The organism is Nocardia sp. alder85J, assembly GCF_020176955.2.
In the GTDB taxonomy this organism is placed as follows: Bacteria; Actinomycetota; Actinomycetes; order Mycobacteriales; family Mycobacteriaceae; genus Nocardia.
In genome coordinates, this window is sequence record NZ_JAIUCZ020000006.1 from 114675 (window position 1) to 227808 (window position 113134).

General features: G+C 70.1%; 109 protein-coding genes, 2 tRNA genes and 1 pseudogene (2 of these 112 only partly in view). 57 read left to right on the forward strand and 55 right to left on the reverse strand.

Annotated elements, in window-relative coordinates; all coding sequences use genetic code 11:
* On the forward strand, positions 1 to 885 hold the 3' portion of the coding sequence (gene pucL / locus LBW94_RS23655) for a factor-independent urate hydroxylase (RefSeq protein WP_225062217.1). 36 nt of this gene lie to the left of the window's left edge; the window shows 885 of its 921 coding nt (coding positions 37-921); its start codon lies beyond the left edge, outside the window; its stop codon occupies positions 883 to 885.
* A gap of 7 nt (positions 886 to 892) precedes the next feature.
* On the opposite strand, the gene LBW94_RS23660 is transcribed toward pucL, so the two are convergent.
* The 5 genes from LBW94_RS23660 to LBW94_RS23680 all read right to left on the reverse strand — a co-directional run bounded on the left by LBW94_RS23660 (position 893) and on the right by LBW94_RS23680 (position 6930).
* A complete protein-coding gene (locus tag LBW94_RS23660; RefSeq protein WP_225062216.1) occupies positions 893 to 2494 on the reverse strand; it encodes a helix-turn-helix domain-containing protein in 1602 nt (533 codons plus the stop codon).
* A gap of 108 nt (positions 2495 to 2602) precedes the next feature.
* The gene (locus tag LBW94_RS23665) at positions 2603 to 3721 is read right to left on the reverse strand and encodes a CobW family GTP-binding protein (RefSeq protein ID WP_225062215.1); all 1119 of its coding nucleotides are present in this window, start codon (positions 3719 to 3721) and stop codon (positions 2603 to 2605) included.
* 69 nt (positions 3722 to 3790) lie between these two features.
* Positions 3791 to 5674, reverse strand: a complete 1884-nt coding sequence (locus LBW94_RS44455; RefSeq protein WP_416276939.1) for an N-acetylmuramoyl-L-alanine amidase — start codon at positions 5672 to 5674, stop codon at positions 3791 to 3793.
* Positions 5675 to 5817: 143 nt separating this feature from the next.
* Positions 5818 to 6270: a ubiquinol-cytochrome c reductase iron-sulfur subunit gene (locus LBW94_RS23675; RefSeq protein WP_225062214.1), complete on the reverse strand. Its 453-nt coding sequence runs from the start codon at positions 6268 to 6270 to the stop codon at positions 5818 to 5820.
* Positions 6271 to 6351: 81 nt separating this feature from the next.
* A complete protein-coding gene (locus LBW94_RS23680) occupies positions 6352 to 6930 on the reverse strand; it encodes an RNA polymerase sigma factor (protein WP_225062213.1) in 579 nt (192 codons plus the stop codon).
* A gap of 230 nt (positions 6931 to 7160) precedes the next feature.
* Here LBW94_RS23680 and LBW94_RS23685 point away from each other — a divergent pair, with 230 nt between their 5' ends.
* The 6 genes from LBW94_RS23685 to LBW94_RS23710 all read left to right on the forward strand — a co-directional run bounded on the left by LBW94_RS23685 (position 7161) and on the right by LBW94_RS23710 (position 12386).
* On the forward strand, positions 7161 to 7571 hold the full coding sequence (locus LBW94_RS23685; RefSeq protein ID WP_225062212.1) for a hypothetical protein: 411 nt from the start codon (positions 7161 to 7163) through the stop codon (positions 7569 to 7571).
* 129 nt (positions 7572 to 7700) lie between these two features.
* Positions 7701 to 8771: a galactose-1-phosphate uridylyltransferase gene (gene galT, locus LBW94_RS23690; protein WP_225062224.1), complete on the forward strand. Its 1071-nt coding sequence runs from the start codon at positions 7701 to 7703 to the stop codon at positions 8769 to 8771.
* Positions 8768 to 9862, forward strand: coding sequence for a galactokinase (galK, locus tag LBW94_RS23695; RefSeq protein WP_225062211.1), 1095 nt, complete (start codon positions 8768 to 8770; stop codon positions 9860 to 9862). The genes galT and galK overlap by 4 nt, the downstream gene beginning before the upstream one ends.
* Positions 9863 to 10373: 511 nt before the next feature.
* Positions 10374 to 10595, forward strand: coding sequence for a DUF397 domain-containing protein (locus tag LBW94_RS23700; protein ID WP_225062210.1), 222 nt, complete (start codon positions 10374 to 10376; stop codon positions 10593 to 10595).
* Positions 10596 to 10729: 134 nt separating this feature from the next.
* On the forward strand, positions 10730 to 11149 hold the full coding sequence (locus LBW94_RS23705) for a PaaI family thioesterase (protein ID WP_225062209.1): 420 nt from the start codon (positions 10730 to 10732) through the stop codon (positions 11147 to 11149).
* 67 nt (positions 11150 to 11216) lie between these two features.
* Entirely contained in the window at positions 11217 to 12386 is a 1170-nt protein-coding gene (locus tag LBW94_RS23710) for a serine hydrolase domain-containing protein (RefSeq protein WP_225062208.1), read from the forward strand.
* 4 nt (positions 12387 to 12390) lie between these two features.
* Here LBW94_RS23710 and LBW94_RS23715 read toward each other — a convergent pair whose 3' ends face one another.
* Complete coding sequence (locus LBW94_RS23715) at positions 12391 to 13074, reverse strand: TIGR04282 family arsenosugar biosynthesis glycosyltransferase (protein WP_225062207.1); 684 nt, start codon at positions 13072 to 13074, stop codon at positions 12391 to 12393.
* Positions 13071 to 13736 (reverse strand): glycosyltransferase family 2 protein, encoded by a 666-nt coding sequence (locus LBW94_RS23720; protein WP_225062206.1) that lies wholly within the window; start codon positions 13734 to 13736, stop codon positions 13071 to 13073. Before LBW94_RS23720 ends, LBW94_RS23715 begins: the two co-directional genes overlap by 4 nt.
* Positions 13737 to 14089: 353 nt before the next feature.
* Between LBW94_RS23720 and LBW94_RS23725 the strand changes: the two genes are divergently transcribed.
* Genes LBW94_RS23725 through LBW94_RS23735 form a run of 3 tightly spaced genes read left to right on the forward strand, consistent with a single transcriptional unit; the run spans position 14090 to position 17356 of the window.
* Entirely contained in the window at positions 14090 to 15592 is a 1503-nt protein-coding gene (locus LBW94_RS23725) for a hypothetical protein (RefSeq protein WP_225062223.1), read from the forward strand.
* 5 nt (positions 15593 to 15597) lie between these two features.
* A complete protein-coding gene (locus tag LBW94_RS23730; RefSeq protein WP_225062205.1) occupies positions 15598 to 16293 on the forward strand; it encodes a response regulator transcription factor in 696 nt (231 codons plus the stop codon).
* Positions 16283 to 17356 carry a sensor histidine kinase gene (locus LBW94_RS23735; protein ID WP_225062204.1) on the forward strand — a complete coding sequence of 358 codons (1074 nt, stop codon included), beginning with the start codon at positions 16283 to 16285 and terminating at the stop codon, positions 17354 to 17356. Before LBW94_RS23730 ends, LBW94_RS23735 begins: the two co-directional genes overlap by 11 nt.
* A gap of 188 nt (positions 17357 to 17544) precedes the next feature.
* Here LBW94_RS23735 and LBW94_RS23740 read toward each other — a convergent pair whose 3' ends face one another.
* From LBW94_RS23740 to LBW94_RS23755, 4 genes are all read right to left on the reverse strand, one after another.
* A complete protein-coding gene (locus LBW94_RS23740; RefSeq protein ID WP_225062203.1) occupies positions 17545 to 18606 on the reverse strand; it encodes an NAD-dependent epimerase/dehydratase family protein in 1062 nt (353 codons plus the stop codon).
* Between the two features lie 250 nt (positions 18607 to 18856).
* A complete protein-coding gene (locus LBW94_RS23745) occupies positions 18857 to 20059 on the reverse strand; it encodes a cytochrome P450 (RefSeq protein WP_225062202.1) in 1203 nt (400 codons plus the stop codon).
* A gap of 354 nt (positions 20060 to 20413) precedes the next feature.
* Entirely contained in the window at positions 20414 to 21277 is an 864-nt protein-coding gene (locus tag LBW94_RS23750) for an LLM class F420-dependent oxidoreductase (RefSeq protein ID WP_225062201.1), read from the reverse strand.
* Positions 21278 to 21368: 91 nt separating this feature from the next.
* Positions 21369 to 21803 (reverse strand): winged helix-turn-helix transcriptional regulator, encoded by a 435-nt coding sequence (locus LBW94_RS23755; RefSeq protein ID WP_225062200.1) that lies wholly within the window; start codon positions 21801 to 21803, stop codon positions 21369 to 21371.
* Positions 21804 to 21894: 91 nt separating this feature from the next.
* Between LBW94_RS23755 and LBW94_RS23760 the strand changes: the two genes are divergently transcribed.
* Together LBW94_RS23760 and LBW94_RS23765 are read left to right on the forward strand one after the other, a co-directional pair.
* Complete coding sequence (locus tag LBW94_RS23760; RefSeq protein WP_225062199.1) at positions 21895 to 22818, forward strand: zinc-binding dehydrogenase; 924 nt, start codon at positions 21895 to 21897, stop codon at positions 22816 to 22818.
* Positions 22819 to 22853: 35 nt separating this feature from the next.
* A complete protein-coding gene (locus LBW94_RS23765) occupies positions 22854 to 23267 on the forward strand; it encodes a nuclear transport factor 2 family protein (RefSeq protein WP_225062198.1) in 414 nt (137 codons plus the stop codon).
* A gap of 88 nt (positions 23268 to 23355) precedes the next feature.
* Here the strand turns inward: LBW94_RS23765 and LBW94_RS23770 are convergent, their stop codons facing one another.
* Both LBW94_RS23770 and LBW94_RS23775 read right to left on the reverse strand, forming a co-directional pair.
* On the reverse strand, positions 23356 to 23676 hold the full coding sequence (locus LBW94_RS23770; protein WP_225062197.1) for a hypothetical protein: 321 nt from the start codon (positions 23674 to 23676) through the stop codon (positions 23356 to 23358).
* 63 nt (positions 23677 to 23739) lie between these two features.
* On the reverse strand, positions 23740 to 25029 hold the full coding sequence (locus LBW94_RS23775) for an aldehyde dehydrogenase family protein (RefSeq protein WP_225062196.1): 1290 nt from the start codon (positions 25027 to 25029) through the stop codon (positions 23740 to 23742).
* Positions 25030 to 25319: 290 nt separating this feature from the next.
* Between LBW94_RS23775 and LBW94_RS23780 the strand changes: the two genes are divergently transcribed.
* From LBW94_RS23780 to LBW94_RS23795, 4 genes are all read left to right on the forward strand, one after another.
* On the forward strand, positions 25320 to 26369 hold the full coding sequence (locus tag LBW94_RS23780; protein WP_225062195.1) for an AraC family transcriptional regulator: 1050 nt from the start codon (positions 25320 to 25322) through the stop codon (positions 26367 to 26369).
* A 49-nt stretch (positions 26370 to 26418) separates the two neighbouring features.
* On the forward strand, positions 26419 to 27468 hold the full coding sequence (locus tag LBW94_RS23785; RefSeq protein WP_225062194.1) for an AraC family transcriptional regulator: 1050 nt from the start codon (positions 26419 to 26421) through the stop codon (positions 27466 to 27468).
* A gap of 78 nt (positions 27469 to 27546) precedes the next feature.
* Positions 27547 to 28146 carry an HdeD family acid-resistance protein gene (locus LBW94_RS23790; RefSeq protein ID WP_225062193.1) on the forward strand — a complete coding sequence of 200 codons (600 nt, stop codon included), beginning with the start codon at positions 27547 to 27549 and terminating at the stop codon, positions 28144 to 28146.
* Between the two features lie 5 nt (positions 28147 to 28151).
* A complete protein-coding gene (locus tag LBW94_RS23795) occupies positions 28152 to 29210 on the forward strand; it encodes an acetylserotonin O-methyltransferase (RefSeq protein WP_225062192.1) in 1059 nt (352 codons plus the stop codon).
* Here the strand turns inward: LBW94_RS23795 and LBW94_RS23800 are convergent.
* The gene (locus LBW94_RS23800) at positions 29186 to 30226 is read right to left on the reverse strand and encodes an MlaD family protein (RefSeq protein WP_225062191.1); all 1041 of its coding nucleotides are present in this window, start codon (positions 30224 to 30226) and stop codon (positions 29186 to 29188) included. The two genes, LBW94_RS23795 and LBW94_RS23800, sit on opposite strands and share 25 nt — an antisense overlap.
* A gap of 425 nt (positions 30227 to 30651) precedes the next feature.
* Between LBW94_RS23800 and LBW94_RS23805 the strand changes: the two genes are divergently transcribed.
* From LBW94_RS23805 to LBW94_RS23830, 6 genes are all read left to right on the forward strand, one after another.
* Positions 30652 to 31032: a hypothetical protein gene (locus tag LBW94_RS23805; protein ID WP_225062190.1), complete on the forward strand. Its 381-nt coding sequence runs from the start codon at positions 30652 to 30654 to the stop codon at positions 31030 to 31032.
* Positions 31029 to 31808 (forward strand): F0F1 ATP synthase subunit A, encoded by a 780-nt coding sequence (atpB, locus tag LBW94_RS23810; RefSeq protein WP_225062189.1) that lies wholly within the window; start codon positions 31029 to 31031, stop codon positions 31806 to 31808. Before LBW94_RS23805 ends, atpB begins: the two co-directional genes overlap by 4 nt.
* Positions 31809 to 31882: 74 nt before the next feature.
* Positions 31883 to 32140, forward strand: coding sequence for a F0F1 ATP synthase subunit C (locus LBW94_RS23815; protein ID WP_225062188.1), 258 nt, complete (start codon positions 31883 to 31885; stop codon positions 32138 to 32140).
* An 8-nt stretch (positions 32141 to 32148) separates the two neighbouring features.
* Complete coding sequence (locus LBW94_RS23820; RefSeq protein WP_225062187.1) at positions 32149 to 32658, forward strand: F0F1 ATP synthase subunit B; 510 nt, start codon at positions 32149 to 32151, stop codon at positions 32656 to 32658.
* Positions 32655 to 33230 carry a hypothetical protein gene (locus LBW94_RS23825; protein ID WP_225062186.1) on the forward strand — a complete coding sequence of 192 codons (576 nt, stop codon included), beginning with the start codon at positions 32655 to 32657 and terminating at the stop codon, positions 33228 to 33230. The genes LBW94_RS23820 and LBW94_RS23825 overlap by 4 nt, the downstream gene beginning before the upstream one ends.
* A 162-nt stretch (positions 33231 to 33392) precedes the next feature.
* A complete protein-coding gene (locus tag LBW94_RS23830; RefSeq protein WP_266271886.1) occupies positions 33393 to 34823 on the forward strand; it encodes an MFS transporter in 1431 nt (476 codons plus the stop codon).
* On the opposite strand, the gene istB is transcribed toward LBW94_RS23830, so the two are convergent.
* Both istB and LBW94_RS23840 read right to left on the reverse strand, forming a co-directional pair.
* Complete coding sequence (gene istB, locus LBW94_RS23835) at positions 34729 to 35577, reverse strand: IS21-like element helper ATPase IstB (protein WP_225062770.1); 849 nt, start codon at positions 35575 to 35577, stop codon at positions 34729 to 34731. The genes LBW94_RS23830 and istB overlap by 95 nt on opposite strands.
* A complete protein-coding gene (locus tag LBW94_RS23840) occupies positions 35574 to 36929 on the reverse strand; it encodes a Mu transposase domain-containing protein (protein WP_225062769.1) in 1356 nt (451 codons plus the stop codon). The genes istB and LBW94_RS23840 overlap by 4 nt, the downstream gene beginning before the upstream one ends.
* A gap of 133 nt (positions 36930 to 37062) precedes the next feature.
* Between LBW94_RS23840 and LBW94_RS23845 the strand changes: the two genes are divergently transcribed.
* The 3 genes from LBW94_RS23845 (at position 37063) to LBW94_RS23855 (ending at position 39658) form a co-directional block, all read left to right on the forward strand.
* Positions 37063 to 38028 (forward strand): hypothetical protein, encoded by a 966-nt coding sequence (locus tag LBW94_RS23845; protein WP_225059132.1) that lies wholly within the window; start codon positions 37063 to 37065, stop codon positions 38026 to 38028.
* An 87-nt stretch (positions 38029 to 38115) separates the two neighbouring features.
* Positions 38116 to 39057, forward strand: a complete 942-nt coding sequence (locus LBW94_RS23850) for a DMT family transporter (RefSeq protein WP_225059131.1) — start codon at positions 38116 to 38118, stop codon at positions 39055 to 39057.
* Between the two features lie 97 nt (positions 39058 to 39154).
* A complete protein-coding gene (locus LBW94_RS23855) occupies positions 39155 to 39658 on the forward strand; it encodes an NUDIX hydrolase (RefSeq protein WP_225059130.1) in 504 nt (167 codons plus the stop codon).
* Here LBW94_RS23855 and LBW94_RS23860 read toward each other — a convergent pair.
* The gene (locus tag LBW94_RS23860) at positions 39636 to 40346 is read right to left on the reverse strand and encodes a class I SAM-dependent methyltransferase (RefSeq protein WP_225059129.1); all 711 of its coding nucleotides are present in this window, start codon (positions 40344 to 40346) and stop codon (positions 39636 to 39638) included. The two genes, LBW94_RS23855 and LBW94_RS23860, sit on opposite strands and share 23 nt — an antisense overlap.
* A 108-nt stretch (positions 40347 to 40454) precedes the next feature.
* Here LBW94_RS23860 and LBW94_RS23865 point away from each other — a divergent pair, with 108 nt between their 5' ends.
* The 3 genes from LBW94_RS23865 (at position 40455) to LBW94_RS23875 (ending at position 41279) form a co-directional block, all read left to right on the forward strand.
* The gene (locus LBW94_RS23865; RefSeq protein ID WP_225059128.1) at positions 40455 to 41006 is read left to right on the forward strand and encodes a TetR/AcrR family transcriptional regulator; all 552 of its coding nucleotides are present in this window, start codon (positions 40455 to 40457) and stop codon (positions 41004 to 41006) included.
* 91 nt (positions 41007 to 41097) lie between these two features.
* Positions 41098 to 41186: transfer RNA gene (locus tag LBW94_RS23870), tRNA-Ser, on the forward strand.
* 3 nt (positions 41187 to 41189) lie between these two features.
* Positions 41190 to 41279 (forward strand) — tRNA-Ser (locus tag LBW94_RS23875).
* Positions 41280 to 41321: 42 nt separating this feature from the next.
* Here LBW94_RS23875 and LBW94_RS23880 read toward each other — a convergent pair.
* Positions 41322 to 41765: a hypothetical protein gene (locus LBW94_RS23880; RefSeq protein WP_225059127.1), complete on the reverse strand. Its 444-nt coding sequence runs from the start codon at positions 41763 to 41765 to the stop codon at positions 41322 to 41324.
* 668 nt (positions 41766 to 42433) lie between these two features.
* On the opposite strand from LBW94_RS23880, the gene LBW94_RS23885 reads away from it, so the two are divergent.
* Positions 42434 to 42982 (forward strand): hypothetical protein, encoded by a 549-nt coding sequence (locus LBW94_RS23885; protein ID WP_225059126.1) that lies wholly within the window; start codon positions 42434 to 42436, stop codon positions 42980 to 42982.
* A 28-nt stretch (positions 42983 to 43010) separates the two neighbouring features.
* On the opposite strand, the gene LBW94_RS23890 is transcribed toward LBW94_RS23885, so the two are convergent.
* Complete coding sequence (locus LBW94_RS23890) at positions 43011 to 44753, reverse strand: MFS transporter (RefSeq protein WP_225059125.1); 1743 nt, start codon at positions 44751 to 44753, stop codon at positions 43011 to 43013.
* Positions 44754 to 44984: 231 nt separating this feature from the next.
* Between LBW94_RS23890 and LBW94_RS23895 the strand changes: the two genes are divergently transcribed.
* From LBW94_RS23895 to LBW94_RS23910, 4 genes are all read left to right on the forward strand, one after another.
* Positions 44985 to 45797 carry an SDR family oxidoreductase gene (locus tag LBW94_RS23895; protein WP_225059124.1) on the forward strand — a complete coding sequence of 271 codons (813 nt, stop codon included), beginning with the start codon at positions 44985 to 44987 and terminating at the stop codon, positions 45795 to 45797.
* An 18-nt stretch (positions 45798 to 45815) separates the two neighbouring features.
* Complete coding sequence (locus tag LBW94_RS23900; RefSeq protein ID WP_225059123.1) at positions 45816 to 47057, forward strand: acyl-CoA dehydrogenase family protein; 1242 nt, start codon at positions 45816 to 45818, stop codon at positions 47055 to 47057.
* A gap of 11 nt (positions 47058 to 47068) precedes the next feature.
* Positions 47069 to 48133 carry a phosphotransferase family protein gene (locus tag LBW94_RS23905; RefSeq protein ID WP_225059122.1) on the forward strand — a complete coding sequence of 355 codons (1065 nt, stop codon included), beginning with the start codon at positions 47069 to 47071 and terminating at the stop codon, positions 48131 to 48133.
* A 137-nt stretch (positions 48134 to 48270) separates the two neighbouring features.
* On the forward strand, positions 48271 to 49083 hold the full coding sequence (locus tag LBW94_RS23910; RefSeq protein WP_225059121.1) for an acyl-CoA thioesterase domain-containing protein: 813 nt from the start codon (positions 48271 to 48273) through the stop codon (positions 49081 to 49083).
* Positions 49084 to 49129: 46 nt separating this feature from the next.
* On the opposite strand, the gene LBW94_RS23915 is transcribed toward LBW94_RS23910, so the two are convergent.
* The 7 genes from LBW94_RS23915 to LBW94_RS23945 all read right to left on the reverse strand — a co-directional run bounded on the left by LBW94_RS23915 (position 49130) and on the right by LBW94_RS23945 (position 56154).
* The gene (locus LBW94_RS23915) at positions 49130 to 50233 is read right to left on the reverse strand and encodes an acyl-CoA dehydrogenase family protein (protein WP_225059120.1); all 1104 of its coding nucleotides are present in this window, start codon (positions 50231 to 50233) and stop codon (positions 49130 to 49132) included.
* Between the two features lie 49 nt (positions 50234 to 50282).
* Positions 50283 to 51464: an acyl-CoA dehydrogenase family protein gene (locus LBW94_RS23920; RefSeq protein WP_225059119.1), complete on the reverse strand. Its 1182-nt coding sequence runs from the start codon at positions 51462 to 51464 to the stop codon at positions 50283 to 50285.
* Complete coding sequence (locus LBW94_RS23925) at positions 51464 to 52216, reverse strand: SDR family oxidoreductase (RefSeq protein ID WP_225059118.1); 753 nt, start codon at positions 52214 to 52216, stop codon at positions 51464 to 51466. Before LBW94_RS23925 ends, LBW94_RS23920 begins: the two co-directional genes overlap by 1 nt.
* A gap of 148 nt (positions 52217 to 52364) precedes the next feature.
* Positions 52365 to 53006, reverse strand: a complete 642-nt coding sequence (locus tag LBW94_RS23930; protein WP_323137913.1) for a TetR/AcrR family transcriptional regulator — start codon at positions 53004 to 53006, stop codon at positions 52365 to 52367.
* Between the two features lie 118 nt (positions 53007 to 53124).
* Entirely contained in the window at positions 53125 to 53751 is a 627-nt protein-coding gene (locus LBW94_RS23935; protein WP_225059117.1) for a LutC/YkgG family protein, read from the reverse strand.
* A gap of 148 nt (positions 53752 to 53899) precedes the next feature.
* Positions 53900 to 55378 carry a lactate utilization protein B gene (locus LBW94_RS23940; RefSeq protein WP_225059116.1) on the reverse strand — a complete coding sequence of 493 codons (1479 nt, stop codon included), beginning with the start codon at positions 55376 to 55378 and terminating at the stop codon, positions 53900 to 53902.
* On the reverse strand, positions 55375 to 56154 hold the full coding sequence (locus LBW94_RS23945) for a (Fe-S)-binding protein (protein ID WP_225059115.1): 780 nt from the start codon (positions 56152 to 56154) through the stop codon (positions 55375 to 55377). Before LBW94_RS23945 ends, LBW94_RS23940 begins: the two co-directional genes overlap by 4 nt.
* A gap of 96 nt (positions 56155 to 56250) precedes the next feature.
* On the opposite strand from LBW94_RS23945, the gene LBW94_RS23950 reads away from it, so the two are divergent.
* From LBW94_RS23950 to LBW94_RS23965, 4 genes and pseudogenes are all read left to right on the forward strand, one after another.
* Entirely contained in the window at positions 56251 to 56943 is a 693-nt protein-coding gene (locus LBW94_RS23950; RefSeq protein WP_225059114.1) for a FadR/GntR family transcriptional regulator, read from the forward strand.
* 175 nt (positions 56944 to 57118) lie between these two features.
* Entirely contained in the window at positions 57119 to 58318 is a 1200-nt protein-coding gene (locus tag LBW94_RS23955; protein WP_225059134.1) for a cytochrome P450 family protein, read from the forward strand.
* A gap of 192 nt (positions 58319 to 58510) precedes the next feature.
* Positions 58511 to 59833 carry a bifunctional o-acetylhomoserine/o-acetylserine sulfhydrylase gene (locus tag LBW94_RS23960; protein ID WP_225059113.1) on the forward strand — a complete coding sequence of 441 codons (1323 nt, stop codon included), beginning with the start codon at positions 58511 to 58513 and terminating at the stop codon, positions 59831 to 59833.
* Between the two features lie 44 nt (positions 59834 to 59877).
* Positions 59878 to 60069, forward strand: a pseudogene (locus LBW94_RS23965) (homoserine O-acetyltransferase); the annotation flags it as partial.
* 83 nt (positions 60070 to 60152) lie between these two features.
* Here the strand turns inward: LBW94_RS23965 and LBW94_RS23970 are convergent.
* From LBW94_RS23970 to LBW94_RS24000, 7 genes are read right to left on the reverse strand one after another with little or no spacing between them, the layout of a single operon-like run.
* Positions 60153 to 61247, reverse strand: coding sequence for an MSMEG_0565 family glycosyltransferase (locus tag LBW94_RS23970; RefSeq protein ID WP_225059112.1), 1095 nt, complete (start codon positions 61245 to 61247; stop codon positions 60153 to 60155).
* Entirely contained in the window at positions 61247 to 62098 is an 852-nt protein-coding gene (locus LBW94_RS23975; protein ID WP_225059111.1) for a carbon-nitrogen hydrolase family protein, read from the reverse strand. The genes LBW94_RS23970 and LBW94_RS23975 overlap by 1 nt, the downstream gene beginning before the upstream one ends.
* Before the next feature lie 11 nt (positions 62099 to 62109).
* Positions 62110 to 63351: an MSMEG_0569 family flavin-dependent oxidoreductase gene (locus tag LBW94_RS23980; protein ID WP_225059110.1), complete on the reverse strand. Its 1242-nt coding sequence runs from the start codon at positions 63349 to 63351 to the stop codon at positions 62110 to 62112.
* Positions 63344 to 64255 (reverse strand): carbon-nitrogen hydrolase family protein, encoded by a 912-nt coding sequence (locus tag LBW94_RS23985; RefSeq protein WP_225059109.1) that lies wholly within the window; start codon positions 64253 to 64255, stop codon positions 63344 to 63346. The genes LBW94_RS23980 and LBW94_RS23985 overlap by 8 nt, the downstream gene beginning before the upstream one ends.
* Complete coding sequence (locus tag LBW94_RS23990; RefSeq protein WP_225059108.1) at positions 64252 to 65706, reverse strand: MSMEG_0567/sll0787 family protein; 1455 nt, start codon at positions 65704 to 65706, stop codon at positions 64252 to 64254. The genes LBW94_RS23985 and LBW94_RS23990 overlap by 4 nt, the downstream gene beginning before the upstream one ends.
* A 1-nt stretch (position 65707) precedes the next feature.
* On the reverse strand, positions 65708 to 66766 hold the full coding sequence (locus LBW94_RS23995) for an MSMEG_0568 family radical SAM protein (protein WP_225059107.1): 1059 nt from the start codon (positions 66764 to 66766) through the stop codon (positions 65708 to 65710).
* Between the two features lie 11 nt (positions 66767 to 66777).
* Positions 66778 to 67323: an MSMEG_0572/Sll0783 family nitrogen starvation response protein gene (locus tag LBW94_RS24000; protein WP_225059106.1), complete on the reverse strand. Its 546-nt coding sequence runs from the start codon at positions 67321 to 67323 to the stop codon at positions 66778 to 66780.
* Positions 67324 to 67730: 407 nt separating this feature from the next.
* On the opposite strand from LBW94_RS24000, the gene LBW94_RS24005 reads away from it, so the two are divergent.
* Positions 67731 to 68219 carry a MarR family winged helix-turn-helix transcriptional regulator gene (locus LBW94_RS24005; RefSeq protein WP_225059105.1) on the forward strand — a complete coding sequence of 163 codons (489 nt, stop codon included), beginning with the start codon at positions 67731 to 67733 and terminating at the stop codon, positions 68217 to 68219.
* Positions 68220 to 68480: 261 nt separating this feature from the next.
* Here the strand turns inward: LBW94_RS24005 and LBW94_RS24010 are convergent, their stop codons facing one another.
* Positions 68481 to 69971 carry an MFS transporter gene (locus LBW94_RS24010; RefSeq protein ID WP_225059104.1) on the reverse strand — a complete coding sequence of 497 codons (1491 nt, stop codon included), beginning with the start codon at positions 69969 to 69971 and terminating at the stop codon, positions 68481 to 68483.
* 421 nt (positions 69972 to 70392) lie between these two features.
* On the opposite strand from LBW94_RS24010, the gene LBW94_RS24015 reads away from it, so the two are divergent.
* The 5 genes from LBW94_RS24015 to LBW94_RS24035 all read left to right on the forward strand — a co-directional run bounded on the left by LBW94_RS24015 (position 70393) and on the right by LBW94_RS24035 (position 79104).
* The gene (locus tag LBW94_RS24015; RefSeq protein ID WP_225059103.1) at positions 70393 to 72165 is read left to right on the forward strand and encodes a hypothetical protein; all 1773 of its coding nucleotides are present in this window, start codon (positions 70393 to 70395) and stop codon (positions 72163 to 72165) included.
* 9 nt (positions 72166 to 72174) lie between these two features.
* On the forward strand, positions 72175 to 74976 hold the full coding sequence (locus LBW94_RS24020; protein WP_225059102.1) for an ATP-binding protein: 2802 nt from the start codon (positions 72175 to 72177) through the stop codon (positions 74974 to 74976).
* On the forward strand, positions 74973 to 76808 hold the full coding sequence (locus tag LBW94_RS24025; RefSeq protein ID WP_225059101.1) for a hypothetical protein: 1836 nt from the start codon (positions 74973 to 74975) through the stop codon (positions 76806 to 76808). Before LBW94_RS24020 ends, LBW94_RS24025 begins: the two co-directional genes overlap by 4 nt.
* Positions 76801 to 77796 (forward strand): nucleoside hydrolase, encoded by a 996-nt coding sequence (locus LBW94_RS24030; protein WP_225059100.1) that lies wholly within the window; start codon positions 76801 to 76803, stop codon positions 77794 to 77796. Before LBW94_RS24025 ends, LBW94_RS24030 begins: the two co-directional genes overlap by 8 nt.
* A 354-nt stretch (positions 77797 to 78150) precedes the next feature.
* Complete coding sequence (locus tag LBW94_RS24035; protein ID WP_225059099.1) at positions 78151 to 79104, forward strand: hypothetical protein; 954 nt, start codon at positions 78151 to 78153, stop codon at positions 79102 to 79104.
* Positions 79105 to 79114: 10 nt separating this feature from the next.
* Here the strand turns inward: LBW94_RS24035 and LBW94_RS24040 are convergent, their stop codons facing one another.
* The 15 genes from LBW94_RS24040 to LBW94_RS24110 form a co-directional block, all read right to left on the reverse strand.
* Positions 79115 to 79450 (reverse strand): 4Fe-4S dicluster domain-containing protein, encoded by a 336-nt coding sequence (locus LBW94_RS24040; RefSeq protein WP_225059098.1) that lies wholly within the window; start codon positions 79448 to 79450, stop codon positions 79115 to 79117.
* The gene (locus LBW94_RS24045) at positions 79450 to 81030 is read right to left on the reverse strand and encodes an FAD-dependent oxidoreductase (protein ID WP_225059097.1); all 1581 of its coding nucleotides are present in this window, start codon (positions 81028 to 81030) and stop codon (positions 79450 to 79452) included. Before LBW94_RS24045 ends, LBW94_RS24040 begins: the two co-directional genes overlap by 1 nt.
* 110 nt (positions 81031 to 81140) lie before the next feature.
* Positions 81141 to 82082: a TauD/TfdA dioxygenase family protein gene (locus LBW94_RS24050; RefSeq protein WP_225059096.1), complete on the reverse strand. Its 942-nt coding sequence runs from the start codon at positions 82080 to 82082 to the stop codon at positions 81141 to 81143.
* Between the two features lie 48 nt (positions 82083 to 82130).
* The gene (locus tag LBW94_RS24055) at positions 82131 to 83471 is read right to left on the reverse strand and encodes an LLM class flavin-dependent oxidoreductase (protein WP_225059095.1); all 1341 of its coding nucleotides are present in this window, start codon (positions 83469 to 83471) and stop codon (positions 82131 to 82133) included.
* A gap of 42 nt (positions 83472 to 83513) precedes the next feature.
* The gene (locus LBW94_RS24060; protein WP_225059094.1) at positions 83514 to 84440 is read right to left on the reverse strand and encodes an ABC transporter permease; all 927 of its coding nucleotides are present in this window, start codon (positions 84438 to 84440) and stop codon (positions 83514 to 83516) included.
* Positions 84441 to 84450: 10 nt separating this feature from the next.
* Complete coding sequence (locus LBW94_RS24065) at positions 84451 to 85299, reverse strand: ABC transporter ATP-binding protein (protein WP_225059093.1); 849 nt, start codon at positions 85297 to 85299, stop codon at positions 84451 to 84453.
* Positions 85296 to 86393, reverse strand: a complete 1098-nt coding sequence (locus LBW94_RS24070) for an ABC transporter substrate-binding protein (RefSeq protein ID WP_225059092.1) — start codon at positions 86391 to 86393, stop codon at positions 85296 to 85298. Before LBW94_RS24070 ends, LBW94_RS24065 begins: the two co-directional genes overlap by 4 nt.
* A gap of 98 nt (positions 86394 to 86491) precedes the next feature.
* The gene (locus tag LBW94_RS24075; protein WP_225059091.1) at positions 86492 to 87265 is read right to left on the reverse strand and encodes an IclR family transcriptional regulator; all 774 of its coding nucleotides are present in this window, start codon (positions 87263 to 87265) and stop codon (positions 86492 to 86494) included.
* A gap of 93 nt (positions 87266 to 87358) precedes the next feature.
* Positions 87359 to 88597 (reverse strand): cytochrome P450, encoded by a 1239-nt coding sequence (locus tag LBW94_RS24080; protein ID WP_225059090.1) that lies wholly within the window; start codon positions 88595 to 88597, stop codon positions 87359 to 87361.
* A gap of 92 nt (positions 88598 to 88689) precedes the next feature.
* Positions 88690 to 89922: a cytochrome P450 family protein gene (locus LBW94_RS24085; protein ID WP_225059089.1), complete on the reverse strand. Its 1233-nt coding sequence runs from the start codon at positions 89920 to 89922 to the stop codon at positions 88690 to 88692.
* Positions 89919 to 91196 (reverse strand): cytochrome P450, encoded by a 1278-nt coding sequence (locus tag LBW94_RS24090; RefSeq protein ID WP_225059088.1) that lies wholly within the window; start codon positions 91194 to 91196, stop codon positions 89919 to 89921. Before LBW94_RS24090 ends, LBW94_RS24085 begins: the two co-directional genes overlap by 4 nt.
* Complete coding sequence (locus LBW94_RS24095) at positions 91193 to 91858, reverse strand: GTP-binding protein (protein ID WP_416276940.1); 666 nt, start codon at positions 91856 to 91858, stop codon at positions 91193 to 91195. The genes LBW94_RS24090 and LBW94_RS24095 overlap by 4 nt, the downstream gene beginning before the upstream one ends.
* The gene (locus LBW94_RS24100) at positions 91839 to 92210 is read right to left on the reverse strand and encodes a DUF742 domain-containing protein (RefSeq protein WP_225059087.1); all 372 of its coding nucleotides are present in this window, start codon (positions 92208 to 92210) and stop codon (positions 91839 to 91841) included. Before LBW94_RS24100 ends, LBW94_RS24095 begins: the two co-directional genes overlap by 20 nt.
* The gene (locus LBW94_RS24105; RefSeq protein ID WP_225059086.1) at positions 92207 to 92623 is read right to left on the reverse strand and encodes a roadblock/LC7 domain-containing protein; all 417 of its coding nucleotides are present in this window, start codon (positions 92621 to 92623) and stop codon (positions 92207 to 92209) included. The genes LBW94_RS24100 and LBW94_RS24105 overlap by 4 nt, the downstream gene beginning before the upstream one ends.
* Positions 92623 to 94113: a sensor histidine kinase gene (locus tag LBW94_RS24110; protein WP_266271909.1), complete on the reverse strand. Its 1491-nt coding sequence runs from the start codon at positions 94111 to 94113 to the stop codon at positions 92623 to 92625. The genes LBW94_RS24105 and LBW94_RS24110 overlap by 1 nt, the downstream gene beginning before the upstream one ends.
* A gap of 467 nt (positions 94114 to 94580) precedes the next feature.
* On the opposite strand from LBW94_RS24110, the gene LBW94_RS24115 reads away from it, so the two are divergent.
* The gene (locus LBW94_RS24115) at positions 94581 to 95510 is read left to right on the forward strand and encodes a hypothetical protein (RefSeq protein ID WP_266271911.1); all 930 of its coding nucleotides are present in this window, start codon (positions 94581 to 94583) and stop codon (positions 95508 to 95510) included.
* Positions 95511 to 95598: 88 nt separating this feature from the next.
* Here the strand turns inward: LBW94_RS24115 and LBW94_RS24120 are convergent, their stop codons facing one another.
* On the reverse strand, positions 95599 to 96237 hold the full coding sequence (locus LBW94_RS24120; protein ID WP_225059083.1) for a PASTA domain-containing protein: 639 nt from the start codon (positions 96235 to 96237) through the stop codon (positions 95599 to 95601).
* Between the two features lie 63 nt (positions 96238 to 96300).
* The gene (locus LBW94_RS24125) at positions 96301 to 99126 is read right to left on the reverse strand and encodes an FAD-binding and (Fe-S)-binding domain-containing protein (protein WP_225059082.1); all 2826 of its coding nucleotides are present in this window, start codon (positions 99124 to 99126) and stop codon (positions 96301 to 96303) included.
* Between the two features lie 32 nt (positions 99127 to 99158).
* Here LBW94_RS24125 and LBW94_RS24130 point away from each other — a divergent pair, with 32 nt between their 5' ends.
* The 8 genes from LBW94_RS24130 to LBW94_RS24165 all read left to right on the forward strand — a co-directional run bounded on the left by LBW94_RS24130 (position 99159) and on the right by LBW94_RS24165 (position 105855).
* Positions 99159 to 99884 carry a GntR family transcriptional regulator gene (locus LBW94_RS24130; RefSeq protein WP_225059081.1) on the forward strand — a complete coding sequence of 242 codons (726 nt, stop codon included), beginning with the start codon at positions 99159 to 99161 and terminating at the stop codon, positions 99882 to 99884.
* Positions 99885 to 100056: 172 nt separating this feature from the next.
* The gene (locus LBW94_RS24135) at positions 100057 to 101364 is read left to right on the forward strand and encodes an extracellular solute-binding protein (protein WP_225059080.1); all 1308 of its coding nucleotides are present in this window, start codon (positions 100057 to 100059) and stop codon (positions 101362 to 101364) included.
* Between the two features lie 3 nt (positions 101365 to 101367).
* On the forward strand, positions 101368 to 102213 hold the full coding sequence (locus tag LBW94_RS24140) for a carbohydrate ABC transporter permease (protein ID WP_225059079.1): 846 nt from the start codon (positions 101368 to 101370) through the stop codon (positions 102211 to 102213).
* The gene (locus tag LBW94_RS24145; RefSeq protein ID WP_225059078.1) at positions 102210 to 103055 is read left to right on the forward strand and encodes a carbohydrate ABC transporter permease; all 846 of its coding nucleotides are present in this window, start codon (positions 102210 to 102212) and stop codon (positions 103053 to 103055) included. The genes LBW94_RS24140 and LBW94_RS24145 overlap by 4 nt, the downstream gene beginning before the upstream one ends.
* Positions 103056 to 103065: 10 nt before the next feature.
* Complete coding sequence (locus LBW94_RS24150) at positions 103066 to 104154, forward strand: ABC transporter ATP-binding protein (RefSeq protein ID WP_225059077.1); 1089 nt, start codon at positions 103066 to 103068, stop codon at positions 104152 to 104154.
* Between the two features lie 57 nt (positions 104155 to 104211).
* Complete coding sequence (locus LBW94_RS24155) at positions 104212 to 104514, forward strand: putative quinol monooxygenase (RefSeq protein WP_225059076.1); 303 nt, start codon at positions 104212 to 104214, stop codon at positions 104512 to 104514.
* Between the two features lie 12 nt (positions 104515 to 104526).
* Entirely contained in the window at positions 104527 to 105411 is an 885-nt protein-coding gene (locus LBW94_RS24160) for an acyl-CoA thioesterase (protein WP_225059075.1), read from the forward strand.
* A 15-nt stretch (positions 105412 to 105426) separates the two neighbouring features.
* Positions 105427 to 105855, forward strand: coding sequence for a DUF427 domain-containing protein (locus LBW94_RS24165; protein ID WP_225059074.1), 429 nt, complete (start codon positions 105427 to 105429; stop codon positions 105853 to 105855).
* Positions 105856 to 106530: 675 nt separating this feature from the next.
* Here the strand turns inward: LBW94_RS24165 and LBW94_RS24170 are convergent.
* Entirely contained in the window at positions 106531 to 106779 is a 249-nt protein-coding gene (locus LBW94_RS24170) for a hypothetical protein (RefSeq protein WP_225059073.1), read from the reverse strand.
* Positions 106780 to 106782: 3 nt separating this feature from the next.
* Positions 106783 to 107436, reverse strand: coding sequence for a TetR/AcrR family transcriptional regulator (locus LBW94_RS24175; RefSeq protein ID WP_225059072.1), 654 nt, complete (start codon positions 107434 to 107436; stop codon positions 106783 to 106785).
* Positions 107437 to 107527: 91 nt separating this feature from the next.
* Here LBW94_RS24175 and LBW94_RS24180 point away from each other — a divergent pair, with 91 nt between their 5' ends.
* Positions 107528 to 108142, forward strand: a complete 615-nt coding sequence (locus tag LBW94_RS24180; protein WP_225059071.1) for a nitroreductase family protein — start codon at positions 107528 to 107530, stop codon at positions 108140 to 108142.
* 30 nt (positions 108143 to 108172) lie between these two features.
* On the opposite strand, the gene LBW94_RS24185 is transcribed toward LBW94_RS24180, so the two are convergent.
* Entirely contained in the window at positions 108173 to 109105 is a 933-nt protein-coding gene (locus LBW94_RS24185; RefSeq protein ID WP_225059070.1) for a TIGR03564 family F420-dependent LLM class oxidoreductase, read from the reverse strand.
* 226 nt (positions 109106 to 109331) lie between these two features.
* Between LBW94_RS24185 and LBW94_RS24190 the strand changes: the two genes are divergently transcribed.
* Positions 109332 to 110684: a cytochrome P450 gene (locus LBW94_RS24190; protein ID WP_225059069.1), complete on the forward strand. Its 1353-nt coding sequence runs from the start codon at positions 109332 to 109334 to the stop codon at positions 110682 to 110684.
* Between the two features lie 13 nt (positions 110685 to 110697).
* Here the strand turns inward: LBW94_RS24190 and LBW94_RS24195 are convergent, their stop codons facing one another.
* Positions 110698 to 110871, reverse strand: coding sequence for a hypothetical protein (locus LBW94_RS24195; protein WP_225059068.1), 174 nt, complete (start codon positions 110869 to 110871; stop codon positions 110698 to 110700).
* Between the two features lie 172 nt (positions 110872 to 111043).
* On the opposite strand from LBW94_RS24195, the gene LBW94_RS24200 reads away from it, so the two are divergent.
* The 3 genes from LBW94_RS24200 to LBW94_RS24210 all read left to right on the forward strand — a co-directional run.
* Positions 111044 to 111235: a (2Fe-2S)-binding protein gene (locus LBW94_RS24200; protein ID WP_225059067.1), complete on the forward strand. Its 192-nt coding sequence runs from the start codon at positions 111044 to 111046 to the stop codon at positions 111233 to 111235.
* Between the two features lie 58 nt (positions 111236 to 111293).
* Positions 111294 to 111776, forward strand: coding sequence for a bacterioferritin (bfr, locus tag LBW94_RS24205; protein WP_225059066.1), 483 nt, complete (start codon positions 111294 to 111296; stop codon positions 111774 to 111776).
* 147 nt (positions 111777 to 111923) lie between these two features.
* Positions 111924 to 113134 carry the 5' portion of an MFS transporter gene (locus LBW94_RS24210; RefSeq protein ID WP_416276941.1) on the forward strand. The gene runs 265 nt beyond the window's last position, so 1211 of the gene's 1476 nt are visible here — the first part of the coding sequence; its start codon is at positions 111924 to 111926; its stop codon lies beyond the right edge, outside the window.

Below are 113134 nucleotides of genomic sequence, written 5' to 3' on the forward strand. Positions count from 1 at the left end.
AACCAGTACGGCAAGGCCGAGAACCGGGTGGTGCGCATCTACCGCGACACCCCCCGGCACGAGATCCGCGACCTCAACGTGACCTCGTGTCTGCGTGGCGATTTCACGGCCGCCTACACCGACGGTGACCAGGGCGCCGTACTGCCCACCGATTCGCAGAAGCAGACCATCTACACCTACGCCAAGACCCATGGCGCGGGCAGTATCGAGGAGTACGGCCTGGCCCTGGCCCGGCACTTCGTCGACGACATCGCACCGGTGGACTCGGCGCGCCTCGAGATCGAGGAGTACGCGTGGGAGCGGGTGCTCGCCGACGGCCGCCCGCACGACCACACCTGGACCCGGCGCGGCCCGGAGGTGCGGATCGCGGCGATCACCGTGGCGGGCACCGGAGCACAGCGGCGCGAATGGGTGATCGGCGGCGTGAAGGATCTGGTGATCCTCAAATCCACCGGTTCGGAATTCTCCGGCTTCCTCACCGACGAGTTCACGGTGCTGGAGCCCACCCACGACCGGGTGATGGCGACCAGCCTGGTGGCGCGCTGGCGATTCGCGACGCCGCCGGCCGACTGGGACGCCACCTATGCCGGAATCCGGGCGGTGCTGGTCGAGCGGTTCGCGCTGTTGCAGTCGAAAGCGTTGCAACAGACGCTGTTCGACATGGGCCGCACCGCGCTGGAGGTGTATCCGAATCTGGCCGAGATCCGGCTGTCCGCGCCGAACAAACACCACTTCACCTACGACCTGGCCCGATTCGGCGTCGACAATGCCGAGGAGGTGTTCCACGCCGACGACCGCCCGTACGGGCTGATCCAGGCGACGGTGCAGCGTGCGGACGCGCCGGACGCCGGAATCGCCTGGGACGTCTACACCGGAGCGGTCTGACCGTCGCTCACCGCACCCGCGGCGAGCCGGACTCCGCTGCCGGATCCCGCAGCCGGGCAAGCGGATCCGGTGACGCGGCGGGCCCGGAGCGGGCCCGCACGGCGAGGAACAGATCCAGCCGGTCGTCCAACCGGCCCAGATCGCGCCCGGTCAGTTCCTCCACCCGCCCGATGCGATAGCGAACCGTGTTGAGGTGCAAGTGCATTCGATCCGCGGCCTGCCGCCACGAGCCCGCGCAACCGAGGAAGATCTCCAGCGTCTCCAGCAGTCCCGCACCGGTGCGCCGGTCGTAGTCGACCACCGGGCCCAGCACCCGTTCGGCGAAGCGCCGCTGCAATTCGTCGGGCACCGCGGTGAGCAGCCCGACGGCCGAATCCACGTCCGCGACACGCACACTCACCGCGCTGTCGCCACCGACCGAGGCGGCGGCGACAGCCGCCGCGACCGCCCCCGAGGTGGATTCGCCCGCGCGGCACACGCTCACCCCGGCCCGCAGCACGGCGCCGGACAGCACCGGCGTCAACCGGTCCAGCCGCCGGCGCAGGATCGCCGCGATCTCGTGTTCACCGCCGGAGACCCAGGCGACCACCCGGCCCATCGGATCGACGGTCGTGTGCGCCGCGGGCAGCACGTCGTGCAGCAGGGCGCGCCAGGTGTCCCGGCCCGCGACGACCGGATCATGTACCGGCCCATCCTCTTTCGTGACCGCGTCATGCTCGCGCGGAAGTTCCCGCGCGACCGCGGAACCCGGTGGCCGCACCACGTCCACCACGACGGCGGTCACCGGACCGGGCGGTGGTTCGGCCCGCACCCGATCGGTCATCTCCCAGGACAGTCGCAGCTGTTCGGCCCGGCGCATCCGGTAGAGCTCGGCGACCGCGGCCAGATCCGCTGCCGCGCCGTCGGGCTCGAGGTCACCGTGGAGGTCGCGAACCACCAGGTACCACACCGCGATCCGATCACCGAGCCGGCCGCCGACCGGCCACACCGCGTAGCCGTCACGCAGGGTCAGCGGTAATCGGTACGCGGTCGCGGCGGCGGTGATCACATGGTCGATCACGTCGTCGTCGAGCGCGGCGGCGCCGGCGACCACGGCACCGGTCGAGGTGAGCAGCCACGCCCGCACCCCGCAGTCGCGGGCGAATTCGTCCACCAGCGCCTCGATGTCGCGGCCGTCGGCCACCGCGGCCAGCAGCCGGCGCTGCCGGGCCAGCCCGGATTTCACTCGGCGCAAACGGCTTTCGGCGTTGCGGCCGGCGAGATGTTCGATGATACGGCTGAACGGCAGGCTCTCGGGCACCTCCAGCAACGGCAGCCCGTGCCGTTCGCACGCGGTCACCACATCGTCGGGGACATGTCCGTACAGCGACTGCCCGGCGGCCACCGCCACCGCGCCCGCCGTCGCGAGCAGGCCGATGTAGTGGGCGCTGTCGTCGGCGTCCCGCCGCCACACCAGTCCGGTGCACACCAGCGCGCCCGGCGTCACGAACGGGAGTGGATCGGGCATATCGGTCACACAGATTCGCGATACGGCCCGGTCCAGCGCCGTCGGATCGGCGTGCCGCAGCCGCAGCCGCAGCGGCTCTTCCAGCATGTCCCGCACCAGCACGGCATGACCTCCGGTCTTGGGTACAACGTGTCGCCACCGTAGAACCGCGGTATTTCCCCCCGGTTTCCGCCGTATCACGCCACGGTCCGGGTACCGGCTACACGGCCGCTACCCGTCGATCAGGTGGGAGAGGCCGTCCGGCTCCGCGTCCTCGGGCTCGGTGTCGGCCGACAGTTCGGCCGGTTCCCGCGGCACGTGCCGCCAGATGTCCAGCAGCGCCCGCTCGTCCAGGAGCGCGGGCCCGGCGTGCTCGGTGGCCCGCAGACTCGCGGTGACCGCCGCGATGTCCAGGCCCGCGCCGATCAGGACCAGCGTCGTCGGCTCGGCGCCGCCGGACCGCGCCGCGGGCTCGAACACCAGATGGCGGCCCACCAGATGCAGCAGGAATCGCCGCGGTTCCGCCGCCACCGCGAAACTCACCCAGCCCTTCGCGCGGAACAGCCCGGCGGGCGGATCGTCGAGCAGGGCGAGCAACCGGCCGGGATCGAGACCGGCCGCGCTGGTGAAGGTCACGCTGTCGTAGTCGTCGTGCAGGTGCCGATGCCCGTCCTCGGCGTGCCCGTCCTCGCCGTGATCGTGCTCGGCGGCGAGCAGTTCGTCGAAACTCAGTTGCTCGGCGACCGTGCCGGCGGCGCGCTGCGGCGGATCGAACAGCAGCCGCGGGTCGATCCGCCCGAACGAGGTGGTGTACATGGGAACCGCGCCCACCAGCTCGCCGAGTTCCCGCCGCACCCGGGTCAGCTGCTCGGCCGGCACCCGGTCCGCCTTGTTGATCACCACCAGATCGGCCATCCGCAACTGGCCCGCCAGGTCCGGATGCCGGGCCAGGCTCTCGCCGACGTGCTCGGCGTCGACCACCTCCAGCAGACCGCCGTAGCGCAGCCGCGGATTGTCGCTGCCGAGCACCGTCCGGATCAGATTGCCCGGTTCGGCCAGGCCGCTGGCCTCGACCACGATCACATCGATGCGCTGCCGCGGATCGGTCAGCCGGGCGAACATCTCGTCGAGTTCGCCGAGGTCGACCGCGCAGCACACGCATCCGTTGCCCAGCGACACCATGGCGTCGACCTGCCCGGCCACCAGCATCGCATCGATGTTGACCGCGCCGAAGTCGTTGACCACCACGCCGATTCGCGCATCCCGCTGCCGCAGCAGCCGATTGAGCAGGGTGGTCTTCCCCGCTCCCAGGAATCCGGCGACCACCACCACAGGAATCGGACCGTCCATCCGCACCACCCTAGTGGCCCGCCGGAAACCCGCTCCACGGCACACCGGCCCCGCAACGGCCGTGCTGCCTTACTTGTTCGGCGCCAGCAGTGTGGCGACCAGGGTGTAGGCCAGGTTGATCAGCTGGCTGCTCATCATCGAGTTGTCCATGCCCAGGCTCTTCGCCAGCGGCATCAACAGCTGGACGACGGTGGTGACCAGCGAGTCCGCCACCCCGCCACCACCCGGTCCGGTCTGCGGGAACACACCCGCCAGGCCCGGCGACTGATTGCCGGTGGACGGTCCGGTACCGGGCGCGGCCGGCGAACCGGGCGTGCTCTGATATCCGGGACTGCCCGGGTACTGCGGCATACCGAAGGTGCCCGGCGGATAGGCCGGAGCGGCGGGCGGATACGCCTGGGCCTGCGCACCCGGAGCTCCCGGTGTACCCGGGGTGCTCGGCGAACCCGGTGTAGCCGGATAGCCCGGCACCACCGCCGGTTCCGGAACGGCCACCTCGCGCGTCATCGAACCCGGCGTCGACACGCTCGCCCGTCCGGGCGGCAGCGGCGCCGCCTCGGGCGCCGCGGCGATCACCGGTTCACCCGGCGTGACCGCGGCCGGGGCCGCGGGCGGCCGCACGACTTCCCGTGCCGGAGCCGGTGCCGCGGCGGCAGCGCCCTGGGGCGCCACAGCCTCCGCAACGGCCGGACCGGAACCCGGCGACACCGCCGGCGCGACCGCTTCCGGCGCCACAGCCGCCTCCGGTACGACCGGACCGGCGCCCGCCGGAACCGGCGAACCAGCCGGAGTCTGCGGACCGGCCGGAGCCGCCGATTCGGGTGCGAATCCAGCCGGTGCCGCCGGCGCGGCCTCAGCCGGTGTCCTGGCCTCCGGCGCGGCCGAGGGGGCCGCGCCCGGGGCGACCGTGCCGTCGGGCACCGCGGCCGGCGCACCCCCCGGAACAGCGCCCGGCGCAACACCTTCGGAGGTCGCCTGCTCGGTGGCCGCGGCCTCCGGACCGGCGGCGGGAGCCATGTTCTCCGGCCCGGTGACGCCGGGAGCGCCACCGCCGGGAGCCGCCGGGCCCTCACCGGGAACACGATTCAGCGCCGGTGTCGCGGCACCCGGCACCACCGCCGCGTTCTCGGTCCCGCGCGCGGGCTCGCCGCTCGTGGGAATGCCCAGCAGATAGCCGACCAGCCCGGTGGTGATCACCACGGCGTGCTTCAGCTGCCCCTCCGGGGATTCGAGCAGCTTCGCGTCATCGGCGTTGCCGCCGTTGCCCATTTCGACGAAGACGTCCGGCACCCGGGTGAGCGCGGGACCGGCGATGTCGGAGCGGGTCATCAGACCGTCGACGGCGCCGGCGTAGTTGGCCGGCGAGAAACCCGCCTGCACATACGCGTCGCGCATGGCCTTGGACGCGGCCAGCCCGGCACCCGCCTGTACCTGATCCGCGGTGGCGTCCGGGATCGGCAACTGCGGAATGATCAGGTGGAAGCCGTGATCCGCGGCCGGCGCGCTGTCGGCGTGGATGCTGAGGGCGACATCGGCCCCCGACGCGTTGGCCGCGGCGGCCCGTTCGTCGACGCAGCCGCCCCAGCCGGTGTCGTCCGGGCGGCTGAGCACCACCCGGGCCCCGAGCGCCTCCAGCGACTGCCGGACCAGCTGCGCGACATTCCAGTTGACGGTGTGCTCGGGCACACCGTTCATGGTGGTCATGCCGGTGGTCTGGCACGCCTTGGTGCCGCCGCGGCCGTCGTCGACCGGGCGGTTCAGATCCTCGGTGTGATTGGGCCCCTGATGGCCGGGGTCCAGGAATATGGTCTTGCCGGCCAGCCTGGCCGCGATGCCCGGAGTATCCGGGGCAGCGGACGATTCGGCCGACGGTAACAGTCCGACGGAGACAGCGACGGCCGCGGCCGTGGTGACACAGCGGAGGCCGGCCCTGGTGATGCTTGGTTGCTTCATGTTCGGACGGCGCACCCGGAACCGGGGCGCCCCTCCTTCCCACTAGTAACACCAAACCCAGCGGCTCACTCTGGCAACATCAGCCACAAAAGACAACCGAACGGCCACGCCGTTATCGAACAGTTATCGCCGGGCATCGGAGTTCAGCCGCGGACGATCCGATCGCCGTCGACCCGGACCGGCTTCGAATCCAGTGGTCGCGACGCCGGACCGGTGGCCACGCTGCCGTCGAGATGATAGGCGCTGCCGTGGCACGGACATTTGATCAACCCGCTGGCAACCTCGTTCAGCAGGCAGCCGAGATGGGTGCAGCGCGAGGAGAAGCCGAGGAACGAACCGGCGGCCGGCTGGGTGACCACGGTGTCACCCACGATCACACCGCCGCCGACCGGCACGTCGGCGGTCCGGGCCAGCGACGCGGGGGCGGCCGAGGTCGGCTGCTGCGCCGGGGCCTGCTGCGGCGTGCTGGTGGCGGGCGCCGGCGAATCGCCACTGCCACAGGCCGTGACCAGGCCGAGGGTGGCGGCCGCCGCGCCGGCACCGGCGAGGGCGGTGCGGCGATCGATCGAACCGGGGAGATCGGTGAATCGAGTCATGAGGAACGTCCTTGCTGCGCGCGAGCGGCGGCGCCCGCTCCGAGCGCCGTATCCAACGAACGGTATGCGGCGGAATCCGGTTCAGCGAGCCTGCTTCTCGGCCACCCGGCCCCGGCCCGGCGCCCGCCGCAACGACTGCAGGGCATAGTGCACACGGGTCTTCACAGTACCGACCGGCACCCCGAGATCCGCGGCGACATCCTGATAGGCGCGATCGCGCAGGATCACCTGCACCACCGCGTGGCGCTGCGGGTCCGGCAGCCGGGCCAGCAGTTCGTCGACCAGCAGGCCGTCGGCCACGGAATCGGCGAAATCCGGTCGCGCCCCATGGGTCTCGGTACCGTCGGCGATATCGTCCCAGCCGGTCTCCGGCGGCCGCACGGCCCGCATCCGGACGATATCGGTGAGCACGTTGCGCTCGATCGACAGCAACCAGGTGCGGACACTGCCCCGGGCCGGGTCGTAGGTGGCGCAGGCACGCCAGGCCCGCAGCAGCGTTTCCTGGACGGCGTGTTCGGCCAGGCCGGTGTCGCCGAGCCGGCGGAACGCCCGCCAGTGCAGCAGCGCCTGCTCGGTGGCGAGGATCGACGCGAGCCCGGACTCGGTGCACAGGTGGGCACATCGCGGGCCGCACGACGACGGATGAATCGGAGCACTCATGCCGAAAATATCGCGCCGCACGAGAGAAAGGCATCAGCGCCGGTATTCGAGAATGTGACCAATCGGTGACGTCCCCCGTGGTGATCCGGGACCGAATCCGCCGACTCCCCCGTGCGCGCCCGGCGATTCTGTTAGACCGGGACCGTGCGGCGGATCCCCGATCCACCGCTGCTCGATCGCGCAGCGCCACCGAATCCGGTGGCCCGCACGCTATCCGGAGGAGGACCACCGTGCATCGACGCGGACGCACGCTCGCCGGCGCCGGCGCCGTGGCCGCCACGGCAACCGTGCTCGGATCCGCCCTCGCGGGCGCCGATCCGGGGATGTCCATGCCCGGCGACGGCCTGTATCGGGTCGGTATCGATATCGTGCCGGGCATCTACCAGGCCCCGGGCGCCCCCGATGCGGCGACCGGCTGTTTCTGGCAGCGGCTGTGGCATGTGGCCGACCCCGGCGACGAGACCGATCCGAACCACTACGTCGTGGCCAGCGACTTCACCCGCACCACGCCGGTGCGGGTGCTGGTCAAACCGTCCGATGCCGCCTTCCGGAGCTCCGGATGCGGGGATTGGACGTTGATGCCGGCGCCGCCCGCATCCGGTTCGTCCGGCCCCGGCACCCCGTACGGCAGCGAGTTCTGACACCCGGACAACCTCGCGGACCGCGGTGACGATGCCGCTTCCGGCACAGCCGCCGGGGCCCGATGACGCTCATGTTAGCGCTCACATTCGTCGTGTAGTGTCCGCGTGGTGATCACCACCAGGCGAAAACTGGCCGACGGCCGGGAGATCCTGTACTTCGACGAGACGTCGGTCACCCGGGTCGCGACCGACGATCGTGAACTCCCGCACACCACCACCGCTTCGGAAGCCCGGTTCGATCCCCTGCTCGGCGAATGGGTGGTGTTCGCCTCGCACCGGCAGTCCCGGACCTTCCTGCCGCCGGCCGATCTGTGCCCGCTGTGCCCCTCCACTGCGCAGCGCGCCACCGAGATCCCCGAATCCGGCTATCAGGTGGCGGTTTTCGAGAACCGCTTCCCGTCGCTGTCCACCGCGGCGGCGAATACCGCTGCCACGGTGACGGGTTCACCGCTGACCCCGCTGCGGGACGGGTTCGGCCGGTGTGAGGTGGTGTGTTTCACCAGTGATCACGATTCCTCCTTCGCGCAACTCGATCCGGCGCGGGCCCGGCTGGTGCTCGAGGTCTGGGCGCACCGCAGCGCGGAGCTGGCGGGCCTGGACGGGGTGGCGCAGGTCTTCTGCTTCGAGAACCACGGCGAGGAGATCGGTGTGACGCTGTCGCATCCGCACGGGCAGATCTACGCCTACCCGTTCGTCACGCCGCGGGTGGCGAAGATCTCCGGCAATCTGGCACGGTACCGGAAGGCGCACGGCGGCAACCTCTTCGGCGATCTGCTGGAGACCGAGCGGGCGGCCGGGCTGCGGGTGGTGGCGGCCAACGCGGAGTGGACGGCATTCGTACCGCCGTTCGCCCGCTGGCCCTACGAGGTGCAGGTGTTCCCGCACCGCCGGGTGGCCGACCTCCCCGGCCTCGACGCCGCGCAGCGGGAGGCGTTCGCCACGCTGTACCTGGACGTGCTGGGACGCTTCGCGCACCGCTTCGACACCCCGATGCCGTACATCGCCGCCTGGAATCAGGCGCCGACGGCGAATTCCGGTGCCCCGCGCGAGGATTGGTGGCTACACCTGCAACTGTTCTCGATCCGCCGGGCGGCCGGGAAGCTGAAGTACCTGGCGGGCTCGGAGTCCGGGATGAACGTCTTCATCAGCGACACCACCCCCGAGACGGTGGCCGCGGAACTGCGCGAGGTGTTCCGATGAGCGGGGTGTGGGTGGCTCCGGGCCGGGTCAACATCATCGGTGAGCACACCGACTACAACGGCGGGTACGCGCTGCCGATCGCGCTGCCGCACGTGGTGACCTGCACGGCCGCCGCGACATCCGATGGGCTGGTACGGGTGTCGTCGCGGCAACATCCCGGGGAGGACACCGAGCAGCCGATCACCGGCCTGGCCGCGGCGCAGGTCACCGGCTGGTCCCGGTACCCCCTGGGCGTGGTGCACGAGTACGTCCGGCGCGGGCACGACCTCACCGGCCTCACCCTGGAACTCGACGGCGCCGTCCCGGTCGGCGCGGGCCTGTCGTCCTCGGCGGCGGTGGAATGCGCGGTGGCGGTAGCGATCCGGGATCTGTTCGCGCTGCCGGTCGGCGACGCCGACATCGTCGACATCGGCCGGACCGCGGAGAACTCCTACGTCGGCGCGGCGACCGGCACCCTCGACCAGTCCGCCTCGGTGTTGTGCACGGCCGGGCACGCGCTGTTCCTCGATTTCGGCCGGGACGAGCACGCCCAGGTGCCGTTCGATCTGGCGGCCCGGGACCTGGAACTGCTGGTGGTGGACACCAATACGCCGCATCGGCTGGTGGACGGCGATTACGGTGCGCGCCGGCGGGAATGCGAGGCCGCGGCCGCGGCGCTGGACGTCGCGACACTGGGTGAGATCACCGAGGTCGCGGCGGTGGAACGCCTCGGCGATCCGGTGCTGCGGTGCCGGGCGCGGCACATCGTCTCCGAGAACGCCCGGGTGCTCGCGGTGGTGGCGATGCTGCGCGAGGGCCGGGACCCGCGCGAGATCGGCCCGATCCTCACCGCCGGACACGCCTCGCTGCGCGACGATTTCGCGATCTCCACCCCGCAACTCGACACCGCGGTGGCCGCGGCGCTGGCGGCGGGGGCGCACGGAGCGCGGATGGTCGGGGGTGGATTCGGCGGCAGCATCATCGCGTTGACCGATGCCGAGCGGACCGGACATATCGAATCCCGGATCACCCAGATGTTCCACACGGAAGGTTTTTCACCACCTCGGACCTTCGTCGCCATACCGTCCGCGGGAGCGCACCGAGTATTGTGAACGGTGTTCAGTGACCGAATTCACATCTGTCGGCGACATCGTCGCGAACGCTTTTGTATCGCAACAGAACGAAAGGCATTGCGAATTCAGCGAATTCGCATCACCCAGGTGCACTCACGGATGCAAGTCCGTATGCACGTGCATGGCGGGTTGTGGCCAAAAGTTCGGCTCATCTATAGCAAACATCTTGTTTGCCCTATAAATGCCCGAAAACTCTGGCCAGAAGGTAACTCTGGCAACATATTGGCAATCGCAATGAGCTGGACGAAGTGCCCGAATCGGGTGTGATTGAAGGTACCCTCACCACCGTCCTGGTTTGCAAATCTCGCAAATAGGGGTATCGCAGGATTGAATAGAGAACGTACCGTGGAGCACGATTAGCTCGGCTATCCGCGGGAATACACCTGTCGTAAATCGCCGACTGATCCCCAGGGGGATTCGCTGCGCTTCACGGATTCCCGGCCTGGCATCGTCGCCCGCATACCAGTCACCAATCACCTCGGAGGTACCGATGATCGACCAGAATGCGACTCGCGCCGTGGATCTGAACTGGCGCAAGTCGAGTTTCAGTGGACCGGACGGTAACTGCGTCGAATGTGCCGAGTTGCCCGGCGGCGGTGTGGCCGTCCGCAACAGCAACCACCCCGACGACGGCACGCTGGTGTTCACCCGTGCCGAGCTCTCGGCGTGGATTCTCGGCTGCCGCGCCGGTGAATTCGACGACCTGGCCTGACCGCCCGACGGTCGCGGGCCGGGCGGTGGGGCACGCCGCCCGGCCCGCGACCAGCCACCCCCGACCAGCTGCGCTGCAACCCATTACCTCGGAAGTCATGGCTCGAGCCTGCCCCCATCGGGCAGGCTCGAGCCATGACCGACGACATCGCACTCGACACCGCGGGCACGGAGCTGTTCCATCGCACCATGCCCTACACCGCCCGCCTCGGCATCGAAGTCCTCGCGCACGACGCGTTCGAGGTTCGTAGCCGCCTGGCCTGGGCCGCGGATCTGTGCACACTCGGCGGCGCGCTGCACGGCGGCGTCCTGATGTCGCTGGCCGACGCGACCGCCGCGGTGTGCGCCCACCTCAATCTGCCCGCCGGCGCGCAGGGCACCACGACCGTGGAATCCAAGACGAACTTCCTGCGCGCGGTGCGCTCCGGGCACGCCGTCGCCACCGCCCGCCCGCTGCACGCCGGACGCCGATTCGTGGTGGTGGAGACCGAGATCCGCGACGACGCGGACACCCTGATCGCCAAGGTCACCCAGACCCAGGCGGTGTTGTCGTGACCGCTGGGTCCGGAATGCCCGCGCCGCCCGCCGCGTTGTATCCGGACATGACGAATCGGGCAGGTCGATGACGACGATCGAAGGGACCGTGGCGCCGGGATTCGAGCCGGTACGGGACGCGTTCGCGGCGAATTTCGACAAGGCCGGCGAGGTCGGCGCGGCGGTCGCGGTGTACCGGGACGGACAGCCGGTGGTGGACCTGTGGGGCGGGCAGGCCGATCCGGCCACCGGCCGCCCCTGGCAGCGCGACACGCTGCAACTGGTGTACTCCGCGACCAAGGCGGTGACCGCGACCGCGGCACATCTGCTGGCCCAGCGCGGTGCACTGGACCTGGACGCCCCCGTGGCCCGCTACTGGCCGGAATTCGCCGCCGCCGGCAAGGCCGATGTTCCGGTGCGCTGGCTGCTGTCGCATCGAGCCGGGCTGCCCGCGCTGGACCATCCGGTACCGCTGACCGACGCGCTGGCCTGGGATCCGATGGTCGCGGCGCTGGCCGCGCAACGGCCGCAATGGGATCCGGGCACCGCGCACGGTTACCACGGGCGCACCTTCGGCTGGCTGGTCGGCGAGGTGATCCGGCGGGTGTCCGGCCGATCGCCGGGCCGCTTCGTCGCCGACGAGATCACCGGCCCGTTCGGCATCGACTTCTTCATCGGGCTGCCGGAGCGGGAACGCGGCCGGGTCAGTCGCCTGACCTTCGCGCCGAAACCGGATCTCGCCACCCTCGCACCGGAGGCGGTCCCGGAGTCGTTGCGCCCCATGATCGCCGCCGCCCGGGATCCGCAATCCCTGTTCAATCGGGCCTTCCAGGTCACCGATCCGGCCGATCCGGACTTCGACTCTCCCGAGGTGCAGGCGGCGGAGATACCCGCCAGCAACGGGATCGGCACCGCGCGCGGTCTCGCCCGGCTGTACGCGGCGCTGATCGGCGAGGTGGACGGCCGCCGGCTGCTGACACCCGCCACCCTCGCCGACGCCACCCGCGAACAGGCCACCGGGATCGATCGGGTGCTGCTGATGCCGAGCCGATTCGCCTCCGGATTCATGCTGCCCGGTGAGGGTTTCACCCTCGGCAGTCCCGAATCCTTCGGACATCCCGGGCGCGGCGGTTCGCTCGGCTTCGCCGATCCGGCCCGCGGCCTGGCCTTCGGCTACGTCACCGACTACATCGTCGAGGGCGCGGTGGACCTGCGCGCGGCCGATCTGGTGACGGCGGTGAACGCGGCCTGGACCTGAGCCGTCACACGATGGCCGAGGCCCGCGCGGCGTCCAGTCGCGCCACCGCACGGGCGAATCGGCCCGGCCGGGCGGCCGCGACCACCGCCACATCGGCGACGGTGTCGACATCGGTGAGCACCGGCAGCGGGTCGATGCGACACCCGTAGCGCCGCAACGCCAGCGCCGTCAGCTCGCCGGTGCGCGCGGTCGACATCGGCACCGTGACCAGGATGCTCGCGGCGGCGGGATCGGTGAGCCCCAGCGCCCACCACCCGCCGTCGGCGGCCGGTCCCAGCACCGTGTCCTCGCACGCCAGCAGCCGGGTCGCGCAGTCGGCCAGCAGTTCCGGCCCGGCCTGCGGGGTGTCCATCCCGATCTGCAACACCGGGCGGCCGAAACCGGCGGCATCGGCGTGCGCGTCGGCCAGCCGTTCGCCGAACGAGCCGCCGGACTGCGGGACGACCTCGAAATCGGCCAGCGCCGCGGCGATCTCGTCGGCCCGCTCCGCGCGCGCCAGCTCACCGGTCCACGACACCATCCGATGCCGGATCCCGCTGTCGCGCACCGCCGCCAGCGTGTCCAGCAGCGCCGCCGCTGCCAGCCCCGCCGCCTGCTGTGGCGAGAAGGGCGGTGTCAGACGGGTTTTCGCGAATCCGGCGATCGGCGCCTTGGCGATCACCAGCATCGTGGCATCGATCGGCGTCACAGCACACTCCAGAAGTCCCGCACGGCGATCAGAGTCCCGCGCACCGAACCGGATACCTTCGACACCCCGTGCGTGCGCGGCCGGTAGTCGACATCGCGCTCCACCACCCCCCAGCCCGCCCGCGCCGCGCCGAGCAACAACGCCAGCGGATACCCCGACCGCGGATGCAACGGCCCCAGCGCCAGCAATCGCTCCCGGCGCAGCACCCGGATCGCGGCCAGATCGTGCACCGGCAACCCGTGGCGCCGCCGCAGCACCGCCGCCAGCACCGCATTCCCCGCCCGCGCGTGCCACGGCCACGCCCCCCGCGTCACCGCTCGCCGCCGCCCGGCCACCATGTCGACCCCCGGCCCCAATTCCCCGGCCAGCCGCGGAATCTCCCCCGGATCCAGCGACCCGTCCCCGTCCAGCACCGCCACCAGCTCGGTATCGGCCGCGCACACCCCCGCATGCACGGCCGACCCGTACCCCGGTGTCGGCTCGGCCACCACGGTCACCCCCGCCGCACTCGCCACCGCGGCCGTCTCGTCGGTGGACGCGTTGTCGACGACGATGACCCGATATCCGGCCGGCACGGCGGCCAGCACCCCCGGCAACGCCCCCGCCTCGTTGTGGCACGGAATCACCACGGTGATCTCCGGCCGCGCACATTTCTCGGTCACGCCACCGACCGTAGAACCCCGCCGCCCCCGCGACCCCGCACGAACCGATGACGAAAGTATGACGCCGACCAGCACATTCATCCCAGATGGCAGTGATGGTCCGCTCGGCGCGGGGCGCCGGGCCGGCCTGCGGGGGCGTGACCGGCTGCCGCACCGCAGCCGGGCGATATCCGGATGGCCGACGTGGACCGCGGCCAGTGACGAAAGTGTGACGGCCGGGCCGGGCACGGGCATCGTGGCCGATGAGGCTGGGTGCGCGGCCTAAGGTGAAGCGCGTGCAGCAGGTCGTCACTTCCGCCGACACGCCCCGGCGCACCCGCCACTTCGGGACCGCGGCGTGTACCGCCGCCGCGATGGTGCTGGTCGCGGTGGCGTTCGCGCTACCACAGTGGCGGGGGCAGCAGTGGAGCCGGCAACTGTATGCGGCGGCGGCGCCGATCTTCGGGATCTGGGGGCCGCACATCGGGTGGGGCACCGGGCCCGCGATCGCGATCGCGGTGCTGGTGGTCGTGCTCGGGCCGCAGGCGGCGCGGCGGCTGAGCTGGGGGCGGTTGCTGACGGTGGCGTGGCTGACGTCGGTGGCGTGGACGTTCGCGCTGGCGATGATCGACGGCTGGCAGGTGGGTTTCGCCGGGCGGCTCACCCGGCAGCACGAATACCTGTGGGAGGTCGGCGGAGTCCGCGACATCGGGGTGATGTTGCGCGGATTCTCCTCGCGCATCCTGGATTTCCGGCCGGACTCGTGGACGACACATGTCGCCGGGCATCCGCCGGGGGCATTGCTGACCTTCGTGCTGCTGGATCGGATCGGTCTGCGCGGCGGCGCCTGGGCGGCGTGGCTGTGTGTCCTGGTCGGAGGCAGTGCGGTGGCGGCCGTGGCGGTGGCACTGGACGCCCTCGGCGCGGCCGATCGGGCGCGGGCGGTGCTGCCGTTGCTGGTGCTGGCGCCGGCCGCGGTGTGGGTCGGCGTCTCGGCCGACGGGTTCTTCGCGGGGGTCACGGCCTGGGCGGTGGCGCTGCTGGCCGTCGCGACCCGGCAGCGAGCGGGGTGGCCGGGGGTCGCGCTGGCCTCGGGCCTGTTGTTCGGCTACGGCCTGTATCTCAACTACGGGCTGACCTGTATGGCGATCCCGGCGGCAGCGGTGCTGCTGGCCCGCGGTTTCCGGCCGATGCTCCCGGCGCTGCTGGGGGTGGCGCTGGTGGCGGGCGCGTTCACCGCGGCCGGGTTCTCCTGGCTCGACGGCTATCACCTTGTGGTGCAACGGTATTACCAGGGCATCGCCTCCGAACGGCCGTACTCCTACTGGGTCTGGGGCAATCTGGCGGCCACCGTCTGCGCGGTCGGTCTCGCGACCACGGCCGCACTGCCCGAAGTGGTTCGGGGGCTGAGCCTTCCGGCGCTGCGATGGTGGCGCACCGGCACCGCGGAGCCACCCGACCGGCAGCCCGGCACCGGCATCGCGGCGGCACTCGGCCCACAGCGGGCCCGGGAGATCCCGGCAGCAGCCGACCGGCTGCGGGTCGCGGACATCGCGGCGGCGCCCGGCTCGCCTCCGGTCGTGGGGATCGCGGAGCCGTCCCGCCGGGGGCAGGGCGGGGGTTTCGCCGAGGCGCTCGGACGGTGGCGGGCCGTGGTCGATCCGGCGGCGCTGCTCGCGGCGGCGGGGCTGGTGGCGATTGCCGCGGCCGATCTCAGTGGGCTCAGCAAGGCGGAGACCGAGCGGATCTGGTTGCCGTTCGACGTCTGGCTGCTGGCGGCGACCGCACTGCTGCCGCGGCGCGCGGCGCGGTGGTGGCTGGTCACGCAGGCGGTGGCGGCGCTGCTGCTCAATCATCTGCTGGCGACGAATTGGTGAGGCGGATGCGGATTCTGGTGGCCGACGACGATCCGGTCGTCCGTGAGGTGGTGCGGCGGTATCTGGAGCTGGACGGCCTGGTGGTGGTCGAGGCCGGTGACGGGCCCGATGCCGCGAACATCCTGGGGCGCAACGAGATCGACCTGGCGATCCTGGACGTGATGATGCCGCCGCCGGACGGGGTGGAACTGTGCCGGATGGTCCGCGGCGGCCCGCACCCGCAGACCCCGATCATCCTGCTGACCGCCCTCGGTGAGGAGGAGGATCGGGTGGTGGGATTGCAGGCCGGGGCGGATGATTACGTCGTGAAACCGTTCAGCCCGCGAGAACTGGCGCTGCGGGTGGCCTCGGTGCTGCGCCGGGCCGCGCAGGCCCGGCCCGGCCCCGAGCGGGTGATCCGCAGTGGCGCCGTCGAACTACATCCCGAGGCGCAGGCCGTCCTGGTCGACGAGCGGCGAGTCGAGCTGACCGCCCGCGAATTCGATCTGCTGACCTTCCTGATCGGCCACCCGCACCAGGTGTTCAGCCGCGACGAACTGCTGGAACGGGTGTGGGGCTGGACCTTCGGCGACCATTCCACGGTCACCGTGCACGTCAAACGGTTGCGCGCGAAACTCGGCGCGGCGCATCGGATCGAGACGGTGTGGGGCCGGGGGTACGCCTGGGGCCGCCCGGGGACGGGGGCCGGCGATGCCGCATGACATTCCCGCCCTGATCGCCTACGCGCTGGCCGGATCGGTGCCGGTCACCGCGCTCGGCGCGCTCGCGATGCGGCTCACCCACAATCGCAGCCTCACCACCAGCATGGTGGTGCTGGTACTGATCCCGACCCTGGCCACCCTGACCGGCCTGGTCGCGGTGAGCGGCCTGATGTTCACCCACGAATTGCAGCGCAGCGCACTGGTTCTCGCGGTGGTCACGGCTGTCGCGGTGCCCGCGGCGATCATGCTGGGCCGGGCCCAGGCGCGGAAAACGGTGTGGCAGCGGCAGATGCTGGAACAGGAACGCGCGGCCGAACGCTCCCGGCGCGAACTGGTGGCCTGGGTCAGCCATGATCTGCGCACCCCGCTGGCGGGCATCCTCGCCATGAGCGAGGCGATCGCCGACGGCGTCGTCGACCGCCCCGAAACCCTGGATCGCTATGCGCGCCAGATCGTCCGGGAGACCAACCGGCTGTCGGCCATGGTGGACGACCTGTTCGAGATGTCGAAGATCAACTCCGGCGCCCTCCGGCTCACCCTGGAAACGGTGGACCTGCGCGAACTGATCGACGAGGTCACCGCCGCGACCGTGCCGACGGCCGCCCGCGCGCACGTGGACATCCGTGCCCGCCAACCGGATTCCCCGATCCTGGTGCACGGCAGCGACCGGGCACTGACCCGGGTCATCACCAATCTGGTGGCCAACGCGATCGAGCACACCCCGCCCGGCGGCCGCGTGGACGTCACCACCGGCTGCACCGACGGCCACGCCTGGGCCCGCGTCGACGACACCGGCCCCGGCATCACGGCCACCGACCTGCCGCGCATCTTCGAGGTCGCCTACCGCGGCACCGCCGCTCGCTCCCCCGCCGCCACCGGCATCGGCAGCAACAGCGGCATGGGCCTGGCCATCGCGGCGGGCCTGATCCAGGCCCACCATGGCGAGATCACCGCCCGCAACCGGGACATCGGCTGCCGCTTCGAAATCCGGATCCCGCTGTGGCAACCCTCGGCCCCCGGCCTCCCCCAGCCCGACCGGCAGGCCCCGGCCATCGCCCCCTGAACCACACCACACCTGCCTCGCCCAGCGACGGCCGCCGTCAGCCCGGTCCCACACCGACCGCACGCCATCGACCTCGAACGACCGGCACCGGACCACCGCCGAGCACCGGCCGGTGGCACCGGGAGCCGCCGGCCGAATCCCACCGGCCCGCGCGGACCACCGCCGGGCGGCCACGAACCCGGCGACCCTCACCGCCACTGCGGCGCCCCCACCGCGACCGCGGAACGCAAAGGAGCGGTGGCGAATTCGGCTAGCCCGTCAGCGGGATGGACGGCGGCGGTGAAACCCAGCAGATCGCGCGCGCGATCGGGTGCGGCCACGATGTGCCGGACATCGCCCGGCCGGTATTCGCCGGTGACGAGCGGCGGGGTGCCGCCGTGGGCGCGGGACAGCAGACCGGCCACCTCGAGGATGGTGATCGGCACGCCGGAACAGACGTTGAGGGCGACGAATCCGGGTAACGAGTGGTGCACGGCGGCGACATTGGCGGCAGCCACGTCGCGGACATGCACGAAATCGCGCATCTGCCCGCCGTCCTCGAAAACCCGCGGCGCGGCACCGGCCGCCAGCGCCGATCGGAAGATCGCCGCGACGCCGGAATACGGTGTGTCCCTGGGCATTCCGTCACCGTAGACATTGTGGTACCGGAGCGCGATCACCGCGCCGCCGGTGGCCGCCGCCCAGGCGAGGGCGTAGTTCTCCTGCGCCAGTTTGCTGGCCGCGTACAGGCTGCGCGGCGCGAGCCGGCCGTCCTCACCGATCGGCGCCCAGGCCAACGGCCGTCCGGTGCCGGGGTCGAGGTGATCGAAGCAGCCGCGCTCGAGATCCTCCCGCCGGCGCGGAACCGGTACCGCCTCGGCCGAATCCGCACCACGATAACGACCCTCGCCGTACACGACCATCGACGAGGCCAGCACCAGCCGGCGCACACCCGCCTCGGCCATGGCCGCCAGCAGCACCGCGGTACCGAGATCGTTGTGGCAGGCGTAGGCGGGTGCGTCGGCGGCGTTCACCCCCGCGCCGACCACCGCCGCCTGATGACAGACCACGTCGACGCCGCGCAACAGCCGCGACATCGCCTCGGGGTCCCGCACGTCGGCATGCTGCACCCCCTCCGGCACCGTCGCCGCCGGACCGTGCGCGGCGGCGAGCATGAGGTCCGCCGCGACCACCTCGTCACCGGCGTCGAGCAACGCGTCCCGGATGTGGGACCCGATGAAACCGGCGGCGCCGGTGAGCAATACCCGCATGGCTCAGCAGCCCGCGAAACCGGAGGGATTCATACCCGCGATCCTCCCGCTCGGGCGGACCGGATACCGACCCGAAACGCCGCCGACGCGACAGGGTTCAGACTTCCGTCACAAACTCGGGCCCACGCCGTCCACGGCCCCGGGCGCAGGCAGCGCACCCCGGTGCCGCGAACGAACTCGGCGCCCGGTGCGCCACCGGCCACTCGCGATCGCGACGGCCCGGCGACCGGACCCCGCCATGCCGGGCGGTTCACCACCCGACCATCAGCGTGCGCGGGCCGCGCACGAGCAGGCCGGTCTTCCAAGGGATCTCGCTCGCGGGAACGGCCAGGTGCAATCCCGGGAAGCGGCGCAGCAGCGAGCTCAGCGCCACCTGCAACTCCACCCGGGCCAGTTGTGCGCCGAGGCAGTGGTGGGCCCCGTGACCGAAGGCCACGTGCACATTGGTCTCCCGGGTGAGGTCGAGTCGCTCGGATCCGGCGAAGACGGAGTCGTCGCGGTTGGCGGACTGGATGCTGGCGAACACCGCCTCACCGGCCCGCACGGTCACGCCGCCGAGTTCGACGTCCTCGGTGGCCACCCGGGCGAAGGCGGCGCCACTGCCCAGCTGCACGTAGCGCAGCAGTTCCTCCACGGCGGCGGGCACCGATTCCGGTCGGCGCAGCAGCGACTCCCACCGGTCCGGATCGCTCAGCAGCACATAGGTGAAGTTCGCGATCTGGTTGGCGGTGGTCTCGTGCCCGGCGATCAGGATGGTGACGCCGAGGTTGACCAGTTCGGCCTCGCTGAGCCGGTCCTCGTCGTCCCGGGCGGCGACCAGCGCGCCGTACAGATCGTCGGTGGGCGTCGCGCGGCGGCGAGCCACCAGTTCGGCCAGGTAGTCCTCGAGCGCCGCGCGAGCGGCGACGATCTCCGCCAGCGAATGGGCGGTCGTGGACATCACGGTGTCGGAGAAGTCCCGGAAGCGGTGCTGTTCCTCCGGTGGTACGCCGAGCATCTCGCAGATGACCGTGACCGGCAGCGGCAGCGCCAGCCCCTGCACCAGATCGGCGGGTGAGCCGGTACGTTCGAGGTCGTCGAACAGGTCGTCCACGATCTGCTGTGCGCGGGGCCGCAATTCGGCCACCCGGCGGACGGTGAACGCCTTCGACACCAGCTTGCGCAACCGGCTGTGCTCCGGCGGATCCATACTGAGCAGGGAGTTGGCCCGCGCGGGTTCCGGTGTGGAGCGCGGAATGTCGTCGCGGCCGACGGTCACGGCGCGACTGAAGCGATGGTCCGCGAGGACCTGCCGGACATCCGCGTAGCGGGTGACCAGCCAGCCGTCCCCGCCGTAGGGCAACCGGATGCGCGAAACCGGTTCCTCCTGGCGGAGTGTCGCGAACAGTGGATGAATCTCGAGCTGAACCGGCTCGCCGAAGGGGTAGGGGCGAACCTCGGTGGGGGCGGACATGCGGTCTCCCTTGTCATTACGGACGGCGGGTTCCCTGCCAGGTAAGAAATACTTACCCTGGCTAAGGTATTGCTCGCATCCGCCCCTGTCAATAGCCGAAAGACATTCCAGTGGGCCATCTTTCATTGCGACAAACGCCAAAACAATTTGTTTGCAGACTATTTCGTGAGACACAAGCAGACCGGTCGGCCCGGCAGCTACCGCCGCGCACCCGGCCCACGACAGGCGACCCGCGACAGGCAGCGCCGCGAACAGCGGCGACGACCGACGCGGGTCGCGGAACAGGAAGGGCGAGAAAGTCACCGGGCGCGCCCCCGCCGCGTCGGCGGCGGGAGCGCGCCCGAGGGGAGCGGATCAGAGTTCGGCGATCCGCGGCACCAGATCGGCGGTGCGCTCGACATATTCGACCGGATCGCCGTCGGGCATCAAATCCAGCTGGGTGATACCCAGTCCCGCATAGGCTTCCGCGTTCACCAGGAAGGCATCGGGATCGTCGTAGACCGGGCCCATGTACACGGCGGTCTTGCGGATGGCGTCGTAGTCGCGGCCCTCGGCCTCGCAGTGCCCGCGCAGCACGGCCAGCTTGGCGGACACCTCGTCCGGCGTGGTGGCGAACAGATTGCAGGCGTCGGCGTACCGCGCCACCAGCAGCAGCGTCTTCTTCTCGCCACCGCCGCCGATCAGGATCGGCGGTCGCGGCCGGGTCAGCGGCGCCGGTATGCACAGCGTCTCGGCCAGCTGGTAATGCTCGCCCTTGTAGGGCCCGTTGTTGTCGCTCCACATCTGCAGGCAGATCTGGATCGTCTCCTCCAGCCGCTCGAAGCGCTCGGCCATCGGCACCACGGGCACGCCGAGCCCGACCTGCTCCCGCTCGTACCAGGAAGCGCCGATGCCCAGATGCGCCCGCCCGCCGGACAGCACGTCCAAGGTGGCGACGATCTTGGCCAGCAGGCCCGGATAGCGGTACATGACGCCGGTGACGAGCACACCGAGCTGGATGCGCTCGGTCAGCGCGGCCAGATAGCCGAGGGTGGTGTACGCCTCCAGCATGGGTTCCTCGGCCCGGCCGCGGAGTTCCATCTGGAAGTAGTGGTCCATCACGGTCAGCCCCGCGAAGCCCGCCTGTTCGGCGTGGCGCGCGGCGGTGCCGAGCGTGGTGGCGATCCGAGCGGGATCGGCGGGGGTGGAGAAGTTCCAGTAGTGCAGGCTCAGGTCCATGGGGCAGCTCCTCGGGGGCAGAGGGATGACCTTCCGGATGGCCACCCTATCGGGCTGCGGGATACCACCCGACGGCGGGACGAATCGGACGCTAGGAACTACGCTCCGCCGCCGCCTCGTCGTAATCTGCTCGGGCGGTCGTGATTTCACCGATATGCGCGTACGCCCAGCCGCGCAGCACCGCCACCGCCGCGCAGAGACCGCGCCCGAGCGGGGTCAGCGTGTACTCGACGGTGACCGGCACCGTGGCATACACCCGGCGGGTCACGATGCCGTCACGCTCGAGGGCGCGCAGCGTCTGGGTGAGCATCTTCTGCGTGATGCCCTCGATGCGGCGTCGCAACTCCGAGAACCGCTGGGTGCCGGGCTCGAGCGCGAGCAGCACCAGCCCGGTCCACCGCTCCCCGATCCGATCGAACACCTGCCGGCTCGGACAGTCGACACTGAACACATCCCACGCGGGCACGTCCGCTACCTCGATGGTTTCCACGAGGTACCTATACCACCATTTACTGCCTTCTTCCATCGGTATACCAGCCCACCTAGTCTTCGAAGCAGCACGGAAACCGCGGTAGACGCACCGAAGACTCTGCGGGACAACAGTTTCGGAGGAAGACATGAAGGCATGGGCAGCAACCGGAGACGACCGGGTGATCGCGCCGGTCGAGATCGCCGAGCCGATTCCGGCGGCGCACGAGGCGGTCCTCGAGGTCGAGGCGTACTCGGTGGACCGCGGCGACTGGTTCGCCCTCACCGGCGTCTACGGCGAACCCTCGGCCGCCGGCACGATTCCGGGTCAGGACGTGGCCGGCCGGGTGGTGGCCGCGGCCACTGACGGCACCGGCCCGGCCGTGGGCGAGCGCGTGGTGGCGCACGCCCCCGGCGGCGGCTGGGCGGAGCGGGTCGCGGTACCGACCACCGCGATCGCGGCACGGCCACCACGGATTCCGGCCACGGTCGCGGCCACGCTGCCGCTGGCGGGGCTCACCGCGCTGCGGCTGCTGCGCCGCACCGGCGACCTCCGCGGCCGCCGGCTGCTGATCACCGGCGCCTCCGGCGGCGTCGGGCACCTGGTGGTGGAGCTGGCCGTCGCGGCCGGCGCCGACGTCACCGCCGTGACCGCGACTGCGGAACGAGGACAACGACTGGCCGAATTCGGCGCCCGGATCGTGCACGACCTCACCACGGCCGCCGGACCGTTCGACGTGGTGCTGGAATCGGTCGGCGGCGACACCTTCACCGCGGCGCTGGATCGGCTCGCGCCGGGCAGCACGATCGTCTGGTTCGGGCAGGCGAGCCGGGAGCCGGTGCGGCTGGACTTCTTCCGGCTGTTCGCGGCCACCCCGGTCACCGTGCACCACTTCGCACACTGGATCTCGGACACCACCGACGCCGCGGACCTCACCGAACTGGTGGATCTGGTCGGCACGGGCGCCCTGCACCCGGAGCTGGGCCGCGTCGCCGATTGGGCCGACACCCCCACCGTGCTGACCGACCTCGCCGCGCGCCGCATCCGCGGCAACGCGGTCCTCACCCGCTGACCACCACGACACTTCCACCTGAAAGGGTTATGACCATGAGCACCACCGAACAGACCCGGACCGTCGTGCGGAACTACGTCGCCGCCCTCAGCGGCGGCGAGGCCGCCGAACGCCGCGCCGAATTCTTCGCCCCCGACGCCACCTGGACCTTGATCGGCGATCTGCCCACCTCCGGCACCTGGAAGGGCCCGGACCAGATCTTCGAGGGCTTCCTGCCCATCATGCTCGCCCGCTTCGACCTGACGAAACCGCTCGGCCAGGAACTGCGCACGCTGATCGCCGACGGCGACCACGCGGTGGCCGAATGGACCACGCGCGCCACCACCGTCGACGGTACGGAGTACGCCAACGATGTGGTCATCGTCTTCCGGGTCGCCGACGGCCGCATCGCCGAGGCGCGCGAGTACTTCGACACCCGCTACGCGAGCCGAATCCTGTTCGGGCAGTGACGGACCCGGGCGGACCGGCCGCGCCGTGACCGACCCACGACGCGGCTGGATTCACCGCGCGCCGGCCGGTCCCCCGCGCCGGGCCCGCCTACCGGGGTGTGATCCGGCCCGCCGCCACCAGCACCCGGTAGGCCGCCGCCTTGCGGGGGCAGTCCGCGACCGCGCACTCCAGATGCTCCTGCATGGTGCGGTGGGCCTCCGGGATGTCGGGTGCGCACGCCGGCGCGCTGTGCGGGATCAGCAGCACCGGCGGGGCGAGTTCCGGGGCGGTGATCTCGGCGAGCAGCCGCTGCCGGATCTCGGCGACGCTGCGTCCGGTCGAAATGTGATGCGGGCGGCGGCTCATCGCCACCGTACCCAGGGCGCCGATCAGGACGAGAGCGGCGCCGGAGACCTCCCAGCCGGTCATCGTATTGTCCTCACTACCTCTGCCGTGTGTCGGAATCTTCCTGTCGTGGAGGTACTTCGGGTGTCACGAGGGTGCCGGCGCCAGATGCACCGACACATCGGCGACGGCCACCCGGGCCGCCACGATTCGACCGGCCAACTCCCGCCCCGCGGAGTCGTCGGAGGTCCAGACGCTGGCGACCGGGCCGCACGGATCGTTGAGCAGCGGCAGCGCCTGGTCGGCCGTCGCCACCCGCATCACCGGCAGCACCGGGCCCAGGGTCTGCTGGGTCAGGATGCTCATCCCCGGATCGACGTCCGCCAGCACGGTCGGCTCGAAGGTGTGGTCGTGGCCCGAACCACCGGCGCGTAGCGACGCGCCCTTGGCGCGGGCGTCGCGCACCTGCTCGTGGATGTGCCGCACGTGCGCGGCCGAGGTCATCACCTCGGCGGGCTCCCCCGCCTCGGCGGCACAGCCGGCCACCTCGGCCGTCAGCCGCTCCAGAAATGCGTCATAGCAGGCGGATTCGACGAACACCCGCTCGATGCTGTGACAGCTCTGCCCGCACTCGGCCAGCCCGCCGACCGCGATGCCGGTGGCCGCCCGGTCCAGATCGGCGTCGGCGAGGACCAGCGCCGACGACTTGCCGCCGAGCTCGAGCCGGCACGGCACCAGCCGGGTGGCCGCTCGCAGCGCGACCATCCTGCCGGTCTCCGGGGAGCCGGTGAAGTGCACGTAGTCGACGGTGTCGACGACCGCCGGACCGGCGGCGCGGCCGACCACGAATTCCAGCACCGGTGGCGCGCCGAGTTCCGCCCAGCCGCCCACCAGCGCCCGCACCGTCAGCGGAGTCACCGACGACGGCTTCACCACCACCGCCGACCCGGCCATCAGCGCCGGGATCGCGTCGAACACGGTGACCGCCAGCGGATGCGTCCACGGCGCGAGAACCCCCACCACCGGACACGGACGGTAGGCGATCGCCAGATGCAGCGACACGCTCGGCAGTGCGTGCGGGCGCGGGCGGTGCCCGTCGAGGAATTCGGCCCCGTGCGTACGGTGGTAGTCGATCGCGTCGAGGCAGAGTTGGAACTCCCGCATCGCGGCAGCAATCGGTTTGCCGGTCTCCGCGGCGAACAACTCCACCAGTCGCTGCCGGTTGGCCGGCAACCAGTCGCGGAACCGGCTGATCCACCGGGCCCGGCCCACCACACCCAGCGCCCGCCACTCGATCTGCGCCGCGCGCAGGTCGGTGACCAGCGCACGAACTCGATCCGGGGTGTGCATCGGCAAGGTGCCGAGCACCCGGCCGTCGGCGGGGGCGGCCACGGTGATCCAGGCGTTCCTGGCAGCGGGCGAATGCGTGAACGGCATGCGAGTACTCACTCCAGGGGGGTGCGGGGAAAGAGTTACTGCCACATCATGATCGAGCGCTCGAGGTCCCGGGCGGACGATGCTCCCGGCGCGACGGGTACGCCGATCATGTTGCGGCACAGAGAAACCGTATGGCTAACGGACATCCGGCAACCAGTGCGCATTGGGACAGAAATATGTGAATTTGGGACGCTCTCAGCAAACTCACCGCGACGAAAGCGTACCGCGAATGTGCCATGATCACAGCGGATTCCCAGCGAAGTCCGGGCGAAGTCTGCGACCATTTCGGGGTGGACGACGCCACGCTCACCAATCCGTCCGCCCGCCTGCGCTCCATCGCGGGCGCCGCGCTGCTGGTCGAATTCGCGCAGTCACGAGGGATGGCCGCGCCGGCGATCCTGCGCGGCACCGCAATCCACGAGGCACTGCTGCACGATCCGCGCGCCGAGATCACCTACGCGCAGGAACTGGTCCTGCTGCGCAACATCGTCACGGGCACGGACGACGAACCGGGCCTCGGGCTGATGGCGGGGCTGATGTGTCATCCGCCGTCGCTGGGGGTGCTCGGCTTCGCGATGATGTCCAGCCCGACGGTGCGGCACGCCGCCGAGGTCGCGCTGCGTTACGGCGACATGTGGTTCACCTTCGCGCCGCACCGGCTCGAGGAGCACGGCGACATGTTCCGGGTGGTCCGCGACGACAGCGTGCTCCCGCCGGATCTGCGCCGCTTCGCGCTGGAGCGCGACGTCGCGGCGATCTCGACCATCCAGCAGGACATCATGTCGATGCGACTGCCGATCCTGGCGGTGCACGTCACCGTCGCCGCGCATCCGATCTACGAGATGTTCGCGACCCTGCTCGGCGTCGAGGCCATCGAATTCGACGCCCGGCAGACGGTGCTGATCGGCAAGCGCGCCACCCTCGACCTGCCGCTGCCCAGCGGCAACCTCGCCACCTCACGGTTCTACGAACAACAATGTGTCGACCTGATCCAGCGCCGCCGCAGCCGCGACGGGATCAGCAGCCGGGTGCGTGAACTACTGGTCCGCCGCGGCGGTATCGCCGACCAGTCACACATCGCCGCCGATCTCGACCTGTCGGTGCGCACGCTGCGCCGCCGGCTCGCCGACGAGGGCACCACCTACCGCGAATTGTCCAGCGAGACAATCGGAATGCTCGCCGAGGAGCTGCTCACCGCCGGGCTCACGGTGGAACACGTGGCCGGGCGGCTCGGCTACTCCAGCACCTCGGCGTTCACCTCGGCATTCCGGGCGTGGAAAGGCCAGTCCCCCGGGCACTTCGCGCGCACCCATCGCGGCCGGGTGTCGACCGAGGTGTAGCGCAGCGATTTCCGGCACACACCGGCCGCGATTCTGGGACGATGGCCGGATGGACGACGCCAGGCCCCTGGACCGGTTCGCCCGCCTGCGCTCCATCAGCGGCGCGGCACTGCTCGCCGATTTCGCCGAGTCCCGCGGCCTGACACGGGAAACGATCCTGCGGGACACCGGCATTCGAGGGACCCAGCTGCGCGAGCCCGATCCGGAGATCACCTTCGGTCAGGAGATCACGTTGCTGCGCAACGTCGTTCACGGTGTGCACGACGAACCGGGCCTGGGTCTGATGGCCGGAATGATGTGCCACCCCACCCGGCTGGGCGTGCTCGGCTTCGCGATCATGACCAGCCCCACCATGCGGCACGCCGCCGAGGTCGGGCTGCGCTACGGCGACAGCTGGGTCACCTACGGCACCCATCGTTTCGAGCTACGCGGCGACGAGTATCGGATCACCCGCGACGACAGCATGGTCCCCGCCGACCTGCGGCGGTTCGCGCTGGAACACGATTTCGCGGCGATCGCCACCGTCACCCAGGACATGATGCAGACCCGGCTGCCGCTGGTGCAGGCGCGGATCACCATCGATCCGCACCCCATCTACGAGATGTTCGCAACCCTGCTCGGCGTCGACCGGCTGGACTTCTCCGCGGCGCAGTCCGCGCTGATCGGCAAGGCGAGCACCCTCGATCAGCCACTACCGCAGGGCAGCGCGGCCACCGCCCGCTTCTACGAACAGCAGTGCGCGGACATCCTGCAACGCCGCCGCGGCCGCATCGGCATGAGCGAGCGGGTGCGGCAGTTGCTGATCCGCCGGGGCGGCGTCGCCGACCAGACCCATATCGCCGCCGATCTCGACCTCTCGGTGCGCACCCTGCGCCGCCGGCTCGCCGACGAGGGCACCACCTACCGCGAGCTGTCCAACGAGACCATCGGCATGCTGGCCGAGGAACTGCTCACCGCCGGGCTCACCGTCGAGCATGTCGCCACCCGGCTCGGCTATTCCAGCGTCTCCGCCTTCGCCGCCGCCTTCCGCGCCTGGAAGGGGCAGTCACCGGGACAGTTCGCCCGGCTGCATCGCGGGCGGATCACCAACGGCGCCTGAGCGTACTCGGGCCGAGAGTGGCCCAATTGATACTGGCTAACTATTCGCTATGCAATATTCTCGAATTAGTCTGCCAACATGACCACCAGCAATCACACAGCCAACACAATGTACGAGGGTCCGTTGCATTCGTTGGCCCGCAGCGCCTGGCAGTCGCTGCTCGTCATCGGAGTGCTGTCGGTCGTGGTGGGCATCCTGGCCCTGGTCTGGCCGGGGCCGACCCTCGCGGTCGCCGGGGTGCTGTTCGGTGTCTACCTGCTGATCTCCGGCATCCTGCAACTGGTCGCGGCCTTCGGGCCGCACGTCAGCGCGGGCTGGCGGATTCTGTCGCTGGTCAGCGGCATCCTGTCGTTCATCCTGGCCTTCTTCGCCTTTCGCGACATCGGCGCCTCGATCGTGCTGCTGGCGCTGTGGATCGGCATCAGCTGGCTGTTCCGCGGGATCACCGTGACGGCGGGCAGCATCGAGGCGCCGCACGGGCTGCCCGGCCGGGGCTGGTCGATCTTCTACGGGCTGATGCTGCTGATCGGCGGCATCGCGCTGGTGGTATGGCCGATCCACGCGATCGCCACCCTCACCCTGGTGGCGGGCTGGTGGCTGATCTTCATGGGCATCATGGAGGTCGTCTACGCCTTCCAGGTCCGCAACGGCGCCAAGGCCGTACCGGGCCGGCTGTAGTCCCGATGGAGCGGATCCTGCAGCTCGGGCTGGCGTTCCAGGCTTCCCGCACGCTGCTGAGCGCCGTCGAGCTGGATGTGTTCACCGCGCTCGCGGACGGCCCGCTGCCGCTGGATCCGCTACGCGACTGGGTGGGCCTGCACCCGCGGGCCGCGCGCGACTTCCTGGACGCGCTGGTCGCCCTGGGCATGCTGCACCGCAACGGCGGGCTCTACAGCAACACCACCGAGAGCGCCCGCTACCTGAACCGGAAATCACCGGACTACCTCGGCGGCTACCTGGAGATGGAGGCCGAGCGCGGCTACTTGCACTGGGGTCACCTCACCGAGGCCCTGTGCACCGGCCGGCCGCAGAACGAGATCAAGGAGGGCGGCGACTTCTTCGCCACCCTCTACAGCGACGGTCAGGCCCTGCGCGGCTTCCTCCAGGCGATGACCGGACTGTCGCGGCCCAGCGCCGTCGCGCTGGCGACCGGCTTCCCGTGGGAGGAGCGCGACTGCGTCGCCGACATCGGCACCGCCCAGGGCGAATTCCTGCGTGTGGTGCTGGACGAGCATCAGCGGCTGCGCGGGATCGGCTTCGATCTGCCGGTCGTCGAGCCGATCTTCACCGATCATCTGGGGCCGCTCACCGCGCGGGCCGCCTTCGTGCCCGGCGATTTCCTGCACGATCCGCTGCCCACCGCGGATGTGCTGGTCTTCGGGCACATCCTGCACTCCTGGGATCCCGGGACCCGCGGGATGCTGCTGCGGAAGGCCTACGACGCGGTGCCGGAGGGCGGATCGGTGATCGTCTACGACACCCTCGTCGACGACGGCCGCCGCACCAACGCGCACGCCCTGCTCAACAGCCTCACCATGCTCATCGAGACCGCGCACGGCTCCGGCTACACCCTCACCGAATGCCGGAACTGGATGGCGGAGGCCGGATTCGGCGCGGTCTACGCCCAGCGGCTGACCGGTACCGAATCGATGGTGTGCGGCACCAAACTCCCCCGCGCCCGGGCGGCGCGCGACGCCACCCGGGCGATGGTCCCGGATCAGGGGCGGCAGGGCGCCGACTGAGCGGAGCCGCCGACGCGGCCGGCCACGCCGCGGGGCAACAGCACCCCGTACAGCGAGACGTCCAGGAAACAGATGTAGGAGCTGGCGTAGGCGCCCGTGCCGGCGGCCCGGCCGCCGTCGGCGAGCAGATTCGGCAGATCCACCGCGGCCCGGTCGAGCGCGGCGCCGTTGGCCAGCACCAGGGTGAGGGTGTCGCGCACCAGCAGTTGCGTACTCGCCAGCCGGGGCCGCACCCCGGCCACCGCGGCCACGGCGGTGGCGGTGTCGTCCGCGATCCGCAGCATCGCCGATTCCAATTCCCGGCCCTGCCGGTACAACCCGTCGACCAGGGTCCGGGTCTGCGCGGCCAGCGTCGCCAATTCGTCGCCGTGCCGGGCCAATCCGGACATCACCGCGGACAGGCTCTCGATCAGTTCGGTGAGCACCACGTCGCGGCGCTGGAAATCGGTGGCCAGCGCCGCGGTCTCGCTGATCAGTGCGCCGAGGGCGACACCGTCGCCCTGTAGCGCTCTGATCAGGGTGTCGGCCAGCGCGTTCACCTGCCGTGCGGTGAGGGTGGCGAACAGCGGCCGGAATCCGGTGAGCAGCGCGGACAGATCATAGGACGGCTCGGTCCGGGCGAGCGGGATCTCCGCGCCGGGCGGCAGCGGGCGCGGGTCGGATCCGGCCGTCAGCGCGATGTAGCGACGGCCGAGCAGATCCTGGAAACGGATCAGCGCCTTGGTGTCCGCCGGTAGCCGCTGCGCGCGTTGCAGCCGGAAGGTCACGCGTGCAACGGGTCTGCCCGACTCCCGGGCCAGGCCGATGCGGTCGACCCGGCCGACCCGTACCCCGGCGATGCGGATGTCGTCGCGCACCCGCAGTCCGAGCACGTCGGTGAAGACGGCGGTGTGCTCCACGGTGTCTCCGGGCATCTCGTGGGCGAGGGTGTCCCAGATCAGGCCGGTCGCCAGGATTCCGGCGAGGGCGAAGGCGCCCACGCCGAGCAACGGGCGACGCAGACTGCGGCTCGGCAAATGATTCCCTCTCGTCAGCTGTTGTTTTTATAAAACATTTGCAATTCCTTGGTGATCGGATGGTGAGAGTAATGGTGTGGTCGGCCCCGGTCGCAACACCACGCCGCCCCGCGGCCGAATGATGTCCGATATTCGCCGGAGATTCGCTCGATTCCCGACCCCCGATACCGGGCATATCGCGCGTTCGCTAGCCTCGGAGCTGTCGGCCGAAGCCGGTGGCCCGCTCCGGAATTCGGTACCTCGTTCACAAGGAATGATAGCCGAAAGATCGCTGAGTGTGCCGAACGGACAGGCCGGTAGGGAAATTCAAGATCATCCAAACAAAGATCAAAAACATTGCTACACAATGACCTTGCGATGTGTATGCTAACCATCAATCAGGACCCCCACTACGAGGTGGGATCGACGGCGAGGCGGTGTCCCAAGTGAACGTGGACCGGATCCGATTGCGCCGTGCGGCCTATATTGCGGTCGCATTCGGCGTGCTGGCACTGGTTGCCACAGGTCCGCTGCACCGGCTGTTGCTCGGGCTGTTCATCTGCATCGGCCTCGGAATGGGATGGCTGAACGCGCATCTCACCTACCGCACGGTCACCCGGATCACGCGCTCGGAAACTCCCAGCAAGCAGGCTTTGCTGGTGACGACAGCGGGCCGGTTGCTCGGCCTTACCGCCCTCGCGATCGTGGTCGGAATCCTGGCACGGCCCAACGGGATCGGAATCTTCTTCGGCCTGGCCGTCTTCCAAGTAATCATGGTCCTCCAGACCGTCGTGCCCGAGTTGAAAGCGCTGCGCGAACTGTCATGACGATCCTCGTCCCTTCCCTGGCCCAGGCGACCGGAACGGTCGCGGTGCTCGCCGACTCGAAAATCCATGTCGGCGACCACGCGACCGCGCATTTCCTGGGGCTGGAGTTCGATCTCGACACCATCGTGTCGACCGCCGTCGCCGCCGTGATCGTGATCGCGCTGGCATTGTTCCTGCGGGCCAAGGTCACCTCCGGCGTACCCAATGGCGTGCAATTGTTCTTCGAGACCGTCACGGTCCAGATGCGCGATCAGGTGGAAAGCGCGATCGGGCTGCGAGTGGCGCCGTACGCACTGCCGCTGGCAGTCACGCTTTTCACCTTCATCCTGCTGTCGAACTGGTTGTCGGTACTGCCCATGCAGTACGGCGACGGCGAATTCATCGCGCCCCCGGCCTCCGACGTCAACTTCGTGTACGCGCTGGCGCTGTTCGTATTCGTGTTCTATCAGGGTGCGGGCATCGTCCGGCGCGGGCCGCTCACGCATTTCAAGCTGCTGCTGAAGGGCCACACCGGCTGGGGCCCGATGGTGTTGATCAACATCATCGAGGAGATCGCCAAGCCGCTGTCGCTGTCGCTGCGATTGTTCGGAAACATGTTCGCCGGCGGCGTCATGATCTCGGTGATCACGCTGTTTCCGTTCTGGATCAGCTGGGGGCCGAATGCCGTCTGGAAGTTGTTCGACCTGTTCGTCGGCTTCATCCAGGCGTTCATCTTCTCCCTGCTGACCGTCCTCTACTTCAGCCAGTCGTTGGCGCTGGAGCACGAAAACCACTGACCGGCCTCGCCGGACAGTGAACACTGACCGGCAAGCCGGTTGTAGCAACTGCGTTCGAGAACAGGAAGTGAAACATGGCAGACGCAACTACGGCGGCCATCGTCCAGGGTGCGCTCATCGGTGGTGGCATCATCATGGCTGGCGGCGCCATCGGCGCCGGTATCGGTGACGGCCTCGCCGGCGCTGCGCTGATCAACGGTGTCACCCGCCAGCCCGAGGCCGAGGGCAAGTTGCGCGGCAACTTCTTCCTCACCGTGGGTCTGGTCGAGGCCGCCTACTTCATCAACCTCGCCTTCATGGCACTGTTCGTCTTCGCGACTCCCGGTAAGTAAGTACCGTCATGTCGCCCCGCACAGATGTGGCCGCCGAGGGGAACTTCCTCGTCCCCAACGGCACCTTCTTCGCCGAGCTGATCATCTTCCTGATCGTGCTCGGAGTCATCTGGTTCTTCGTGGTGCCGCCGATCCGGAAGGTGCTGGCGGACCGCGAGGAACGGGTCGCCGCCACCACGGCGAACAACAAGGAGGCCAAGGATGTCTTCGCCGAGGCCGACGAGCGTTACCAGACGGCTCTGACGAAGGCCCGCGCCGAAGCGGCCGACATCCGCAACCAGGCCCGCGCCGAAGGCCGGGCCATTCTCGAAGAAATGCGCAACGAAGCGCAGCAGCAGGCCGACGAGATCGTTGCCGAATCCGAGGCGCAACTGCGTGCCCAGGCCGATCAGGTGTCCGCGGAGCTGCGCGAAGCCGTCGAACCGCTCGCCCAGACCTTGGCCGACCGCGTGGTCGGCGGCGACGATCGGCACGCCGGTACCAGCGCCGGACACCAGACAGGACGGGCCACGTCATGACCTCTACTCTCGGCTTGCTCGCCGAGGACGGCTACCACATCACCGTGCAGTGGAAGGTCTTCGCCAGCCAGTTGGTCGGCTTCGTGCTGATCATCGCGCTGTTCGTGAAGTTCGTGGTGCCACCGTTGCAGAAGGCGATGGCCAGGAGCCAGGACACGGTGCGCAAGCAGCTCGAGGACAGCGAGCAGGCGGCGACGCGGCTGGAGGAGGCCAAGGCGGCCTACGACAGCGCGATCGCCGAGGCGCAGGCCGAACTCGAGCGCATGCGCGCGGATGCCCGCGAAGATGCCGTGCGCATCATCGAGCAGATGCGCGAGGCCGCGAGCGCCGAGGTCGAACGCGTCCGCAAACAGGGCCGCGATCAGATCACCGTGCTGCGCCGTCAGCTCATGCGCGACCTGGAGGCCGATCTGGCCGCCGCCATGCTGGCCTGCACCGAGGAGAAGGTGCAGGAGCAGGTCGCCAGCCCCGAGGCGGTCAACGAGAGTATCGAGAAGTTCCTCGACGACCTGGAGACCCTCGCCAACGCCGCTCCGGCCGTCCGCCGCTGGGCACTGTCCCGCTGGAACTGATTCCGGCGCAACGGCTCCCGGTCACCGCGGGCCCGCGATCCGACGACTGCACCCCTGTGATGTGAACATCACAGGGGTGCAGTCGTTTTCACGGCCCGCTCGGGATGCCGCCCGCTCGTCTAGAATCCGGGAGGGTTCTTCGGGAGGGACGGGGGCGGTTTCATGACGACACACGGGCCGGGGGCGGCGCCGGGGCGGCCGATCGGTGGCCGATCGATCCAGCAGACGGTGCAGCTGTACGGCCCGATGCCGGAGCACTACGCCGCGCCGATCGCCTGGGCGCTGCTGAACATCCTGGAGGCGGCGCACACCCAGGGCATCGCGCTGCACACCGTCGAGCCCGGCGGCGTCCTGCTGTCGGAGAGCAACGACGTGCGGCTGGCCGACCCGGGCCTCGCGCCGCCACCGGCCGATATCGTCGAATACACCGCGCCGGAACGGTTCTACGGCTACCCAGCCACCCCGGCCGGCGATCTGTTCGCCCTCGGCGCCACCCTCTGGTTCGCGACCGAGGGCTTCTCGCTGTACCGGCGGGAATCGCCGGCCGCCACCCAGCATGCGATCCTGTCCGAGCCCACGCCCCTGCCGAGCCGGGCGGGCAGGCTCACTCCGCTGATCCTCGGTCTGCTGCACAAGGATCCGGCGCTGCGGCCGACCGTGGCGCAAGCGCGGGCGCTGTTGCCGCAGCCGCCGATCCCGGGCTCCGGCTACGCGATGGCCGGGCGACCACCGAAACCCGCACAGCGACCGCCGGATCCGCGCCGCGCGGCCGCCGCGGCGGCACTCGAGCGTGCCTCGGGCCCACGCGCCGCCGTGGCGGTGCTCGCCCTGCTGCTGTACTCCGCCGCCGCCGTCCTGCCGAATCTCGTACTCGGGCCGACCGTCCCGGCCATGGACCGCGATCTGCACGCCGCCGTGGCCGGGGTGCAATGGCTGACGATCGCGAGCACCCTGGTCGCAGTGGCCGCGATGCCGCTGCTGGGAAAGCTCGGTGATCTGCTGGGCAAGAAGGCGATCCTCGCGGTCTGCGGAATCGTCGCCGCGTTCGGCTCCGCGATCTGCGCGATCGCCGCCGACCCGATCGTGGCCATCGTCGGCCACGGCCTGCAAGGCGTGGCCCTCGCGGGCCCGTTCGTGGCGTTCGGCCTCGTCCGGGATGTGATGCCGCGCCGCTTCGGCCCGTGGGGCGCCGTCGCGATTCCCGCCGGGATCGGACTGGCCACCGCGTTCGGACCGCTGGCCGGCGCGCTGCTGGTCGAGTACCTCAGCTGGCGGGCCGTCTTCTGGTTCACGCTGCTCGTGCTGGTGCTGTGCACGGTCGTGATCCTGGTCGCGGTGCCGGAAACCGCGGTGCGCGTGCCGGATCCGATCGGCCTGCTCACCGCCGCCCTGTTGTCGGCGGGTGCGCCGCTGCTCGTGCTGTACCTCGACCGTGACTGCGCTCATCGAAATTCCCCAACTGGGCTCGTCGAAATGCCTCACCCGTGGGCGGTCACGATTATAGGGGCTCGCGATTGCCGGTGGTTGCCCGCCGGAGGTTGTCCGCGGTTGCGTGATGATCGCGTAGCCGGTAGGAGTCGCCGTCGAGGTTGATGACCATCGACCGGTGTAACAGGCGGTCCAGGAGTGCGGCCGCGACGGTGTTGTCTCCGAGGATTTCGCCCCACGACCCGACACCTCGGTTGGTGGTGATCACGATCGAGGTCTTCAAATATCGTTGCGAGACAACCTGAAACAAGGCTGATGCCGCCTCGGCCGGCAACGGCAGGTAGCCCAGTTCGTCGATGACGAGCAAGGCCGGTCCGGCGTAGAACCGCATGGTGGTCGCCCACCGGCCCTCGATCGCCGCGCGGTGGCAGCGGGCAGCCAGATCGGCGGCGGTGGTGAAGTAGGTGCGGTAACCGGCGTGGGCGGCCGCGCGGGCGAGTCCTGTTGCCAGATGGGTCTTTCCGGTGCCGGGGGTGCCGATCAGCAGGACGTTGGTCGCGGATTCGAGGAACCGGCAGGTGCCGAGCTCGTCGAGCAGCGGCCGGTCGATCCCGGAGGCGGCATCGACGTCGAAGTTGTCCAGCGACGCGGGGGTTTGCAGGTTCGCGAACCGGAGACGCCCGTTCAGCCGGCGGGCTTCGGTGTCGTCGACCTCGATGCGTAGTAGTTTCTCCAAAGTCGCTGTCGCCGAGAGGTTCTGCGCGACGGCGTCTTCGAGGATCCGTGGGAGGGCTTCGGCGGCGGCGTGGAGTTTCAGCGTCGCCAGATGCGAGCGGAGCTGCTGGTAGCGGGTCGCGGTCTCGTCGGCGCCGGCGGCTTTCGTGGCTCGGCGGGCGGTCTTGTTCGGGCTGGTGGTCATTTGCGGCTCCTGGCGGTGGCGGCGCGCTCGTAGGCGGCCAGATCGGTGATGTTGCTGGTGACCGCCGATGCGGCTGTGCTGGTGTCGGCGGGATCGGCGGCTGCCCGCAGGGCCGCGGCGGCGGCGCGGGCGGCGTCGCCGGGTGGGATGCGTTCCTTGCGGCGGTGCGGGCGGCCGGTGTTCGCCGACTCCATCGCCGCGCGGTCGAGCGCGACGACGTGGCCGTGGTCACGGACCGTGGCGCCGAGGCCGTCGGCGGCGCGTTCGTGTCGGGCGATCACGATCCCGGCTGTGGTGGCGATGTCGATGGTGTTGCCGCGTAACGGTTGTGCGACGATGACCGTCGCCGCGGCCAGCTCGGGAGGCACCGAGTAGCGGTTGCCGCGCCAGGAGATCATCGCCTGCCGGGACACAACCCTCGGTTCGGTGACCATCGCCGGATACGGGTCAGCAGGTAACGGCCGCAATGGTTCTCGTGCCGCGATCGTCGCGACGCTGGCCCGGCCGTCGGCGGTCGGCCGCAGCCGGGTGTCGGTGCGCAGTGAACAGAACTTGTCCAGGCTCGCTTGTGCCTGTTCGACGGTGAGTTCGTCGGCGAGGGTGCGCCACCAGCGTTGCGCGGCAGTGTGATTGGCTTTCTCGACCACTCCTTTGCGGTTGCCGGCGCGGGCCGGGCAGATCTCCGGCAGCACGGCGTAGTACTTGAGCACCGCGGCGAACGACGCGGTGACCTGCCCCGACGACGGATAGCAGACAGTGGACATGCGGTCGAACCGCCACGACCCGGTCACCCCGCCCAGGGCGCGAGCGACCCGGTCCAGGCCCTCGATCAGGTGCGGCTGGTCGGTGGCCGGCGCGAGATAGCCGCGCCAGCGGCCGGAGTGGGCCAGGGACCCGACGAGCAGGTGCGCGTTCGCGCCCCACCCCCACGACTGCGGTGGGTTGGGCAGATCGACCCAGTCCCATTGGGTTTCACCACCGGGTGGGTGCGCGATGACGGCATTGGGGCGTTCGGTCACCCTCCGGCAGGCTTGGCAGACCGGACGGAGCTTGCGGGCGCGGATGTTGCGGGTCAGCGACTGATACGACAACCCGAACCCGAGAGGTTCGAGCTCGTCGAACAGGGTTTGCGCCCACAGGTGCGGGTCCTCGGTCAGGCGGGCGGTCACATAGTCCACGAACCGTTCGAACGGGTCGGGCTGGTGTCGTTTCCGGACCCCGGGCTGGCGTTCCCCGGCCAGATAGGCGCGGATCGTCTTGCGGTCGCGGCCGGTGTGGCGGGCGATCTGGGAGATCGTCCAGCCTCGGGCGCGCAGGGCACTGATTTCCACATCTTCCTCACGTGTCAACATGGAAAAGCGGGCCTCCTCCGAACGAAACTGCTGGTCAGGTGTGGTAACCACCAGCTTCGGAAGAGGCCCGCCCTTCACGACGAAGCCACACGGGCAAATGGGGAATTTCGATGAGCGTCAGTGGGGAGATTCAGTGAGCGCCGTCAACCGGGCGCCCTACTGGGGCTGGACGGCCCCGGTCGCGCTCGCGGCCCTGATCGGCGGGCTGATCCTGACCGGAGTGTTCGCCGCCGTCTGGCTCCCGGCCAGCCGGCTCGCCGTCGACCTGTCCGGCCTGCTGGGCCTGCGATTCGCGACCATGGTGCTGATGGCGCTGTTCGGGTTCGGCATCACCGCCGTGCAGACCACCGCGTTCGCGTACCTGGCCGCCAGTCCCGGCCCCGACGCGCTGCGCAACGACATCGCGGTATCGGTCGTGCAGCAGGCCCGCGCCTCGTACGGCGTGAACATCTCGGCCGCGTCGGTCCACGTCACCCTGAATCCCGGTTACAGCTACGGAAGTGCGCTGAGCACAGTGCATTTCGCTGCGCTGATGATCGCGGCCGGCCTGGCCACGGTGATCGCCGCGATCGGCGCCGGACTGCTCGCCCGCCGGGTCGGCGGCCGGCTGCCCGCGATCGCGGCCGTCGCCCTGTTCGCCGTCTCCGGCCTCGGCTTCGCGGTGCTGCCCTACCACCTGATCGGTGCCACGGCCCTGACCGCGCTCGCGGGCTTCGGGGTCGGGCTGCTGTACCCCGCGGCGATCGAACTGATCACGGAAACGATCCCGGCCGGCCTGCAGGGCATCGGCGCCGCGGTGTTCGGCGTCGCCCTGACCGTCGGTTCCACGGCGGCCGTGGCGGCGTTCACCGCGATCCGCGACCGCCACCCGGTCGCGGCGGACGTCCAACTGCGCGGCGGCCGGACCAGGCAGGTCGTTCCGCAGCTGTTCGCCGATCAGGGCTACACCCTCGGCTTCTGGGTGGCGCTGGCCCCCACCGCGATCGGCCTGCTGCTCGCCGTCGCCCTGCTGCTGACGCCCGGATCCGTCCGCACCCCGCCACCGGTCCCGGTACCTCCACCGTTCGCACCGCAGGGCGGTTTCCCGATCCCTCGCTGAGAACAGCACCCCCGCAGCGGGCCCCGACCCCCGCCGAGCGGAAAATCGCTCGCGCCACCTCACCGTCGCCGCCTACCGTCACCCGGCATGACGAGTGCGACCGACAGCACGGCCCGCCGAATGCGCTCCGGCCTCACCTACGCGCTGGTGTCCGCCGCGGCCTTCGGCCTGTCCGGGGTGCTGGCCCGGGGCCTGATCGACGCCGGGTGGAGTGCCGGTAGCGCGGTGACGGCCCGAGTCGCGGTGGCCGCGGCGGTCCTGTTGCCGATCGCCGCCGCGCAGCTGCGTGGTGAGCGGAAGTTGTTGCGCCGCAACATCTCACTGATCGGCGGCTACGGCCTGATCGCGGTGGCCGGCACCCAGCTGGCCTTCTTCGAGGCGGTGGCGCGGCTCCCCGTCGGCGTCGCCCTGCTGATCGTGTTCGCCTCCCCGATCGCGGTGGTCGGCTGGATGTGGCTGCGCCACCATCACCGCCCCACCCGCCTCACGGCGGCCGGCACGGCGCTCGGTGTCGCCGGGCTGATCCTGGTCGTCGGCGCGGGATCCGGCACGGCCGTCTCCTGGTCCGGCATCGCCTGGGCACTGGCCGCCATGCTCGGCTCCCTCGTCTACTACCTGCTCCCCGCCGAAGGCGGCGACGACCTGCCGGGCACGGTGCTGGCCGCCAGCGGACTCGTGATCGGCCTGGCCGCCCTGGCCGCGGCCGGTGCCACCGGCCTGGTCACCCTGCGCTGGTCGGCCGCACCCGTGCACTTCCGCGACCTCGCCTGCCCCTGGTGGTCCGTCATCCTGATCCTCGGCACGGTCACCACCGCCCTCGCCTACGTCTCCGGCATCGCCGCCACCCGCCTGCTCGGCCCCCGCCTGGCCTCCTTCACCGGCCTGTGCGAGGTCGCCGCGGCTCCCCTGCTGGCCTGGGCGCTGCTCGGCCAGTCCGTCCGCCCGCTCCAATTCCTGGGCGGCACACTGATTCTGGCCGGGATCCTGGCCGTCCGGCACGGCGAGCCGGATTTCCGCCCGGTGCAGTGAGCGATTCCGCGAGCATCGGACATTCCCACCAATCCGATTGCGGCGCAGCATGATCGCATCCGCCGTTCGCAGCGGCCGGCGATAGCATGAGCGCACTATGGACGACTGGAAGTACTGCCCCAGGTGCGCATCACCGACCCACTTCGTCGGCGCCGGTCCCGAACGCCATGCGCAGTGCGCGGGCTGCGGGTACGTGAAGTACGACAACCCGCTGCCCACAACAATCGGCCTGGTGATGCACGGCGGCAGGATCCTGCTGTTGCGCAGAGCGATCCACCCCGCCTTCGGCGAATGGGACACCGTCGGCGGATTCCTGTCCGGCGACGAGACCGTCGAGGAGAATCTCCGCCGCGAGGCGAAGGAAGAGATCGGCGCCGACATCCGGCAGCTGGAATTCGTCGGCTCGTTCTCGTCGGTGTACGGCGACACCGGACTGCACACCATCGGCATCGCCTTCACCTGCACCGTGACCGACCCGGAAATTCAACTCTCCGAAGAGAATTCCGAATATCGCTGGTTCGCTCCCGAGGAGCTGCCCGACGTCGCGTTCGAGGATGTGCGACGCGCCCTGGCCACCCTCACCGCGCGGCTGCGGTCGTAGGCCCCGGCCGGCGAGCGGTCAGGATCCCGGTGTCGTACCGGTTCGCGGTGTACTCGAAATCACCGAAACCGATGTCGCGCAAGGTGTCCTGATACCGACGGAGATCGAGCGAGGCGGTCCGCTGGTGATGGTCGTCCCCGCTGCGATGCGCGGAGAACCGCGCCATCGCGCGGATCAGCACCCCGCGCACCCCACTACCGGGATTCATGTCGGCCAGCAGCAACCGGCCGCCCGGCCGCAGCACCCGGAACATCTCGGTCAGCGCCGGAACCCGTTGTGCGGCGGGGATGTGATGCATGGCGAAGGTCGAGGTCACCACATCGAAGGAGCCATCGGCAAAGTCGAGTTCCTGCGCGAGCCCGTACTCGAAGCGGCAGTTCGGCGCCGACCGCGCCGCCACCCGAGCATGCTCGACCATCTCACGCGCCGCGTCGATGCCGACCACTTCACCGGCGGCCCCCACCAGCCCGCCCATGGCGACTGCGAGTTTTCCTGGACCACAAGCGATATCGAGCACATGATCACCGGGCCCGGCGCCACTGACCGCGGCCAGGGTCGTCACCAGTCCGCCCACCCCGCCCACGAAGAACAGGCGGTTGAACGCGTTGTACCGGCGCGGCGTGGTGATGAGCAGACCGACCGCGGTGTCGGCACCGAGAATACGGGAGGGTTGTTCGTTTCGGGTCATATGTTCATCATCGGAAGGGTGCGTCATCCGGACCAGAACCAAAGCCAGCCGATCCGTCCCGTTCCGCACACCTCGCCGAGATCCGTCCCGCACCCGCAGGACCGCAGAGTGCGCCGCACCAGGGATGCCCTGCACCGCGCCCTGATCGAACTGATGCTCGCCACCGACTACCGCCGCATCACCGTCCAGGACGTCCTCGACCGCGCCGACGTGGGCCGCTCGACCTTCTACGCCCACTACCGCGACAAGGACGACCTCCTGGTCACCAGCTGCACCGCCTACCTCCGCGCCGCGATCGACGCGACCACGGCCGCCCACCCCGACCACTCCTCCCCCCTGGCCCCGCTCCACACCATGTTCGAACTGGCGGCCTCGAACAAACCGGTCTACGGCGTCCTCCTCGGCCCGAAGGCCGGCGCCCCCGTCCTGCGCGCCACCCGTCAGATGGCCGCCGACATCCTCACCGACCTCCTCACCGGCCACCTGAACGAACCCCCCGACGATTTCGCCGACACCGTCACCTACCTCTCCTGGGCCCTGTTCGGCCTCCTCGGCGCAGTAGCCGACCCGGCCCGCGACCTCTCCCCCACCGCCGCCTACCACCGCTTCCACCGCCTGACCACCACCGGCCTCCCCGACCTGCTCCCCCACCCCCACTAATTCCCTTGCGCCCCGACACCACCTCATGCCAAGCTCAACCCATGCCTCCCCGCCACCTCAGTCGCCACTCATCCTGAACGCTCGAAGTTCCGGAGGGTTGGCCGAGTCTGGTAAGGCAGCGGTGTGCTAAACCGTGGTCGGGCCGAAACGCCCGCGCGAGTTCGAATCTCGCCCCCTCCGCCTGGAGGGTTGGCCGAGTCCGGTAAGGCTCCCGTCTCGAAAACGGGCGACAGGTTCACACCTGCGGGGGTTCGAATCCCTCACCCTCCGCCACCGATCGCCGTTGCGCCCCAAGCGAACCGTCACACATCGGGGCTACGAGCGGCCGCTGTGATGATGCCGCCACCCCAGCCCGCCACGGATAACACTGCCCGAGGTCAGCAGACCACCACGCGTATCGACGCTGCCGAAGCGATAGATGACCGGCACCCGGCCCGCCGCGTTCACGAACGGCGTCGAGTAGCTCCCGCCGAGGACCCGCTCACCGAGCGCGGGAGCCACAACACGGTTCCGGACCGACAGGTAGTACCACATCGCCGCACCGGCGACCCCGCCGGCGAGACCCGCTGCCGCATAACGGATCGCGCTGCTGTCGTCACCGGAGAAGCTCTCGTCGGCATCGTCGCATTCACTGTCGTCCACCCGATCCCCGGTGACGGCATCGGCACACACCGCCGCGAAATCCACATCCTCGGCCTGGACACCCGTGCTCGGCAGCGGCGTCGTGGTCGTGGCAGGCGACTCTGTAGTGGTCGGCACCCGCAGCACAGAACTCCTGGTCGGCGTGGCAGCCGTTGCCGTCGTCGTGGATGCGGCAGATTCGGGTGTCGGCGGCAACGCGCAACTGGTCACCAGATACAAGCCAGCCACAGCAGGAACCAAACCCAGCACAGGCGCGACACCGCGCTGTCGATAACCGGCCATCGAGACGACCCGCCCCCATTCCCGTCCACTGCGATGAAGCACGGCAATCATCCACCGCCGCTGCGGGTTTGGCAATGGCGCGAAACCGTATGAGGTCACCGCCGGCTCGCGGTCGCGTTCGCCAGTTCGTCATCGGTCACGATCTCCGTCACGTGTCGGTCGGCGTCCGAGGAGATGAACCGAGCCATCGTGTCGCTGTCGGCGAGGACTGCGATCGCGCTTCCGGATCATCAGATGCGGTCGGGGTCGTCTTCACCTCAGCCGGCTTCATGGTCGTCAATATGGCCGATACCCACGAAAATCTTGCATATTCCGGGGACATGCGCAGTTGCCAGGTATGCCCGGCACCGCGCCGGGACAGCCCCGGTGGCGTGACCGCACCCGAGCACCGCACCGGACACGACCCGCAACTGCGGCCGACGAGCAGGTACCTGGGTTATCGTGCACTCGAATCGCAATGTGCTCACGGTTTGCCAACTGCGGTGCGTCGGATCCGGAAGGAGATGACTGTGGTTCACCGGGTGATCGAGCCCAGCGGTCCACCCATGGTGGCCGGGCGGGGGTGGTGGGCGGTGTTCATGGGGGTGGGGACGGTCGTCACCGTCATCGGCGTCGCGGTGCTGACGCGTGGGGGTGATCCGGCGGGGCCGTCGGCGGCCGCGGTGGCGGCCGGGTTGGTCGGGGCCGGGGTGCTGGAGATATTCGGGTGTCGTACAGGGGGTTTCGGGGTGGGGGTGGAGCTCGTGGGTGGAGCCGCGGTGATCCTGGTGTGGCCGGATCTGACCGCCGATCCGCTGGCGTTGCTGGTGGGGTCGGTGCTGGTGGTGGTCGGGCTGACCCGGCTCGCGGCGACGGTGGCGGCCACCACGCCGCATGCGGGGGACGGGTTCGTGGTGGCCGTCGTGTCGGCGGGGCTGGCGCTGCTGACGGGGCTGGCGCTGGTGTACCGGCCCGAGGCCGTCGCGGTGCCGCCGGCGGTTCCGCTCAGCATCTGGCTGATGCTGCAAGGGTTCCGGGACGTGTTCTTCGGGCGCGCCCTGCTCGTGGGATGAGCCCGCCGGGGGCACCGCTATCCGTTGGTTACTGCGCCGGTTCGCTGTGCAGTTCCGACAGGCCCTGCTGCACGAGGGCCTCGTGCCGCTCGGCGTCCTCGCGGGCCTTGCGCGGACTCCACCGGCCGGACATCACGAAGATGAACGGGATGAACAGGAGTTCGGCGGCGAAGCAGACCCACCACCACAGTTGCCACTGCCGCGGATTGTCGTGTTGCGCCTGCTTGACATCGGCGGCGTGGGCGCCCAGATATTCCAGGTCGGCGGGGGGCACCGGATTCGTGCTCAGCTGCCGCAATCGGGTGATCGCGCTGGTCGGATCGGTGGCCAGGCCCGCCCGCACGAGCTGCTGGACCGCGGCGGCGCCGGCGGCCGGATCGGCCGGATTGACCTTCAGCGCGGCCAGGGTCTGCGGCGAGACCGCCGAGATGGTGGCCACCTGCTGCGGATACTCCTCGACGATCGCCGAGACCCGCGAGCCCTGGTCGACCAGGGTGGAGGTGGCCGTCACGGCGAAGGTGAACGCGAACAGCGACACCGTCACCACGATCCGCACGGTCCAGCCCCAGATCGCCAGGCCGGTGGCCGTGGCGGCGGGGTTGTGCCGTTCGACGGTCTCGGTGAAGGCCGCCATCCAGGCGCAGTACGCGAGGCCCAGACCGAACGCGCTGATCGCCATCACCAGCGCGAACTGGTAGTACGTGGTCCCCGGATGGGTCGCCATCGCCGCGAAGACGCCGGTGGCGGCCAGGTTGATCACCGCACCCACCACCATGAACGGTTTGCGCACCCGGATCCGGTCCGACAGCACCCCGGCCACCAGCAGCGTGATCGCGTTCGCGGCCCAGTACCAGTTGGCGAGCGCATTGGCCCGCGCCTCGGAATAGCCGAACACGGTGACGAAGTAGACGACGAAGAAGCCGACCGCGATGTAGTAGAAGAACAGGAACATGCTGACGCCGAAGGCCGGTCCGACCACGTCCAGTTTCAGCAGCCGCCGCCACTGATTCTGTAGCGCCTCTTCCACATTCAGGCCGGCCGCGCGCGCCTCGATGAGTTCCCGGTCGCGCAGGCTGACCATCAGCTGATCGCGCAGCGCGGGCGACAGCTCACGCAACCCGACGAAGGCGATGGCCGCGACGACGAATCCGATGATGCCGCACACGTAGAACTGGAACCGCCACGCCGGGTGCGCGTCCAGGGTATGGCTGGAGACCTCGGTGACCACCAGGCTGCCCAGCACCGGGCCCATGGTCCAGAAACTCATGGCCGAGGCCCGGCCCAGCTGCGGCGAGAAGTCCCGGATCAGCGCCGGGGTGGCGACCAGCATGATGCCCTCGACCACGCTGAGCAGCGCGAACAACACGAAGTACAGCACCACGCTGTGCGCGTTGGGCAGGCCGAACAGCACGATGGCCGCGGTCACGAACAGGCCGTAGACGACCAGGTTGGCCCGGCCCCAGCGGTCGGCGAGACCGGCGGCCAGCGAGCCGAACGCGCCGACCAGGTTGCCGACCACCGAGGCCATCACGAATTGGGTGAAGCTGAATCCCAGATCCTGGATGATCTTGGTGGCGACGGCGCCCGGCACGTACAACTCGTAGTACAGGACGATCGTGGCGAGCACGGTGATCGCCAGATAGGTGTAGCGGGGAAAGGTGTCGGGGTAGTGCGGGAGGGCACGCCGCCAGATCCAGTCGGCGGGGCGGCGGGCGGAGGGGACGGCATCCGGAGAGGGTGCGATCTGATCGAGCACAGGTACCTCGCTCAAAAGGCCATGGCACGAGACCGGCACGAGCAGAATCGGCACCGATCCATACCACTGACCACCAAATGTGATACAGGACACACAAGGTAACTAAACATGAATCCCACGTCAAGTATCGGTTTTGCGCGACCTGGCCGGGCCACGCCGGGCAACCGATCCCGCTACCGAAGTTGACATCAGATTCAAGTACACTCGAGCCCGGCTCGAACGGACTCACCGAGAGAGGACCGCTGCATGCGGATCATCGACACCGTCGCCGTCGTGACCGGCGCGGCCGGCGGCATCGGCGCCGCCGTCGCCCGTCGGCTGCTGGAGCAGGGCGCGCGGGTGGCACTCAGCGACATCGCGGCCGACCGGCTCGCCGCCACCGTGGCCGAACTGGCGCAACAGTTCCCGGGCAAGGTGCTGGGACAGGCCGGCGACGCCGCCTCGGAAGCCGACCTGATCGCGCTGATCGACACCGCGACAACGACTCTCGGCCCGGTGGACCTGTACTTCGCGAATGCGGGCGTGGGCGGCGGCCCCGGCCTCGCCGCCACCGACGCGCAGTGGGAACAGGCGCTGAGCATCAACCTGATGGCACACGTGCGCGCCGCCCGGCTACTGGTACCGCAGTGGCTCGAGCGCGGCAGCGGGTATTTCGTGGGCACCGCCTCCGCCGCCGGTCTGCTGACCCAGATCGGCTCGGCCACCTACTCCGCCTCCAAGCACGCGGCCGTCGGCTTCGCCGAATGGCTCGCGGTCACCTACGGTGATCGCGGCATCCGGGTCAGCTGCCTGTGCCCGATGGGCGTGGACACCGCGCTGCTCACCGGATTCGAGACCGACGACGCCGCCGACACCCGGATGGCCGCGCGCGCGGTCACCGGCGCCGGAAAGGTGTTGCAACCCTTGGACGTCGCCGACCGGGTGCTGGAAGCCCTGGAATCCGAACAGTTCCTGATCCTGCCCCACCCCGAGGTCGCGGAGTTCCTGCGCCGCAAGGCCTCCGACCACGACCGCTGGATCCACGGCATGCAGCGCTACCGCGCCACGCTGGAATCCTGACCAGGAGAGGAATTTTCGATGGACATCTTCACCCCGTCCGACCGTGCGCTGAAGTACCGGGACGACCTGCTCGCCTTCATGGACGAACACGTGTATCCGGCCGAATCCGTCTACGAGGAGCAGATGGCCGCCGCCGGCGATCCGCACCACCACCCGCAGATCCTGGAGGATCTCAAGGCCGAGGCCCGCCGCCGCGGCCTGTGGAACCTCTTCCATCCGCATCCGCAGTGGGGCCCGGGGCTGACCAACCTGGAGTACGCGCCGCTGGCCGAGATCATGGGCCACAGCCCGGCACTCGCGCCGGAGGCGTGCAATTGCAGCGCCCCCGACACCGGCAATATGGAGGTGTTCACCCTCTTCGGCACCCCCGCGCACCACGAGCGCTGGTTGCAGCCGCTGCTGGAGGGCACCATCCGCTCGGCGTTCGCGATGACCGAACCGGGGGTCGCCAGCTCCGATGCCACCAATATCGAGACGCTGATGCGGCGCGAGGGCGACCACTATGTCGTCAACGGGCGAAAGTGGTTCGCGTCCAACGCGATGCACCGCAACTGCAAGGTGCTGATCGTGATGGGCAAGACCGATCCCGATGCGCCGAAGCACCGGCAGCAGTCGATGCTGGTGGTGCCGATCGACGCGCCCGGCGTCACCGTGGTGCGGAACCTGCCGGTGTTCGGTTACCGCGACCGGGAGGGCCACGCCGAGATCACCTTCGAGGACGTGCGGGTGCCGGTCGAGGACGTATTGAAGGGCGAGGGCGAGGGTTTCGCGATCAGCCAGGCCCGGCTCGGGCCCGGCCGCATCCACCACTGCATGCGCGCCATCGGCATGGCCGAACGCGCCCTGGAACTGCTGTGCGCGCGGGCCGAGTCCCGGGTCACGTTCGGGCGCAAGATCAGTGAGCGCGCCAATATCCAGGACTGGATCGCGGAGTCCCGCATCGCCATCGAGCAGGCCCGGCTGCTGACCCTGAAGGCCGCCTGGATGATGGACACCGTCGGCAACAAGGCCGCGCAGGTGGAGATCGCCGCCATCAAGGTCGCCGCGCCGAACATGGCGTTGCAGATCGTCGACCGGGCGATCCAGGTGTACGGCGGCGCCGGCGTCACCGAGGACTTCCCGCTCGCCAGCATGTACGCGCATCTGCGGACGCTGCGGCTGGCCGACGGCCCGGACGAAGTCCACAAGCGGGCCATCGCGCGGGCCGAACTGGGTAAGGTGCGAGCCACATCCGCCGCGCCGGCGGGTGTGGGCGCCTGAGGAGTACGCGTATGCCGTCCGATGATCTGCGCGCCGGCGAATCGCTGATCCGCACCGGCGATTCGGGATTCGAGATCGATCAGGCGGTGTTCGGCGACTGGCTGGGCACCCTCGGGCTGGCCCGCACCGCACCGGTGCAGGCCACCCGGGTCGGTGTCGGCCAATCCAATCTGACCTTCCGGATCACCGATGCCGAAGGGCGGCAGTGGATTCTGCGCCGACCGCCGCTGGGTCACCTGCTGGCCTCCGCGCACGACGTGGCGCGCGAGGCCCGGGTGATGGCGGCGCTGGGGCCGACCGACGTGCCGGTGCCGCACATCCACGACGTGCGGCACGAGGGCGAGGTCGCGCTGGTGCTGATGGAGTGCGTCGACGGGCTGGTGCTCGATCGCCCGCCCGTCGCCGAACAGCTGACGCCGGAACTGCGCCGCGCCACCGGAGTGTCGCTGACGGCCACCCTGGCCCGCATCCACGCCGTCGATCTCACCGCCACCGGGCTCGACGATCTGGCGAGCCACTCCCCCTATGCCGCACGGCAACTCAAACGCTGGCCGGCGCAGTGGGAGAAATCGAAGACCCGCGAGCTGCCGGTCCTCGACCGGCTCACCGAGCGGCTGCGCGCGGCGGTCCCCGAACAACGCGAATTGTCGCTGGTGCACGGGGATTACAACCTCCGCAACGTGATCGTCGCCCCGGACAGCGGGCAGATCGCCGCGGTGCTGGACTGGGAACTGTGCACCCTCGGCGACCCGCTCGCCGATGTCGGCAGCCTGCTGGCCTATTGGCCGCTACCCGGTGAGCCCTCGGTTCCGGGCGTGGATCTGTGCCTGCTGCCCGGCTTCCCCACGCGGGAGGAACTGATCGACGAATACCTGACGATCACCGGCCGCGATCGGAAGGCGCTGGCATTCTGGCACACCCTGGGCCTGTGGAAGCTGGCGATCATCGCCGAGGGCGTACTGCGCCGCGCGCTGGACAACCCGCGCAACCGGGCGCTGTCGGGCACACCCACCACCGAGCTGATCGACGAGCTGATCGGCCTCGCCGATCGGGTCGCCACCGACGCGGGCCTGTGAGACACGGGCGACCAGCACCCGTGCCGCGCCTGCTGTCGTACTGCCCGGATAGTGTGAGAACAAGCACTGGCTTGGTTGCACTACGGCAAGTTGCCAGAATGTAACCTCAAAGGGCAATCATCGCAGGAGGATTCCCCGTGGCGCAGACCGAGCGTTCCGAGCCGTATTTCACCGAGCGGGACGGCGCGCTGCTACCGGCTCCGCACGCCCGCAGCTGGTGGACGGCGGGCATGCTGCACGGCCGGCTGCTCGCCGGTCTGCTCGCCCGGTCGCTGGAACAGCAACATTCCGGTGAGGGGCTGCATTTCGCGCGCCTGACCGTCGACATGTTCCGCAACGCCCCGATGGAACCGCTGCGCGTCACCACCGAGCGGGTACGGGACGGCCGCCGCATCCGGGTGGCCGACGCCGTCGTGCACGCCTCCGTCGGCCCGGTGGCCCGCGCCGCCGCGGTGCTGCTGCGCCGCGGTGAACAGCCGACCGGCTTCGTGCCCAACATCCCGGAATGGGACGCGCTGCCGCCGGATCAGTTGCCGGACACCACGAAACCCGATTTCCCGATCCAGATGTTCGACGCGCACAACACGCCGATCGGCTACTGGGGCGACAGCGGGACGCTGGCCCGCCGGATCTGGGTACACGAATTCTCGCCCCTGGTTGCCGGAGAGTCGCTGACCCCGTTCGTGCGGGCCGCACTGGCCGCCGACGCGGCCAGTCCGATGACGCACGCGGGGAAGAAACTGGAGTTCATCAACGCCGACTACACGCTGTTGCTGAGCCGCCTGCCGATGTCCGATGTGGTCGGCCTGGAATCCGGCGGCCACATCAGCGAGGACGGTATCGCCGTCGGCCACGCCACGGTCTACGACATCGCGGGCCCCATCGGCCACTGCACCACCACCGCGCTGGCCAACCAGCGCTCCGTGAGCGGTCCGAAAACCGCCTCCTGATCAGCGGTGGCGCCGCTGATCGGGAGGCGGCGAAGCGGGTTGCGGGTCAGGCCGGGAGGTCGACCAGACCGGCCAGGCGCGCATGGTGCGCGGCCGGGCTGCCGTAGCCGAGTTGATCGGCCTTGGCGCGCTTGAGATACAGATGCACCGGATGCTCCCAGGTCATGCCGATGCCGCCGTGCAGTTGCAGGGCCTCCTCGGCGGCCAGCACCGCGACGTCGGCGCAGTACGCCTGTGCCAGGGCCGCCGCCACCGACCGGTCCGGATCGTCGGCCGCCAGCGTCGCCGCCGCGTAACGTGCCGCGGCACGGGCGGATTCGACCTGCACGAACAGATCCGCCAAGCGGTGCTTGACGGCCTGGAACCCGCCGACCACGCGGCCGAACTGCTTGCGCACCTTCAGGTATTCGACGGTGGTGTCCAGGCACCACTGCGCGATCCCCACCTGCTCCGAGGCCAGCAGGGCCGCACCGGTTTCCAGCGCGCGGTCGACCGCCGCGCGCGCGGCGTCACCGGTGGCCAGCAGGGTGCCCTCGGCCCCGGCGAGGGTGAGATCGGCTATCGGGCGGGACATGTCCAGCGACACCACCGCGGCGACCGAGACCTGTTCGGCGGCAACGGCATACAGGCGCAGCCCGTCGGCGGCGGTGGCCGGGACGAGCAGCACCGCCGCGTCGAGTGCGCCTGCCACGGAACGGATCTCACCGGTGAGGCGGTCGTCGGCGACGGTCACGGTGGGCGACGCCGTCAGCGCGGTGAACGGCGTCGCCAGCGCGGCGATCGTCCCCTCGGCGACCGCACCGGCCAGTTCCCCGGCGCCGGCGGCCAGCAGCGCGGTCACCGCGACCACCGCACCGGTCAGGAACGGCACCGGCGCCACCGCGGCGCCGAGTTCCTCCAGCACCACCGCGGCCTCGCGGGCGGTCGCACCGGCGCCGCCGAACTGCTCCGGCACCAGCAGACCGGCGAGTCCCACCTCCGCGGACAGCGTCCGCCAGAGGCCGGGATCCACGGTTCCGCCGTCGTACAGCGCCGCGACCTGGGGTGCGGACAGCTTGCGCGACACCACCGATCGCACCGACGCCCGCAGCGCCTCCTCGACGTCGGTATAGAGCAGATCCACATCCGCACCCGGCGGGACTGCGCTCATCGGCCCGGCTCCTTCCACGAAATCATCACCGCACCAGGGAAAATGCCGCTCATCGGGGCAGGTCCTTCCACGGGATCCCCTTGTCGCCACGGGGTTCCGGGGGCAGGCCCAGCACCCGTTCGCCGACGATGTTGCGCAGCACCTCCGAGGTGCCGCCCTCGATCGAATTGCCCTTCGCCCGCAGGTACCGGTACCCGGCGTCGCGGCCGATCATGTCGACCGTCTCCGGCCGCCGCAGCGTCCAGTCGCCGTAGCGCAGACCGTCTTCGCCGAGCAGTTCCAGTTCCAGGCCGCTGAGCTGCTGGGCGAGCCGGGCGAAGGTCAGCTTCAGCGCCGAACCCTCCGGACCGGGCCGGCCCGCGGCCAGCTTCTGCCGCAGCCGGGCGCCGGTCAGCCGCGCGACCTCGGCATCGACCCACGACTTCAGCAGGCGCACATGCAGTTCCGGGTCGCGCCGTTCGGGGTGGGCCCGCCAGGTGCGGGCGACCGGGCCGATCATGCCGCCCTCGCGCGGCATCGCGTGGCCGCCGATCGCGACCCGCTCGCTCATCAGGGTCGCGTTGGCGACCTCCCAGCCCTGGCCGATCGCGCCGAGCCGGTTCGCGTCCGGAATCCGCACGTCGGTGAGGAACACCTCGTTGAATTCGGCCTCACCGGTGATCTGCCGCAGCGGCCGTACTTCGACGCCGGGATCGGTCATATCGCAGACGAAGTAGCTCATGCCCGCGTGCTTGACCGCGTCCGGATCGGAGCGCGCCAGCAGGATCGCGAAGCGCGCGTTCTGCGCGCCCGAGGTCCAGACCTTCTGGCCGTTGACGACCCAGTCGTCGCCGTCGCGCACCGCGCGGGTGGCCACCCCGGCCAGATCCGAGCCCGCACCCGGTTCGCTGAACAGCTGGCACCAGATCTCCTCGCAGGTGAACAGCGGCCGCAGATAGCGGCGCTGCTGCTCCGCGGTGCCGTAGGCGAGGATCGTCGGCGCGGCCATGCCCAGGCCGATCGGGTTGCGGCCCCGCTCGGTATCCGGTGCGCCCCCGGCCGCCAGCAGCGCGTCGACGTGATTCTGCAACTCCCGGGCCAGGCCCAGGCCGCCGAGTCCGATCGGGAAGTGCACCCAGGCCAGCCCGGCGTCGAACCGGGCCCCCAGGAATTCCACCCGGTCGGTCGTCGCCGGGTCGTGGTCCTCGAGCAGCGTCGCCACTCGCTTCGCCACCTCGTCGATATCGGTCACTACACGCCTCCTGTCAGGGTCACGCCACCGTCGACCACGATCGTCTGGCCGGTCAGCCAGGCGGCGTCGCCGGAGGCGAGGAAGGCCGCGACACTGCCGATGTCCTCGGGCACGCCCAGCCGGCGCAGCGGATACGCGCTGGCCACCTCGTCCTCGTGGCCGCCGTACAGCATGGTGGCGAATTTCGTCTTCACCACCGCGGGCGCGATGGCGTTCACCCGGACCGCCGGCCCGAGTTCCACGGCGAGTTCCTGGGTCAGATGCACCAGCATGGCCTTGGTCGCGCCGTAGAAGGCGATGCCGGGCGCCGGTTTCAGGCCCGCGACCGAGGCGACATTGACGACCGCGCCGCCGTGCGCCCCCAGCCATGCCGTGTGCGCACCCTGCACCCAGGAGATCGCGGACAGGCAGTTCACCTCCACGGTCTTGCGCGCCGCGCCGAGGTCCAGTTCCAGCAGCGGCCCGTACACCGGGTTGATGCCCGCGTTGTTGACCAGCACGTCCAGCGATCCGAAGGCGGCGATCGTGCGCTCGATCGCCTCGGCCTGATGGTCGGGGTCGTCGGCGCGGCCGGCCACCGCGAGCGCGTGCTCCGGTCCGCCCAGTTCGGCGACCGCGGCGTCCAGCGCCTCCTGCTTGCGGGCGGTCACGCACACCCGGGCACCCTCGTCGACCAGTCGCTGTGCGATCGCCAGCCCGATACCGCGGCTGGCGCCGGTCACGATCGCCGTCCTGCCCTCGAATCGACTCATCGTCGGAACCATCGATACAGCCCTTCCCGCCGTCGGTTGCTCGCTGCGCGCACGACCAGACTCACCCACACTCGAACTCGACGTCAAGTTCATCATCGAGCGTACGGGAAGTGAATCAGATCACAACAGTGGTAGCGGCCGAGCGGGTTCAGCGGGCCGCGGACAGCCCCAAGGTGTTGCACCAGATCCGGTTCAGTCCGTCGAGCAGCCGCTCCAGCGCGATGTCCTCACCGTGCACGAACACCATGTAGGCCATCCGGCTGGTCATCGTGGACAACGACAGCGCGGTCACCCACGGATCCAGATCGGCATCGACCAGCCCACCGGCCTGCAGGGACCGGATCATCGCGGCATTGCGCTCACCGAAGGCCCTGGCCCGGTCGAACCGGATGGTCCGGAACTGCTCGTCGACCTGCGCCACCTGCTCCAGCACCGCCATCAGCCGATGATTGCGCTGGTAGGACAGCAGATATTCGCGATTGGCCGCCGCGATGAGCAGCCGTGGATCGTCGACGCCGGAGCGCTGCCGGATGTGCGGTTGCAGCATCTCCTCCCGCAACTGCTCGACGACCTCGGCGAACACCTCTTCCTTGCTGTCGAAATAGGTGTAGAACGAGCCGGAGGCCACCCCCGCCGCCTTGGAGATGTCACTGATCCGGGCATCGAGGTAGCCGTCCCGCTCGAACACCTCCCGCGCCGCCGTCACCAGCGCACCACGCGTCCGCATCCCCCGCTTGCTACGGGGCACCAGCTTCCCGGATTGCTCCTCGGTCACCTCTTGCGCACTCACCGTCCCACTCGCTGTCCCCGGCGACCCTCGCCGGTGCGGAGGATAGTAACAAGCCCCCCGGACATCACCAGGTCAGCGATGTGACGCCCGGGCATCCCGGTGACCGGGCGATCGACTGCTACCGGGATGCCGAGCCCACCACGATCACGTCCAGGGTGCGCGGCCCGTGCACGCCCTCGACCCGATTCAGTTCGATATCACTGGTGGCGCTGGGTCCGCTGACGAAGGTCAGCGGACGCACCGGGTCCAGGATGCGGAAGGCCTGCGGCACGGTGTCGACGATCTGGTCGGTGCGCACCACGCAGAGGTGGTGGTCGGGGACCAGGGTGAGGGCGCGGCGGCCCTGGGCCGGACCGGCATCGAGGACGATCGTGCCGGTCACCGCGATGCCGAGGCGGCAGCCGGTGAGCACCGCGTCGGCGGCGTCCAGTTCGGCCACCGGCAGCAGGTGGGGATCGCCGTCGATCGCGAGTGTGGTTCGGGGACGCCAGCTCTCGGGCAGATCGGCGGGGCAGACGACCGTGCTGCCCGGCGGCAGGAGGCCGGTGATCAGGTCCGCGATCTCCGGCTCCGTGGTGCGGTGCACCCGGGCGCGGTAATCGGCGACAGTCGCGGCAAACAGCTCGGCGTCACCGGGTCCGGTCGCCGGCGCGTGTTCGTAGTCGCGCGGAATTGCCACCGGCGCAACGCTTCCCGTGGCCGCCCGGATCCGGGCGAGCATCTCGGCGCGAGCATCGGCGGTCATCGGCGGCCTGCCGGAGGTGCGTGCCGGAGCCATTGCCCCGCCGCCTGCGTCACGGTCGATTCCGCCTCGTGCCGCGCTGCCGCTGCGGTCGTCCCGCGGTGCGGCACCGGCACTACCGTGGGTCGGCCCGGATGCCGCGGTGCCGCACTCATTTCCGCTCCTCGTGGGTGCGCGACCACCACTGCCGGAAGGTCTCCTTCGGCGGCAGGGGCAGGTCGCGGCTGGTGGTCCACTTCGAGCCCGGATAGGGCAGGGTGGTGATGCGGCCGCGGGCGCGGCCGAGCAGACGGCCCAGGCGGGTCAGGCGTTCGGCGGCGGCGAAACGGGACGGGGTCGACATCGCGGCGGCGGCCGCCTTCATCGCCAGGTCCTGGGGGCCGGGCAGGCCGCCGCGGTGGGCGTCGACGGCGTGGGCACGCAGGTGGACCAGGATGCTCGGGATATCGATGCGGACCGGGCAGGCGTCGAAGCAGGCGCCGCACAGGGTGGAGGCGTACGGGAGGGTCGCGTTCGGGTCGTCCGGACCGGTGAGGCCGGTCAGCTGGGGGCTGAGGATCGCGCCGATCGGGCCCGGGTAGACCGAGCCGTAGGCGTGGCCGCCGACGCGCTCGTACACCGGGCACACGTTCAGGCAGGCGCTGCACCGGATGCAGTGCAGCGCAGCGCGTCCCGCCTCGTCGGCGAGGACGCGGGTGCGGCCGTTGTCGAGCAGGATCACATGAACCCGCTGCGGTCCGTCGCCGGGATGCACGCCGGTCCACATCGAGGTGTAGGGGTTCATCCGCTCGGCGGTGGAGGAGCGCGGCAGCAGTTGCATGAACACCTCCAGATCGGTGAACGACGGCACCAGTTTCTCGATGCCCAGCACCGTGATCAGCGTGTCCGGCAGGGTCAGGCACATCCGGCCGTTGCCCTCTGATTCGACGACGGTGAGCGTACCGGTCTCCGCCACAGCGAAATTCGCGCCGCTGATCGCCACCTTCGCGGTGAGGAACTTGTGCCGGAGGTAGGTGCGGGCGGCGGTCGCCAGGGCGCGCGGATCGTCGGAGATGTCCGGGTCCACCCCGGGCATCTCGCGCAGGAAGATCTCGCGGATCTCGGCGCGGTTGCGGTGGATCGCGGGGACCAGGAAGTGACTGGGGGTGTCGTGGCCCAATTGCACGATCAGCTCCGCCAGATCGGTTTCGTAGGCGGTGATCCCGTGCTCGGCCAGCTGCTCGTTGAGCCGGATCTCCTGGGTGGCCATGGATTTCACCTTCACCACCTCGGTACTGCCGGTGGCGCGGATCAGGTCGGTGGCGATGCGGCCGGCCTCGGCGGCGTCGCGGGCCCAGTGCACGGTGCCGCCGCGCGCGGTGACATTGGCCTCGAACTGTTCCAGCAGCTCCGGAAGCCTTTGCAACACTGAGGCTTTCAGCGCGCTACCGGCCGCCCGCAACTGTTCCCAGTCGGGCACCTCGGCCACCGCGGCGGCTCGCTTCGCGCGGATGGTCGCCGTCGCGGCGCCCAGATTGGCCCGCAACTGGCTGTCGCCCAGCGCCTTCCGGGCGGCGGCCGGGAAGGTCTGCGTCCCACGCAGATCGCCGGTGCCCGGCGGCGGACCCGGGTTGCCGAGGAAGGTGCTCATCGCCGCATCCGTTCCCGGATCGACCGCCGCGGGCTCGATCCGGCCTCGGTCGCCGCCAGGATCTCGGCGAGGTGGACGGTGCGAATTCCACTGCGCAGCCGCGACAATCCACCGCCGATGTGCATCAGGCAGGACGAATCGCCGGCGGTGCAGATCTCGGCGCCGGTGCCGCGCACGGTGCTCATCTTGTCGGCGAGCATCGCGGTGGAGACGTCGGAATTCTTCAGCGCGAAGGTACCGCCGAAACCGCAGCAGGAGTCGGCGGCGGGCAGTTCCAGCAGGGTCAGGCCGCGCACCTCGCGCAGCAACCGCAGCGGTTTGTCGCCCACCCGCAGCATCCGCAGCGAATGACAGGTCGGGTGGTAGGTGACCCGGTGCGGATAGTAGGCGCCGACATCGGTGACCCCGAGCACGTCGACCAGCAGTTCCGACAGCTCGTAGGTGCGGGCGGCGACGGCCTCGGCCCGGACCGCCAGCGCCTCGTCACCGGCGCGGCGCGCCACCATCGCGTGCTGATGCCGCACCGAACCCACACACGAGCCCGACGGCGCGACCGCCACGTCCCAGGACGCACTCTCGAAGGCCGCCACATGATTTCGCACCAGCGGCACCGCCTCGGCGAGATAGCCGGTGTTGACGTGCATCTGGCCGCAGCAGGTCTGCCCGGCCGGGAACACCACCTCGTGGCCGAGCCGCTCCAGCAGCCGGACGGTCGCCGCGGCGGCCTCCGGGAACAGCGCGTCCGCCAGACAGGTGGCGAACAGGGCAATACGCATCGGCTCTCCCGGCGATCGGATGTGGTCCGACCACGGTAGCACCATGGTCCGACCACGACGGACTTATGGTCCGACCACAAGGGGTAAACTGCCGGGGTGCGAACCCATGAAGTCGTCCTGCGGCGGATCGAATCGGACCTCGCGGCCGGACGGGTGGCCGTGGGCGGCCGTCTTCCGGCCGAACGCGCCCTGGCCGAGGAACTCGGCGTCGGCCGCTCCTCGGTGCGCGAGGCGCTGCGGGTGCTGGAGGCGATGGGCGTGGTGCGCACCTCCGCCGGTTCCGGCCCCGACGCCGGGGCCATCGTCGCCGCGGATCCGGCCGATTCGATCGGCACCGCGCTGCGGCTGCACGTCGCCACCCGCACCCTGCCGGTGCGCGATCTGGTGCAGACCCGCATCCTGCTGGAGACCTGGGCGGTCCGGGAGGCCGCCTTCCGGGCGGCCGGCACCGAGATGCCCGCGATCGACGCCCTGCTCGACGCGATGGACGATCCGGCGCTCACCCCCGACCAGTTCCACCGTCTCGACGCCGAGCTACACGTGGCGCTGTCGGGTCTCGCGGGCAATCTGCTGATCGAGGCGATGATGTCGGCGCTGCGCGAGGCGATCCACGGCTACGTGATGGCGGCGGTGTCGCGCCTGACCGATTGGCCCGCCGTCGCCGCCGAACTGCGCCGCGAGCACCGGGAGATCGTCGCCGCGATCCGCCGCGGGCACGGCGCCAAGGCCGCCGAACTGGTGCAGGTACACATCGCCGGATTCCACGCCCTGGTCGATCCGGGCGCCTGAGCCACCCGATTGCGCGGGTGTTGCGCGAGTTGGCCCTCACCCCATCGCGTTTCGGTGACACTGCGGCGAAAGCCGTTGCCGCCGTGTCGCTTCACCTCCGGCGCCGCGATGACGCGTCACGGGCCGGTTGCACGGTCCGGTGGCGGTCCGTAGCGTCGAGGAGGTGGTCGATGTGATGATCGAAACACTGGGGGACGATTTCTTCACCGAGCCGCAGGTCTACTACCGGCGGTGGCGCGAACACGGGCCGGTGCACCGGGTGAGCTTCCCGGACGGCATCCCGCGCTGGATCGTCGTCGGCTACCCCGAAGGGCGTGCCGCACTGGCGGATCCGCGGCTGCACAAGGATGCCACCGGGCTGGTCGAGCTGTTCCGGCACAAGCGCGCCGACCAGCACGTCAACTCGCAGGAGTCGCTGCTCACCGCGCACATGCTCAACACCGACCCGCCCGACCACACCCGGCTGCGCAAACTGGTCGGCAAGGCGTTCGCACCGCGGCAGATCGCCGGGCTGCGGCCGCGGATCGAGCAGATCGCCACCGACCTGCTGGACCGGCTGGCCGGCCGCGACCGGTTCGACCTGCTCGCGGAATTCGCGGTGCCACTGCCGATCACGGTGATCTGCGAACTGCTCGGCGTGGACCTGGCCGACCGGGACACCTTCCGCGAGCAGACCGCTCTGCTGCTGAGCACCGGCGCCCGTTCCCCCGACACCGTGCGGGCCGCCGAGCAGATGTCGGCCTACATGTGGAATCTGGTGCAGGACAAGACCACCCATCCGGGCAACGATCTGCTCTCGGCGATCCAGGCGCCCGGCGACGACGGCGACCGGCTCAGCGAGACCGAGACGGTGTCGATGGCCTTCCTGCTGCTGGTCGCCGGGCACGAGACCACGGTGAACCTGATCGGCAACGGGGTGCTGGCCCTGCTGCGCGACGAAACCCGCTGGGACGCACTGCGAGCCGATCCGGCGCGGGTGCCGGTCGCGGTGGAGGAGTTCCTGCGCTTCGACAGCCCGGTGAACGTCTCCACGCTGCGCTTCACCACCGAGCCGATGACCATCGCCGGTGTCGAGATCCCGCCCGGCGAACTGGTCCAGATCGCGCTGTCCGGCGCCAATCACGACCCGGCGCACTTCGCCGCCGCCGACGACCTCGACCTGACCGGCGACGCCACCGGACATCTGGCCTTCGGCCACGGCATCCACTACTGTGTCGGCGCACCGCTGGCCCGGCTGGAGGCACAAATCGCGTTCACCGCACTGCTGCAACACTTTCCGCGGCTGCGGCTGGACGCCGACGTGCGCACGCTGCGCTACCACCACAGCACCCTGATCCGCGGACTGACCGAACTGCCGGTGTCGCTGGGCGAGTGAGCACGGCGGGTGTCGCCGGACCGCACAGCATACCTTCAGCATCGGCCCATTGTCCGGTCTTCCGCAGGTTGCACTCAGAGCGAACGCAACTATCGCCGCCGTGGCAACCGATTCCTACCGTGGTGCCCAGACCACCTGCCGCCGGATCGCACCCCGGGGCAGGTCCGCACACGCCACTCAGGGAGCCTGACGATGACCGACGCCGAGCCGATCGACCCCACCGCCGCCTGGAGCTTCGAGACCAAGCAGATCCATGCGGGCCAGACCCCCGACGGGGCCACCAACGCCCGCGCGCTGCCCATCTACCAGACCACCTCGTACACCTTCCGCGACACCAGCCATGCCGCGGCGCTGTTCGGGCTGGCCGAGCCGGGCAACATCTACACCCGCATCGCCAACCCCACCCAGGACGCGGTGGAGCAGCGGGTCGCGGCACTGGAGGGAGGCGTCGCGGCACTGTTCCTGTCCTCCGGGCAGGCGGCGGAGACCTTCTCGATCCTCAATATCGCCGGCGCCGGCGACCATATCGTCTCCAGCCCGCGGCTCTACGGCGGCACCTATAACCTGTTCCACTACACCCTGCCGAAGCTCGGCATCGAGGTCTCGTTCGTGGACGATCCGGACGATCTCGAGCAGTGGCGGGCCGCCATCCGCCCGAACACCAAGGCGCTGTTCGGCGAGACGGTGTCCAACCCGCAGAACCACATCCTCGACCTGCCGGGTATCTCGGCGGTCGCGCACGCGGCCGGCATCCCGCTGATCGTCGACAACACGGTGCCGACCCCGTACCTGATCCAGCCGCTGGCCCACGGCGCCGACATCGTCGTGCACTCGGCCACCAAGTACCTGGGCGGGCACGGCGCGGCCATCGCGGGCGTGATCGTCGACGGCGGCACCTTCGACTGGACCGTGCGCGACGAGCACGGCGAGCCGCGCTTCCCCGGTTTCGTCACCCCGGACCCCAGCTACCACGGCGTGGTGTACGCCGACCTCGGCGCCCCGGCGTACGCGCTCAAGGCCCGGGTGCAGTTGCTGCGCGACCTGGGCTCGGCCATCGCGCCGTTCAACGCGTTCCTGATCGGTCAGGGCCTGGAGACGCTGAGCCTGCGGATCGAGCGGCACGTGCAGAACGCGCAGGCGGTGGCGGCGTTCCTGCAGGAGCGGCCCGAGGTCACCACGGTCTACTACGCCGGCCTGGAGTCCTCGCCGTGGTACCAGCGCGGGCGCGAGCTGGCCCCCAAGGGCGTCGGCGCGGTGATCGGCTTCGAACTGGCCGGTGGCGTGGACGCGGGCAAGAAGTTCGTCGAGGCGCTGACCCTGCACAGCCATGTCGCCAACATCGGTGACGTGCGCTCGCTGGTGATCCACCCCGCCTCGACCACGCACTCCCAGCTGACCCCGGAGGAGCAGCAGGCATCCGGCGTGACGCCGGGCCTGGTCCGGCTGGCGGTCGGCATCGAGGGTATCGACGACATCCTCGCGGATCTGCGGGCGGGTTTCGCCGCCGCGCAGTAACGGACAGGGGTGGGTCGTGAGGTCCCCGAATCGATCCACCCCGGATGCCCGGCTGCCCGAATTCCCTCGGGCGGCTGGGCATCGTCGTGCCGGGTCCGGTGACGCCGGCGAGCGGCGTGGTACCGCCGGAGGTGCGGCCGGCGGCGCGGCGCCGGGGTGAGGTCTCCCCCGCCCGGGACGATGTCGTGCTGGTCGAACACGCGTTGACCGGGGACTCCCACGTCACCGGCCCGGCATGCAGCGTTCCATACGATCGGCGAACGATGATTTCCGCACCGGGCCAACGTATTACACGACATTGCCCGGTCTCGGCATCGAATCAACGCGCGGTCGCCGCACACCTCGCGTAGAAATCGAGGTGGGCGGTGGCGGCGCGGTCCCAGTCGTAGGTGCGGGCGAGGGTGCGGCCGTGGGTGATTCGGGTGGGGTCGGGGTGGAGGGCAGCGGACATGGCGGCGGCGGCCTGTGGTGGGGTGGCGGCGTATCGGACCGTGTCGGCGAAGACCTCGCGCAGGACCGGGAGATCTCTTGCCACGACCGGGATTCCGGCGGCGAGGGCCTCCAGCGCGGCCAGGCCGAAGCCCTCCTTGGTGGAGAGGAACGGGAGCAAATCGGCGGCGGCGACCAGGGTGGGGAGGTCGGGGTGCGGGACCGGGCCGAGGACGATCGGGTGGAGGCCGAGTTCGGTGGCGCGGGTGTCGAATCGGGCTCGGTAGTCACGGTAGTCGAAAAGGGTTTCGCCGCCGGCGAAGACCAGGTTCAGGCCGGGGTGGTCGCGGGACAGCAGCGCGAAGGATTCCAGCAGATCCAGGCTGCCCTTGCGGGGTTCGATGCCGCCGACGGCCAGAACGTAGCGGCCGAGGCGGTCGCGCCAGGCGGCGCGGGCCGGTGCGGCCTCGGGGTAAGCCGCCGCGGCGAAGCGGTCGTATTCCACGCCGTTGGGAATCACGGTGGGGCGCAGGCCCCAGCCCGCTTCGACCTCGGCCGCGACCGCCGCCGAGACGCAGATGCGGGCGTAGGGCTGCACGACGGCGCGTTCGTGGCAGCGGGCCAGTTCCGGGGTGGTGAACTGGTCCAGGTGGTGGATGGTGCGGACGCAGTGCGGGACGGCATTGGCGCTGATGCAGTCCTGGGCGTGCGCGATGTCGTAGTCGCCGACGGGAAAGGCGTTGCCCAGCAGTGTGATCGAGCGCAGGATGCGGGGGCCGACGGTCTCGCCGTCGACGGCGGGGAACGGCACCACCTGGACCGTCACCGCCGGATCCACCGGGCGGAAGAAGCCGTCGTCACCGCCGCGGCCCAGGGTCCACACCGTCACGTCCGCACCGGCGCGGGCCAGAGCCTCGGCCAGGTTCAGGGTGTGCACCACGCCGCCACGGGGTCTGGTGGAGTAGGTCAGCAGCGCGATCCGCATCAGTGGGCGCCCTTCTCGCTGGTCAGGTTGTGGTAGGCGTCGGTGCGGCGCTCCTCGAGGTGGCGCAGCACCCGCCGGGCCCGCTCGATCTCGGCGTCCACGTCGACATCGGCCACCGCCAGCCCGCCCTTGGACCAGGTGCGGGCCAGGATCTCCCCGCCGGGGCCGACCACCTTCGCCTGCCCGAGGAAGCGCAGGCTGCCGGTCACGCCGGTCTGATTCGACGAGACCAGCACCACCTGGTTCTCCGCGGCGCGGGCCTGGTCGTAGAGGTCGAACAGGCGGGCCTGCCGATCGTTGGGCATCCGGGAGGCGCGATCGGTGATGCTGGCCGGCCACGCCGACAGGGCCGCGATCACCCGCGCTCCGTCCAGGGCCAGGGTGCGCGCCGACTCCGGAAAGGTCTTGTCGTAGTCGATCAGCATGCCCAACCGGCCCACCGGGGTGTCGAACGCCGAGAACCGGTCGCCCGCGGCATAGGCCAGATGCTCACCGGCCGGTTGGTGCACCTTGCGATGCCGGCCCAGCACCCCGTCGCCGGTGAGACACACCGCCGCGTTGTACCGCACCGCACCGGCGCGCTCGGCATAGCCGACGCAGACGACCATGTCACCGGCGGTACGGCACAACAACCGGATCTCCGGCCCGTCCGGATCGATCGCCTCCGGACCCGACGCCGGATCCGGATGGCGCAGATCACCGATATAACCGCCCAGGGTGGCGTCTGGCAGCACCAGCAGATTCACCCCGTCGGCGGCCAGCCGCTCGATGATGGCGGCCAGCTTGTCCAGCGAGCGCGCGATGTCCGCGCCGAAATGTGCTGCGACGGCGGCGATCCGGATGACGGTCATGCCGGTGCGCCTCAGGCGGCCGCGGTGTCGCGGGCCAGGACGGTGATCCGGTCGGCGAGGTGCGCGGCATCCCGCGCGATCGCCGCGAAACGCCCCGAGCCCCAGGTGTGCAGCCACGGCAGTCCCAGGAAGTACAGCCCGGCGGTGGCCGTCACACCGCGGTGGTGGCAGGGGTGCCCGGCGCCGTCGAAGACACCGGCGCGCAGCCACCCGTAGTCGGTGCGGAAGCCGACCGACCACAGCACGGTGGTGATGTCGTGTGCGGCGAGGTCGATTTCGGTGATCTCGCGTTCGGGCCGCCACACCGGCACATAGCGCGCCTCGGTGGGCGCGTCGATGCCGCGACGCTCGATATAGCCGTCGATGGAGTCCTTGATGCTCTCGGCCACCGCGTCCGCGGCATCCAGTGAGCGTTCCAGTGTCGGCGCGAAATGCGCTGTGCCGTCCGCGAAATCGATCATCCGGCCGTGGAGGGCCATGCCCTCCAGGGCGAATCGGCGCAGATCGATGTCGCGGCCGCCGTCGCGCCCGGTCACGTAGTGGTTGGTGTTCTCCCGGCGGGCCAGGCCGCCGGGCTGGTCCTGCACGGGAATGTCGTAGTGGCCCATGTCCTGGAGCCAGGCCACACAGTCGCGACCGCGGTAGAACCGGGCCACCCGCGGAGCGTCACCCGCGGCCAGATGCACCCGGCGGCCCGCCAGATGCAGGTCCTCGGCGATCTGCGCACCCGACTGCCCGGTGCCGACGACCAGCACCGCGCCCGGCGGCAGTTCCGCCGCGCTGCGGTACCGCGCCGAATGCAGCTGGGTGATCGTGTCCGGCAGGCGTTCGGCGAAGCGCGGCACCGTCGGCACGTGGTAGCCGCCGACCGCGACCACCACCTGATCGGCATGCAGTGGCCCCGAACCGGTTTCGAGGTCGAAGCCGGTGACCGCCGGGGTCACCGCGGTCACCTCGACATGTTCGCGCACCGGCGGATCGAAGGTGCCCGCGTAGTCGCGCACCCAGCGGTAGACCTCGTCGCGCGGCATGAAGCCGTGCGGATCGGGGCCGTCGTAGCGGTAACCGGGCAGCACGCACTGCCAGTTGGGGGTGACGAGAGTGAAGTTGTCCCACCGGCTGTCGCGCCATTCGTGGGCGATGGTGTCCCGCTCGAGCACCACGTGATCGATGCCGCGGTCGACCAGGTGCCGGCTCATCGCCAGCCCGGCCTGTCCGGCGCCGATCACCACGACGTCGCGATGCTCAGGCATGAGCGGTCTCCCGTTCCGGTCGTCCCACCACGCCGTAGCGCTGCACCACGCTGCCGTACACCTCGGGCCGGCGGTCGCGCAGGTTGTACATGCCGCCGTCGCGGGCCAGCCGCAGCGCCTCGGCGACATCCACGGTGGCCGTGGCCAATCCGGGTGCGGTGCCGGTGGTGGCCAGCACCTCGCCGCCGGGCCCGACGATCTTCGCGCTGCACACGAACCGCAGCGAGCCGAACCGCCCGGCCTGGTTGGACGCCACCCAGACCACCTGGTTCTCCACCGCGCGGGCGCGGTCGAAGATGTCGAAGCGCTGGGTCCAGCGGTCGTCCTCGAGGCGTTCGGCGGCGGCGGTGCGGGCGGTGGGCCACGCCGACACCGAGGCGATGATCTCCGCGCCGTCCAGCGCCAGGCCGCGGGCGGCCTCCGGGAACGCCTTGTCGTAGCAGATCTGCATGCCCATCCGGCCGATCGGGGTGTCGAACGCCCGGTACTCGGAACCCGCCGCGTAGCAGAGGTTCTCACCCAGCGGCTGATGCACCTTGCGGTAGGAGCCCAGGATGCCGTCACCGGTGAGGGTGACCGCGGCGTTGTAGCGGGTGTCACCGTCGGCCTCGCAGAAGCCGAGGGTCACCACCAGATCCCCCGCGAGTTCGGCGACCCGGCGCAGTTCCGGCCCGTCGAGGGCGAGAGCCGGTGGCAGGCTGCGCAATCGGCGGGCCCGCGCCTCCTCGCTCTCGTCGGTGCCGCCGAGGCTGGTCAGATAGCCGCCGAGGCAGGCCTCGGGCAGGACCAGCAGGCGGCTGCCGCGGGCGCGGGCCTCGTCGATCGCCGCGCCGATGGTCCGGTAGCACTGTTCGAGGTCGCGGCCGAATTCGGCGGCGGCGACCGAGATGGTGATGTCGCTCATGATTCTCCCAATCCGGTGACGGTGCCGGGCACCGCGTCGGTGACGGCCCCGTCGGGCCAGCGCAAGACGACTCCCGAGGTGGCGGTGAGGGTTCCGCACACCGCGGAGGTCGCGGGTCCGGGGTCGGCGATGCGCGCACCCGGCCGGTCGGCGGTGAGCATCGCGAATCCCGGGAAACAGGTGAGCCAGTCGGCCGTCCCCGCGCCGGACGGCCGCGGGATGCGGGCCACCTCCAGCTCGGCCCCGACTCCGGACGCCTCGGCCAGCATCCCCGCGGTACCCACGAGCCCGGCCATGCTGACATCCTTCGCGGCCGCGGGTGCGGTGGCAGCGACGAAGCCGCCCAGGGCCCGCAATTCCGCACCCGTCCGGTGGGTCGTCGAATCCCACTGGCGGCCTTGGTATCCGGGCCGCCAGCGACCACCGAGGTCGGCGGTCACCCGCAGGTCGTGCCCGGCCCGGCCGCCACCGCCGGGGATCGGCCGAGCGGTGCGGCCCAGTACGGTGACCGACAGCGCCGCGGGCACCCCGAGTTGGGTGTGCCCCCCGAGCACCGGCACGTCCCAGGCCCGCGCACCGGCGGCCAGGCCGCGCAGCACCCGGTCCAGCAGCGAGGCGGTGGGGGCGCCGACGGCGTCCAGCAGGCCGATCGGCGCGGCGCCCATCGCCGCCAGATCGTTCAGGTTGACCAGCACCGCGCACCAGCCCGCCCAGTCCGGATCGCGTTCCACCATCGACGCGATGATGGCGTCGCAGGCCGCGATCAGGTCCGTGCCGGGCACCGGCGCTCCGTCGTCACCCCGGAAACCGTTGCCGCCCAGCCCCATCGGATGCCGGGTGAAGGTCGCGAGGGCGGCCCCCAGTGGCGCTTTGGTGGCGTGCGCGAGCCGCCGGATGCGGTCGATCGGCCACCGCATCCACACGTGGGGCGCACCACCGATCACGCGGTCGCCCAGCCGGTTCCAGCCCAGCCGCGCGAACATCGGCTCGTGCGCGGCCTGCACCGTGGCCTCGAAGCGCAGCACGCCGTTGCTCTCGGCGTAGGCACAGGCCGCGCGGACCAGGGCAGGCCCGAGGCCGTGGGTGCGACGGTGTGGATCGACCACCAGCCGGCTGCCGGTCCACCAGCCCAGATCCGGATCGGTGGCCGGGGCCAGCCGCACCCCGCCGCGGATCTCGCCGTCGGCGGTGGCCGCGACCAGCACGACGGTGCGCGGATCGTCGTCGAGATCGTCGGCGTCGCTGCCGGCGAACAGGCCCTGCTCGACCACGAAGGCCGCTTTTCGCAGGGTCCGATAGGCCGCCAGGTCCCGGCCGCCGGCGGGCCGGATCAGGTAGTCGGTCACCGCCGCGGGCTGCCCGGACAGCAGGCAGCGATCCGCGCGCTGCGCCGCCGAGAACTCGAATCCGGTACCCCAGCACTGTGTTTCGCCGAGTCGCGCGGTGGTCATCTCAGCCGCCCAGACTCGGCAGCACGCTGCACGCCCCACACGCCGCGCAACCGGCCCGCTGCCCGGAGCCGGACATCCCGGCCCGGCGCAGGGCGGCCGCCACCCGGGTGGTGACATCGGCCAGCAGGTGCGGCGGCGGCGCCTGCGCACCGTCGACGGCGACCGCGAGGGTGCCCGCCAGCGGGCGGAACGGCACCACGAACGGATACACCCCCATCGCGATGAGCTCCTCGGCGCCGGCCACCAGTTCGTCCGGGTCCTCACCGAGGCCGACCAGCAGATAGGTGGAGACCTGGTTGCGGCCGAACAGCCGCACCGCCTCCGCCCACGCCGTCCGGTACTCCGCCAGCGGCACCGTGGATTTCCCCGGCATCCAGCGGGCGCGTACCCGATCGTCCAGGGACTCGACGTGGATGCCGATGGAATCGGCCCCGGCGGAACGCAATTCGGCCAGCGCACCGAGGTCGCCCGGGGGCTCGCACTGCACCTGGATCGGCAGTTCCGGCACCGCCGCCCGGACCGCGCGCACACAGCGGGCCAGATGCCGTGCGCCCCGGTCTCTTCCGGCCGAGGTGCCGGTGGTCATCACCATCTGCCGCACGCCGTCGAGCCGGACCGCGGCGGCGGCGACCTCGGCCAGTTGCTCGGGCCGTTTCACCGCGACGGTATTGCCCGCCGCCAGCGACTCCTCGATGGAACAGAAGCGGCAGCGCTGGTCCTCCGCGTAGCGGATGCAGGTCTGAACCACGGTGGTGGCCAGCACATCCGCGCCGTGCAGGCGGGCGATCTGTTCGTAGGCGACGCCGTCGGCGGTGCGCAGATCGTAGAACCGCGGGCGGCGCACCGGTTCCACGGCGATGCCGAGGTCCGCACCGTCGAGCAGCAGCCGGTCGCCGCGGATCTCGTAGGGGCTGTCGGCCCGGATCGGCAGGGCCGCACCGATTCCGCCGATCAGCACGTGGCCGTCGTCGCTCGGTCCCGCACCGGCGCGCCGCCGCACCGGTACCTCGACGCGTATGCCGCGCAGCGCCAGATCCACGCGGGTGGACACCTCGGTCATCGCCGTGGTCCCTACACCTGGTAGGTGGAGTTGATAATGGCGCCCTTGCGGGCGTAGTGGATCAACGCGTCCTGCACATCGAGCGGATGCGCCGGGACGACCCCCGCGATCAGATCCTCCTCGCGCGCACCGTGCAGCGCCAGGCCGAAGCGGCAGGCGAATACCGTGCCACCCTCCTTGATGAAGGTGCTCAGCGCCTCGTTGATGTTCTGCTCACCCGGGAAGCCGGCATCGCCGGTGGTGGGGAAGCCGCGGTTGGCGATGCAGTTGATCGCGCCGGGACCGTAGAAGTAGATGGCGGATTCGAAACCCTTGCGCAGCGCCCGGGTCGCCTGGAGCACCGCCACGAAGCTCACCGACGACTCGTGCGCGATGCCGTGCACCAGCGTGAAATAGGTCTCGCCGGCCTCGGCGCGGTAGTCCGGGAAGATCTTCGTCCCACCGTAGATGTTGGTGCCCTTGGGCAGGGCCGGATGTGGGATCTCGGCAAGGGATTTCGCGATGTTCTGCTCGATCAACTGGTCGATGTCGGCGGTCGGCTCGGCGGGTGCGGACATGTCTTCACTCCTGGAAGGTGTTGCGATGGAGGCCGATGGATCGCGCCTGGTCCGGGCTGAGGCCGGATCCGGCGATGCAACAAGTGCACGCTCGCCGTGTTTCCGAATGGTCACGTCCGGAATAATTGGCGATAGCGGAGAGTTCACCGCCGTGACGATCTTGTGGACTCTCATGTTGTGTTGCGGCACAACGTATTACGAGAATTTCGCCACCGAATGCCCATGACGCGGCGGCCATTCGATTCGGCGACGGGGAAATCGTCGTCCTGGCACTTTCGCGGCGGCGGTTAACAATCGCCGTCGCCGGTCCGGCGCGGCGTCACACCGTCGTAACAGGATCGTCGCGCGGAATCGGCCGCCGATATTAGGTAGGGATACAGATTATCCGCAATGGATATAATGGCGGGATGACCGCCATGGCGCCCTCACGCACCGAGCCCGATCTCTCCTATCTGCTGGACCGGACCAGCCATGTGCTGCGCACCCGGATGGCCGCCGCGCTGGCCGAGATCGGCCTCACCGCGCGGATGCACTGCGCGCTCGTGCACGCGCTCGAGGAGGAGCGCACCCAGATCCAGCTCGCCGAGATCGGCGATATGGACAAGACCACCATGGTGAACACGATCGACGCCCTGGAGCAGGCCGGACTGGCCGAGCGGCGGCCGTCCAGCACCGATCGCCGGGCCCGCATCGTCGAGGTCACCGCTGAGGGCCGCCGGGTGGCGGAGCAGAGCATGCGCATCGTCGACGAGGTGCATCGCACCGCCCTGGCCGCGCTGCCGGCGGACGAGCGCACGGTCATGCTGCGGGCGCTGACCCGCCTCACCGAGGGCGAGCTGTCCACCCCGGCGGAGACCCCGGTCGCCGCGCGCCGGGCCCGGCAGTCCGCGCGCTGACATTCGCACGTCCCGCAGCCGGTCCCCGACGACCGGCACCGTGGTGCACCACACGCCCGTCGTGGCGGCGACAGGCGGAAGGCACCGGCGCGCGCTTCGGCCGACTCCCGTGGACGTGGACGAGTATCACACCGGAACCGAACTCGGGCGTGCGGGGAAAGGCGCACCGGCAGTGAGCAATAGGGTGAGTACCACCGACGACGGCTTGCCGGACCGGCCGCGGTGTGCGGCCGGTCCGGCAAGCCGTCGTTCGATCCGGCGTTACCGCACCGCGAGACCGGACTCGGGCTCGGCCCGACGCCCGGCCCCCGGTTCGAGCGCCGGCTCGCGGTCGCTCCGGTGCTCGGCCTCGGTCGCCGAGATCGTGCCCCGGCGGCGCAGGATGGTCACGGTGGCGACCAGTGCGGCGGCGAGCAGCCCCGTCGAGACCGCGAAGGCCAGGCGATAGCCACTGGTGAGAGCCTCGGGACCGGTGGCGTCGTGCGCGAGTGCCCCGGCGGTCCGGGAGGCGGCCAGCGTGGACAGCACCGCCACCCCGAGCGCCATGCCGATCTGCTGGGTGGTGTTGAACAGTCCGCCCGCCAGCCCGGCGTCAGCCTCTCCGGCTGCCGACATGCCCAGGGTGGCCAGCGCGGGCAGTACCAGCCCGCCACCGGCGATCAGCACCATGGTGGGCAGCAGATCGGTGAGGTATCCGGCGTGGACGGGCAGCCGGGTCAGCAGTGCCATCGCCGCGACCAGCAGCACCAGCCCGGCGATCAGGACCGTGCGGGCACCGAAGCGGGTGTTCAGCCGGGCCGAGAGCAGCAGTGACACACCGCCGATCGAGACGGCGGCGGGCAGCATGGCCAGGCCGGTCGCGGTCGCCCCGTACCCGAGCACCCGCTGCATGAACAGCGCCACCAGGATCTGGAAGCCGAACATCCCCGACAGCGCCAGCATCTGGATCAGATTCGCGCCGACCACGGTGCGGGAGCGGAAGATTCGCAGCGGCAGCAACGGAGTGCGGGCACGCGCCTGCCGGGCCACGAAGCCGGCCAGCAGCGCCACCGACACCGCCGCCAGTCCCAGGGTGCGGCCGGAAACCCAGCCGTGGTCGGCGATCCCGACGACGGTGTAGATACCCAGCATGAGCCCGGCGGTGACCAGTACCGCGCCCAGCACGTCGGCGCCCGCGCGCCACCCCATCCCCCGGTCCGCCGGCAGCACCCGCACCGCCGCGGCGACGGTGAGCGCACCGATCGGCACGTTGATGAAGAAGATCCAGTGCCAGCTCAGCGTATCGGTGAGGATGCCGCCGAGCACCTGGCCGATCGAGGCGCCCGCGGCCCCGGTGGAACTGAAAACCCCGATGGCCGTGGCCCTTTCCCGGGTCTCGGTGAAGACCGTGACCAGGATCCCGAGCACCACCGCCGACGCCAGGGCACTGCCGACGCCCTGGAGGAACCGGGCCGCGACCAGCCAGGCCGGACTGGTCGCCAGGCCCGCCAGCACCGAGGCGGCGGTGAAGACCACATTGCCCGTGACGAACACGGTCCGGCGGCCGATCAGATCGCCCGCGCGGCCGGCCAGCAGCAGCAGTCCGCCGAAGGCGATGAGATACGCGTTCACCGTCCAACTCAGCTGCGCCGCAGAGAAACCCAGATCCCGCTGGATGGCGGGCATCGCCACGGTGACGATGCTGCCGTCGAGGATCGTCATCAACGCGGACGCCGACAACACCACCAGCGCAGCAAGTTTGGGAACCGACATCGTGCACTCCTGTCTGTTCGGGTCCCGGAGGAACAAGAGCCAGACTAGCAGATAGTTTCGTTGCAGACAATCTGCAACGGTAGCCCTCCGCGTGGCGTGGGGCGATCCGGCCCGCACACAGGGCATCGGCCCACCCGGACGCCACCGAATGGCTCGCACGTGCCGCTGAAATCGAATCGCATGCCGACACCGGCTCGAATACCGGTTCGCCGCGAATTCACCTCGCGCTCGAAAATCATGCCGAACAACGAAATTCCCACGTCGCACGGGCCCATATCGATTCCCTCCGCAATTGCCTTCGCGTACACGGGTTTCGAATATTCACTTTCCGATCAATCGATGCGCTCGACCGGCTGCATTTCACGGGATATGCCGCTATCCTGTCTCTCGGGGCGCATTTGTATCTTGCATGGGGGACGGCATGGATCGGCGGCACACCATCGGCGACAGCGATCTCGCTGTGCGATTGGTTGTGCCCGGGCAACGCTGGGGCTGGGAATTCACACCCCCGCGCGGGATCGTGCCGAGCCCGCTGCGCGCCCACGAACCGATATGGGCCGAGGCCGCGCCGCCGCCACGGCTGCTCCGGCTGCACCGTGGCCTGCGACGAGCGCCGATCCTGGTCGGCACGGGTGCGCTGCTCTCCGCATGGGGCGCGATCGCGGTCGCCGCCTGGGGATCATGGCTGTGGCTCGCCGTGCTCCCCGGCGGAATCGCGGTGTCGGCGGGCTGGCCGATCTGGATCGCACTGCGCTATTGGGCTATTCGACAGCAATTCCATACGATCGAATCCGAGCGGTACGCACGATTTCGCCGCGCACACGACGAGTGGGCCGCCCGGGTCGGCGAACAGGAACGGCAGGAACATGCGCGGGTGGCCGCCACCATACTGTGGTATCCACTCGTGCTGCGACCCGAATCAACCCGGGTGGACATATTCGGCGGCACCACCGCCGGGTGGATCAGCCTGCTCGCCACCGCCGGGACCGGGCCGCTCGCCGAGATCTCCGGCATCACCGTGCTCGATTTCACCGAACGCCGTGTCGCGGCCGGCCTGGCGGCCATGTGGCGTGCGGTCGGGCAGTTTCCGGCCGTCGTCGAACTCGGTGACGAGGCCGCCGGATGGAATCCGCTGGCGGGCCTGACACCGCCGGAGATCGGCGAGTTGATCGCCGCCACCGCCGCCTCGGCGCGCACCACCGACGCGGCCCGCGGGCTGCACGCGGAACTGGCCGAGCGGGCCGCCCGCTGCCTGACACCGCCGGTCACCCTGCCTCGGCTCGCCGCCGCGGTGCGGGCACTGCGCCGCCTGGATCCCGGCCCGGGTCTCGGCGCGAACGAGGTCCGTTGCCTGACCGATCAACTCGGCGCACTGGACTGGTCGGAGCCGGTACGGGAGGAGTTGCGCTTCCTCGGCGGCCTGCTCGACCTGCTCGCCGTCACCTCACCGGCCGACGCCGGCGCGGAATTCCGCTGGCCGCCGGTGGGACTGCACATCTACAGCACCGCCTCGGCCGACCCACGCCGCAAGAACCTGCTGGACCGGCTGCTGTTCCACCGCACGGCCCACAGCATCCGGCGGGCCAGCGTGCGGCGGCGAGCGACGCTGATCGTCGCGGGCGCCGACGATTTCGGCCTGTCCGAACTGGAAGGGCTGGCCCGCCACGCACAGCGGATCGGCATCCGGCTGGTGACGATGATCGAGCACCTGCGCGGTGAACTGATCCAATTGCTCGGCGCCGCCGACGGCGCCGCGATCCTGATGCGGCTGGGCAACGCCGCCGAGGCGGCCGCGGCGGCCGAATTCGTCGGCCGCGGCCACCGTTTCGTCCTGTCCCAGCTGACCGACCAATACGGCCGCGGCGTGACCGAGGGGTACTCGGACACCACCGGTGATTCGGCCACCGCGTCCCGCACCGACGGTTATTCGGCCACCGCCGCGAGCGTGTCGTCCTCGTGGTCACGCAACTGGTCGTCGACGGTCAACTGGTCGGAAGCGACCTCGATGTCCGCCGGGCGTACCGTCGCCCGCGCCTACGAGTACGCGATCGAGCCGGTGACGTTCCAGTCGCTGCCACCGACGGCCCTGATCCTCGTCGAGACCGGGCGGAACGGGCGGCGAGTGGCCGCCGGTGACTGCAATCCGGGCATCACCCTGCTGGACCGGGTCTCGGGCCGCCCGCGAGCGGCATGAGGACGGCTCATGATGTCGTTGCGGCACTTCGGATTCCACCGGGTTCTCACCGTCCCGGCGGTGGCCGCGGGCGCGGACGGCCAGGCCGACCGGGCCGCCCAGTTGTTCGCCGCCCTGGTGGCCGCGCACGGCCGGCTGTCGCCGGTGCCCGGGGCCGCGATCGCGGTGGCGTGGGAGCGGCTGGGTCCGGGACATCGGCTGCGGGTGCTGGTCGGTGGTACCCCGTACTTCCCGTGGGCCGATCCCGAGCCGGCGCAGCCGGTTCCGCTGCGGTACCCACCCGGCAGCACGGCGATCGCCGTCGACGCCACGGCGGTGCTGCGTGACTGGACCGGCCTGCCGGTGTGGTTGCGCTGCGCCGCCCGCACCGATGTGCTCTGGGCGCCGGACGGTGGCGCACCGGAGATTCCGCGCGGACGGGGCTGCTTCGAGGACCACTTCGCGCACGCACCCGGCGAATTCGTCTGGCTGGTGCTGGCAGCACCGGCGAGCGACCGTGAGGTCGATGCCGAACTCGGCGAACTGGCCGCGCGGCTACCCCGGCTGCGGGCCCGCGAGCATACCGAGACCGACCGGACAGAGTTGCGCCGCAGCGAATTCCGCTATCACGAACTGCTGCGCGCCCGCTCGGCCGGGTTGTGGGCGGTCCGCGTGCTGGTCGGCGGCCGCCACCCCGGCGACGCTCGGTCGGCCGCCGCCCTGCTCTGTGGCGCAGCCGATCTGGACCGGCGGCCGTACCTGCTCCGCCCGGTCGAACCGGCCGGAACGCTCCCGGAGGTCCAGGATCACCCGAGCGATCCCGGCGCGGAGTTCCGTACCCCGTTCCTCACGGGCGCGGAGGTGGTCGCGGCCCTGGCCCGGCCGCCGCACCGCGAACTGCCCGGGGTCCGTGCCGTGGATCCGCCCCGCTTCGACGTCACCCCCGAGCACGACGCGGGCATCGCGCTCGGTCAGGTGCTCGACGAGGCCGATCGGGCGGTGGGCCCCTTCCGGATCGCGCTCGGCACCCTGAACCGGCACGGCTTCGTGGCGGGCGCGACCGGATCGGGTAAGTCGCAGACCGTCCGGCACCTGTTGGAAGGTCTTGCCGCCGAACGTATTCCGTGGCTGGTCATCGAGCCCGCGAAGGCGGAGTACGCGGGTATGGCCGGGCGGCTGGCGGCTCCCACGGCGGCGATCCGGCCCGGTGCGGGCGACGAGGTACCGGTGGGCCTGAACCCGCTGGAGCCCGAGCCCGGCTTCCCGTTGCAGACCCATCTCGACCTGATCCGAGCGCTGTTCCTGGCGGCCTTCGACGCCGTCGACCCGTTCCCGCAGGTGCTCGCGCACGCCCTGACCCGCTGCTACACCGATCTCGGCTGGGACACCGTACTCGGGGAACCGGCCCTCGACGGCATCGTGCCGCGCTACCCCACCCTGGCCGACCTGCAAGCGACCGCACTCGCGGTCGTCGACGGCATCGGCTACGGCCGCGAGGTCGCCGACAACGTCCGGGGATTCGTCACCGTCCGGCTCGGCGCGCTGCGGCTGGGCACGCCGGGACGGTTCTTCGAGGCCACCTATCCCCTGGATGTCGGCCGATTGCTGTGCCGGAATACGGTTTTCGAGTTGGAGGACATCGGCAACGATGCCGACAAGGCGTTCTTCATCGGCGTCGTGCTCATCCGGATCGCCGAGCATCTGCGCGTACATCGCGACGGCGGCAACGATTTACGACACGTACTGGTGGTCGAGGAGGCGCACCGGCTGCTGCGCCGGGCCGAGCCCGGCTCACCGACCGCGCACGCCGTGGAGCTGTTCACCGCGCTGCTGGCCGAGATCCGGGCCTACGGCGAGGGCATCGTGGTGGTCGAGCAGATTCCGGCGAAGATCGCCGTCGACGTCGTCAAGAACACGGCCTGGAAGATCATGCACCGGCTCCCGGCCGCCGACGATCGCGACATCGTCGGCGCCACCATGAATCTCGACGCGGAGCAATCGCGGCACGTGGTGTCGCTGCCGCCGGGCCGGGCGGTGGTGTTCACCGACGGCATGGATCGGCCGGTGCGGGTCGCCGTGCCGCTGGGACAGCATCGCGAGGATCGCGCGCGAGTGCTCCGCTCGATCGCGGTGACCGGCTCACCGGATACCGAACCGCTGGTGCTCCGGGATCTGCACCGCGCCCGGCGCATCGCCGAGGAACCACGGCTGGCACTGTGGCTGGAGTTGATGCTGCTGGCCCACCTCGTCGGCCGGCCCTGGCCGCGGCCCGGTGCGCACTGGCGCGCCGCGCTGCTGGACCGGCATCCGCGGCGATTGCTCGGCGCCGCGCTGGCGCATCGACTCCGAACCGCTGTCGATCTCCGCTATATCGGCCTGTGCACCTACTTCCAGCCCGAACAGCTCACCGCGCACCTGGTCGAAGCCGCGCTGGCCGCCCTCACCACCGGCGCCGAGGTCTGCCCGGCCGACGAGACCCGGTGGCAGGCCGGTCGTTACCGCTGGTCGGACGTGGAATATGCACTACACGAAGCGGATTCGTCGCCGGATCGGCCACATCCGGCGACCGACGCCTGGCGGCTGCGCGGCCTGATACTGCCGGGTGCGACCGTGCCGGACCAACTGGCGGCACTGCGCACCCACCCCGACAGCTGGGCCGACCCCGCCATCGTCACCGGCCCCACTCCCACCACACTGGACCGCACCCTGACCCTCCTGAGCCGGGCTCCCGACGCCGAACACCGCCTGCGCGATGCCACCGGCCACCTCGAGCTCACCTCCCGCTGGCCACTGGCACTGCTGACCGACCCGGCGCCGCGAGGTACACGATGAGCATCGAATCCCGCGACCGCCCCGAACCACGCCTCCCCCAGGACACCCCGGACGCCACCGAGCCCCTCCCCCTCGCTACGGATGCCGCCCTCCTGCGAGCAACAGACTTCCCCGCCGAGAGCAATCCGACCGGCCCCGCCGAGGGCCGTCCAGCGGACCCCGGCGAGAACGCTGGAATCGAGCCCGCAGAGAACCATCCAGCAGGCCCCGCCGGAGACGGTTCGGCAGACCTCACCCACAGCCGTACCACCAGCCACACCGAGCGAACTCCGTTGAGCACCAGGGATACTCGCACGGAACGAGTGCCGGAACCCACTGATGCCGAACGGCTGTGGGAGATCGACCCGCCACCAGCACGATCGGCCGACAGTGCCGCAGCGACACCGGATTCCGCCGCCGAATTGCCACTTCCCACCGATACCACCGCCGAACTACCGGATCCCGACACCGACACCGACACCTCGATCGAACTGCGAGATACGTCCACCGACACGCCTTCCGCCGAACTGCCGGCTCCCGCAACCGATATCACCGGAGAATCGCGAGATCCATCCACCGGCACCACCGCCGCCGAACCGCCGGATCTCGCCACGGACACCGAACGGCGAGACCATCCCGGCGACACCACCGCCCGGATGCGGGATCCCGGCACCGACGCTGTCTCGGAACCGCGCGAGTCCGCCGCCGACACGCCCCTTCCGGTCGATACCGCCGCGGACCTGCGGGAGGCGGCTGTCGATGCGGTCGTGGCGCGGTACGGGATCGATGGTCCGGAGGGGCGAGCGGCGGTCGAGCGTGTGCACGAGGTGGTGTCGGAGTATCACGCGCCGTTGATCACCGAGGGAGCGGTGCGGATTCTCGATCATGCGCGCGCGAGGGTGGCCGCAGACCCCGATACCCGCGTGCTGTTCGTCGGCCGCGACGGGCACAGCCTCGCATTGGCCGCGCGCGAGCTCGATCCCGTGTTCTTCCAGCGATATTGCACCGAGGCCACCATCTCCCGGCAACTGGCCGACACCTCGCTGCACGATCTCGAACAGCATGCCGGGCGGGCCTTTCCCGAGGTCGCGGAGTTCCGTGTGCCGCGTGAGCAGGTCGACCCGGCCGATGTTCCCGGCACCCGTGCGCAGCTGACCACCTACCTGGACGACCGCGGTGTGCCTGTCGCCATCCCCGGCAGCCGGATCCTGGTGGCCGATACCAGCTATCGCGGCTCGGTTCAGGAGATGCTCGCGGCGCAGTACGAGGATGTGACCTTCGAGGGGTCGTACCTGTTCCACGCCGCGTCGCCGCACGATCCGCATCCCGGCAGCAAAACCGGTCAGCTGCTGCATATTTCGGCGGATGGCACGGTCCGGGCCGACAGTGCCGCCACTACCTTCGCCACCAAGGACGCCGTCCTCGCGATCGAGCACATGCTGCGCGGGCCGCTGTCGAAGGCCGTCCGCTTTCGCGACGGGTTGCCGGAGCAGGAGTTGCGGGCGCCCACGGACGGGCTGGATCCCGCCGCTCTCGCTCCGGAGTACCGCGACGAGCCGGTGCGGCTGGCCGCCCTCGACGCCGCGCAGCTCGCCGTCGCCCATCATGCCCGCGGGGTCGCCGCGCAGCGGGCGGACGGGTTGCCGTGGCGCGCCGAGCTGGCCGCGGCCGCCGATCGGTCGATCGAGCAGGTGCGATCATGGAGTGAACGCGACGACACCGTCGATCCGGCCCTACGGGTGGTGCTGGACTCGTTCGTGCGTCGTTCCAGCGGGCCTCCGAGCAGTGAGCAGTCGGACATCACAGAGCTTCAGCGCCGAACGGGCCTGTCGGGAGGAGTCGACCATGGGTGATATCGATGACCAGCCGAACGAGTCGATCGGGTCCGCCTGGTCGTCGTTGCTGGGCTTCGCGGATCGCTACCGCGATCTCGGCTTCGGGTCGCTCGCCGATCAATTGCGTTCCGGCGGGCCGCCGCTGCCGCCGCTGCGCGACACCCCGGTGATCATCGACACCGACATCGGCGGTGACCCGGACGACGCGATCGCGGTGACCTGCGCGGCCCGTGGCGTGCCGGAACTCGCGCTGGTGCTCACCGCCGACGAGAACGGCGGCGAGCGGGCGCGGTTCGCGCGCCACGTGCTGGACCTCAACGGGCGCGGCGAGGTACCCGTGGTCGCGGGCGCCGACCTCGGTAACACGCGGTACTACTGCGTCGAAGGTCTCGTGCCGGGCGATGTTCCGGCGCAGCCCGATGATCCGGTGGCGGCCGTGCTCGCGGTGTGCGCGGCGACCGACGGCCCGGTGCGCTGGGTCGGCATGGGACCGTTGACCAATCTGGACCGGATCCTGCGTGCCGCACCGGAATTGGCGGCACGGCTGGTGATCACCCAGATGGGGGGCGCGATCGCCTATCGCGATCCGACCCGGGCCGAGCACAATTTCCGGCTCGACCCGGCGGCGGCGTGCTCGGTGGTCGAGCGGGCCGCGCAGCTGTTCCTGCTGCTGTCGGATACCACCTTCACCCCGGAGATCGAGATCGGCCCCGACCATGAGCTCTACAAGCGGCTCGGCGCGATCGATGCGCCGCCATGGGCGCGCACGCTGGGGATTCACCTCGACCGCTGGTTCGAGCGGTTCTATCCCGGTAGCCGACAACATGATCCGCTCGCGCTGACCGCCGCGCTGCAATTGCCGTTCGTGGATTTCGCGCGGCGTCCGGTGGCGCTGGGCGACGATGCCCGGATGCGGCTGGACGCCGACGGCCGGGTGGTCCGGGTGTCGACGAGAGCCGACTACGCCGCCTTCCGCACCTGGCTGGCACAGCGACTGGAGTATTGACCGGCCCGTCACTGCCGCCACTCCTGCCGGCACAGCACGCAGACGGCGAACAACCACCCGAACACGACGGCGACGACCGCCGTCCCGGTCACACCTGTGCGCCGTCCCGCCCCCACGCGCCTGCGGTGTCGTCCCATGACCCTGTCTTCTCCGTTTCCCTTGCGGCGCCGATGAATTGCCGTCCGGATCGGCGCGGGTGAGCCGCCCGCCCCGGACGACACCGAGGCTACGCCGAGCGGACCGGGAATACTCGGGCCGAAGTTGCGCTGCACGATCGGGCCGAAGTTGGGCGGACACGATCCGAACATTCGGCACGCGTAGGCGATTCGGGTGTCCCGGGGTGATGATCTACCCATGCCAATCTCGCGCACCGCGACACCGCTGCATAGGGCCCTGGAGCGTTACGGCCGCACCGAACGCCGACTCGCCTTCGACACCATGGCCTCCGACGGGGCCTACGTCCTCGACGCGCTCACCGGAGGCCGTGAGCTCACCCCGGAGGAGCGCTCGAGATTGGCGAAATGGGTGGTGGCGCAGCTACAGCGGCAGATCGCCGGCTTCAGCTATCGAGCCGATCGCCGGATGGCGGAAGTGGTGCTGGCGTATGGAGACGACTTCGAGGGGCAGAGCATCAAGCTGCGCCTGAAGCACATCCGGGACGACGACCGCCCGCTGTTCACCGACGAGCAGTTCAAGAAGCACCGTGCCCGGGTACTGCGGCGGCTCGCGGAAGGTCTCCAGGCCGCGTACCGGGACGCTCGGTCGCCCAGGGTGTTCGTCGGCGGCAGCTACGACGATCCGGCGTGGGACACCGTCGCGGACGGCATGGGCCGCGCGCTGGCCGAACAGCCGGTCCAGCTGCTGGCGGCGATGTCGGATCCGGGCATCCGAATCTGCTACGGCCTGGAGGAGGCCCGCAGCGCCACCGGCACGTACCAACTCCCCAGAACTCGACTGTTCGGCCGAGCCGACTCCTCGCGGGGCACCGGCGCCGGAACGCGCCTGGGTGCGATCGAATATCTCGGCGGCACCCGGGACTCGGTCCGCGAATACCTGCTGGCACAGTCGAACCTGGTCCTGCTCTTCGGCGGCGGTCCGGGAACCGCCGCCGAGGCCCGCTATGCGGAACAGCACGGAATACCGGTCGTCCCACTGGGATTCACGGACGGCACCGCCAGGCGGTACTGGGAATCACACCACGACGACGCCGATCCGGAGACCTACGCCCGCCTCGGTGGACCGAACCCTCGGACCGCCATCGATGCCGCGGTCCGGATGATCTCCCAGCTCGTCCTCCCGGCCTGGTGACGGTCCCCGTTCACCCCCGGCGCGGCGGCAGCACACCGCGCGGCAGCTCCGGCCCGATCGCCACCAGGCTGCCGGGCCGGCGGCCACGGCCCCAGCCCAGGTCCCGGCGGTACCGGCCCACCTGATCCTCCGGAATCGTGTCCCCGGGTGCCAGCGGCGTCACCTGCGGCGCGACGTAGAGCGCGTCGACCGGGCAGTACGCCTCGCACATGAAGCAGGTCTGGCAGTCGGATTGCCGTGCGATCACCGGGATTCCGCTGTCGGTGCGGTCGAAGACGGAGGTGGGGCAGACCGCCACGCATTTGTCGCAGGCGATGCAGTCGTCCGCGCGCACGAGCTCGATCATCACGCCACCGCCGCGAGCGCGTCGGCGGCCGCCCACACCCGATCGGTGCCACCGGAGAGGATGTGGTGCTGCTGGCCCGGATCCTGATCGGGATGGTCCTCGCGCTTGCTCATCCCGCGGGACTCGGTGCGGCGCAACGCCGATTCGTACATCAGCCGGCCGACGGCGGTGACGGCGGCGGCCTCGCGGGCCCGCACCCGCTCGGCTCCCGTCGCCCCGGACAGGTTACGCACCACCACATCCCAGAGCAGGTCGAGCCGATCCCGGGACACCTGCAAGCCGTCGCCGTGGCGCAGGTAGTTCTTGTCCAGGGGCAGCAGCTCGGACTGCGCACCGGCCAGCACGTCACCGGCCCGCAACGCCGCGGCGCCCTCCGGTCGCAGCCCGGCCCGCCCGGCGGCGTGCACCGCGGCCGGATCCGGCCGCCCGGCCCGGCGCGCGAACACGGCCGCACCGCGACCGGCCCAACTGCCCGAGGACATCGCCCAGGCCGAATTGTGGCTGCCGCCACCGGTGAAACCGCCGCAGATGCGTTCGCGGGTGGCGGCGTCACCGGCGGCGTACAGGCCCGGGACGGTGGTCGCGCAGTCGTCGCCGACGACATCGAGGCCGCCGGTGCCGCGCACGGTACCCTCTGCCAGCAGATCCACCTCGAAGCGGTCGGTGAACGGGTTGATGCCGCGACGGTCGAACTGGAGGAAGAAGTTCGGCTGGCCGAGCCGCATCTGCTGCTGCACGGCCTCGTCGGCGCGGTCGAGTTGCGCGAAAACCGGTTCCGTCAACAGGGTCCGGGCGATCACCGAGCGGCCCTGCTGGGAGCCGGCGCCCTCGAGCACCCGGCCGTCGGCATGGAAGAAGGTGGCGTAGCCGTAGTACGCGGTCTTGGTGATCGTGGAACCCTTGGGCGCGATGCCGTACGCGTTGGAGAACTCCATGCCCGAGAAGCGCGCTCCCGCTTCGGCGGCCATCAGCGCACCGTCACCGGTGTCGACGTTGGTACCCAGCGCGCGGGACAGGAATGCGCAGCCGCCGCTGGCCAGCACCACCGCGCCCGCGGTGATCCGGTAGTCGCGGTCCGTCTCGCGGTGCCAGCCGGCTGCGCCCCGGACCACGCCGTCGATGTCGACCAGCAGTTCCAGCGCCGGTGCGTGGTCCCGGATCTCGACGCCGAGGCGGCGCACCCACGCCCGCATCCGGCGCATGTACTCCGGCCCCTGCACACCGGTGCGGATCTGCTCGCCGGTCCGCGGATCCACCGGGAACGGGTAGCGCCCCTCGGTGGCGAGCCGATTCATGTTGGCGTAGGTCTGATCCAGGACCCGATCCATCCACCGGTGGTCGGCCAGATAGCCGCCCAGGGCCTCGCGGCTCGCCTTGGCGGCGGCGCGCGCCTGCGGATCCGGAGTCACGTACCAGACGCCGGTCCCCGCCGGGGCGGTGGTGCCGCTGGTGCCGCAGTAGCCCTTGTCCACGAGGATCACCTCGGCCCCGGCCTCGCGGGCGTGGATCGCGGCCCAGCAGGCCGCGGGTCCGCCGCCGATCACCAGGACATCGGTACTGGCGTTCAGGTATTCGCTCATCGGTGTCGCTCCTGTCGATGATCGGAACCCGGGACCGGATGCGCCGGAACCGGAATGCCACGGCGCGAACCCGCCCGCCCGGCGAACGGGCGGACGGGCGCGCCGGAATGTCAGTTCCCCGAGAACTTCTCGCCGGCGATGGGCTCCGAGACCCGGCCGTCGACGCCGACCGGGACATCGCCCTCCAGCGTGGTGCGGTACAGCACCCGGTTCACGCCGTCGCCCAGATGCCCCAGATCGCCGGGAGCCAGATGCGCGGTGGCGCGGTTGTCCCAGAACGCCACATGGCCCGGCTCCCAGCGGAACCGCACGGTGTAGACCGGATCGGCCAGCTCGGCGAACAGCAACTCCAGCAGGGCATCGCTCTGCCGCGGCGACAACCCGAGGATGCGGGTGGTGAATCCCGGATTCACGAACAGGATCCGCTCGCCGGTCACCGGATGCACCCGGACCACCGAATGTTCGGTGGCCAGCGGGGCCGCCGCCACCTTCCGGGCATAGTCGCTGTTGGCATCCCACTGCGGGCGGCGGCCGCCGAAGCGGTGCTCGGCGCGCAGGCCGTCGAGGAAGTTCCGCAGCGACTGCGGCAGATTCGCGTAGACGGCGGCCAGATTCGTCCACTGGGTGTCACCACCGCGGACCGGGACGTCGTGCGCCCGCAGGATCGACGCCGCGGGCGGGTTGATCAGCGGCGAGATGTCGGTGTGCCAGTAGTTGGTGTAGCTGAACTTCCGCACGCCGAAACGCTTCTCGTAGACCCGGCTGTCGATCGCGAGGATCTCCGGATGTTCGGTCGGCGCATCGTCGTCGTACGGGTGCGACGGGGTGACCTTGCCGAACCGGCGCGCGAACGCGACCTGCTCGGCATGGCCGACGTGCTGCTGCCCGCGGAAGAACAGCACCTTGTATTCGTGCAGGGCCGCGGTGATCTCGGCCACCTGCGCCTCGGACAGCTCCGCGGCGAGATCCACCCCGCTCACGTCGGCGCCGGTGTGGCCCGCGACCGGGGTGAATTCCAGCGTGCGGGTGAGGGGTTCGTTGACAGCGGTCATGGCGGTGACTCCTTACAGGTGGGTTCCGGCGGGCTGTGCCGGAACGGGTCAGACGGTCGCGGGGACCGCGTCGGCGAATCGGTTGGGGACGGGCGCGAGTCCGTAGTGGCCGCGCAGCGTGGTGGCGGTGTACTCGGTGCGGAACAGGCCGCGCTGCCGCAGGATCGGCACCACCTGTTCGACGAAATCCTCCAGTCCGCCCGGCAGATACGGCGGCATGATGTTGAAGCCGTCGGCGGCGCCGCCGACGAACCAGCTCTCGAGATCGTCGGCGATCTGTTCGGGAGTACCGGCCAGCGTCCGATGCCCGCGTCCGCCACCGAGTTCGCCGATCAGCTGGCGGACGGTGAGTTCCCGGCCCGCGGCCAGCTGCTTCACCAGGGTGAAGCGGCTCTTCTGGCCCTCGACGGCGCTCTCGTCGGGCAGCGGCGGCAACGGCCGGTCCAGCGGATAACCGGTGAGATCGGTACCGAGCAGGCCCGACAACTGCCGCAGCGCGTAGTCCGGCGAGATCAGATCGGTGAATTCCTGTTGCAGGGCACGAGCTTCCGCCTCGGTACCGGCGATGAACGGCACCAGGCCGGGCAGCACCTTCAACTCGTCGGCGCCGCGGCCGTGACGGGCCAACCGGCCCTTCAGATCCCGGTAGAACGCCTGCCCCTCGGCGAGGGTCTGCTGCGCGGTGAACACCGCCTCCGCGTGCCGGGCGGCGAATTCCTTACCGTCCTCCGAGGATCCGGCCTGCACCAGCAGCGGCCGGCCCTGCGGGCTGCGCGGCGAATTGAGCGGCCCGCGCACCCGGAACCGTTCGCCGACATAGTCGAGGGTGTGCACCTTGTCCGGGTCGGCGAACACCCCCTCCGCCTCGTCCAGCACCAGGGCATCGGATTCCCAGCTGTCCCAGAGCCTCTCGGCGACGTCGACGAACTCCTCCGCGCGGGCGTACCGGCGGGCGTGCTCCGGAATCGCCTCGTGGCCGAAGTTGAACGCCTCGGCCTCGGTGCCGGAGGTGACGATGTTCCAGCCCGCGCGGCCACCGCTGATGTGATCCAGCGAGGAGAAGGCGCGGGCCAGCGCGTACGGCTCGTGATAGGAGGTGGACGCGGTCGCGATCAGGCCGATCCGCTCGGTGACCGGCGCGATCGCCGACAGCAGGGTGATCGGTTCGAAGACGGTGTGCACGTTGCGCTTCGGATACGCGCCGACGGCGAGGTTGTCGGCGAAGAAGATGGAGTCCAACCGGCCGCGCTCGGCGATCCGGGCGAGCTCCTGATAGTGCGTGACATCCAGCACCCGGTGCGCCCGGGTCCGCGGGTGCCGCCAGGCCGCCTCGTGATGGCCGACGGCCATCAGGAAGGCGTTGATGTGCAGGGTCTTCTCGTGTGTCATCGGGGTTCGTGCTTCCTCGGGTCGAGTGGTGCGATGGCCGGATCAGTTGCGCCAGCGGGACAGCCGGCGTTCGATGCCGACCAGGACGGCGTTGAACAGCAGACCCACCAGCGAGATCGCGAGGATCCCGGCGTACATCTGCGGAATCTGGAAGTTCTGCTGCGCGGCGGTGATCAGATAGCCCAGTCCGGCTCGGGCGCCGATCATCTCGGCCGCGATCAGCACCAGGATCGACGAGGCGGCGGCCATCCGGACGCCGGTGAAGATCGACGGCACCGCGGCCGGGAGAATCACCTTCGCGAACAACCGCAGCGGTGAGAACCCCAGGGAGACAGCGGCCTTCACCAGCAGCGGGTCGACCGTGCGGACACCGTTGATGGTGTTGAGCAGGATCGGGAAGAAGCCGGCGTACACCACCAGCGCGATCTTCGACGTCTCCCCGATCCCGAGGATCAGCACGAACACCGGCAGCAACGCCAGCGCGGCGGTGTTGCGGAACAATTCCAGCAGCGGACTGAGGAATTCGGCGATCGGCTTGTACCAGGCGATGGCCACGCCGACGGGCACCGCGACCGCCACCGCCAGCACGAAGCCGACCAGCGAGCGAGCCAGGCTGGCCTCGACGTTGTCGGCCATCTCGCCGTTGCGGACCAGGTCCGCGAACGATCCCAGCACCGTCGACAACGGCGGCAGGAACACCTCGTCGACCAGGCCCAGCCGCGGCGCCAGCTCCCAGATCCCGGCGAACACCGCGATCGCCAGCAACGGCTTGACGATGCGCCACAGCAGCCGCAACACCACCGCGACGCCGCGGCGCAGCGCGTTTCGGCGGACCGCCGCGGCCTCGGAATGTACTGCTGTCTGCGATGATTCGGTGACCAGGGTGGTCACCGGGCCGGGCCGGGTCCCGGGGATGCCCGCCTCGGCGAGATCGGTCTCGAAGGCGATGATCTGAACAACACTCGACATGATTCCTCCGTCACTGTCCGGCCGCGCCGGTCCCCGCCGATACCGCCAGCCGCTCCAGGCCCTGGGCCCGGGTGACCTCGCTCTGCAACAACGACCAGATCTCGTGCCGCAACCGGCGGAACTGCTCGCTGGACCGGACATCGTCACCCTCGCGGACGATGTCGATGGTCACTTCCGCCTTGATCCGGCCCGGTCGCGAGGTGAGCACGGCCACCCGCTGTCCCAGGTACACCGCTTCGTCGATGCCGTGGGTGATGAAAAGGATGGTCTTCCCGGTACTGCGCCAGATCCGTAACAGCTCGTCCTGCAACGATTCCCGGGTCTGAGCGTCGAGGGCGGCGAAGGGCTCGTCCATCAGCAGCACCTCCGGGTCGAAGGCGAGGCTGCGCGCGATGGCGACCCGCTGCTTCATCCCGCCGGACAGCTCGTGCGGATAGCGATCACCGAAACCACCGAGCCCCACGAGATCCAAGTACTCGTCCGCGATCGCACGCCGCTGCCGCCGCCGAATCCCTTTGGCTTCCAAGCCCAGTTCGATATTGGCGCGCGCCGTTCGCCACGGCAGCAAGGCGTACTGCTGGAAGACGATGCCCCGGTCCAGACCGGGCCCGGTGATCGGCCGCCCGTCCAGCAGGATCTGCCCGGAACTCGGCGCGGCCAGGCCGCCGAGCAGGTCCAGCAGCGTCGATTTCCCGGATCCGCTGGGGCCGACCAGCACCAGGAATTCGCCGGTACGCAACTCCAGTGACACGTCCTGCAAGGCGTGCATCGGACCGGATCCGCCGCGCACGGGGAATTCCTTGCCGACACCGGAGATCGACAGTTTCACGGGCCCGGCGGGCCGGATCGCGGTCGTCATTTCGCCACCGCCTCACCGGTCGGACCGGCGGTCGGCGAATAGGTCCCGTTGGCATAGGGATTGTATTGATTGGTGTACAGATCGGTGGCCTTGTATTTACCCTGCGGCAGTTCGCCGTTGCGAACCAGCCAGTCGATCCAGATCTGTAGTTCCCGATCGGCGATCACCCCGCCGGGTACCGGAATTCCGGTGCTGCGGTAGTACTTCAGCAGTTCCAGGTTCTCGTTCCGGCCGCGCTTGGTGATGATGTCGGTGAAACGGGCGACCACCTGATCGCGCGGCGTGACCTGGGCCCAGCGGATCGCCCGCGCGGTGCCCTGCACGAAATCCCGCACGGCGTCCTGGTGCGCGGCGATGTAATCCTTGCGGAAGACGAAGGTGCCGTAGTCGAATTGCCCGAACAGATCCTTGTCGGTGTAGAGCGGGTGCAGGCCGCCACGGGCGATCGCGGTATCGCGGAAGACGCTGCTGAGCGCCGCGACGTCGATCTGCCCCTTGCGCAGCGCCTCCTCGGTGCTGACCGGCGGCAACACCACCAGCTGCACCTGCTTGATCTCCGCCTCGCTCAGGCCCTGCTGATGCAGCCATTCCCGGGTGACGAACTCGTGGTGCGCGCCGAGGGTGTTCACCCCGACCTTCTTGCCGATCAGGTCGCGGGCGCTGGTGATCCCGGAGTCGTCGCGCACGTAGTAGCCGGTGAACGACTGGTCGTCGGCGCCGTAGGACGACAGCACCGAGGTGATCGGCGCGCCGCCGGCGGCCAATTTCACCACCGCGCCGTTGAACGCGCTGCCGAATTCGATCTGTTTCGTGGCGGCGGCCTGGATATTGGCCGGCCCGCTGGTGGTGTCGCCTTCCCAATGCAATTGGATCTTCGAGAAGTAACCGAGATCGGCGGCGAGTTCGAAGGGCGCGACCTGACCGGTGGTGCCCTGATAGCGGATGATCGTCCGGCCGTCGGCGGTGGCGCCCGAGTCACCCTTGCCGCACGCCGCGGCCGATCCCGCGATCAGGCACAGGGCCAGCAGTGCGTATACGGCGCGGTACAGTTTTCTTCTTCGTGCGGAAGTTCCGAGATATTCGAGCATGCCCATTCCTGAACCATGTGGACGACAGCGGCGACGTACTCGCCGTATATTCCATCGTGCGGGCGGTTCGAGCGCCGGGCAATAGCCTTTTCACGCTGTGGAAATCAGGGTGATTTTAATTCGTCGGCAGTGTTCGCCGTGGCGACCGCGGTATGAAAATACGGGCCCAATCGCCCGGCCAGTTGCCGCATGGCGGGCACCACGGTCCGCACCAGTTCGTCGTTGAGCCGGATCGATCGGGCCTGGATGCTCAGCGATCCCCAGACCTGGCGATCCTGGCTCAGGATCGGCACGGCCACCGTGCGGACCGGCTCGGCCGCGTCGATCTCCTCCACCGCGAATCCGGTCCGGCGCACCCCGTGCAGACTCTCCCGCAGCGGCGCGGGCATCCGGTCGCCCGGGGCGAAGGCCAGCATCGCGCGCCCGGGGGCGCTGGCGTGCAGTGGCCGCCGGGCGGTCTGAACCTGGTTGGCGCAGAACCACACCGGTGGCCGCGCCTGGAGGACCGACACCGCCTCGGTCTTGTCGGCGACATTGAGGTTCACGGTGATCCGGATACCGGCGGCCAGCGCGTAGACGTGCGGGGCCACCGCCTCGATCCCGGCCTGCGCGACGGTGTCGAAACCCAGTCGCGCCAGCGCCGGTCCGGCCAGATCCGCCAGTCCGCTACCGACCCGGTAGCGATCGGTGGCCGCGTCCTGTTCCAGCAGGCCGCCACGTACCAGCGCCTGTGCCAGCCGATACGTGGTGCTCACCGGCAGCCGGGCCCGCTGGGCCAGCTCGCTCACCGACAGCACCGGATCCGAGCCCGCGAAACAGTTCAGCACGTGAATCGCCCGATCCACCGCCTGTGTGCCCGACCGCGGCTGTTCACTCATGCCATCCTCCTCCGGTACCGCCTCCCGGAACTATCGGACGACGAGCCGCTCGCCACAATGATTCGGCGCACGGCGATTCGGGGTGCCCCGAATTCAGTCGTTCAGCGGCCGCACCGCCGTGAAACGCACCGGCAGCGCGGTCATCCCGCTGAGGAACGGGGACGGGCGGCGCACCAGGGCCTCCGGCGCGACGGCGAGGTCGATGTCCGGCAGCCGATCCAGCAGCACCTCGATGCCGGTGCGGGCAATGGTCTCGGCCATCTGCTGTGCCGGGTAGGGACAACGGTATTCGCCGTGCCCGAAGCCGAAATGCGCGCTGTTGCCGAGACTCATCGGCTCGGCCTCGGTGAACTGCCGCACATCCGGATCGGCGTTGGCGGCGGCCAGCCCGAGCAGCAGCAGATCGCCGGCGCGAATCACCTTGTCGCCCAGCCGGGTGTCACGGACCGCCCAGCGCCCGGCGAGGATCTGGGTCGGAGTGTCCTCCCACAGCACCTCGTTCATCGCCTGCCCGATGCTGCGCCGGCCACCGCCGAACGCGTTGGCGAAGCGATCGTCGGTGAGCATCAGCCGCAACGAGTTGACCAGCCAGTCGGCGGTGGTGATGTGGCCCGCGAACAGCACCGACATCAGCGTCATCCCGCAGGATTCCTCGGAATAGTTGCCCTGCTGCAACAATGCCGTCGCCAGATCCGGGCCCGGCCGGTCCCGCTTGTGCGCGACCAGTTGCCGCATGCTCTCCGCGAGCCGGGCGTAGCCCGCCTGGGCCTCCAGCCCGGCGTCGCCCATCACCTCCATCGAGCGCAGCAGTTCCAGTCCCTCGGCGTCCGGCAGGCCGACCAGCCGGGCCAGCGCCAGCACCGGTAACGGCTCCGCGAACGAGCCCACCAGATCGACGCTGCCCCGCCCGCAGAAACCGTCGACCAGCCGATCGGACAGCTCCTCGCAGTCGCGCCGCAACGCGAACGGATCCATGGTCTCCATCGCGGCGTCCATGGTCTTCGCCTGGGACCGGTGCGTCGAGTCGGCCAGCGCCGGGGACGGGGACACCGGCAGGATGGGCAGCAGCGGCCAGTCCGGCGGGACGTTCGGCCACTGGTTCCACCGCGCGGCGTCTCGCGGGAACAGTTCCGAATCGTTGGTGACCTGGTGCAATTCCCGATAGCCGATCACCAGCCAGGCGGGTATGCCACCGGGTAGCTCGACCGGCACCACCGGACCGTGATCACGGCGCATCTCGCGATAGAGGCCCTGGGGGTCGTTCAGGAAGCGTGGGCCGAACAACGGAATCGGAGCCCGGCCCGAATCCACCGACGATGCGGGATCGTACACAGGCCATAGGCTATTCGAAAGCTACCGGGCTCGCGCGCACTATTCCGATATCCGACGCACCGGTCGGTACGACGGACACCGAGTCGAGAAGATCAGCTCAACTGCACGGGGAATTCCGCGATGTCGTTCTGGGTCATCACCGGCAGGTTCCGAATCTCGGTCGCCGGCACCGCCAGTCGCAGATCGGGGAATCGCTCGAACAGCGCGGGCAGGGCGACGTTGCCCTCCAGGCGCGACAGTCCCGCACCCGGGCACACGTGCGGCCCGTAGCCGAAGGCCAAGTGCCGGTTCGCACTCGGCCGCTCGACGTCGAATTCGTCGGCGTCCACCCCGTGCACGGTGGTGTCCCGGCCGATCGCGCGATACGACATCACCACGCCCTGGCCGCGCTCGATCACCGCGTCCCCCACCGGGATGTCCTCGGTCGCGAAGCGCATCAGCAGATGCGTCGACGGGCTCTCGTAGCGCAGCGTCTCCTCCACCGCCTGCTTCCAGTCCGCCTGACCGTCGCGCAGCAGTCGCAGTTGCTCCGGCCGGGACACCAAGGCGCGCACCGCGTTCAGGATGAGACTCACCGTGGTCTCGTGCCCGGCCGCCACCAGCGCCTTCAGGTTGCCCAGCACCTCCTCCTCGGTCAGCCGCTCGCCGCCCTCCTCGGCCAGGATCAGCGCCGACAGCAGATCGTCACCGGGCAGCGCGGTGCGCTTGCGGATCAGATCCAGGTAGTAGGTGTCCAGATCGGCGATGATGGCGAGACGTTCGTCCTGCGGCGTCAGCACCGAGAAGAACTTCTTGTAGGAATCCAGCAGCATCGGGTGATCGACGCGATCGACGCCGAGCAGCTCGCCCACCACCCGGATCGGCAGCGGATAGGCGAACAGCTGCTTGAGATCCACTGTCGCGCCGCCGGCTCCGGCCGCGGCCAGATCGTCGAGCAGTTCCGCGGTGAGGCGTTCGACGGTGGGACGCAACTGTTCCAGCCGCCGCGGCGACAGCGCCTGCGTGGTCTTGATCCGCAGCCGCCGGTGCTCCGTGCCGTCCACGGTGAACATGGAACGGCCCGCGTCGATCATCCCGATCAGCGGCCACTCGTAGGTCACCGTCCCCGACTGCCACAGGCCCCAGGAGTTGATGTCCTTCACCAGGCGGGTGTCCACCAGCAACTGCCGGGCCAGCGCGTGATCGGTCACGGTCACCGCGGGCACACCGAGCAGGTCGATACAGACCAGCGGGCCCGCGGCGCGCAGTCGCTCCGTCTCACCGGGCAGATCGCCGACCATCGGATCGATCGAGATGGTCTCGCTGAACGGGCATGTCGAACTCACTGTAGACCTCCGAGCGGGCGCACTGCGGTGAAACGAACTGGTAGTGAGGTCATTCCGCCCTGGAACACCGAGGGCCGGCGCGCCAGCGTCGCCTCCGACACCGCGAGCTGGATATCGGGCAGCCGGTCCAGCAGCACCTCGAGGCCGGTCCGCGCGATGATCTCGCCGATCTGCTGCGCGGGGAAGGGGCACCGGTATTCGCCGTAGCTGAAACCGAAGTGGGCGTTGTTGCCGGTGTAGGCCGTATGCCCGCGGTCGTCCAGGTTCTGCCGGATGTGCGGGTCGGTGTTGGCTCCCGCCAGACCCAGCAGCAGCATGTCCCCGGACCGGATCACCTTCTCGGCGAGCCGGGTGTCACGGGATGCCCAGCGGCCGGCCAGGATCTGGGAGGGCACGTCGTCCCACAGCACCTCGTTCATCGCCTGCGCGATGCTGTTGCGGCCGCCGCCGAAGGCCGCCGCGAAGCGGTCCTGGACCAGCATCAGCCGCACCGAGTTACCGATCCAGTCCGCCGTCGTCAGGTGGGCGGCGGCCAGGATCGCCATCAGATCCAGCGCGTATTCCTCGTCGGTGAACTGGCCGGGGTACTGCAACATCCGGGTCGTCACGTCGTTGCCCGGCCGACTGCGCTTGGCGGCCACCAGTTTCTGCGTGTGCTCACCGAAACGCTGATGCGCGGTGAGGGCATCGGCGCCGCCGTCGGCGAGCGCCTTCATCGTCCACGCCAGATCCGGGACGTCCTCGTCGGCGACGCCGACGATGCGGCCGATGGCGTACACCGGCAGCGGCTCGGCGAAGGCGGCGATCAGGTCGGCCTCGCCCCGGCCGCAGAACAGATCGATCAGCCGGTCCGCCAATTCCTCGGTGACGCGGCGCAATTCGAACGGATCCACCGCCTCCAGCGCGGGCTCCACCATGGTCACGTGCCGCCGGTGCTCGGCGCCCGCGGTGAAATAGATCGAGGGCATCGGCTGGCCCACCATCGGCAGCAGCGGCCAGTCCGGCGGGATGTTCGGCCACTGGTTCCACAGCGCCACGTTCCGCGGGAACAGCTCGGGATCGCTGAGCACCTGGTGCAGTTCGCGATAGCCGATCACCAGCCAGGCCGGGATGCCGCCGGGCAGTTCCACCGACACCACCGGTCCGTGCTCCCGGCGCATCTGGCCGTACAGCTGGTGTGGATCGGTATGGAAGACGGGGCCGGACAACGGCACCGGCCGCCCGCCGGCGGGGCAGCCGCCGACGTGGTTCGACGCGACATCGGGTGCACTCACGAGACGACCTCCGAGCCGTAGTGGTACGCGGGGCCGACCGGATGGGCCGACTGTTCCCGCCGGCGCGTGGCGCCCGCGAAAAGGTGCTCCACCAACGCGATCAGCACCTGTTTCCCGGAATTCCGGGACCGGGCATCACAATCGATCAGCGGCACTTGGGGATCCAGGTCCAGCGCGTCGCGGATATCGTTGAGCGTCTGGGTGGCGCCGCCGAAGTTGTTGCGCGCGACCACGAACGGAATGCCCTGATGCTCCAGGCGGTCGATGGAGTACCAGGAGTCGGCGATCCGCCGCTGGTCGACCAGCACGATGGCGCCGAGCGCACCGGTGAACAGCCGGTCCCACAGGAACCAGAACCGTTCCTGGCCCGGCGCACCGAACAGGTACAGCACGTGCTCGGCGTCGATGGTGATCCGGCCGAAGTCGAAAGCCACCGTGGTGGTGGCCTTCTCGGGCACCGCCGACAGATCGTCGATGCCCACGCCGATGTCGGTCATCGTCGCCTCGGTGTCCAGCGGGCGAATCTCGCTCACCGCACGCACCAGAGTGGTCTTACCGACGCCGAAGCCGCCGATCACGACGATCTTCAGGCCCCGGTCGGCCGTGCTGAGCAACGGCGCCTCGGACCGCGCGGGCCGGGGGTCAAAGGTTGCGGAGTCCAACGAGCACCTTCTCGAGCATGGCGGTGTCGAACAGCGAATTCGGCTGTGCACCGGGGCCATTGTGGCCGGTCTTCGGATGCCGCACGGTGATCTTCCCGGCGAGCAACAGGTCGGAGAGCAGAACCATCGTGATACCGACGGGTAGTCGCAGTTCCGCCGCGATCTCCACCACGGCGGTGGGAGCGCGGCACATGCCCAGGATCTTCACCTGCTCCGACGGCATACCTGGTACGGGATCACATTCACTGACGACGAGAGTCACCAGATCGAAGGCATCGGTGTCCGGGCGGCTGCGACCTCCGGTCAGCGTGTACAGCCGATCCGGGGCGTCGTCGCGTCCGGCCCTGGTCACGATACGATCTCACCCTCGGCCCGGGGCGGTGCGGCCAGGTGCTCGCTGAGCTGCTCCACCAGTTCCCGCATGTTGTGGCCCACCAGACCGGCGTCCGCATCCTCCGCGGCGACCACGGCGATGTGCGCACCCTGTCCCGCCTCGACGATGAACAGGATGCCGCCGTAGAACTCGGTCATCGACTGCCGCACCCCGCTGCGCCCGTCGCCGAATTCGGCGGAGGCGCCGTGCGCGAGGCTCTGGATGCCGGCGGAGATGGCAGCCAGCTGATCGGCCTTGTCGATCGACAATTCCGGCGTGTGGCAGATTTTCAGCCCATCGCTGGACAACAGCAGCGCGTGCCGTGTCTCCGGGGTGCGAGCCAGCAACTGCTCGAGCAGCCAGCTGAGCTGAGAGGTGGCGGATGTCGTCATCAATCGTTCTCCACGGCGACAGAGGGGGATACGGCGGCCGCGGCGTCGATGTCACGACCGGTCACCGCGCGCTGGAAGGCTCCGAGCGCATCGGGCCGGGCCGGAGACGGTGGCAGCACCACGTTCTCGGCTCCGGCGGGGCTGGACAGACCGTCGGGATGTACGGCGGCGAGCGTGCTGCCGCGGCGGCGCTTCGGCAGCCGGGCATCGGTGGCCACCGGCAGTTGCGCCGTGGTGGTGGCCGAAATCGGGGCGGGCGCAATGGATCCGGCGCTCCCGCGCGGGGCCGCGGCCACCGTGACACCGGCGGCGGGCAGCGCCAGCACAGTGGTCGCACCGGGGGTCCGATCGAGCCGGGCGGTCAGTTCGCGCGGGACCACCACGACCACGGCGGTGCCGCCGATCGCGGACGGCCGGTACGACACGGTCAGCGTGTGCTTGCGCGCGAGGTGCCCGACGACGGCGAGGCCGAGCCGGGTTCCGGTGAGCGAGGACAGGTCCCGGCCGCCGGGAGTGCTGCCGGACACGGCCTGCTCGGCCCGGCGCAGAGCCGACTCGCTCATCACCAGGCCGCTGTCCTCGATGGTGACCACCACGCCCGCGGGCACTTCCGCCGCGTACACGTGTACCTCGGTGGTCGGCGGCGAGAAGTTGCAGGCGTTGTCGATCAGCTCCGCGAGCGCGTGCATCACGCCCTCGGCGGCGTGACCGAGCACCGCGACATCGGCGACGGCACGCAGCCGGACCCGCTGATAGCCCGCGACCCGGCCCATGGCGCCACGCAGAATGGATTCCATCGCAATGGGTTTCGCCCAGCGCCGGCCCGAACGGGCGCCACTGAGCACCGCCACGCTGTCGGCCAGCCGGCCCGCCTGCGCGGTGCGGTGGTCCAGCTCCAGCAGATCGGCGAGGACGGCGGGATCGCCGTGCCGATGCTCCATCTCGCGCAGTTCCGCGAGCATGCTGGTCATCATGGCCTGCATCCGGCCGGCCGCGCTCGCGAACGAGGCCACCGCGGCGGAGCGCCGATTCTCGTTCAGGTGCGCCTCGCGGGCGTAGTGGGCCACGTTCTCGTCGGCGGCCGCCAGCCGGGTGGCCGTATCGATCGCGACGGCCTGGGCCGAGCGCTCGGCATCTATGCGGAACCGCTCGGTGTCGACCCGCGCGAGATCGGCGTCCATGCGGGCCTGCTCGACCACGACGCGAGCCAGCCCGATCTGCTCGCGATACCATTCGGTCTCGGCGCGGGCGCGCGCAACCTTGACCACGTTGTGTACGGCCAGACTCACGCTGACCGAGACGATGACGGCTGCTGCACCCAGACCGATCGCCAGAGGGATCCGAAGACTTGCCGGTGAGATGAGAACCGACCACACCGCGATACTCGCCGTCACGATCGTGACGCCCAGCAAAACCGGAACGGTCGGATTGCGCCGCTGCGCAACAGCGTTGCGGCGTTCATCCTCCGGCGGATTAGATGACTGTGACACCTTCCGCACTTCCACACTCGCCAAGGGAAATGGCACAGCCTCCCTGGACCTATCCGCATCTCCGAGGTAACCCAAACAAGCGGACCGACAAGCAGTTTCGAGCCGCGGATGAGCATAGCCAGTCCAGCACACCCGCGCCAGTCGGCCACGAAAGAGTACCCGGGAGCAATTCGCGGCAAACGCTGCTCAACTGCGGCAACAGGGCCGGGCGAGCGCATCCGCGAACAGCGGTAGAGGTCTTCACCGGGCCCGCCGCGGTCCCGGGACGCCGGTATTCGGCGCGCGGGACGGCCGCCGCCGGAGTACCGTTCCGCAGAACGGCAACCCCCGGGTTGCCGGCGCGACCCGTAGCGGGACATCCGCCGCCGGGACCGGTGCTGTCCCGGCCACGGCGGCCGCGCCGGATTCCTCGGGCCTTGGCGCGCGAGTTAGGCTGTCGGCGTTGTTCTTCCGGAGTGGAGGCAGGCGTGGGCTGGTTCGGCAGAAGACAGCGCCGCGATCCGGGTACGGATCCGCGTGACCCCGCGTTCTCCTTCCTCTCCGCCGACGAGGGCAGGCGTTTCCGCGCGACGATGCGAGAAGTGCTGGCGGAGCGCGGCATCGAGGGCGTGGTGTCCGAAACCCACCTCACCACCATGGACGGGGCCCAGCTGGGCTTCTACAACATCGCCGCCTACTGCCACAGTTACGGCGGCGATCCGGGGGCCTGGCCCGCTCTCATCGGCGAACATCTCGACCGGCTGTTCGCCGAACGCGATTCGGATCCGATGGATCTGCCCGTCGACGAACTGCTGCCGACGATGTATCCGCGGGTGGTGCCGGACTTCCAGATGCAGTACCGGGAGGAGTTCCGGTACGGGCCCGAGGTCGCCGAGGGCCTGTGGGTGGTCCTCGCGCTCGACCGGCCCGACACCGTCACCACCATGCCCGACACCGCCGTCGCGGAACTCGGCGGCTTCGACCTGCTGTGGCCGCGCGCCATGGAGAATCTGCGCGGCCTGCCGATTCCGGAGCGGCACACCTTCGGCCGCCGGGAGGGCGGCTGGTTCCACGCGGTGGTGGACGACTCGTACTTCACCGCCTCGCGGGTGCTGATCCTCGACGAGCTGCTCTCCCGGATGAATGTGCCGTTCGGCGACGACGGCGTGCTGGTGACGATGCCCAATCGCACCCAGCTGGTGTTCCGGCCGCTGGACGGAACACCTTTCGCGCCGGCCGTGCACGACATGACCGACTTCACCATCCGCGGCTACGTCGACACCCCCGGATTGGTCAGCCCACACCTGTACTGGTGGCGCCGCGGCGAACTGACGCAGCTCACCCAGCACGAGGACGACCGGATGACCTTCGACCTCCCCGCCGACTTCCGCGCCCTGCTCGACCGCCACGAACCGTAATCGGCCGGGATCGCCTGCGGCACAATTCATTCCGGCGCGCGCCACGGCACCGTCCCGGCGCCGCCGCATCGTTGTCGCACGGGCGGTTTCAGCCCACCGACTCCCCCGAGGGCTCCGGCAGCGCCGCGCGCATCGACCGCGGGGTGGGGCCGGGACGCCGCGGTTCCCGGACACCACCGGGCCCGTCGTCGCGGCGCAGCCACAGCTGCACGATCGATCGCGGGGGCACCTTCGCACCTGCCTCCGGGCTCTGGTCGGTGACGATCCATCCGGTCTCGGCGGGATCCGGGGTGGGGGTGCCGGCCTCGGCGCTCACCGCGGCCAGGCCCACCTTTTCCAGGGCGATCCGGGCATCGGCCCAGGACTTCCCGATCACGCCGGGCACGGTGACCGTGGCCGACCGCCGCCGCTCCCGGGCGGATCCGGCCACCGCACCGACCGCCTCGCGCGCCGCCTGTTCCGTGGCCAGGGTCTGGTCGAGATCGCGCCAGCGTTCCCACGCGGACTGCCGCGTCACGCCGAGATAGGTGGCGATCTCCGTCCAGCTCTGCCCGTGCTGCCGCGCCGCGCGAACGGCGTGCAGCTCCAGTTGATCCAATGCCCGCCGCACCGTGACGACCTCGTCCAGCGCGGCCAGTGCCTCCGCACCGGTCCCCGGGCCCGCGCGCCGGCCGGTCAGCCGTTTCCAGGCCGCACCGCCCTCGCCCCACCTGCTGTTGTCTGCCATATCTGCCAGGTTAACCTGACAGCAGCCGGTCGCCGCTACGCCGTGGGCGAACACCCGCAATCGCTACGGCGCCAGCCGATCCGCCAGCAATCGGGCCAGATGCGTCCCCCGCCGATCGGTGAGATCGGCCAGCTGGGTGCGACAGGAGAACCCGTCGGCGAGGATCGGCGTGTCCGGGCCGGCGGCCGCGACGGCGGGCAGCAGTTGCGCCCCGGCCACGGCGACCGAGACCTCGTAGTGCCCCTTCTCGACACCGAAATTGCCTGCCAGGCCGCAACATCCGCCGAGCCGCTGCACCTCGGCCCCGGCCGCGCGCAACAGCTTCTCGTCGGCGTCCCATCCCATGACCGCGTGGTGATGGCAATGTGGTTGCGCCACAATCGAAGTCCCGGACAGATCGGGCAGCTCCCAGCCACGGGCGGTGAGCAGCTCGGCCAGGGTGCGGGTGGCGGCGGCGACCGGGGCCGCCACCTCGCCGAGCAGTTCCGGGGCGTCCGATCGCAGGACGCCCGTGCACGACGGCTCCATCCCGACGATCGGCACGCCGGATTCGGCGTACGGCGTGAGGGTGTCGACGGTGCGGCCGAGAATCCGGCGCGCGGCGGTGAGCTGGCCGGTGGTGATCCAGGTGAGGGCACAGCACGGCCGCCCCGGCGCCGGTCGCGGGCGATACCCCGCCGCCTCCAGGACCCGCACCGTCGCACGGCCGACCTCGGGGTCGAAATGATCGGTGAACGAATCGACGAACAGCAGCACCGGATCACCGGTCGTGGCCCGCTCCCCGGCGGTGGCCGCGAACCAGGATCGGAACGTCCGCGCGGCGAACGGCGGGATGCCACGGCGGGCATCCACTCCGGCCGCCGCCAGCGCGGCACGGCCCACACCGGGAATCCGCAGGGCCGCGTTGACCGTTCGCGGCGCCAGCGCGGCGATCCGGGCCCAGCGCGGCAGCCGGCCCAGCGCGTAGTGCGAGGCCGGGCGCAGGCGGCCGCGGTAGGTCTGGTGCAGCACTTCGGATTTGTAGGCGGCCATATCCACGCCGGTCGGGCAGTCGGAGCGACATCCCTTGCAGGACAGGCACAGATCCAGCGCCTCGTGCACCTCCGGCGACCGCCAGCCGCCGGTGACCGCGGTGCCGTTGACCATCTCCTGCAGGATGCGGGCCCGGCCGCGGGTGGAGTCCTGCTCCTCACCGGTCGCCAGGTAGGAGGGGCACATCACGCCGCCGGTACCGGTGTTGTCGGCGCGGCATTTCCCGACCCCGGTGCAGCGGTGCACCGCCCGGGTGAAGTCGCCGCCGTCGTCGTGATACCCGAAGGCCAGATCCCGCCGCAACGGCGGCGCGGCGGGCACCCGCAGATCGGCGTCCAGCGGCCGGGGGTCCACCAGCACCCCCGGATTGAGGACGTTCTCCGGATCGAACACGTGCTTCACGGCCGCGAACAGCCGAATCGCCTCCGGCGAGTACATTTTCGGCAGCAGTTCGCTGCGGGCCCGCCCGTCGCCGTGCTCACCGGACAGCGATCCGCCGTAACCCGCGACGAGATCCGCTGCGGCGGTGAGGAAATCACGGAAGACCCGGGTACCGTCCGGCCGATCCAGCGGCAGGTCGAGCCGGATGTGCAGGCAGCCGTCGCCGAAATGCCCGTACGGCAGGCCGGTGACCTCGAAACGACGCATGAGCGCGTCGAAATCGCGCAGATAGTCGCCCAGCCGGTGCGGCGGCACGGCGGCGTCCTCCCAGCCGGCGTGCGCGGGCAGCCCGGCGGGACTGCGCGCGGACAGGCCCGCGCCGTCCTCCCGGATCCGCCACAGCCGGGCGGCCTCGGCGGGCGCGCCGACGACCCGGCTGTCCGACGCCCCCGCCGAGACCGCCAACCGGCCCGCCCGGTCGAGCACCTCGGCGCGCTCGTCCCCGGCGATCTCCACGAACAGCCAGGCCGCACCGGCCGGCAGCGGCGGCACCGCATCCGGCCCGCGACGCTGCCGCAGCACGTCGACGATGCGCGAGTCGATCCCCTCGCAGGCGACCGGGCCGAAGGCCAGCACCGCGGGCGCGGCATCGCCGGCCGCGGCGATATCGGGATAACCCAGCGCCACCAGCACCCGATGCGCCGGATCACCGACCAGCCGTACCGTCGCGCCGGTCACCACCGCCAGCGTCCCCTCGCTGCCGACGAGCAGCCGCGCGACGTCGAATCCGTGCTCCGGCAACAGATGTTCCAGGGCATAGCCGGACACCTGGCGGCCGAACCGCCCCGATTCGGTGCGGATGGTGGCCAGTCCGCCGCGCACCACCCCGTGCAGGTCGGCCAGTGGTCCCGGCACCGGTTCGGTGCGCCCGGCGACCAGATGCAGCGGCGCACCGGTGCCGGTCAGCACCCGCAACTCCGCGATGTTGTCGGAGGTGCGCCCGTAACCGAGCGCCCGGTTGCCACAGGCGTTGTTGCCGATCATGCCGCCGATCGTGCAGCGGGTGTACGAGGACGGATCCGGGCCGAACCGCAGCCCGTGCGGCGCCGCGGCCCGTTGCAGGACCGCCTGCACCACACCGGGTTCCACCTCGGCGGTGCGCGCCTGCGGGTCGAGGGACAGCACCCGGTTCAGATGGCGGCCGAAATCCACCACCACCCCCGCGCCCACGGCATTGCCCGCGATCGAGGTGCCGCCGCCGCGCGCGGTCAGCGGCACTCCCTCGGCCCGGCACACCGCGAGGGTCGCCGCCACCTCGTCGGCATGCCGGGGCCGCACCACCACCTGCGGCAGCACCCGGTACAGGGAGGCGTCCGAGGAGTAGGCGGCCCGGGTCGTGCCGTCGGCGAGCACCTCTCCCACCCCGGCACGGCGCAACCGGTCGGCCAGCGCGGCAACATCGATCATTCGTAGCATGCTACACCTCGTAGCATGCTACGATCACCGGCGTGGCAGACGGCGAGCTCGACCTGGGCCCGCTTCCACCCGCCGGCGGACGGCGGATGGAGCAGGCGATCGCCGCCGTGCGCGCGGCCATCGATGCCGGCCGGATGCGGCCCGGCGTCAAGTACTCCGCGTATCAGCTCGCCGACACCCTGGGCATGTCCCGCACCCCCGTTCGCGATGCGCTGCTCCGGCTCGAGGAGGTCGGCGTGATCAAATTCGAAGCGCGCCAAGGCTTCCGCATCCTGCTCCCGCAACCGCACGAGATCGCGGAGATCTTCGCCGTCCGGCTGGCCCTGGAGGTGCCCGCCGCCCGCAGGGCCGCCGCCACCCCCGGCCCGGCCCTGCTCCACTCCCTCGCCGACCAGCGCGCCCGGATGCGCGACGCCGTGGCCGCGGCCGACGAATCCACCTTCGCCCGCACCGATTTCGGCCTGCACGACCTGATCCTGGCGGCCGCCGGCAATGCCCGCTCCCGCGCGATCGTCGCCACCCTGCGCGAAACCACCCGCCTGCTCGGCGCCTCCACCGCCGACCACACCCGCACCCTCGCCGATATCGATGCCGAGCACACCCCGATCGTCACCGCCATCACCGCCGGCGACCCCGACGCCGCCGCCGCGACGATGCGCGCGCACCTCCTCGCCACCGGCCGGCTGCTGGTGCGGCAGGCCGCCCGCACCCACCCCGGCGTCGATCCGGACCACATCTGGTCCACCCTGATCGAATAGAACTACGAATGTTTCAGAAATATATTCGGCCATTTCCGGCAGGTTGCCGATAAAGGGAATTGGGCACGGCAATTCGAGCAAGCCGACCGCCCTGGCTCTTGTTGACAATGCGGTCCACCGCACCTAGATTGACGCCTTAACCTACTGACGGTCGAGTACCGGGGGACTGCGAATGTCGGCATCCGGCCTGCCACGCAGAGCCGTGCTGCGCGCGGCGGGATCGGTCGCGGTGGCCTCGGCCGCCGCCTGTACCGGATTCTCCACCACTGGTAGCGGGTCGATGATCTTTCTTTCCACCCAATTCCGGCCCACCGACGAAGTCGGCCATTTCCGGTCGCTGCTGGCGCGCACGGCCCCCGGGGTCGGATATGTGACGATCGAGGAGAGTCCGTTCGCCACCCGGATCCGCAGTCAGGTGTCGGCGGGAGCCACCAGGATCGGCATGGTGGGCGGGCTGCACGGGGATCTCGCCCCGCTGGCGCCGGACTACCTCCAGGACCTGACCGGGCTGATCGCCGATCTGGGGCCGCGGGGATGGTCGCCGGACCATCTGAAACTGGCCCGGGTGGGCACCGATCGCACCTGGTACATCCCGTGGGCGACAGCGACCTACGTGCTCGCGGCGCATGCGGACGCGCTCGCGCACCTGCCGCCGGGGACCGATGCGAACGCGCTCACCTACGACCGGTTCCTGGACTGGGCGATCGCGGCGCGGCGGGCCAACGGGAACCGGCCGATGCTCGGACTGCCCGCAGGCCCGAAAGGGTTGCTGCACAGGTTCACTCAGGGCTATCTGCTGCCGTCGTTCACCGCCGGGCAGATCACCACGTTCCGGTCGGCGGAGGCGGTCACCGCGTGGCAGTACTTCCGCGAGTTGTGGGCCAACTGCGCACCGGCGAGCACCACCTACGACTTCATGCAGGAACCGCTGGCGTCCGGGGAGGTGCGGATGGCGTGGGATCACGTGGTGCGACTGGCCCAGGCGCCCGATCGGGATCCGAACAACTGGCACATGTTTCCCGCGCCGCGCGGGCCGAAGGGGCTGGGGTACATGACGGTGCTGCTCGGGCTGGCGATCCCGAAGCACGGGCCGGATCCCGAACTGGCGCAACGCACCATCTCCGCGTTCAGCCAGCCCGCCACCCAGCTCGACCTGCTGCGGTCGAACGGATTCTTCCCGGCGGTGAGCACCGCGATCCCGGACGATCTGCCACCGGCGGTGCGGCTGGAGGCCGACGCGGTCCGGCGGCAGCAGGCCGCGCCCGGCACTCTGATATCGCTGCCGCCGGTGGGGCTCGGGCAGCGCGAAGGTGAGGTGAGCAAGGTCTTCCAGGACACCTTCCGCGCGATCGTGCTGGGCGGGGCCGATATTCGCGGCACACTCGACCAACAGGCCAAGATCCTCCAGGGCATCCTCGACGATCTGAAGGTGCCGTGCTGGGCCCCCGATCCGCCCGCCGCGCGCTGCCGGGTGGTGTGAGCCGTGCCCCTTCGCTCCCGGACCCCGTGGATCCTGCTGCTGCCCTCGATCGTGCTGCTGCTGGCGCTGTTCGGCTGGCCACTGGTGCAGGCGGTGGCGCAGGCGTTCGGCAATGGCCACGGCTTCACCCTCGGCAATTTCTCGCGACTGTTCCACGATCCGTATTTCCTGCCCGCACTGCGCAATACGATCCTGCTGATCGTGATCGTGGTGCCGATCCAGCTGGTGCTGGCCATCGCCATGACGCTGCTGGTGCAGGCGCGGCCGCGGTTCATCGCCGGGCATTTCTATCTCTGGTGCCTGCCGCTGGCGATCTCGGAACTGGCGGCGGGACTGGTGTGGCTGTCGATCTTCGGCAACCGCGGCTACCTGAACTCGCTGCTGGTGCGCCTGGGTCTCAGCCACGACGGGGTGCAGTGGCTGGGCTACCAGCACACCTGGACCATGCTGCTGGCGGTGGTGATCGCCGAGGTCTGGCGCGCCACCTCGCTGGTGTTCGTCATCGTGGTGGCCGGGGTGCAACTGATCCCGCGCGACTACGACGAGGCGGCACAGGTTTTCGGCGCCACCCTGTGGCAGCGGTTGCGGCACGTCACGCTGCCGCTGCTGGCGCCGAGTCTGCAAGTGGCGCTGATCCTGCGCACGATTCTGGCGTTGCAGGCGTTCGCCGTCGCCCAGGCCCTGACCGGACGCGATTTCCCGCTGCTGGTCGGCGAGACCTACCAGTGGTACGCGAACCTCCAGAATCCGGCGGTCGCCAGTGCGGTGTCGCTGGTGGTGCTGGCGCTGTCGCTGTTCACCGCGGCGCTGTACCTGCGCACCATCCGGTCCCCGGAGGAGGCGCGATGACCGCCCTGCCACCGATCGACCGCGGCCCGCTGCGCCGCCGCCGGTGGCGTGCGGCCGGGGTGCAGTTCGCCTGTGTCGCACTGTCACTGTTCATGGCGGTGCCGATCCTGCTGATCGCACTCGCGGCGGTGTCCTCGCGCGACAGCATCGACGCCTTCCCGAAAACTCTCATCCCCCGGCAGTTCTCGGCCGACACCCTGTCGTCGTTCTTCCACGCCACCGGAACCTTTCCGGCCCTGGGCAATTCGGTGCTGGTGGGGCTGTACACCGTGTTCTGGTCGCTGGTCGTCGGCGCCCCGGCCGGATATGCGCTGGCCCGCTACGCCTTCCGCGGCAAGGACGCCTACCGGCTGTTCGTGCTGCTGGTGCGGGCGCTGCCGATCGTGGTGCTGTCGGTGCCGCTGGCCACCATGTTCCTGCACCTGCACATCGACGACACGGTGCTGGCGGTCACCCTGGTGCACACCGTGCTGGCCCTGCCCACCACCGTGCTGATCACCGCGGGCATCTTCGTCGCGGTGCCCGCGGATCTGGAGGAGGCCGCGCGGGTGTTCGGCTGCTCCCGGCGGCAGGCGGCGTGGAAGGTGGTGGTGCCGTTGGCATCGCCGGGTCTGGCGGCCTCGGCGATCTTCACCTTCGTGCTGTCCTGGAACGAGATCCTCGGCGCCACCCTGGTGACCCTGGGCCACCGCACCCTGCCCGCGCAGGTGCTCACCGCGCTGGGCGAGGCGTCCACGCCGTATCGGTTCGCGGGCGGGTTCGCGCTGATCGTCCCGGCGCTGGTGTTCATCCTCGTGATGCGGCGCTATCTGGTGAACATGTGGGGTACCACGCTGCGATGAGGGGTGTGCGATGGCCGAGTTGATCCTGCACGAGCTGGTCAAGACCTATCCGGGCGGCGCCGCCCGGGCCACCGACGCGGTCTCGCTGGAGGTCGCCGACGGCGAGTTCATGGTGCTGCTCGGCCCGTCCGGCTGCGGCAAGACCACGCTGCTGCGGATGATCGCGGGCCTGGAGGTGCCCGACAGTGGGCAGATCGTGATCGGCGGCCGCGACGTCACCTATCTGGAACCGCGGCGGCGCAACCTGTCCATGGTGTTCCAGTCGTACGCGGTGTTCCCGAACAAGAAGGTGGCCGCCAACATCGGGTTCGGCCTGCAGGTGCGCGGCGTCCCGGCCGAGGAGGTGCGCCGGAAGGTGGCGTGGGCGGCCGATCTGCTGCAACTCACCCCGTATCTGGATCGCTACCCCGCGAAACTGTCCGGCGGGCAACGACAACGGGTCGCCGTCGCGCGCGCCATCGTCACCGACGCCGACCTGCTGCTGATGGACGAACCGCTGTCGAATCTGGATGCGTTGCTGCGCTTGTCCTTTCGCGCGGAGCTCAAGAAGCTGGTGGGCGAGTTGGGCATCACCACCGTCTACGTCACCCACGATCAGGTGGAGGCGCTGTCGCTGGGGCACCGGATCTCGGTCATGCGCGAGGGCACGATCGCGCAGACCGGGGGCCCGGCCGACGTCTACGACCGGCCGGCCACCGAGTTCGTCGGCGGCTTCCTCGGCAGTCCGCCGATGAACTTCTTGACCGGCACCGTCGCCCCGGCCGAATACGGGCCGCGGCTCGACCTCGGCGGCCAGTCGCTGCCGCTGCCGGAGGAGCTGGCCGCGTTCGAGGGCAGGCAGTTGCGGCTGGGCATCCGGCCGGAGGCCCTGGAGGTGATCGAGGAGAGCACCGATCCGATGCTGCGCGCCGGGCTCCAGGTGATCGAGCCGCTCGGCGCGTCGACGCTGCTCACCACGGAGGTCGCGGGCCAGGTGGTGAAGGTACAGACCGCGGCGGGCTTCCGCGCCGACCCGGGCGACCCGCTCACGCTGCGGGTTCCCGCGCGGTCGTGCCGCTGGTACGACCCGGAGTCGGGTGCGCTGTTGCAGACTGCATGATCAATGCGTCACATTGTGAGAATCTTATTCTCGTAGGAATAGAGTAAGGATCTCAGAATGCCCGACACCCCGATCGTCGCCATCGTCCAGCTGCGGATCAGGCCCGGCCAGGTCGCCGCCGCCCGGGAGACCCTCGCGAAGTCCATCCCGGACACCCGCGCCTTCCCCGGCTGCCTGAACGTCACGCTGCTGGCCGACAACGCCGACGAACAGCGCATCACCCTCGTCGAGGAGTGGGCCAGCCTCGAGCACGACCGGGCCTACCGCAAGTGGCGGGCCGGTGCGGGCGCGGTGCCCGGCATGGCGGACCTGTTCGAGGGCATCCCGCAGTTCAGTCAGCACACCCGCATCGGCGAGTAGCGGGGGCCTGCGATGGAACAGACACAGACCCGCCCCTGGACCCAGGACGAACTGCTGCGGCTGCTGGACGTGCAGCCCGACGGTGACGGCGCCTGGCTGGCGCCCGCCCACGGCCCCACGGCCCGCGACGTGGTGGAGGCCGGGCAGATGCTCGGCGCGACCGTGGTGGCGGCCGCGAAGCAGATCCCGCACCAGCGGGTGGTCTCGGCCTCGATGATCTTCTCCCGGGCCGCCGCGCACTCGCTGCCGTTGACCGTGCACCTGGACCCGGTACGCACCGGCCGCACCTTCAGCACCGTCGAAGCGCAAGTGCGGCAACAGGATACCCAGCGCTGCTCGGGCGTGGTGCTGCTCGACGCCGACGCCGGCGACCTGATCCGGGGCTCGATCGCGATGCCGGATGTCGACACCCCGGACCGGCTGCGCTCGCATTCCGTCCCCGGCGCGGTGGTGGAGGGCCGCGACATCCGGGTCGTCGACGACGCCTACGACCACGACCCGGACCGGGTCGGACCACCGGAGTTGTTCGTGTGGACCAAGTTCCGCGACGCCCCCGCGCACGAGTACCTGCACCAGGCGCTGCTGACCCAGTCGACCACGCACTGGACCGTCGCCGCGGCGATGCGACCGCACACCGGCATCGGCGAGTCGATGGCACATCGGAGCATCTCCACCGGAATCACCATGACCACCGTGACGTTCCACGATACGGCGGATGTCTCGCAGTGGCTGCTGTATGTCACCCGGGCCACCTACGCCGGCCGTGGCCAGGCCCAGAGCGACGGCCACGTGTTCGGCGAGGACGGCCGGTTGGTGGCCTCGTACAGCGTGCACGCCATGATCCGGGGCCTGCTCGAACGCAACGGCGCCACCTCCGGTGGCGACACCCTGCTCTGACCACAGGAGGCAAGCATGACCAACGACCGGCCCTCGGGCTTCGTCGACTGGCCGGACTACTACATCGACGTCCGGCGCGTGCGCAATCGCATCCAGGTGACCCACGACGGGGCGGTGCTGGCCGACACCGCCAGGGCGCTGCTGGTCGCCGAACAGGATCACGGCATCGTGTTCTACATCCCGCGCGCGGATGTGCGGTTCGATCTGCTCGCGGCGGACGACGAGACCACCAGTCGCTGCCCGTTCAAGGGCGACGCGCGGTACTGGCGGCGTCCGGAGGACACCGAGCCGATCGCCTGGGAGTACTCCGACCCGTATCCGGAGGTGGCGGCGATCCGCGACCACATCGGCTTCTACCAGGACCGGACCACCCTCGAGGTGGGAGTGGCGACACCTGCCGTCAGTGGCAGGCCGCAGCCGCAACCGGTGGTCGCCGCGAACTGAACCGGCGCTCGCCGCGAACCGGCGGCCGGGTTCTGTTTGGACGGCTGTGGTGTTCGATGAAGGGGATACCGAACACCACAGCCGCACCGGCAAGGATAGCCTTCCGGCGCTCCCGCGTCATCACGAGGAGGGTGACTCGGGTGCCCCGAAAGGCACAGATACACAGTACCTTTCGACACGTCTACCGAATCCGCGCAGGTAGTCGACGTTCCTTGTGAACTGCGGGGATTCGCGACCGCAGGTCGGCGGGACCGGCGAGCATCCGGGTCGATCCCGAAGTCCGGCCACCTCCGGGGTCGACCGGCGGGTCCGGGCCGCAACGGGCGCGCGGCGGCGCACCGCATGCACCGACGGAATTCCCATGGTGTGGAGGGTGTTCCCGGGCAATGCCGATGCGCGGTCCGGAGCGACCGGCCGTAACCCCCGGGAGCGGAGGCATCGCGCCGATCAGCGTGTTCGCTGGGCTGGTCGAATGTCTCCAGCAGTTGACAGGCTCCGCGTGGCTGATCATATACTCATCGGCGTCTTCGCGTTGGCGCGCCGATGGTGGTTACCCCCGAAGGGGAGGGCAGCGACCGTGAGAGGTCGGCGTGCGAATTGCGGAGCAGGGGCGGGGCGATCGAAGACGCTCGCCCCACCCGCCAGGGGCCGCCCCCGGCGCGGCGATCTCTCCCCTCAGACCACCCGCACCGGCAGCAACGCGCCGGTCGCGATGCGCCGCAACCTCGCCAGTTCGCCGGCGTCATTGCCCTGGAACACGTCCCGATGCATCCCACCGTCCTCGCGCAGCTGCGCCCGCACCGGCCACGGCATCCGGGCGAACTTCTCGTCGAATATGGTCAGCACCCCGCCATCATGGCCGCTGCCGCCGCCGCGCGCACGGCCGCCACCGTCGCCGTCCCGCTGCGGCCCAACGGAATTCACGCCTCAACTGCGCGGGAGCGGAATCCGCGCGCGCACTCCGGCGACGAAGATCTCGATCTCGTGGCCGACATCCGGATGACAGTCCTGGTCGATCAGCGCGGGCAGCACCCGCATCAGATGCGGCAACCGCTCGGTCGCGGCCACCTCGCGGAACCGCTCGGCGATCGAATCACCGCCCTCCGCACGGGATTCCGTCACGTCGACGGTGCGGGTGAGCGCGCCGCCGAACAGCAGGCCCAGCAGCGAGCGGTAGTGCCGGGCCGCCGCCCGCTCGTCGAGACCGGCCTCGAGCAGGCTGCCCAGCACGGCATCGATGAACCGCAGCGCCCCCGCCGACCGCGGATTCGCCTGTCCCGCCGCGAGCAGGCCGACCACCGCCGGATGAGCGGCGAAACTCGCCTGCGCGCCGTGCGCCAGCGCCCGCAGCCGATCCGCCCAGGGCAGCGCCGGATCGGGCAGTTCGATCTCCTCGAACAGCAGACTCGCCAGACCGTCGAGCACATCGCGCTTCCCGGTCACGTGGTTGTACAACGACATCGCCTCGACGCCCACCGCCGCCGCGAGCCGGCGCATCGACAACCGCTCCGGCCCTTCGGAATCGGCCACCGCCAGCGCGGCCAGCAGCACCCGCCGACGAGTCAGCGTCTCCCGCACCACGAGCCCTCACCTCCGACCGCGCCGACGAATACTTACATCGTAAGCCCCGTCGTCCTAGACTTACTAAGTAAGTACGAGGAGGGACCCGCCCATGGACACCGACACCCTGCTGACCACCACCCGCTCGGTCCGCCGCAAATTGGATCTGGACCGCCCGGTGGAACCGGATGTGCTCGCCGACTGCCTGCGCATCGCGCAGCAGGCGCCCATCGCGGGCGCGTTCGCCGCCGGATTCCGCTGGCTGGTCGTCGACGATCGGGCGACGAAAGACCAACTGGCCCCGATCATCCGGGCCGACGGCGAGAAGTCGTTCGACACCTACGGCGCCGGCCTGCCGGAACGCACGCTGGCCTCGGGCCGCCATCTGCTGGCCGTGCTGGAGCGCATTCCGGTCTACGTGGTCGCCTGTCTGACGGGACGACCCACCGGCGAGCACGCGGTGCTCACCGCCTTCTACGGCTCGGTCTACCCGGCGGTGTGGAGCCTGCAACTGGCCCTGCGCAGCCGCGGCCTCGGCAGCACCATCGTCGGCTACCACCTCGCCGGGCACGAGGCCGACGTGGCCCGCCTCCTCGGCATTCCCCCGGAGGTGACGCAGGTGTCCATGCTCGCCGTCGGCTACACCACCACCGGCACCTTCCGCCCCGGCGCCCGCCCCGCCGTCGAGGACATCACCTACTACAACCGCTGGGGCACAACCGCCTGACCCCGCCGGATGCCGCGCGGCTCGCCGTTGTCAGGCCGACAGTTCGCCGAGCAGGGTGGTGGTGCGGTGGTATTCGGCGGTCGTGCCGAGTCCGGAGCGGCTGACCCAGATCTCGGTGGCGCCGGCGGCGGCGTAGGCCCGCAATCCCGCGGCGACCTGTTCCTCGTCGCCGATCAGGGCGAGATCGGCGGCGCGGGTTACCTTTTCGCGATCGAGGGCCGCGCGGTAGGACGGAATGCTCTCGTAGAAGGCGAGGGCGTCCACGGCCCGGGCGCGGATCTCGTCGGGCCGATCGGTCACCAGGGCGACCACTCCGGCGACGACCTGGGGCGGCGGGGCCTGTTGCGGCCGCGCGCGCTGAAGGCTCGGCAGCACATGGGATTCCAGGGTGTGCGGGCCGGTGAGGAAGGGCAGGACGCCGTCGGCCAGTTCGCCGGTCACCCGCAGCGCCTGCGGGCCCAGGGCGGCCACCAGCAGCGGGATTCCCTGTCCGCCTTGCACGGTGGTGGGCCCGGCGGGATGCGCGCGCAGGCGCTCACCGTCGACGGCGGCGCCGCCGTCCTCGATCAGCTGCCGCAGTGCGGTCAGGTATTCCCGCAGGCGCTGAATCGGTTTCGGCTCCCGGAGGCCGTAGGCGGCCTCCTCGCGGGCGGCGGCGCCCAGGCCGAGGCCGAGCCGGAACCGGCCGTGCGCGGCGGCCTGCACGGTCTGCGCCTGCGACGCGACCACGATCGGGTGCCGCGGATTGATCGGCACCACCGAGGTGCCGACGCCGATATCCGGCACCGCCTGGGCCACCACCCCGGCCAGCACCAGCGAGTCCAGGTCGAACCGCTGTCCGAACCAGACCGACGCGACCCCGGCGGCCCGCGCGGCGGTCACCTGGTCGATCACGTCCGCGACATCGTTGGTCACGCCGGGTTCGGGCCACACCGCGACACCGATCGGAACACGAGTACCCATGGCCGCCACGCTAGTCCGGGGCGCGCGGGCGAACCCGGATTGCGACCATCCGGATCGGAACGGTCGACGACCCGCCGAAATGCCGGTATGCCACCGATTTTCCCGATCCCGGGCCGGGAGGTTGCCCGCAGACCTGCTCCCCTTGTCCCGATCGTCAGGCTGTAGTACCGTCCAGACAGGTGTCCAACGGGGTGTGGACAGGCATGACACACGGAGGGTTCGAACGATGACGTTGGTCCGGCCACGACAGGTTTCCGGCGGCGAACACGAACACGGCCACCTCGAGGAATTCCGCACCGACCCCATCGCGCTGATGCAGCGGGTGCGTACGGAGTGCGGGGATGTCGGCTCGTTCCGGCTCGCGGACAAGGACGTCATCCTGCTGTCCGGCGCCGAGGCCAACGAGTTCTTCTTCCGCTCCACCGACGAGGCGCTCGACCAGAGCGCCGCGTACCCGTTCATGAAGCCGATCTTCGGCGAGGGCGTGGTGTTCGACGCCAGCCCCGAGCGGCGCAAGGAGATGCTGCACAACCAGGCGCTGCGCGGCGATTTCATGAAGGGGCACGCGGAGACCATCGCCCGCGAGGTGGACGCGATGCTGGCCCGCTGGGGCGATGCCGGCGAGATCGATCTGCTGGAGTTCTTCGCCGAACTCACCATCTACACGTCCTCGGCGTGCCTGATCGGCGTGAAGTTCCGCAACGAGCTCGACGGCCGCTTCGCGCACCTCTACCACGAGCTCGAGCAGGGCACCGACGCGCTGTGCTACGTCGATCCGTACGCCCCCATCGAGAGTTTCCGCCGCCGTGACGAGGCGCGCGCGCAACTGGTCGAGCTGGTGCAGGGCATCATGAACAACCGCATCGCGAATCCGCCCACGGGCAAGGACGATCGGGACATGCTCGACGTGCTGGTGTCGATCAAGGACGAGGAGGGCGGGCTGCGCTTCTCCGCCAGCGAGGTCACCGGCATCTTCATCTCGATGATGTTCGCCGGCCACCACACCACCTCCGGCACCGCCGCCTGGACGGTCATCGAACTGCTCCGCAATCCGGAGGTGCTCGCGGGCGTGACCGCCGAGCTCGACGAGCTGTACGCGGACGGGCAGGACGTGAGTTTCCACGCGCTGCGCCAGATTCCGCAGCTGGACGCGGTGGTGAAGGAGACCCTGCGGCTGCATCCGCCGCTGATCATCCTGATGCGCGTCGCCCGCGACGAGTTCGAAGTGTGCGGAAACAGCATCGCCGCGGGCGATCTGGTGGCCGCCACGCCGGCGATCTCCAACCGCCTGCCCGAGGACTTCCCGGAACCGGACCGCTTCGACCCGGGCCGCTACCTGGACCCGCGCCAGGAGGATCTGACCAACCGGTGGACCTGGATTCCGTTCGGCGCCGGTCGGCACCGCTGCGTGGGCGCCGCGTTCGCGCAGATGCAACTGAAGGCGATCTTCTCGATCCTGCTGCGCGACTGGGAGTTCGAGATGGCCCAGCCATCGGACAGCTACCGCAACGACCACTCCAAGATGGTGGTGCAGTTGCAGCAGCCGTGCACGGTCCGCTACCGCCGCCGCGTGCGCTGAAGCGTCGCGAAGGTCAGCTCTGCGGCCGGTCCTCGGGAGGCGGGGCGACCTGCCGTGGAGTGACTCGGATCACACCTCGGTCCAAATCCAGCGATTCGATCTCGAACGGCTGGTCGCCGGTACCCGCGTCCTCCCCGCTCTCCTTGCGGATCTTCGGACCCGGAAAGAGCTCACCGATCTGTCCCATCACTCCACCGTACGTGCCGGTACCGCCCGGCCGCCGGGCGATCGTGACAGAAAATTGTCCTCGGCTATTGACGGGCATCACCTCGGGGATGTTATAAATTTAGGCGAGGCTTACCTCGTGAAGACGAGCCTAACCTCGCCAAGCTGCCCACTGATGCGCTCCGAGGCCCGCCATGTACGTCTGTATCTGTAACGCCGTCACCGAAGCGGACGTCCACGACTGCGTCGCCGCAGGCGCCGGAACGACCGGCCAGGTCAAGCGAGCTTGTGGCTGGAAGCCTGGCTGTGGCAGTTGCACCACCCGCCTGGCCCAGCTGGTGCGCGACGCGCGCACCAGCGACACGGTCGAACCGACCGCCGCCTGACCCGACACGGACCTCCATACGCCTCCAGTCATCGTGGCCTGTGCCACGATGGCTAACCATGGAAGGCGACAAGGAAATCATCACGGTGCTCAACGAGCAACTGACCGCCGAACTGACGGCGATCAACCAGTACTTCCTGCACGCCAAGATGCAGGAGAACTGGGGCTTCACCCGGCTGGCCAAGCACACCCGGCACGAATCCATCGATGAGATGAAGCACGCCGAGACGCTGACCGATCGAATCCTCTTCCTCGAGGGCCTGCCGAACTACCAGAAGCTCAACCCGCTGCGTATCGGCCAGACCGTGCCCGAACAGCTGAAGGCCGACCTGCAGATCGAGATGGAAGCCGTGGAACGGCTGCGCCGGGGCATCGACCTGATGCGCTCGCGCGGCGACGTCACCTCCGCCCGCATCTTCGAGGAGATCCTCGAGGACGAGGAAGGCCACGTCGACTATCTGGAAACCGAGCTGGAACTGATCGAGAAGCTGGGTGAGCCGCTGTACCTCCAGCGCTACACCAAGGCCGGGGAAGACGACTGATCCCTCGCGACACGTGAGCTGACATCGTCGCCGGCCCCGCCGTCGGCGGCGCCGTCGTGAGCGCCGCCTCCGCCCATGGACTTGCATAATGCACACCATGTGTAGTAGCTCTTTAATTAGGGTTGCTCGGCAGAGGGAAGTACCAGGATGGCCATGCCCGTATCGTCGGCCCGCCCCCGCGCCCTGATGACGGTGCTCGTACTCGCGGGAATCACCGCATCACTCACGCAGACACTGGTGGTGCCCCTGCTGGGCCAGCTACCGCAGATCCTGCACACCAGCAGCTCGAACGCCACCTGGGTGGTGACGGTGACCCTGCTGGTCAGCGCGGTCACCAATCCGGTCTCCGGACGGCTCGGCGACCTGTACGGCAAACGCCGGATCCTGCTCGTCTCCGTGGCGCTGCTCATCGCCGGAGCGGTGGTGTGCGCGCTGGCGAGTTCGCTGGTGCCGATGATCATCGGACGCAGCCTGCAGGGCATGGGTTCCGGCATCGTCCCGCTCGGGATCAGCGCGCTGCGCGATCTGCTGCCGCCCGAGCGGGTCGGCTCGGCCATCGCCATGATCAGCTCCTCGCTCGGGGTCGGCTCGGCGCTGGGCCTGCCGATGGCGGCGGTGGTGATGGAGAACAGCAGCTGGCGGGTCCTGTTCTGGGGCCTCGCGGCGCTGGCCGTGCTGATCGGCGTCCTCATCGTCGCCCTGGTCCCGTCCACCGGCACCGGCGATCCGAACGGCCGTTTCGATCCGCTCGGCGCGATCGGGCTGGGCGTCGGCCTGGTGACCCTGCTGCTGGCGGTGTCCAAGGGCGCCGCCTGGGGCTGGACCAGCACCGGCATCCTCACCCTGATCGCGGTGGGGCTCGTGGCGCTGGCGCTGTGGGCCTGGTGGGAACTGCGCAGCCGCTATCCGCTGGTCGACCTGCGCACCACCGGACGACCGCAGGTGTTGTTCACCAATGCCGCCTCGTTCGTGGTCGCGATGGCCATGTACGCGCAGGCGCTGCTGATTCCGCAATTGCTGCAACTCCCCCTCGCCACCGGATACGGCCTGGGCCAGTCGATGATGACCATGGGTCTGTGGATGGCGCCCAACGGCATCATGATGGTGCTGATGTCGCCGGTGAGCGCGCGCTTGTCGGCCGCGCGCGGGCCCCGGACCACCCTGCTGACCGGATGTCTGATCATCGCGACCGGCTACGCGGCCTCCACGGTGATGCTCAGCCACACCTGGACGCTGCTGATCGTCACGATGATCATCTACACCGGCGTGGCGTTCTCCTACGGCGCCATGCCCGCGCTGATCATGGCGGCGGTGCCGCATTCGGAAACCGCCGCCGCCAACGGCTTCAACACGCTCAT

Excerpts from the sequence above, each read along its gene's own strand:
- LBW94_RS23665 (WP_225062215.1), bottom strand. The coding sequence starts at position 3,721 with ATGGACGGTCCGATTCCTGTGGTGGTGGTCGCCGGATTCCTGGGAGCG.
- LBW94_RS44455 (WP_416276939.1), bottom strand. The coding sequence starts at position 5,674 with ATGAAGCAACCAAGCATCACCAGGGCCGGCCTCCGCTGTGTCACCACG.
- LBW94_RS23675 (WP_225062214.1), bottom strand. The coding sequence starts at position 6,270 with ATGACTCGATTCACCGATCTCCCCGGTTCGATCGATCGCCGCACCGCC.
- LBW94_RS23680 (WP_225062213.1), bottom strand. The coding sequence starts at position 6,930 with ATGAGTGCTCCGATTCATCCGTCGTCGTGCGGCCCGCGATGTGCCCAC.
- galK (WP_225062211.1), top strand. The coding sequence starts at position 8,768 with ATGAGCGGGGTGTGGGTGGCTCCGGGCCGGGTCAACATCATCGGTGAG.
- LBW94_RS23700 (WP_225062210.1), top strand. The coding sequence starts at position 10,374 with ATGATCGACCAGAATGCGACTCGCGCCGTGGATCTGAACTGGCGCAAG.
- LBW94_RS23705 (WP_225062209.1), top strand. The coding sequence starts at position 10,730 with ATGACCGACGACATCGCACTCGACACCGCGGGCACGGAGCTGTTCCAT.
- LBW94_RS23710 (WP_225062208.1), top strand. The coding sequence starts at position 11,217 with ATGACGACGATCGAAGGGACCGTGGCGCCGGGATTCGAGCCGGTACGG.
- LBW94_RS23725 (WP_225062223.1), top strand. The coding sequence starts at position 14,090 with ATGGTGCTGGTCGCGGTGGCGTTCGCGCTACCACAGTGGCGGGGGCAG.
- LBW94_RS23730 (WP_225062205.1), top strand. The coding sequence starts at position 15,598 with ATGCGGATTCTGGTGGCCGACGACGATCCGGTCGTCCGTGAGGTGGTG.
- LBW94_RS23735 (WP_225062204.1), top strand. The coding sequence starts at position 16,283 with ATGCCGCATGACATTCCCGCCCTGATCGCCTACGCGCTGGCCGGATCG.
- LBW94_RS23740 (WP_225062203.1), bottom strand. The coding sequence starts at position 18,606 with ATGCGGGTATTGCTCACCGGCGCCGCCGGTTTCATCGGGTCCCACATC.
- LBW94_RS23745 (WP_225062202.1), bottom strand. The coding sequence starts at position 20,059 with ATGTCCGCCCCCACCGAGGTTCGCCCCTACCCCTTCGGCGAGCCGGTT.
- LBW94_RS23750 (WP_225062201.1), bottom strand. The coding sequence starts at position 21,277 with ATGGACCTGAGCCTGCACTACTGGAACTTCTCCACCCCCGCCGATCCC.
- LBW94_RS23755 (WP_225062200.1), bottom strand. The coding sequence starts at position 21,803 with ATGGAAGAAGGCAGTAAATGGTGGTATAGGTACCTCGTGGAAACCATC.
- LBW94_RS23760 (WP_225062199.1), top strand. The coding sequence starts at position 21,895 with ATGAAGGCATGGGCAGCAACCGGAGACGACCGGGTGATCGCGCCGGTC.
- LBW94_RS23765 (WP_225062198.1), top strand. The coding sequence starts at position 22,854 with ATGAGCACCACCGAACAGACCCGGACCGTCGTGCGGAACTACGTCGCC.
- LBW94_RS23770 (WP_225062197.1), bottom strand. The coding sequence starts at position 23,676 with ATGACCGGCTGGGAGGTCTCCGGCGCCGCTCTCGTCCTGATCGGCGCC.
- LBW94_RS23775 (WP_225062196.1), bottom strand. The coding sequence starts at position 25,029 with ATGCCGTTCACGCATTCGCCCGCTGCCAGGAACGCCTGGATCACCGTG.
- LBW94_RS23785 (WP_225062194.1), top strand. The coding sequence starts at position 26,419 with ATGGACGACGCCAGGCCCCTGGACCGGTTCGCCCGCCTGCGCTCCATC.
- LBW94_RS23790 (WP_225062193.1), top strand. The coding sequence starts at position 27,547 with ATGACCACCAGCAATCACACAGCCAACACAATGTACGAGGGTCCGTTG.
- LBW94_RS23795 (WP_225062192.1), top strand. The coding sequence starts at position 28,152 with ATGGAGCGGATCCTGCAGCTCGGGCTGGCGTTCCAGGCTTCCCGCACG.
- atpB (WP_225062189.1), top strand. The coding sequence starts at position 31,029 with ATGACGATCCTCGTCCCTTCCCTGGCCCAGGCGACCGGAACGGTCGCG.
- LBW94_RS23815 (WP_225062188.1), top strand. The coding sequence starts at position 31,883 with ATGGCAGACGCAACTACGGCGGCCATCGTCCAGGGTGCGCTCATCGGT.
- LBW94_RS23820 (WP_225062187.1), top strand. The coding sequence starts at position 32,149 with ATGTCGCCCCGCACAGATGTGGCCGCCGAGGGGAACTTCCTCGTCCCC.
- LBW94_RS23825 (WP_225062186.1), top strand. The coding sequence starts at position 32,655 with ATGACCTCTACTCTCGGCTTGCTCGCCGAGGACGGCTACCACATCACC.
- LBW94_RS23830 (WP_266271886.1), top strand. The coding sequence starts at position 33,393 with ATGACGACACACGGGCCGGGGGCGGCGCCGGGGCGGCCGATCGGTGGC.
- istB (WP_225062770.1), bottom strand. The coding sequence starts at position 35,577 with ATGACCACCAGCCCGAACAAGACCGCCCGCCGAGCCACGAAAGCCGCC.
- LBW94_RS23840 (WP_225062769.1), bottom strand. The coding sequence starts at position 36,929 with ATGTTGACACGTGAGGAAGATGTGGAAATCAGTGCCCTGCGCGCCCGA.
- LBW94_RS23850 (WP_225059131.1), top strand. The coding sequence starts at position 38,116 with ATGACGAGTGCGACCGACAGCACGGCCCGCCGAATGCGCTCCGGCCTC.
- LBW94_RS23855 (WP_225059130.1), top strand. The coding sequence starts at position 39,155 with ATGGACGACTGGAAGTACTGCCCCAGGTGCGCATCACCGACCCACTTC.
- LBW94_RS23860 (WP_225059129.1), bottom strand. The coding sequence starts at position 40,346 with ATGACCCGAAACGAACAACCCTCCCGTATTCTCGGTGCCGACACCGCG.
- LBW94_RS23885 (WP_225059126.1), top strand. The coding sequence starts at position 42,434 with ATGACTGTGGTTCACCGGGTGATCGAGCCCAGCGGTCCACCCATGGTG.
- LBW94_RS23895 (WP_225059124.1), top strand. The coding sequence starts at position 44,985 with ATGCGGATCATCGACACCGTCGCCGTCGTGACCGGCGCGGCCGGCGGC.
- LBW94_RS23900 (WP_225059123.1), top strand. The coding sequence starts at position 45,816 with ATGGACATCTTCACCCCGTCCGACCGTGCGCTGAAGTACCGGGACGAC.
- LBW94_RS23905 (WP_225059122.1), top strand. The coding sequence starts at position 47,069 with ATGCCGTCCGATGATCTGCGCGCCGGCGAATCGCTGATCCGCACCGGC.
- LBW94_RS23915 (WP_225059120.1), bottom strand. The coding sequence starts at position 50,233 with ATGAGCGCAGTCCCGCCGGGTGCGGATGTGGATCTGCTCTATACCGAC.
- LBW94_RS23925 (WP_225059118.1), bottom strand. The coding sequence starts at position 52,216 with ATGAGTCGATTCGAGGGCAGGACGGCGATCGTGACCGGCGCCAGCCGC.
- LBW94_RS23935 (WP_225059117.1), bottom strand. The coding sequence starts at position 53,751 with ATGACCGCCGATGCTCGCGCCGAGATGCTCGCCCGGATCCGGGCGGCC.
- LBW94_RS23940 (WP_225059116.1), bottom strand. The coding sequence starts at position 55,378 with ATGAGCACCTTCCTCGGCAACCCGGGTCCGCCGCCGGGCACCGGCGAT.
- LBW94_RS23945 (WP_225059115.1), bottom strand. The coding sequence starts at position 56,154 with ATGCGTATTGCCCTGTTCGCCACCTGTCTGGCGGACGCGCTGTTCCCG.
- LBW94_RS23955 (WP_225059134.1), top strand. The coding sequence starts at position 57,119 with ATGATCGAAACACTGGGGGACGATTTCTTCACCGAGCCGCAGGTCTAC.
- LBW94_RS23960 (WP_225059113.1), top strand. The coding sequence starts at position 58,511 with ATGACCGACGCCGAGCCGATCGACCCCACCGCCGCCTGGAGCTTCGAG.
- LBW94_RS23970 (WP_225059112.1), bottom strand. The coding sequence starts at position 61,247 with ATGCGGATCGCGCTGCTGACCTACTCCACCAGACCCCGTGGCGGCGTG.
- LBW94_RS23975 (WP_225059111.1), bottom strand. The coding sequence starts at position 62,098 with ATGACCGTCATCCGGATCGCCGCCGTCGCAGCACATTTCGGCGCGGAC.
- LBW94_RS23980 (WP_225059110.1), bottom strand. The coding sequence starts at position 63,351 with ATGCCTGAGCATCGCGACGTCGTGGTGATCGGCGCCGGACAGGCCGGG.
- LBW94_RS23985 (WP_225059109.1), bottom strand. The coding sequence starts at position 64,255 with ATGAGCGACATCACCATCTCGGTCGCCGCCGCCGAATTCGGCCGCGAC.
- LBW94_RS23990 (WP_225059108.1), bottom strand. The coding sequence starts at position 65,706 with ATGACCACCGCGCGACTCGGCGAAACACAGTGCTGGGGTACCGGATTC.
- LBW94_RS23995 (WP_225059107.1), bottom strand. The coding sequence starts at position 66,766 with ATGACCGAGGTGTCCACCCGCGTGGATCTGGCGCTGCGCGGCATACGC.
- LBW94_RS24000 (WP_225059106.1), bottom strand. The coding sequence starts at position 67,323 with ATGTCCGCACCCGCCGAGCCGACCGCCGACATCGACCAGTTGATCGAG.
- LBW94_RS24005 (WP_225059105.1), top strand. The coding sequence starts at position 67,731 with ATGACCGCCATGGCGCCCTCACGCACCGAGCCCGATCTCTCCTATCTG.
- LBW94_RS24010 (WP_225059104.1), bottom strand. The coding sequence starts at position 69,971 with ATGTCGGTTCCCAAACTTGCTGCGCTGGTGGTGTTGTCGGCGTCCGCG.
- LBW94_RS24015 (WP_225059103.1), top strand. The coding sequence starts at position 70,393 with ATGGATCGGCGGCACACCATCGGCGACAGCGATCTCGCTGTGCGATTG.
- LBW94_RS24020 (WP_225059102.1), top strand. The coding sequence starts at position 72,175 with ATGATGTCGTTGCGGCACTTCGGATTCCACCGGGTTCTCACCGTCCCG.
- LBW94_RS24025 (WP_225059101.1), top strand. The coding sequence starts at position 74,973 with ATGAGCATCGAATCCCGCGACCGCCCCGAACCACGCCTCCCCCAGGAC.
- LBW94_RS24030 (WP_225059100.1), top strand. The coding sequence starts at position 76,801 with ATGGGTGATATCGATGACCAGCCGAACGAGTCGATCGGGTCCGCCTGG.
- LBW94_RS24035 (WP_225059099.1), top strand. The coding sequence starts at position 78,151 with ATGCCAATCTCGCGCACCGCGACACCGCTGCATAGGGCCCTGGAGCGT.
- LBW94_RS24040 (WP_225059098.1), bottom strand. The coding sequence starts at position 79,450 with ATGATCGAGCTCGTGCGCGCGGACGACTGCATCGCCTGCGACAAATGC.
- LBW94_RS24045 (WP_225059097.1), bottom strand. The coding sequence starts at position 81,030 with ATGAGCGAATACCTGAACGCCAGTACCGATGTCCTGGTGATCGGCGGC.
- LBW94_RS24050 (WP_225059096.1), bottom strand. The coding sequence starts at position 82,082 with ATGACCGCTGTCAACGAACCCCTCACCCGCACGCTGGAATTCACCCCG.
- LBW94_RS24055 (WP_225059095.1), bottom strand. The coding sequence starts at position 83,471 with ATGACACACGAGAAGACCCTGCACATCAACGCCTTCCTGATGGCCGTC.
- LBW94_RS24060 (WP_225059094.1), bottom strand. The coding sequence starts at position 84,440 with ATGTCGAGTGTTGTTCAGATCATCGCCTTCGAGACCGATCTCGCCGAG.
- LBW94_RS24065 (WP_225059093.1), bottom strand. The coding sequence starts at position 85,299 with ATGACGACCGCGATCCGGCCCGCCGGGCCCGTGAAACTGTCGATCTCC.
- LBW94_RS24070 (WP_225059092.1), bottom strand. The coding sequence starts at position 86,393 with ATGGGCATGCTCGAATATCTCGGAACTTCCGCACGAAGAAGAAAACTG.
- LBW94_RS24075 (WP_225059091.1), bottom strand. The coding sequence starts at position 87,265 with ATGAGTGAACAGCCGCGGTCGGGCACACAGGCGGTGGATCGGGCGATT.
- LBW94_RS24105 (WP_225059086.1), bottom strand. The coding sequence starts at position 92,623 with ATGACGACATCCGCCACCTCTCAGCTCAGCTGGCTGCTCGAGCAGTTG.
- LBW94_RS24120 (WP_225059083.1), bottom strand. The coding sequence starts at position 96,237 with ATGGCAGACAACAGCAGGTGGGGCGAGGGCGGTGCGGCCTGGAAACGG.
- LBW94_RS24125 (WP_225059082.1), bottom strand. The coding sequence starts at position 99,126 with ATGCTACGAATGATCGATGTTGCCGCGCTGGCCGACCGGTTGCGCCGT.
- LBW94_RS24135 (WP_225059080.1), top strand. The coding sequence starts at position 100,057 with ATGTCGGCATCCGGCCTGCCACGCAGAGCCGTGCTGCGCGCGGCGGGA.
- LBW94_RS24145 (WP_225059078.1), top strand. The coding sequence starts at position 102,210 with ATGACCGCCCTGCCACCGATCGACCGCGGCCCGCTGCGCCGCCGCCGG.
- LBW94_RS24150 (WP_225059077.1), top strand. The coding sequence starts at position 103,066 with ATGGCCGAGTTGATCCTGCACGAGCTGGTCAAGACCTATCCGGGCGGC.
- LBW94_RS24155 (WP_225059076.1), top strand. The coding sequence starts at position 104,212 with ATGCCCGACACCCCGATCGTCGCCATCGTCCAGCTGCGGATCAGGCCC.
- LBW94_RS24160 (WP_225059075.1), top strand. The coding sequence starts at position 104,527 with ATGGAACAGACACAGACCCGCCCCTGGACCCAGGACGAACTGCTGCGG.
- LBW94_RS24165 (WP_225059074.1), top strand. The coding sequence starts at position 105,427 with ATGACCAACGACCGGCCCTCGGGCTTCGTCGACTGGCCGGACTACTAC.
- LBW94_RS24180 (WP_225059071.1), top strand. The coding sequence starts at position 107,528 with ATGGACACCGACACCCTGCTGACCACCACCCGCTCGGTCCGCCGCAAA.
- LBW94_RS24185 (WP_225059070.1), bottom strand. The coding sequence starts at position 109,105 with ATGGGTACTCGTGTTCCGATCGGTGTCGCGGTGTGGCCCGAACCCGGC.
- LBW94_RS24190 (WP_225059069.1), top strand. The coding sequence starts at position 109,332 with ATGACGTTGGTCCGGCCACGACAGGTTTCCGGCGGCGAACACGAACAC.
- LBW94_RS24195 (WP_225059068.1), bottom strand. The coding sequence starts at position 110,871 with ATGGGACAGATCGGTGAGCTCTTTCCGGGTCCGAAGATCCGCAAGGAG.
- LBW94_RS24200 (WP_225059067.1), top strand. The coding sequence starts at position 111,044 with ATGTACGTCTGTATCTGTAACGCCGTCACCGAAGCGGACGTCCACGAC.
- bfr (WP_225059066.1), top strand. The coding sequence starts at position 111,294 with ATGGAAGGCGACAAGGAAATCATCACGGTGCTCAACGAGCAACTGACC.